Genomic DNA, 112,929 nt, shown 5'->3' on the forward strand with positions numbered 1-112,929 from the left:
TGGCGTCCCCTAGGGGACTCGAACCCCTGTTACCGCCGTGAAAGGGCGGTGTCCTAGGCCACTAGACGAAGGGGACAAAACCTTCTGTACATCTGATCAGAGCTGAGACCTGATCAATTCAAGGACGGTGTGGCCGGAACCTTGAACCTGTAAATTGGTGGAGCTAAACGGGATCGAACCGTTGACCTCTTGCATGCCATGCAAGCGCTCTCCCAGCTGAGCTATAGCCCCTCATCGGTGAGGACGGGGCGAATCTTAATGGCGGTTTGGAAACGTGTCAAATTTATTTTCAACAATTTCCAAAATTTTTTGCCGGGATAACAATCACTTACCGACGAAACCCCGGAAAACCGGGGTTTCGTGCCCTAAGCGGCCTAGTTAGGCGATAGCGCCCAGCAGCTTTTCCCATTCCTTGTTTTCTTTCTTCGACACACCACCAAGCAAATCAAGGGCTTGGCGCAGACGGAAACGGGTCAGGTCCGGGCCGAGAATTTCCATCGCATCGAGCACCGACACCGAACTGGCCTGCCCGGTGATGGCGGCAAACATCAGCGGCATGGCATCGCGCAGTTTCAGCTCAAGGGATTCCACCACCGCCTGGATGGTCGCGGTGATCGCATCCTTCTCCCACTGACGCAGGCTTTCAAGCTTCCACAGGATCAACTGCATCAGCTGGCGAACCTGGTCACCGGAAAGCTTCTTCGACTCGAACAGCTTGGGATCGGGATTCACGCCACCAGCAAAGAAGAAACTGGCCAAGGGTGCGACCTGGCTGAACGTCTCTACCCTGCCCTGCACCAACGGCGCAATTTTCATCATGTACTCGGGGTTCAATGCCCACTGCTGCACACGGGAGGCAAACTCCTCCACGGGCAAGTCACGCAGCCACTGACCATTGAGCCACGACAGCTTCTCGATATCGAAGATCGGCCCACCGAGGGAGACGCGGGACAGGTCGAAGTTGTCGACCATTTCCTGCAACGAGAATTTCTCGCGCTCGTCCGGCATAGACCAGCCCATGCGACCCAGGTAGTTGAGCATCGCCTCAGGCATAAAGCCCATGCGCTCGTAGAACGTCACCGACGTCGGGTTCTTACGCTTGGACAGCTTGCTCTTGTCCGGGTTACGCAACAGCGGCATGTAGCACAGCTGCGGTTGCTCCCAGCCGAAGTATTCGTACAGCAGGATCAGTTTCGGTGCCGATGGCAGCCACTCTTCGCCGCGCAGCACATGGGTGATGCCCATCAGATGGTCATCGACCACGTTGGCCAGGAAGTACGTCGGCAAGCCGTCGGTCTTCATCAGCACCTGCATGTCCATGCGATCCCACGGGATCTCGACGTCACCGCGCAGCATGTCCGGCACCACGCAAACGCCTTCGCTTGGCACTTTCATACGAATGACGTGAGGCTCACCGGCGGCCAGGCGCGCAGCCACTTCTTCCTTGGACAACAGCAACGCACGGCCATCGTAGCGCGGGGTCTCGCCACGGGCCTGTTGCTCGGCGCGCATCTGGTCCAGCTCCTCAGCCGTGCAGAAGCACGGGAAGGCATGGCCCATATCGACCAGTTGCTGGGTGTACTGCTTGTAGATGTCGCTGCGCTCGCTCTGGCGATACGGGCCATGCGGGCCGCCGACGTCCGGACCTTCAGCCCAGGTAATGCCCAACCAGCGCAAGGCATCGAAAATCTGCTGTTCCGACTCACGGGTGGAGCGCAGTTGGTCGGTATCTTCGATCCGCAGGATGAATTCACCACCATGCTGCTTGGCAAAGCAGTAGTTGAACAGGGCGATGTAAGCAGTACCGACGTGGGGATCCCCAGTAGGCGATGGCGCAATGCGCGTGCGGACGGTGGTCATGGCAGGTCTCGAATGGGCGATAAAACTGAAAATTGAAACAAGGGGCGAATGGTAACAGCCTGGGGGATATCTGGAAAACCGAGGCGCGGCCATCGCAGGCAAGCCAGCTCCCACATTGACCGTGTTCACAGATCAATGTGGGAGCCGGGCTTGCACGCGATGGGGCCAGCCCAATCAACGCAAATCAAACAGCCAGCAGGCGCTCGCGCAACTTGCCAATCTCATCACGCGTCTGCGCCGCCGCTTCAAACTCCAGATCCCGCGCCAACTGGTACATCTTCTCTTCCAGCTGTCGAATCCGCTTGGTGATCTCACTCGGTGAGCGCAGTTCGTTCTCGTACTTGGCGCTCTCCTCGGCGGCCTTGGCCATGCCCTTGCGCTTCTTGCTGCGCGAGCCCGGCACGGTGGCGCCTTCCATGATGTCGGCAACGTCCTTGAACACACCTTTGGGGGTAATGCCGTGTTCCAGGTTGAACGCGATCTGCTTGTCGCGACGACGCTGGGTCTCGCCGATCGCCCGCTCCATGGAACCGGTAATGCGGTCCGCATACAGGATCGCGCGTCCATTGAGGTTACGCGCCGCTCGGCCGATGGTCTGGATCAGCGAGCGTTCGGAGCGCAGGAAGCCCTCCTTGTCCGCATCCAGGATCGCCACCAGCGACACTTCCGGCATGTCCAGGCCTTCACGCAGCAGGTTGATCCCCACCAGCACATCGAAGGTGCCCAGGCGCAGGTCGCGGATGATTTCCACGCGTTCCACGGTGTCGATGTCCGAGTGCAGGTAACGCACGCGCACGCCGTGGTCGGCCAGGTAATCAGTCAAGTCTTCGGACATGCGCTTGGTCAGGGTGGTGACCAGCACCCGCTCTTCCAGGGCCACACGCTTGTTGATCTCCGAGAGCAAGTCGTCGACCTGGGTCAGCGCCGGGCGAATTTCGATTTCCGGGTCCACCAGGCCAGTGGGTCGTACCAGTTGTTCGATGACGCGGCCCGCGTGCTCGGCTTCATAATTGCCGGGCGTGGCAGATACGAAGATGGTCTGCGGGCTGATGGCTTCCCACTCGTCAAAGCGCATTGGCCGGTTGTCCAGCGCCGACGGCAGGCGGAAGCCGTACTCCACCAGGGTTTCCTTACGTGAGCGGTCGCCCTTATACATGGCCCCCACCTGCGGCACGCTGACGTGGGATTCGTCGATCACCAGCAAGGCGTCCGGTGGCAGGTAGTCATAGAGGGTCGGTGGCGGCGCCCCGGAGTCACGGCCCGACAGGTAGCGCGAGTAGTTTTCGATGCCGTTGCAGTAGCCCAGTTCCAGGATCATCTCCAGGTCGAAGCGAGTGCGCTGCTCCAGGCGCTGGGCTTCCACAAGTTTATTGTTGGAGCGCAAGTATTCCAGGCGCTCGGCCAGCTCGACCTTGATGCCCTCGATGGCGCTCATCAGGGTTTCGCGTGGGGTCACGTAGTGGCTTTTCGGGTAGAAGGTAAAGCGCGGCAGCTTGCGGATCACCTCGCCGGTCAACGGGTCGAAGGCCGACAGGCTTTCGACCTCATCATCGAACAGCTCGATGCGGATCGCTTCCAGGTCGGATTCGGCCGGGTAGATGTCGATCACATCGCCGCGCACCCGGAAGGTGGCGCGGGCAAAATCCATGTCGTTACGGGTGTACTGCAGGCTCGCCAGGCGGCGCAACAGTTCGCGCTGGTCGAGTTTGTCGCCGCGATCGACGTGCAGCACCATCTTCAAATAGGTTTCCGGGCTACCCAGACCATAGATGCACGACACCGTGGTGACGATGATCGCGTCCTTGCGCTCCAGCAACGCCTTGGTCGCCGACAGGCGCATCTGCTCGATGTGGTCGTTGATCGACGCATCCTTCTCGATAAAGGTATCGGATGACGGCACATAGGCTTCGGGCTGGTAGTAGTCGTAGTAGGAAACGAAGTACTCCACCGCGTTGTTGGGGAAGAACGCCTTGAACTCACCGTAGAGCTGCGCCGCCAGGGTCTTGTTCGGCGCCAGCACCAGGGTCGGGCGATTGGTCTGGGCGATCACGTTGGCGATGCTGAAGGTCTTGCCGGAACCGGTCACCCCAAGCAGCGTCTGGTGCGCCAGGCCGGCCTCGATGCCTTCGACCATCTGACGAATGGCTTCCGGTTGATCGCCGGCGGGTTCAAAACGGGTTACGAGCTGGAAATCCGACATAACGTACCTCGTGAAGTCACCCCAGACTCGACACCGCCAGGGACGAAATAGCTCAGCAACCCGCGAATAGTCATCGCAGGTTGCAGGAAAAAACCATGATAGCTGTAGAAGTGGTGTCGAATGTGACGGGTTTCAAGGCCGTCTTCCTACACGACCTTTATCGTCAATGTTGCAATAAGACTAACGGTCAGCAAATAAACCGAAAAACTTGGCCGAAAAGCCGTTTCCGTTGTCGCTCTCAGCCGTGATGGCCTCTATACTAGCTCCCCGTTTGTGCACCGCTCTAGTGCATTCGGCTGGAGCGCGACACGTCCCTCCTCCCCCCCATAGAGCTGCCGCAAAAATGAGCCTGTTCTCCGCTGTCGAAATGGCACCACGCGATCCAATCCTGGGCCTCAACGAAGCATTCAACGCCGACACACGAACCACCAAGGTGAACCTTGGCGTGGGCGTTTACTGCAACGAGGAGGGGAAGATTCCACTCTTGCGTGCCGTTGCCGAAGCGGAAGCCATTCGTGTGGCGCAACATGCCGCCCGAGGCTACTTGCCAATCGACGGCATCGTGGCGTACGACCAGGCCGTGCAAAAGCTGCTGTTTGGCGCTGAGTCGCCACTGTTGAGCGCAGGCCGTGTGATTACCGCCCAGGCCGTGGGCGGCACTGGCGCGCTGAAAATCGGCGCCGACTTCCTCAAGCAACTGCTGCCCAACGCCGTCGTCGCCATCAGCGACCCAAGCTGGGAAAACCACCAGGCGCTGTTTGAAAAAGCCGGTTTCCCGGTGCAGACCTACCGCTACTACGACGCCGCCACCCACGACGTGAACCGTGCCGGCCTGCTCGAAGACCTCAACGCCCTGCCGCCACAGTCCATCGTGGTGCTGCACGCTTGCTGCCATAACCCGACCGGCGTCGACCTCAGCCCGGCCGACTGGCAAAACGTGCTGGACGTGGTCAAGGCCAAGAACCTGGTGCCGTTCCTCGACATGGCCTACCAGGGCTTCGGCGATGGCATCCACGAAGACGCCGCCGCGGTGCGCCTGTTCGCTGAGTCGGGCCTGACCTTCTTTGTATCCAGCTCGTTCTCCAAGTCGTTCTCGCTGTATGGCGAACGCGTAGGCGCGCTGTCGATCGTCAGCGAGTCCAAGGAAGAAAGCGCGCGCATCCTGTCTCAGGTCAAGCGTGTGATCCGCACCAACTACTCCAACCCGCCGACCCACGGCGCAGCCATCGTCGCCGCCGTACTCAACAACCCGGAACTGCGCGCCCAGTGGGAAGCCGAACTGGCCGAGATGCGCCTGCGCATCCGTGGCATGCGCGAGCAGATGGTGGCCGAACTGGCCAAGGCTGCTCCAGGCCATGACTTCAGCTTCGTCGGCCGCCAGCGTGGGATGTTCTCCTACTCCGGCCTGACCGTTGAGCAAGTCACCCGCCTGCGCACCGAATTCGGCATCTATGCGCTGGATACCGGTCGCATCTGCGTGGCGGCGCTGAACCAGTCGAACATTGGTGCAGTGACCAAGGCGATTGTCCAAGTGCTGTAAGCGGACACACGTTATACGAAGGGGGAAGCCAATGGCTTCCCCCTTTTTATTGGCGAACACACTAGACTGAACACCGACTGGCCCCTTGCTGTGAGAGCTTTATGAGAAACGACGACCTGGATCTGCGCGCCGACCGCGACGAACTGCACGACTACGCCCCACGCGCACCGCAAGCCAAGCGGCAGAAGAGCTTGGTGCTGCAGGTAGCGCTGGGAGTATTCCTCGGTGGGTTGGCGTTATGGCTGGTACAACTGGGCGCGACGGCAATCATGGCCAAACTGGCCATGGGCACCCTGCAATTTGGTGGCTGATGTAAGACACCTGTGGGAGCTGGCTTGCCTGCGATAGCGGTGTGTCAGTCAATGAATCTTTAACTGAACCGCCGCTATCGCAGGCAAGCCAGCTCCCACATTTGATCTAGGGTGCTGGCAGAGTGCGTTCTTGCAGCAGTTTTACGAAACTGTTCAAACTCTGCGACACCGTGCCCCGCCGCCAGATCAGCCAGGTATTCAAGATACGGAACGTGTCGGGCAGCGGCCACACACTCACCGCCGCACACCCCGGCATACTCTCCAGCATACTGCGCGGCATCAGCGCCAGCCCGGCCCCGGCGCTGACACAGGCCAACATGCCGTGGTACGACTCGATCTCGAAGATCCTGCCCGGCACCGCGCCATCCTGTGAGAACCAGTGTTCGAAGTGATGCCGGTAAGAGCAGTTGGAGCGAAACGTATAGATGTTCTCGCCATTCACATCCTGGCCGCGGGTGATCGGCGCGTGATGCAGTGGCGCAATCACCACCATCTCTTCCTCGAACACCGCCACACCCTCTAGCGTGGAATGCAGCACCGGCCCATCGACAAAGGCCGCCGTCAGCCGGCCCGACAGCACACCTTCGATCATGGTGCCCGAGGGACCCGTGCTCAGGTCTAGCTCGACCTTGGTGTATTGCTGGTTATACGCCGCCAGTAACGCAGGTATACGGACGGCCGCCGTGCTCTCCAGCGAGCCCAGGGCAAAGGCGCCTTGGGGCTCCTCCCCCGCCACCGTCGCACGGGCTTCTTGCACAAGGTCGAGAATGCGCCGCGTATAGCCAAGGAAATTCCACCCGGCCGGCGACAGGCGCAGGCGGCTTTTCTCGCGGATAAACAACTCCACGCCCAGGTCCTGCTCCAGTTGTTTGATGCGCGTGGTGAGGTTCGATGGCACGCGATGAATCAACTGCGCGGCGGCGCTGATGCTGCCTTGCTCGGCAACGGCCTTGAAGATTTCCAGCTGCACCAGATCCAAATCATTCTCCAATCATGTACATGATCGTTCCCACGCTCTGCGTGGGAACGCTGCCTCGGACGCTCCGCGTCCGATCGTTGGCGCATAGGTCTTTGACGCGGAGCGTCATGGGATGCATTCCCACGCAGAGCGTGGGGACGATATAACATTCTCGAATTGAGAACATATTACTTATTATTATTCAGTTTCCAGAAAACATACAGCCCCGTACGCTGGTCCCATTCCACTCATTCAGCCGGACGGTGCCATGAACAATGTTATCTCCCACCAGACCCACGCCCTGTCGATCAACCCCGCCAACGGCGAAACAGTCGGCAGCTACCTCTATGAAAGCGCGGAACAGCTGAACGCCGCCCTCGCCCGCTCGACCGATGCCTTCCGCACCTGGCGCCGCACGCCTGTGAGCCAGCGCGCCGAATACCTGCTGGCCCTGGCTGCCGCCCTGCGTGAGCAAGCTGAAGACATGGCGCAAATGATCACCCTGGAAATGGGCAAACCCATCGCCCAGGCCCGTGCCGAAATCGAAAAGTGCGCCCAACTGAGCGAATGGTACGCCGCCCACGGCCCGGCCATGCTCGCCCCGGAGCCCACCCTGGTGGACAACGGCAGCGCCCGGATCGAATACCGCCCACTGGGGCCGATCCTCGCGGTAATGCCGTGGAACTTCCCGGTATGGCAAGTACTGCGCGGCGCGGTGCCGACCCTGCTTGCCGGCAACACCTACGTGCTCAAACATGCGCCCAACGTAATGGGCAGCGCCTACCTGATCCAGCAAGCGTTGCGCAAAGCCGGTTTTGCCGAAGGCGTGTTCGAAGTCATCAACGTAACCCAGGACGGCGTGTCCACCGCTATCGCCGACCCACGCATCGCCGCCGTGACGCTCACCGGCAGCGTGCGCGCCGGCATCGCCATCGGCTCACAGGCCGGGGCCGCATTGAAGAAATGCGTACTGGAACTGGGCGGCTCCGACCCCTTTATCGTACTCAACGACGCCGACCTCGACGCTGCCGTACAAGCCGCGGTCATCGGCCGCTTCCAGAACAGCGGCCAAGTCTGCGCCGCCGCCAAGCGCTTGATCATCGAAGCGGGCGTGGTTGAAGCCTTCACCGCCAAGTTCCTTGAAGCCAGCCGCGCCCTGGTGATGGGCGAGCCCACCTCCGACACCACCTATATCGGCCCCATGGCGCGCTTTGATCTGCGTGACGAACTGCACGGCCAGGTCCAGGCGACCCTGGAAGAAGGCGCCACGCTGCTGCTGGGCGGCCATAAAGTCACGGGCGCGGGCAATTACTATGAACCGACCATCCTGGCCGACGTCACCGACCACATGACGTCGTTCAAACAGGAACTGTTTGGCCCCGTGGCCTCGATCATCACTGCCCGCGACGCCGAGCACGCCGTGGCGCTGGCCAATGACAGCGAGTTTGGCCTGACCGCGAGCATCTTCACGGCCGATTCCGCAAAGGCGCGGGCGATTGCCGATCAGTTGGAAACCGGCGGGGTCTTTGTCAACGCGTTCAGCGTGTCAGACCCGCGGGTGGCATTTGGCGGCGTGAAGAAAAGCGGGTTCGGCCGCGAGCTGTCGCACTTCGGCGTACGCGAGTTCTGCAATGCGCAGACGGTATGGCTGGATCGTAAGTAGCCTGCCAGCATTGGCGCTTCAACAATTAATATGCCGTCGCACGCACTGCACCAAACCGTCCAGTGCCGGGGGATTCACCGGCGCGAGTACACAGACTGTGTGCTCGCGCTCGCCCTCCGCTACTGTCAGGGTGTAATGCACTCGGCCTGGGTTGCCAGGCTCGGGATCGGTGCTTTGCGGCAACTGGAAAAAATCGCACGCTTCAATCAGTTGCCGCAACTCCTGCTGGTCGGGCTCGGGCAACGCGTCCAACTCTACCGTGCGCGGCTTGGCCAACCCCGGAAAAAACGCCGGTCCGCCGCTTTCCTTGATTGAAATTCGCATGGCTGTTCCTCGCCGCGCAGGCGGCTTCGTCAAACGTTTATACCTACCGCTTTCCAGCCTTCCTTGACTGCCTTGTGCTCAGCTTTGTTCACACCATAAAGCTGGCCGGCAATGTCGTGGGTGATGCGCGCAAAACGCAAAAACCCGGAATTGGGTCGCAGCCGCGAATCGCGCAGTGCGTCATACCAGATACGCCCGGCACGCTCCCAGGCGAACCCGCCAATCCGGGTGGCCACCTGATAGAACGCGTGGTTGGGAATGCCGGAATTGATATGCACCCCGCCATTGTCCTCGTAAGTTTGCACAAAATCATCCATGTGCCCAGGCTGTGGGTCTTTGCCCAGCAGCTTGTCATCAAACGCAGTGCCTGGCGCCTTCATCGAGCGCAGCGCCGTGCCCTTGATCTTTTTGGTAAACAGCCCCTTGCCGATCAACCAGTCGGCGTCCTCGGCCGTTTGCTTCAGCGCGTACTGCTTGATCAACGAGCCAAACACATCCGACAACGACTCGTTCAGCGCACCGGACTGGTTGAAGTACATCAGCTTGGCCTCATCCTCGGTCACGCCATGGGCCAACTCATGGCCAATAACGTCGAGTGCCACGGTGAAGCGGTTGAACAACTGCTGGTCACCATCGCCGAACACCATCTGGGTCGAATTCCAGAAGGCATTGTTGTAGTCCTGGCCGAAGTGCACCGTGGCGTCCAGCGCCATGCCCGCATCGTCGATGGAGTTGCGGTCGAAGACCTGGTCGAAAAAATCGAAGGTTGCGCCCAGGCCGTCATAGGCTTCGTCCACCGCGGCATCGCCACTGGCGGGCTGCCCTTCGCCGCGAATCAGCTTGCCGGGCAGGCTGTCGGTGTTTTCGGCACTGTAGATCGAGCGTTGCTTCTCGGCGCCCACGGCCAGTGCCATGCGGGCCGGGCCCTTGGCGGGTACCGCGACCATGCGCAACGAGCGAAACGTGCTGTCCTTGGCACGCGTGCGTAGTGCAACTTCCCGTTGGGCTTTGTCACCGTGGCGGGCGATCTGGTCGAACATGTACGGCGGGATCAGGCAAAAAATCGGGTTGCGCGGTTGGCGAACACACATGAGCTGGCTCCTTTTTGGCGTGTGATGAACGTCCGGGTAACGGTTTTCAGGATAGTCCTGAGTTCGCCACCTGGGCCAAATTGTCATGGTTTTGTGTTTCAGTGGTGTTTATCCCAGGCCCATAAGGAACATGCCCATGCCCGCCCGCGCAGCCAACATCGACCTTTCCCACCGCCCAAGGCTTGCCGACCTGCGCCCATTGGTCGCGGCCAGCCCCACCCTGCTGGAAGCCAGAGCCGCGACGCCGCGCGTCACCGCGGCCAAGGACCTCAAAAACCGCGCGGGCTATGCCGACGACTTCCTCAGCGACTTCGTGGTGCCATGGCCCACGGTTGACCAGCCACTGGCGGGCGATGTGCAACCCCAGCGCCTGGACTACACGCACTTCTCCATCACAATGTCGCGCGCTCGACGACTGGCGCTGTACGTGGGGGTGAATATCGATGGCGCCAAGCATGTGGACATCACGCGCAGCAACGACACCTGGGCCTACGATGGTCGCCTGCCCCTGGATGCGCAGGTAGGTGAAGACCTTTATGCCGGCAATGGCCTGGACCGCGGCCACCTGGTGCGGCGCCAGGACCCCAACTGGGGCGACGAGGCCAACACCGCCAACTTCGACACCTTTCACTTCACCAATTGCTCACCCCAAATGAGCGGCTTCAACCAGAAGACCTGGCTGGAGCTCGAAGACTACATCCTCGACAACACCCAGCGCTGGAAAGCCCGGGCCACGGTGTTTACCGGGCCAGTGTTCGCCGATGACGACCGACTGTACCGTGGCGTGAAAATCCCCAAGGCGTTCTGGAAAGTAGTGGCCTACCTCAGCGACGATGGCAAGCCTTCCGCCAGCGCCTACATGATTGACCAGAGCCGCGAACTGGGCCAACTCGACCTGGTATTCGGCCCGCTTCGAACCTACCAGCGCAGTGTGATTGCGATCGAACAACTGACCGGCATCCGCTTCGCCAACCTGGCCGACTACGACGGCTTCAGCAACGAAGAGCGCGCCACAGGCACCCGGATCGAAGCGTTGATCCGCGGCCCCCAGGATATTCGGCTCTGACGCTTCTTTTGTAGGAGCGAGCTTGCTCGCGAAGAACAGGAAAGCGCCGCGGGGCATCAGGTGCCCAGCGTTATCGTTGACGACCTTCGCGAGCAAGCTCGCTCCTACAGGGGGTGATCGCTTACCATACCGCCGCCGGTTCCCGTATGGGACTAACAGGGAATTCGAAACGCCGCACGCGACGTGAACCGAAACTGCCCCCGCAACTGTAGATGCCGAGCCTGCCCTTGAATGCCACTGGACCACGTCCGGGAAGGCGGGGCATGGCGACGACGCATCAGTCAGGAGACCTGCCGGCCCAGCTAACTCACTAACCGGCGGGGTGTCCGGGAAGGACATCCTGGCCCTGCGCATCAGCAGCCTCCATGGGCGTATTTCCGAGCCGTACCTCCCCTGCTGCACCTACGGTTCACAAGGAGATCGCCTCATGCTGCCACGCGTTACCGCCCTGATCGCAGGCTTGGGTATGTGTGCCCTGGCGCAAGCCGCGCCCACTCAGTACCCGCTGACCCTGCAAAACTGCGGCAGCACCCTGACCTTCCAGCACGCCCCCGCCCGCAGCGTCACCATCGGCCAGGCCGCCACCGAGATGCTGTATGCCCTGGGCGTGGGCGACAAGGTGGTCGGCACTTCGCTGTGGTTCAATAACGTGGCGGCGCAGTACAAGGCCCAGGACGATCACATCGAGCGCCTGGCCAACAACGAGCCCAGCTTCGAAGCCGTACTCGCCAAGCGCCCGCAACTGGTGGCCGCCGAGCTGGAATGGGTGGTGGGCCCCCAAGGCGTGGTCGGTACCCGTGAACAGTTTCATGAACTGAAGATCCCCACCTACCTGTTGCCGTCCGATTGCGAAGGCAAGGACAACCTGGTCGGCGCCGACGGCACGCGATTAGAGCCCTTTCGCATCGAGACGATCTACCAGAGCCTCCAGCAACTGGCGCAGATTTTCGACGTGCAGGATCGCGGCCAACAACTGACCGACGAACTCAAGGCGCGCCTGGCCAAATCCGTCGCCACGGCCCAGGGCAAGGGCTTGCAGCAAGCCAGCGCACTGGTGTGGTTCTCCAGCGCCGAAATGGCCAGCGACCCTTACGTAGCCGGCCACAAAGGCGTGCCGCAATTCATGCTGCAAACCCTTGGCCTGCGTAACGTGGTGCAGTCCGATGAAGAATGGCCTGCCGTCGGCTGGGAAACCATCGCCAAGGCCAACCCCACCTTCCTGGTGATCGCACGCATGGATCGCCGTCGCTACCCGGCCGACGACCATGAAAAGAAACTCGCCTTCCTGCGCAGCGACCCCGTGACCCGCAACATGGACGCGGTGAAGAACAACCGCATCATCATCCTCGACGCTCTGGCCTTGCAGGCGAGCCTGCGCACCTTCGAAGGCCTTGAACAACTGGCGGCCGCCATTGACGGCTACCACCTGGGCCAATGATGCGCACCCTACTCGCCCTGGCGTTGCTGCTGCTCGCCCTGCTCGCTGGCGTCGCCATCGGTGAAACCGCCATAGAACCGCAGGTGGTGCTGCAGGTGCTCGCCAATAAACTCTGGGGCGCCAGCTATGCACTGGACCCCATCGACGAAGGCGTGGTGTGGAACTACCGCCTCACCCGTGCATTGGTGGCCGCAGCTTGCGGCGCAGGGTTGGCAACGTGCGGGGTGATCCTGCAATCGCTGCTGCGTAACCCGCTGGCCGACCCGTACCTGCTGGGCATCAGCGCCGGCGCTTCAACCGGCGCGGTGCTCGTGGCCTTGATCGGCGTGGGCGGTGGCCTGGTGTCGTTGTCGGCGGGCGCGTTTGTGGGGGCGATGGCGGCCTTTGCGCTGGTGACTCTACTCGCACGAGCCAGCGGATCGTCCAGCGGCACCGGGCAGATTATCCTCGCGGGCATCGCCGGTTCACAGTTGTTCAATGCCCTGACCGCGTTCCTGATCACCAAGTCGGCCAGCTCCGAACAAGCCCGCGGCATTATGTTCTGGCTGCTGGGCAACCTCAGCGGCGTGCGCTGGCCGTCGGTGTGGTTGGCGGTGCCGGTGGCGGTCGTGGGGCTCGCCGTGTGCCTGTGGCACCGGCGTGCACTGGATGCGTTCACCTTCGGCAGCGACTCGGCAGCCTCCCTCGGCATCCCGGTGCGCCGCGTGCAATTTGTGCTGGTGGCCTGCGCCGCGCTGGTGACGGCGGTGATGGTATCCATCGTCGGCTCCATCGGGTTTGTCGGCTTGGTGATTCCCCATGCGGTGCGCCTGTTGCTTGGCACCGGGCATTCGCGTTTGCTGCCGGCCAGTGCCTTGGGTGGCGCGCTGTTTTTGATCGCTGCGGACGTGCTGTCGCGCACCTTGATCAAGGGCCAGGTGATTCCGGTGGGTGTGGTCACCGCATTGGTGGGCGCGCCGGTGTTTGCGCTGATCCTGATCGGCCGGAGGAATGCCCGATGAGCGTACTCAGTTGCCGCGGCCTGGGCTTCAAAGTGCGTGACGCGCAGTTGCTGCGTGACATTGACCTCGACGTGCAGTTGGGTGAAACCCTCGGTATCGTCGGGCCCAATGGTTCAGGCAAATCCACCCTGCTCAAATTGCTGGCCGGCTTGCGTGTGCCGGCCAGCGGCGAAGTTCGCCTGGGTGGCAAGCGGCTCGGTGAGTTGTCGCGCCGCACCATCGCGCAGCAATTGGCGGTCGTGGAGCAACAGGCCGACACCGACGACGCGATCCGCGTGTTCGACGCCGTGGCCCTGGGCCGCACGCCTTGGCTGTCGGCGTTGAGCCCGTGGTCACGCGAGGACGACGCCATCGTGCACCAGGCCCTACATGACGTAGACGCCACCCACCTGAGCCAACGCGCCTGGCGCAGCCTCTCGGGTGGCGAACGCCAGCGCGTGCACATCGCTCGCGCCCTGGCGCAACGCCCGCAGATTTTATTGCTGGATGAGCCGACCAATCACCTGGATATCCAGCATCAACTGGCGATCCTCAAAGGCGTGCAAGGCTTGCCCGTGACCACCTTGATTGCGCTGCATGATCTGAACCAGGCGTTGACCTGTGATCGCCTGGCCGTGCTGGATCGCGGGCAACTGGTGGCGCTGGGCGCGCCGCTGGAGGTGCTGACGCCACAGCGCTTGCAGGAGACATTCGGGGTGCAGGGGCATTACCTGACGGACCCGTTCGACGGCGCGCAAATCCTGCGCCTGCGCTCCAACTGAATCCGTAGGTTGGGGCATCTTGCTCTGGTGACGGTCTGACTGCCAACTGTGGTCCAAATGTGGGAGGGGCTTGCCCCCGATGAGCATAGGTATCTACACAACTTCGGTACGACGCTAAACCTGTGGCGAGGGAGCTTGCTCCCGCGAAGGCCTGGCAGCCGACGCTGATCTAACTGACGCACCGCGATCCAACTGTGGGAGCTGGCTTGCCTGCGAAGACGGCTTGACAGTCAACACAGTTGGACCGTGTACATATCCATTCCTGCGGTAACGGCCACTTAGGGTGCCGCCCTGACGGCGGCTCACTTTGCAAAAGCGGCAAAGTAAGCAAAACGCTCTTGCCCCACCACTCGGCACCTCGCCCAGGCTCGGTGTGCCCGTAATCCGTCAGTGATTTGGGGGGGGGCGCCGCCATCGGGGGCAAGCCCCCTCCCACATTGGTTCTACAGAGGCAGGTGCATGTGGGTGGTTTGCCATATCGGGTCGGCCTCGACATCCACCACCTCGAACCCCTGCCGCTGCCAGAATTCAATCGCACCGGGCAGAAACGGATGGGTGTGCAGGTACATCACCTCTACGCCATCGGCCCGCGCCAGCGCTTGCAGCGAGCGGTATAACCGGCCCGCCAGGCCCGAGCGTCGCGCTGCCGGGAGCACATACAGGCGCACCACTTCCACCGTCTTGCGCCCCTGAAAGTTCAACTGCGGGAAGCGGCCGTCGTAGGGCCGATAAGCCACCGAGGCAACGATCCGGCCTTCGGCACGGGCAATCAAAAATCGCCCGCCGCCCTCAAGGTAGATGGCTTCAAACTGCGCCAGATCGTGGGGAACACCGGTGGCACTGAGCGTGGGAAACAGTTCCTCACGCGCCTGCAAAGCGAAGCTCAGCACCTGGGGAATGTCAGCGGCCTGCACCGCCTCGATACTAACGCTCATCGCCAAGGATACGGGCCGTTATCCATTGGCGAGCGTAAGCCAACACGCGATCGGCCATCGCCACCGGAAAGTGAATAAACCCGTGGGCCGCTTCCGGCAACAGATGGGCCTCAACCTTCGCCCATCGCTCGGCAATCAGCAGGGTGTCATCCTTGAGCGGGTCCAGTTCGCCCACGAACATCAACGCTGGCGGCAGCCCTTCAAAGTCCCCATACAAGGGCGACAACGGTGGCTGTCGACGCGTCTCGTCGCTGATCCCCGGCGTCAGCAGGCGCAGCGCCTGAACCATGCCCGGCCCGTCCAGCAACAAGGTGTCCGGCCCGGCCGTGCGCACACTGGGGGTGCCGGTCAAATCGTAGACGCCGTAATACAACACCGCGCCGCTTACCCGCTGGAGCAACTCGGGCCATTGCTTGAGCGCCAACAAAGTGGCCGCCGCCAGGTGCCCGCCGGCCGACTCACCGACAAAAAACACCGGCAGGCCGGCAAACTCCGGGCAGTCCGCCAAAAGCCAGCGCGCAGCCGTCAGGCAATCATCCAGCAGCCCTTCGATCGGCGTATCCACCGCCAGCCGATAATCCACCGACACCACCGCCACATCGCACGCGTTGACCATGCCAAGGTTAAGGTCGTCATCCATTTGCGCATTACCGATCACCCAGCCACCGCCGTGGATATCCAGCACCACGCCTCTTGGCGGGCCAGCGGGCCGCAGGATGCGCAAGGGGATCGCCCCGAGCATTTTGCGTTCCGCCAGCGGCGCCTTCTTGAAGGTCTGGCTGGCACGCAGCAGCGCCTGGATCAGACGCGGCATCACGCGGTTGCGGACCTTGAAGCGCGGCATCCACGCCAGTTTGCGATTGAAGCGGCGCATCTGGGCCAGTTCGGGCTCGCTGGCGGGCCAATGCTGGTAGGCCATCAGCGATTATTACGCAGGATCGAGAAGTTCAACGCCGCGGCCACGCACAGCCATGCCAGATACGGGAACAGGATCAGGCCGGTGATCAAATCCAGACGCACGGCCAGCACCACCATCGCTGCCACGGTGAGCCACAAGAGCACGATAATTACCATCCCGGCGAACAAGCGATGGGCACCAAAGAACACCGGCGTCCACAGGGTATTCAACGCAATCTGCGCTGCCCACAGGGCCAACACCATTTCGCTGCCGGGGATCAGGGTCAAGCGGTAACCGGCCCAGGCCAACAGCAGGTAGATGATCGTCCATGCCACCGGGAACAGCCAATTAGGCGGGGTGAAGCTGGGCTTGACCAGGGATTCGTACCAGGCGCCGGGTTTGAAGATCACGCCAGTGCTGGCGGCGGCGGCGCAGGCGAGCAGGAAGATGAAAAAGGTCATGGTCGGTCCTTGAGGTTCAGTGGATGGAAAACAGTACACTGCTTTTAAGTGACTCGAACAACCGCGGATAAATTCAATGGGGGCGGCAAAATACCCGCGCTTCTACGCGTCATGAAAATTGGTTATGGTCGGCAACATCCAGCACCGTTGCCCGAGACATCCCCTTGCCCCAGCTTGCCGATCACCGCAGCCGCCCCTGGTCAGTGTTCCTGATCTTCCTGCGCCTGGGCCTTACCTCCTTCGGCGGGCCGATTGCACACCTGGGTTATTTTCGCCAAGAGTTCGTCACCCGCCGCCGCTGGCTCAGCGAGCGTAGCTATGTCGAACTGGTCGCGCTGTGCCAATTCCTGCCCGGCCCGGCCAGCAGCCAGGTCGGTATCGCGTTGGGCCTGTCCCGCGCAGGTTACCGGGGCGCGGCGGCAGCCTGGGCCGGGTTCACCTTGCCGTCGGCCATCGCCCTGCTCCTGTTCGCCCTGGGGATGGCCCACTACGGCAGCACCCTGCCCCCTGGCGCGCTGCACGGCCTCAAGGTGGTCGCCGTAGCCGTGGTGGCCCAAGCCGTGTGGGGCATGGCGCGCAACCTGTGCCGAGGCGTGTTACGGGTGGCGTTGATGTTGACCGCTGCGTGCGTGGTGCTATTGGAGCCCTCCGCCTGGGCTCAGGTCGGGGTCATGGTGGTCGCAGGCGCAGCCGGCCTGTTGCTGCTCAAGCCCGAGAGCAGTGCCGAGCCCGACGCCCTGCCCATCGCCATCACCCGTCGCGCCGGAGCCCTGTGGTTGATGCTGTTTTTGTTGTTGCTGGTGGGTTTGCCAATCCTCGCCACATGGGCACTCAACCCCACGCTGGCGCTGGTGGACGCCTTCTACCGCACCGGTGCCCTGGTATTTGGCGGCGGCCACGTGGTGCTGCCGTTGCTGCAAGCCGAAGTGGTGCCCAGCCAATGGGTAAGCAATGACGTCTTCCTCGCCGGTTACGGCGCCACCCAGGCCGTGCCCGGCCCGCTGTTCACCTTCGCCGCCTTCCTCGGCGCCTCCATGACCCACGCCCCGAGCGGTTGGCTTGGCGGAGTGATCGCGCTGCTGGCGATCTTCGCCCCGTCGTTCCTGCTGATCTTCGGCGCCTTGCCCTTCTGGGCCAACCTGCGCAGAAGCCCGCGCACCCAGGCCGCGCTCGTCGGGGTGAACGCGGCGGTGGTTGGCCTGTTGTTGGCGGCGCTGTACCAGCCGGTGTGGACCAGCGCGATTTTCAACGGCTACGACCTCGCCCTGGCGTTGCTGGCACTGGTCGCGTTGATGGTGTGGAAACTGCCGCCATGGCTGGTAGTGATAAGTTGCGGCCTACTCGGCACGTTACTGTAGGAGCGAGCTTGCTCGCGAAAAACTCACGGGCGCCGCGTTTAATCTGAAGGCACGCGTTATCGTTAACGATTTTCGCGAGCAAGCTCGCTCCTACAGCATTGGGGCTCAGCCTGGCTCGACAATCTTGAGCCATGACCAACGCGCCTGATAACTCCGGGCCTTGTGCAAAAACAGCTCGGGCTCCGCGTGCAGCGGATTGATGCGCAGCACGCCCTGCTCCACATCCTCCAAACCATAAGGCGCATACACCTCACCGGAAGCGATATCCAGCGCAATGCACGTGCCCGCCACCAGGTAACGGTCAACCCCCTGCCGAGCCGAATGCAACTGCGGGTAAGGCCGGCCAAACCGCTGACCATACCAAAGGTGCACCCGCGCCTGATTCCTGACCTCCACATTCACCCCCAGGTCTTGGAACAGCCCCTGCGCCGCACGAATTACCGCGTCTTCCGCCTCGTAGGACAGGTCCTCGTCAAAGTAAAAAACGTCGTAATCCTTCACGCCCTGAGCCGCCGGCAGATTCGCCTGATGGTTCCACACCGCCTGGAACAAACAGCCCGCCGTGAGCATGCACTGCTGCACACCCAGATCCGGCAGGCGCGCGGTGAGTTGCGCATTGATAGGGTTGGCCATGGCCAATTCGAGCAGGGTGTCGACCGTCAATGTCATGTTCAGTCCTCCATAATCTCGCGCAACAATACCACCCCAACATGTCACTTCCGTAGGCGCGGGCTTTAACACCGAAACGAATCAGGAGTTTGACGAAATCACCTCGCGCCCTGCGTAAAACTCAGCGCGAAGCCGAACAAATGAAACCAACATGAAGAATGCCCCCGTCTGCTTGTAAAGCAACTTTACGCAGCACTACTCTTACACGCCTTACCTCAGCTGCCCCCACTGAAATTGATCAGGACACCGGCTAAATGGAGTTCGCCCCTTGCACGCTCCCAAAGGTGCGTATCGCGATACCTGCAACGCCTTCTCGCGCCAAAAGTATGAAGGCCGAGAGCGCTGCATAAATGTGTCTAACTTTAACGCCGAGCATCTAAACCCACACCGTTGATGACACCGGCGTAGTGCCGTCATCGTTTTCGGCGCAGATAGAGCGTAAAGGTCAATTCAAGGAGAATGACAGTGAAGTGGATGGATGATGTGCTGGACACGATCGACAATGCCCGAACCGAAGCTGAATTGTTGGCTCGGATCGTCAGCACGGCAAAACACCTGGGGTTCGACTATTGCGCCTATGGAATCCGAATCCCTATCCCCGTCACCCGCCCTAAGATCGTGATGAGCAATAATTTTTTGCCTTCATGGCGACAACGCTACGCCCACTGCAAATACATCGCCGTGGACCCGACGGTACAGCACTGCACAAAATCGACGATACCGATTGTCTGGGACGAGCAAATGACCCGGCAAAACCCGCAGATGTGGGAAGAAGCCCGTGGCGCCGGGCTGGCCCATGGTTGGGCGCAATCCTGCCTGGACGGCCGCGGCAGCGGCGGCATGCTGACACTGGCGCGCTCCAATGACCCTATTACGGCCCAAGAGCTTGCCGCCAATCAAAAATACATGCGGTTTTTGGTGCATGTCGCTCATCAGGGGTTTTTGCGCGTGCTGACGCCGCACTGGCAGTTACCGCAGGAAAAAACCCTGTCGCAGCGTGAATGTGAAGTGCTCAAGTGGGCAGCCGACGGCAAGACCGCCCACGAGATCGGTTTGATCCTGTCGCTATCGCGGGAAACCATCAAATTTCACCTGCGCAATGCAGGCTCGAAACTGGGCGTGCATAACTGCACCGCTACCGTCGTGCGCGCCACTTCACTGGGCTTGCTTGTCTGACACATACCTGATTGGCGCACCCCTGATGCGTTAATGCCGCTCAGTGTGAACAACAACAATAATACGCGCACCCTCACGACACACCTGCCCAAAAGAGCAGTACCTAAGTGCTCGATTATTCTGCCGAATGGCCCCTCGATTTTTTGCCGAGGGTTCCTCATGTATATAACCACGGGTACGCGCCTGACATTACCGACCGAACTGTGGCAGGCCCTGTTGCTGTATCGCTATCGCGTATTTGTCGAAAAACTTGGGTGGCATCTGGACTGCGCGGTCGATGAGGAACTGGACCAATTTGACCGCGACGACACGGTATACGTGATCGCCCGTCAAGGCCCGCACATCGTCGGTGTGGCGCGGCTGCTGCCCACGCACAAGCCCTATCTGCTCAAGGAAGTGTTCCCCCAGGTGCTGGGTGGCCAGGCACTCCCTCATTCTGCGCACATCTGGGAAATCTCCCGGTTTGCCGCCGTCGACCTGCAACAACAGACCTTCACGGGCCACTCCCTGTCATCGCCCAACGCCGTGGCGCTGCTGCATGAGGTGCTCAAGGTCGCCGCTTGCCACAAGGTTCGCCAATTGATCACGGTATCGCCGCCGGGAATTACCCGCTTGTTGCGCAACGCGGGTTTCGACGCTCATTGCGAGGGCAAGCTCACCGTGATCGACGGGCACAAGATCATGGCCAACTGGATCAGTGTGCCGCCCTGCCTGGCTGATCGAGAAGTGGCCTGAAGCAGCGCAAATGGCCTGCCGCTGCGGGCAAGTCGGCCGAGCCGACTCCCCAAAAGGTTAGGTTACAACCTCAGGCGCCTGCTCTTAAATAACGCTGCATCGGCATTCCAACCGACTATAAATGGGACACACGATCTACATGAAAAAAGTCATTGTCATTTCTGGCCATCCTGATCTTTCGGTTTCCCGCGTCAATACCGCGATCATGGGCAAGATCAGCCAGCGTGGCGTCAAGGTCCATAGTCTGGCCAGCGCGGTGACGCCCACCGGGTTCGATATGGGTGCAGAGCAGGCATTGCTCAATGCCCATGACCGCATCGTGTTGCTGTTTCCGTTGTACTGGTATTCCTGCCCGGCAATCATGAAACAGTGGATCGATGAAGTCTTCACCCCCGGCTATGCCTACGCACGCGGCGGCGACAAGCTCAAAGACAAGGAATTCATGATCATCACCACGGTGGGTGCGCCCTCCACCGGCTACCGCGCTGGCGGGTTCAACCGTTACACCCTGGATGAATTGCTCAGGCCTTTGCAGCAGACGGTGGCGTACGTCAAAGGCATCTACCTGCCTGTAGTCGGGATTTACGAATCGGTGTTCATCGATGACGAATCAATCGACGTCACTGCTCGGAATGTCGCCGCACAAGTGATTGAGGACCAGGCCAGCGCCGACCAACTCTACGAGAACATGCTGTTGCAGGCCGAGCAGGCACAAATCGCGCTGCTGCAATAAGGTGCCCTCACGCATGAAGACATCAAATAACCAGATCCCACCGTGCGCCAGCCTGGTGGCCGCGCGCAACGAGCTGGGTTTTCTGCACTCTGCCAGCGCACTCATCGACACCCAAGCCACGCCACTGGAACTGTACTGCCAGATGACCGCCGCGACGCCCGCCTGGCTCAAAGGCGCGTTCAGGTTGCGCGACAGCATCTCACAGCACTTTCACGTCGAGCGGATCGGCGGGTTCTCGGGTGTCACACCCCAGTGCGCCCCGGTGGTCGGCGAAAAGCTCGACTTCTTCACCATCGAAGCCATCAGCGCACAGAAGCTGGTACTGACCTCACGCGATACCCACCTGGCGGTCATGGTCTCGATCGATACCACACTCACGCAACCGCGTTGCCTGCATATCACCACCTCCGTCAAGACCTTCAACACGTTCGGCCGCCTGTACATGCTGCCGGTGGCGCCGGTACATGGGCTCATCATCAAGCGTTTGCTGTCCCGTCTCCCCCTACATTCCCCAACTCGCTCACTTGGAGATCGCAACTCATGAACAGCGCAGACTCAATTGACCCTCATCTGTTGCACAAAGACACACCCAGGGATGTATTGATCGGTCGACCCAGGCTGATTCTGCCCAGCTTTCTCAGTGCTTCGATCGGTGCCGACATACTGGCTGGCAACCCCCAGGATCAGGAGCTGTTCAAACAGCTGTACCGTGCCCAAGACGGCCGGTATGTGCTGCGCCATCTGCCCCTGACCCTCAGTGCGGAACAGGCCGGCACTCTCTCCACCTTCGAGATCCGCCTGGCTGACTTCTATACCGAGCGCGACGACCACTTCATCCTCACGGCTGAATTCATCCCCCACCAGGCCCAACGCTACCTGGCCCAGCATTTTCAAGGCGGTGATGCCCACATACCGCCCGACCAGGTAATGCGCATGATCGAATGCCTTGAGGCGCTCGCGCAGTGGGACAAGGCCAGGCAGGGCTCTTACTTGTTGATCAACGACACCAAGAATTACTACTTCTACAACAAGCAGCACGAACATGTGCCGGGCCTGATGTTGATCGAAGTGGCCAGGCAAGCCATGTACCACTACGTCTACAACTACTTGGGCCATCAGCGCGGTGCGGTTTCCATTTCCATCGAAGACTTGCGCATTTCCTTCAACGCCTACACCGAATCGGCTTACGAGGTCGAAGTCGTGGTGCAACAGACCCACGGCCTGAAGCGATCGCAACCCAAGTCCATCGACAAGTGCGCAAACTTCTATCAGAACGGCCGGCTGGTATCGCGTCTCTGGCTGCAAGGCGCAGTGATCAAGTTACCGCTGTTCAAACGCATGCGTTCGTTGAACTACCCTCAGGATCACTGGTTCACCCCTTCCGATCGCTTGCCCAAGAACATCCTCGTGCATCACGCCGACAGTGCGCTGCAAGCCAGGCTGAGCCTGCTCTCGGTACTGGGCGTGCTGGTGACTCACCAGGCCGAAGGCATCAATTGGAGCACGGTCACGACCGTATCGCTGTATATCGAAGGGGGTGGCTTCCTTAGCCTGCCCGTTGCTTCGACTTGCTCCACCGGCGAACCCGACCAGCGCGTGCTGGTGTTCGACAAGCTATCCAAGAGCCAGGCCAGCGAACTGCGTGAAACGATCAAGTGCCACTGCTTCTTTGCCGGGCAGATGCAATGGAACGCAGGCTCTTCACCTGACCCTCTGGCCCCCGAGCAAATCGTGGCATGAGGATCCTGCGCCCATGAGCTATGAGTTATCACAACGCCCACTGATGATCGGTCAGGGCGTTTCGCTGAAAAACCGCGTGTACTTCGCGCCGATGGGCATCGACCTGGCTACCTCGGACGGTTCGCTGTCCGAGGAAATGCTCAGTTTCTATCAACATGTGATCGACGGTGGCTGCGCCATGGTGGTGCTGGGCAACTCCTCCATAGCACCCTCCACGCGTCTGCATGCGCGAGGCCTGTGCCTGCATAGCAATGCCAACGTGGAAAAGCTCGCGCCGCTGGTGGAGTACGGTCGCCAGCGGGACTGTCCAGTGGTGGTGCAACTTCAGCATTACGGCGCCCAAGGTGGCACACAGATCAGCGGCCAACCGCTGCTTTGCCCGAGCCGCAGTGCGTTATCCGGCAGCCGCGGCGCCGAGGCATTGGAGATGAGTGTCGAGGACATCGACGCCGTTTGCGATCAGTTTGCTCAAGCGGCTCTGCGAGCCAGACAGGCCGGCGCCAGGATGGTCCAGCTTCAGGCCTCCAATGGCTACCTGCTGAGCAGTTTTCTATCGCCCTGGACCAACCATCGCAATGACGCTTACGGCGGCAGCCCGCTCAAGCGAGCGCGGTTTCTGTTGGAAGTCATCGACCGCATTCACAGGGTTACCGCAGGAGAGCTGGAGGTTTCCGTGCGCCTGGGCATTGATGATTGCGTAGGCGCCGACGGGCAGCAACCGGAACTGCTCCAGGATGTGGTGGCTGCCCTGGAAAACGCCGGGACCTCGGCAATCATGTGCTCGATCACCATCAAGGAAACCTTCCGCTACATGCTGTCTGCCCATCCGAGCATTCAGCAACAGTTCGTCGAAGGGGTACGCCTGATCAAGTCATTCACCTCGCTGCCGGTCGGCTATGCCGGTTTCATTGGCTCCCTGCAGGAAGCAGAAAATCAACTGCGGCTGGGTCACTGTGACCTGATCGGTATGAGCCGAGCCCTTTTTGCCGATAACGACCTGATCAACAAATCGCTCGCCGGCCATGAAGACAAGGTTCAGCAATGCCGGTTTGACGGTAACTGCTTTCGGGACAAGAGCAACCCGCAACTCGACCGGGTGTATTGCTGCGTGAATGAGCACTACAAGCGTCCCGCTCACATCCACTACGGGAATCAATAACATGGAATTTCAAGACAAGAACATCGTCATTACCGGCGGTGCCAGCGGCATCGGCCTGGCGGTGGCAAAACAACTGGCCAAAGCGGGCGCACGCCTGTTCCTGATGAGCAGAAACCAGCAAAAGGCCGACGCCGCGCTAGAGATACTGGGGGCTTCGGCGCAGTTCATCTTTTGCGATGTGGCGTCGCACACCTCGGTAGCCGAGGCATTCGCGACGGTGGCTGGCGAGGTGGATCAGTTGCACTTTGCAATCAACAACGCAGGCATTACCGCCCCCTACGCGCCGATCGCGACCAGCGCACCGCAGGATTGGGACAGGGTCATCCACACCAACCTGAACGGCCCCTTTTACTGCCTGCAAAAAGAACTGGAACTGATCAGCCGGTACCCCGATGGAGCGATCGTCAATGTGTCTTCGTGCGCGGGCGTCATGCCTATGGCCAATCAGGCCGCCTACGTCGCCAGCAAGACCGCGCTCAATGCCTTGACGCAGGTCGCGGCCATGGAGAATGCCTGCGACAGCGAATCCGGTTTTGCCGTACGCGTCAACGCCGTAGCGCCCGGGCCGACACTGGGCGGTATGAACTCTGCGGAACGGCTGGCGGCCCATCCGGAAAACACCCAGCGCAAGCGTGACGTGACCGCCATGAAACGCTTTGCCCATCCAGAGGAAATCGCCGACGCGATCGTGTTTTTGTTGAGCCGCAGATCCAGCTACATCACCGGCTCGGTGCTCAGTGCCGATGGCGGCTATCACATCGGCAAATTCTAGGGGCAATCATGGCTAGCATATTGATCACCGGTGTGAGCACCGGTATCGGCAACGCTCTGGCACGTTACCACTTGGCCAGGGGCGACGAGGTGCTCGCGGTATCACGCAATCCTGCGGCCAACATTCCGTCACAGGAGCGCTTTCACTTCCTCAGGTGCGACTTGACCGATATCGACCGCGCCCCGGCAATCTTGCAGGCGTTGCTGTCGCGCTCCTCCGCCCCGGTAGACACCGTCTACCTGAATGCGGGTCGGTTCGGCAGCCCTCCACAACTGGCCACGCAAACCTCGATGCAGGAGTTCAACAGCGTCCTGGCACTTAACCTGGGCGCGGTAAAAATGGTCCTGGATATCCTGTTGAGTACGACGCAGCCTCCCAGCACCGTGGTGTTTTCATCATCGATTTCGGCCGTGCGCCAACGTGCCGGAATGCTCTCATATTCGGTTTCCAAGGCGGCGTTGAACGCTCTGGCAAAGATCTATCATCTGGAAAACCCACACACATTCTTTGCCGTGCTGGGGCTCTGCAACGTCCAGACGACGGTGGCGAAGACCATCATGGCGGCGGATGAACGCTTCAGTGATCTTGTCGCACTCCGCCAACGGGCGGCAGTGCCCGGCTACATCGTCGACGCAGAATCCCGCGCTGCGCATATCGCTCAGGTCTTGGCCGAGCGCCATCATCTTGGACTGAAATCGGGTGAGTTCCAGGAAATCCGCGACTTGTTGAACCAGCCACTCCAGGAGGAGACCCGCAATGACCCAATCCACCCATGAAAAAATCGTACGTGTCGGCGCTGCATACGACATTCTCGCGATGGCTCCCTTCGCCTTGCCGATCGTGTCCGTCTGGGCCTATGCACTGATCCAATGGGTTGATTTGCAACTGGGCTTCGACAGCCACTTCTCGGCGCTCGACCCCACCGCCATGTTCCTGCTCAACATCGGCGCCTGGGCATACCTTGTGTGGGGCGTTGTACGTTGGCGAGCCCCTACACGCGAACATGCCAGTCTCAGCGCCCTGCTACGCGTGATCGTAGTGGTAGTGCAGGTAGTGGCCGTCAGCAGTGGCGCTTCACCTTTCCTGCTGGTGCTGGGTGCCGTTCAATTGTTGCTGGCGGTGCTGGAGTTTTCGCATAGGTTATTCGAGCGCAGCGGTGCCCCATCCAGCCGAGAAGAGGCACGCGCTTACTGATGCCGCCGGGGGCCAACCTGGTGCTTGATGGAGGCCCCGCCCCCTTCTCCTCGACATCGCCCCGGACCATCACCCACTGAGCGTTCCTGCTTACCCCTAGCTTTAGTCGGATATTTCTGGAGGTTCAAGCGCGACGGCTAACAACCCCACAATGCCGCTGTATTGTGGGGTTGTTAGCCGTCGGCAAGTTGGCTTTGGATGATGTTGGACGCGTGGTTACCGTGCGGTTGCCGGCAGCTCCTGGCACCACTTGATAGAACGCAGCGCTTCCTCGGCAGGCACAAGCGCGTAGCGCGAGTAAAACATTGTTCCACTGAAACGACGGCCGTCGACTTCGCCCAAGGTCTGCCCATCCTTGTAGTCAGAGGTGCTGAGTTGATCGGCGATGTAATACACCTTGCCATTCTCAACGGTGATATCGAAACGCTGGTTAACCATACCGCTGATGATCGGTGGCGAGGTGGAGGCAACGCTGTGCTTGCCGGCGGGAATGCCGGCCTTGAAAAAACTACCGGAAGGCAAGCTGCCGATAGTGCGGCCATCGACCTGAATAGTCGGGGCGACCCCGCCACCGATGCTCGCCGCCGTGCGATAAAAGTAAACCGTCGCCTCATCCGCACGAGGTTCAGCCGGTGACGTGAAGAACGGTTGGCCTTTGAGGTCCGGACCGCTGATGCAACCGGTCAGTGAGACCAGGCCTGCGAACAGGCTGGCCCAGAGTAGCGTAGAGCGCTTCATGCATGAATTCCTTGAACGTGGATCAATGGGCGTTGGGGTCGATGACTGTCACCGGTACCGGCTTCAAATCGTGCACAGCCCTTTACCGAAGTCAGTGGCATCAGAACTTGGCCAAGGCGCAAAACCGCTCTTCGGCGTCAGATTCACAATGTTCCGGTCCTTGAGCATCGGGTACTTGCGCTTGAGCGCCTGCACCGTGTCATCGGCATTGTTCACGTTGGACAGGCAAAAGCGCAGGGCATCGACGCGCAGATCGCCGATATAGAGGGTTTCCCCGGCCTTCACCGAGAAAACCGCAGGCACCGGGCGCGGCATCGACTTACCCGCGTAATACACGTAATGCCACTGCGTGTACTCATACTCACCCGGCGGCACTTCATACATGAAGTAATGGCCCAGCACAGAGGGGGATGGCTGATCATCTTCATTGCCCAGCGTTGTCAGCCGTAATGCGGTGCCGGGGGCTCCCTGTTGCTTGATCTCAACCACCAGCCCATGGGGCTGCATCATCGGAAAGCTCTCACCAACCGAACCCACGATGATCGCCTTACTCGGGTCCGGTGCGTGCTTGCCGTCGTAGCGTGACGTCGCGCACCCGGATAGAAGCGTCGCGCAAAGTGCGACTGCGGCCCAGACGAGATGTTTACTGCTGACTTTCCCTAGCATTGGTTTTTTTTCCGATCAGTAATCTTGCAGTTCGTAGAACCCAGCGAGCGAACCAAACGTTCGCACATCTGGTGCTTCGTTGCTGGCTCGTCGGCCTCTATTGTCCAGCTACCCGCACCTTGATAACAACCCACTCCTGTAGGAGCGAGCTTGCTCGCGAAAAACCCAAACGATCACGCAGCGCCTGAAGGCAAAATCCGATTCCCCTGCCGCGCCTTGCGCCATCGTGCCAGCTTGTGCGCTGGGGTGGCCGCCCCTAAGGTGGCTCGGGCGCTGAATTGTTCAGTGATCGGGTTTAGTAGCCTGAGGGTTTGTCCACACCATGTGCACAAGCGTCATCGACCAGCAGCTATCGGTCGACTGACTGGAGTGGGACGGTTACGCTGAAGTTGCTTTCAGTCTCTATTCAGTTAGTTACGGTAGGCAGCAAACGATACAGAGCGCTTTACACAGTCTCGACCAGCACAAGACGCTTATTAGCACTCAAGGCAAAATATCGATTTGTGTCATTTCAAGGAAGGCAAGAGTGTCCATCATTAAAATGAAATCACGGGCCGATTGTCGGCTCATCTCCATGCTGCTGTTATTGGCAGGTTCAGTGCCCCTCTCTGGTTGCCATCGGTTGACACCCGACCAGCGAGTGGATGCCTGGGTTGATAGCGGTGGTAAGTCCGCTCCAACTTATCTCACCTCAGAAGAAATCAAGCGCATAGAAGAGAGGCGTTATGGCAGGGTTTTAGGCACTACCTTGGCTCAAAATGTGTTCTGGGCGAATGGCGAGGGACTGCGAGGCAGCGTGAAGCTACGTATGAAGCTTGATCGACAGGGCGACGTATTGCGCTGCGAGGCGCAGCCAATGGACGCTGGAAGTCCACCAGGCTTTACGAATCTCGTCACGGATGTGTGCTGGAGCAGTATCTGGGAGAGCGTTCCGGAAGGTCTTCAGGATCCAGTTGATGGCACCTTTGAGGTCACCGTGCCTTTGATAGCTTCTGGTAATACCTCACCCATTTCTGATTACGAACGCAGACACCAGAGGGCTGCTGTTGAAAGCCGTTTTTTCTGGGACAACGTGGTGGCCAAGCAATCAATAAATGCGTTCGGCCAAGCACGCTTCGAATTCACTGCCAACGCAAAGGGCCAAGTCGCACGTTGCGATGTCACGTTGAAAAAAAACTATCTGCGCCCTGAACATTTCCACCCGGATCCGGCGTTACAAAAGGCACTTGCAACTCAATGCTTGCAACTCGATCTGCAACAAATGTCAGGGTTTCGTGTAAAGGAAGATGGAGTAGCCCACCGCGTCGTTTTTGTGGAGTACTTGCCTTGGAAAAAACAGGTGGGGAGATATTCAGAGTAAGGCCCGCACTTTATGCGCGATCCTGCTTATCCATACCTTTAGTCGGATATTTCTGGAGGTTCAAGCGCAACGGCTAGCCTTCAGCCTAGCGTAAGGGATAACGCTGAACTATCGGTCCATGAAGGGCCAGTACGCCTCGTCGTCCCGACGCTTTATCTGCTGAGGAGACGATAATGAAAATAACCTTGAAACGGTTGGCGTGCCTGGGTGCGAGCTTCACCAGCGTGCTCGCCATGGCCGATGCGGCCAGCCCGCCGCCGCTGTCACCTGCGATTCCCTTCGACGTCACCGCCAATGCCCCCTTCACCCTGGACAACCTGCAACACGATTTCGACGTGCTGTCGTGGCAGACCTTCGTCGCGCTGAACTGGCCCGCCAACGCCGACGGCAGCGCCAATACCTCGGCGCAGATCGGTGCGCCGGGGCAGACGGTGTGGGAGTCGTGGAAGGAGAGCTACGAGATTTTCCTGCCCCAAGGCCAGAAGCCTGTCGCCTGGAACCAGAAGGCGCCGCTACCCCCGGCCTGCCAAGGCAAGGGTGACCTGCCCGTGCTGCAGCAGATGGGCAAGGTCGCCGGTGTGCTCGACGAGACCATCCAGCCGTTCAAGACCGGCCCACTGGTGGACCAGAACGGCACTTACACGCGCAACGCGATCATGGTCAACCAGCCGATGTTCGACAACATCGTCAACAATGGTCTGTACAGCAAGGAAGGCCAACAGGCTTTCTTCACCAAGGCCGACAACCGCATCGCCTTCTCCTGCGGCGTGAAGGAGGACAAGCAGGTCGGCGCGATCATGGTCAAATCGGCCTGGAAGGTGCTCGGCGGCAACGACAACCCACAGGAATTCCATGCCATCAATGCCCTGGTCTATACCCCCGGCAACGCCGACACGAACAAGGGCGCGGTGATCCCCGAATCGTGCAACGTGCAGAAGGTCGGGCTGGTCGGCCTGCACATCGTGCACAAGACCAAAGATGCGCCGCAGTGGGTGTGGTCAAGCTTCGAGCACGTGCGCAACGTACCGGAAAAGACCACCCCCATGAACGAGCGCAAGGGCCCCTACCTCTTCTACAACGCCCAGGCCAGCAACCTCCCGGTGAACGAGCCGCCCGCGCAGCCGTGGGACCCGTCGAAGAAAGCCACACCCTCGCAGATCGTACGGGAAATTCCGCTCACCGCCGCAACCCACCAGCTCAACGCGCAATGGCAAGGCGCGCTCAAGGGTACGGTGTGGGCCAACTACCAACTGATCAGCACCCAATGGCCAACCGCCCCCGCCGATGACTGCCAGGTGCCGTCGCCAACCAACCCGCTGGGCACGCCTGCGCCGAACTTCCTGGCCAACGCCACGCTGGAAACCTACAACCAGGGCACTACGCCGCAGGCTTCATCCAGTTGCATGGAATGCCACAACAACGCGACCACCCGGGTGACCCAGTCACCGCGCACCAGCTTCGCCGATTTCACCTTTCTGCTTGAACGTGCCCAATCCACCGGTGCCAAGGAGTGATGCCATGAGCGACCCGAACCTGCAAGACTTCATCGACCTGTCTGCCGAGCTCACTGGTCTGTCAGCCAAGCTGCTGGCGCCTGCCGTCGACCCGATCAACCTGCCTCCGGTGTTCTTCGACACCGCCCAGCAAGGCATGGGCACCGAAGCGTTCAGCAAACTGCTGAACCTGTACGTTTCTATCAAAGGCCAACCCCATGAGCAGATCGCCAGCGCCATACTCGGCAGTTCGGACCCGCAGATCGCCAAAGGCGCCCGCTCGATCATGAAGCTGTGGCTGCTTGGCAGCTGGTACCAGCCTTATGACCAGGGCACCGCCAAAGAGCATGACATCCGCGTAGTCTCCGACCAGGCTTACAAGGAAAGCTGGGCGTGGAAAATCGCCCAATCCCACCCCATGGGCTACAGCGAGTACCACTTCGGCTACTGGGCCGAGCAGCCACCGACCCTCAAGCAATTCACCGGTGTCGACGCCAAGGAAGGGCAGCAGCCATGAGCACTCTAAACACCCAGAACATCGAAACCGCCGACGTGATCGTCGTGGGCGCCGGCATGGCCGGCAGCGTCATGGCCTACCAGCTGGGCCTGGCCGGCTTGAAAGTGCTGGTGCTTGAGTCGGGCCCGGCGATACCGCCTAACCGCAGCGAGTACCTGGAGCGTTTCTACACCGCCGTGCTCAAGGCGCCCGAGTCGCCCTACCCACCGGAGCAGACCGAGCAGACCCCGGCCAAACAGTTCGCCCCGCGAGCGACTATCCAGGACTTGATCACCGCCGGCAGCGACGACAAGGACAAGGTGCAGAAGAGCTACCTGGTACAGAACGGGCCGCAACTGTTCGCCAGCACCTACGAGCGGGTGGGCGGCGGTACCATGTGGCACTGGATGGGCACGGCTCTGCGCCTGTTACCCAACGACTTTCGTATGCAGAGCAAGTACAAGGTCGGGGTCGACTGGCCGATCAGCTACGACGACCTGCAGACCGCCTACTGCCGCGCCGAGGAAGAGATGTGCGTGTCCGCCGATGTGGCGTCGCAGAGCTACCTGGGCGTGACCTTCCCCCAAGGCTACCAATACAGCATGCACGGCATTCCTCCATCGTTGGTCGACCAGGGCGTGGGCAAGGCCATCAATGGCACGCAGTACCAGGGCTTCATCCTCAACGTGCGGCAAACGCCAGCCGGGCGTAACTCGCAGAACGACAACGGCCGCCGGGTATGCGCCGGCAACACCAGTTGCACGCCGATCTGCCCGATCCAGGCCAAATACGACGCCACCGTGACCATGGCCAAGGCGCTGGATACCGGCAACGTGCGTATTCTTTACCAATGTGTGGCGAGCAAGGTGCAGGTCGATGCCAATGGGGTCACGAGTATCGATTTCATCCAGTACCAGAACAACGGCACGCAACAGAACGGCACGGCCCAGGGCAAGCGCTACGTGATCGCCGCCCACGCGATCGAAACGCCCAAGCTGCTGCTCAACTCCATCAGCCCGCACAGCCCAAAAGGGGTCGCCAACAGCAGTGGCCAGGTCGGCAAGTCGTTGGCCGACCACCCGGTGTACCTGGCGTGGGGACTGATGCCCGAAGGTAAGCCGTTGTTCCCGTTCCGTGGGCCATTGTCCACCTCGGGGATCGAAGACATGCGCGATGGCCCGTTCCGCAGCGAGCGTGCCGCCTGGCGTATCGAGATCGGCAACGAGGGCTGGAATTGGTCGGCGAATGATCCGTACACCACGGTCTGCGATTTTATCGACGGCGACAACAATGGCGGCACCAACAATGGCGGCGCCGACCACAAGAGCGAGGCATTGTCCGGCGTGGCGCTGGTGCAGAAGCTCAACAGCGTGCTGACCCGCCAGTTCCGCCTGGCCTTCTTGATTGAGCAAGTGGAGAAAGACCCCGAGCATGCGCTGTGCCGGGTGGAGAGTAGCAAGCATTTCACCGACGGCTTGGGCCTGCCTCGGCCAGAGATCGCCTACGAACTGTCCGACTACACCAAGGAGGGCTTCAAGCAGGCGCGCCTGGCCGCCACGCATATCATCACCAAACTGATGGGCGCCACCGAGCTGACCGACCTGAAGCCTGAGCTCAAGCCCGGCTCGCAAACGGTGTTCGAACACGGCGGTCAGAACTACGCGTTCTACGGCGCTGGCCACCTGATGGGCACCTACCGCATGGGCTCGGACCGCAGATATTCAGTGGTGGACAAGGACCAGCGCAGCTGGGACCACCCCAACCTGTTCCTGGTCGGCGACGGCGTGTTCCCCTCCACCGGCACCGCCAACCCGACCTTGACCATCACCGCGCTGACCTTCCAGGCCGCCGACGTGGTCGCCAGCGATCTGCTCAAGCGTACCGTGCAGGTGCAGGCCAGAGACCCCTGGCAGGGCACCGGCGTGCAGATCAACGGACAGAGCTGGCAACTGGCGGTGTGCACCGGTGGGCAGTGGACGGCCAACCCGGGCACCGGCATGGTCGGCGCGGCAGGCCACCCAGGCCTGACCGCCAAGCCCGGCTATACCCTGCCCGGCCAACCGGAAGGCGCGTTGATCGGGCGTATCGGCACCAGCGGCGCGCCGTTCCTGGTCGGCAACCAGGCGCAATTGCCGCGTGGCCAACAGGGGGAGTTGCAATTGTGCATCAATGACGACCTGGGCGGGCGTTACGGGGCTGGCCTGAGCGATAACCAAGGCAGTCTGTCAGTGGAGGTACGTTTCGGGTCGGTGTAGGCGTTGTCATAGCAACCCCACAGTGCTGCGGCGATGTTGCAGTGTTGTGGGGTTGCTCTCTCAATCCCGTCACTTACAAGCTATCGACCACGCCTAACGCCGTGAGCCATTGCCATTGCAGCCAATGCCTCAGAAACCGCCAAGCCGCATGATATGAGTCGCCTGAGCCTCATCTGTCCGCTTGAAGCCACAGCGCTCGTAAAAGGCGCTTCCTTCAACCGTATCCGTGAAAAGACGCACGACCTGAAACCTGAGAGCGGCGCGTTCAACAAGCGCCTTTACCAGCGCCTGTCCGACGTGTTGCCCCCTTGCCGAAGCTGCGACGTACACCCGTCGCAGTCTGGCCACATTATTTTCAGCATAGGGATCAACTGAAAGACCGCCGATGCCTATCAGTTGCTGATTCAAATAGGCCGCCATCAGACACTCGCCGGGTGCATCAAAGCGGTTTGCCCCGGAGTGCCATTCGTTAATCAGACGCGTGAGAAACCTGAAACCCTCGCCAATCGCTTCCTTTTCCAGCGCCAGTATCTGGCGCGGAAGGTGGGTGATCCGTTGAACCTCATATCGTTCATCCATCCCTGCCTCCAATATGAAACTCGTTCAATGCTAACAATTTCGTTTGAGGTGACGAACACGCCTGTAGGAGCGAGCTTGCTCGCGAAAACCCCAAACGATAACGCAGCGCCTGAAGGCAAAATCCGATTCCCCTGCTGCACCTTGCTCCATTGCCTACGCCTGCGTCAGAATCCGCCGGCTTGTGCGCTGAGGTGGCCGTCTCTAAGGTGGCTCGGTCGCTGAATTGTTCAGTGATTCGGGTTTAGTAGCCTGAATTTGGGTATCTATAAGTGCATGAGCGTCACCAATCAGACAGTGCGTCTGTGCTCGATGGTGGCTGTGCGTAGGGCGTCTTCGGGCGCGCCGGCTTTAGATATCCACCGGTCTACTAACCTGCGTACAGCTGCCACCCACTGTTTAGTAGCGGAAAGGTGGTGGCATCACTCAGGATGTCTACTCATGTCAAAAGCAGATTCAACAACGCTCTTCACCGTCGCCCCCAACGCCAGCAACGAAACCCTCATCACCAACAGCTACGAAACCTTCACCAGCGTCAGCACCCTGCTGCTCGATCTGTCCGAAGACCTCAACGGCAAACACCGCGACATCGCCCTGGCCATCCACCAACTGAGCGAACTGGGCGTACTCCTCACCGCCAGACTCCTGGACCGCGAAGCGCCCTGCCCAGGCTGATGATCAGCTCTTCAACTCATTAGCCCGATGACTCGTCGCGTCGTTGTAAGTCACATACAACGACTCGGCAATTTGGCGCTTGATGGCATTGGGGGATTCAGCCTCGGCACAAAGCCATCTGCGATGACGAGAGCGACGACTGCTTTCGGCCCAGAGTATGTAAATACTTAGCAGGAACGTGCGGCACTGAGGTAAAGCTAGTCTTTAGATCTCAAACCGAAGGGATGCCCTCGAATGACGGGATCTTCTAGAACCAGTGTTCGTGCATTTTCGAAAGAAATGCAGGGGTAATCGGCAGACTGGATGCTGAACCGATGACCGAGTCGATCCCGCACTTCGGACACAGAGCGGTGCTATCTAGATCAACCCACTCAGTGATTTCTGAGGGCGAAAACACACTTAAACAGTAAAAACAGCCACAGTGATCGCTTGCTTGAATTTGAGTACGGTGATTTGTAGAAAATAGGTGCGCTGAAATCACATCCATGGGCAGGTCCTTAAGCTTCAAATTTACTAGCATTACTTTCTTGCATCAGAGTACATCAAGAGTCTTCCAACGTTGCTACGGTTGCCCAAAGTGATAACGCAGGATTGCCTATGAAACGTATCATCCAAGGTGACTATCGCGGACAAAGCACCCTTTTCGCGTAAATAAATCTGTCCCCTTTTCGCAAAGCCTTCTGCGATGACGAGAGCGGCGACTGCTTACGGCCATGAGCGGACGTCCAGATTAGGGGAAAATAATTCTGTCCCCGCTTGCTACCGTTTGCTACTGCCGTGGGCATCGGCTATGCAGGCGTGCCGAGTAAGGTCAGAGCGAAGCCCACTTGCATATCCGCTTATCACAAGCGAGGATCCACGTAGGCACATCGCCATCAACGGAGCATCACCTATGCCTCTTCAGACACGGAACGTTTTCATTGATACAGAGTTCTTCGTAAAAGCAGGACTAGAGTCCCTCCAAACAACTTCATATATTAGTAGCCTATTTGATTCGAGGGGCAAGTAGTGGCAACATCAAACCTGGAAAGACTTGAGAAGATTCTTGAGGGTTTAGGGCCTGGGATGGAGTCTATTCCTATATCGGTGAGGGAGTTGATAAGCTGGTTTGGAGCAGAGCGAAGAGGCTATATGGTGGCCTATAAAATCCGTAAAGTTCTGGATGCGTTAGGGGTAATCACTAAACCGGACTTCGATAGCGTTCCCTTGGACTCAAAAGTGACACTCTATGCACCACTCCAAGAAGAAATCCAGACGCCGATAACTGATCAGAGCAATAATACAGCAGCAAACATCGAAAGCTCCCCAGTAGAACAAACTGAGGACACGACTCCTCCTCAAAATGAGTTTATATCTGGGGCTGTTTCTGAACCTGCTTTTCGAGTAAGCCGGCTTGAAGCCGCAGATGTAAAGCTTATCACGGTCAAACCCGATAGCAGTCTTATCGAGGCTATCACGCTGATGTTAAGACATGACTTCTCTCAGTTGCCTGTGATGACAAACGAACGAGATGTGAAAGGTGTTATCAGCTGGGAAAGTATCGCACCAAGGCTTGCATTGACAAATACCGAGTCTGATAGTGTACGAGACTTTATGAAACCTCATAGAGAAATAAATTCTACCGATTCGATTTTTGCGGCTTTACCTAGGATAGTTGAATACTCATACGTTCTTGTGCGCTCAACCGATCAGCGTATTAGTGGAATCATTACTACTACTGACCTTAGCATCCAATTCAAACAGCTATCTGAACCATTCCTTCTGCTCGCGGAAATTGAGAATCACATCAGAACATTGATAGATGGAAAATTTACAAAGGAGGAGCTATCCAAATTAGTCAACCCCTCTGATAGCGAACGCACAATAGAATCAGTTGCAGATCTTACTTTTGGTGAGTACATCAGGCTCTTTGAAGATCCGGCTTTATGGTTAAAAACAAAACTGCAGGTTGATAGAAAAACGTTTATCAAAGAGCTCGACAAAGTTCGTATCATTCGTAATGACGTAATGCACTTCGATCCTGATGGCATCTCAGAGGAAGATCACGAGCTACTGCATCATTTCGTGCGCTTTATTCATACCATACAAAGTTTGTCGAACAGTAGTTAAAAAACACGACGTACGAACCATGTTGACTTCGTTCCTGATGGCAGGGTGCCCTTACCTAGAATTGGCGCTTGGGCCATAGCTAACCAATAATTCTGGCTCATCCTGCTCCTAGCTCAAGGAAAATATATGGGTAAATATCATATAGTTAAATCAAGCAACGGTAACTATTATTATGTTTTACGAGCGCCCAATGCCGAAACAATTTTAGTAAGCGAACAGTTTGAAAGCCACAGCGCGGTTGAGGCTGCCATTCAACAGGCCATGGCCAGCGCCAACAATCCTGAGAGATTTAGAAAAATTGAATCGCGCGATGGAAAATTGTACTTCCAATTGATCGGCGATAATGGCGGCTTGCTAGGGTCAAGCGCGTTATATTCAAGCATGAAATCTTTAGAGCGTGGAATCGCGGCAGCTATAAAGTACGGAGCAACTGACGCAACGATACATGATGCACTAGCAAGCTCTAAAATCGCACAAAAAATTGGTAGCGTAAGAACCTATATAACCTCTATTGAGTTGTTGCCTCAAGAAGCTGAGGCAGTAATTTTTTACAGAGGGCATGGGGACGTTGCCTACAAGCTTGTGCCAAGTCTTTACAGGAACCCAGGATGGATAAGAAATGAGCATATAATATTTCAAGAGTTGGTTCTGCGCTGCTCAAATGATTTCAAGTTGTCCGGACCTACCTTTAATGCCCTAGTAAAAATGCAACATTATGCGCTGCCAACCAGACTCTTGGATATTACCACAAATCCATTGATCGCCTTATACTTCGCATGTGCTGGCGGAGGCTCAGCTGATGCCGAAGTTATCGTTTTTAAAATTCCAAAAAATGAAATCAGATACTATGATAGTGATCGAGTTAGCTTGATTTCCAACATTGGCCGCCTTCCTGAGCACACCCGCTTCCCTAAAGATCTGGATATTGAGCATTTTAACCAAAATGAAGACGTAGTTAAGCTTGTCAGGGAGACGCAAAGAGAGAAGCCATACTTTGAAGCAAGAGTTAACCCAGTCGATATCTCATCAGTGGTTTGCGTTAAGCCAGTACTGGATAATCCACGAATCATAAAGCAGGATGGCGCCTTTCTACTTTTCGGAGTCGATGGAGGAAAAGGAAAGCCTGCTTCCGTCCCTGAAAGATACTTATTGACAAGCGACGAATTCAAAATAATTGTTCGGGGTGGTGACAAAATTAAAATACTGGAACAACTAGAGTCACTGGGAATAACTAGATCCACTATATATCCTGAGATTGAACATGTCGCGGGATTCCTAAGGGATAGGTACGGGGACAAATAAAACGTAACGATTTTCTAGCCCCTAGAGTGCGACTGACTGCTTCTGGCCGATTTCTGCCGTTCGTGAAGGACAGCAATCGGCCAACCTGATACCCAGAGTTAAACCATCGGTATCCGGTACACAACCGAATCATATTTCTCCGCCATCCGCCTCTCGATTACCACTCCCCCCAAAGCTTCGGCAATACGTCGACTCGCACGATTCCGCGTCGCAACAGGATAGATGAAGTACTTTGCCGCCACCCGCTTGCTAGCCCACTGAACAACCGCCCGCACCGCTTCACCACCCAACCCCAACCCATGTTTATCTTCACGGATCCAGATACCCAACTCCGGTGTTTCACTGCCGGTATGGTGCAGCCCGACCAAGCCGGTAAAACGAGCACCTACCCGCTCCCTGACCGTAAACACGATATCGCTGCCATCCGCTATCGCAGGCAGCCACTGCCCCCAGACTTGCGCGTACTCTTCCAGCGAGCCAGGCGGTTCCCAGGACATGTAGCGAGTCAGAGACGGTGAGATACAAGAGAAAGACTCAACAGCGTCCTGCTCGCAGAAGGGCTCGATGCAAAGGCGTTGCGAGAGAATGCGGATCGCGTGGGTGTCCACTGGCATTGCAATTTCCTTCCTGAGGTTCGTTACTCCATGTATGCCGTGAACATACCATGCGGGTCGCTTCATCAGTATCAGGCTCTCTATACTGAGCCCCCAGGATGGTAGCTAGAGCACCCAATATGCCCGTCGCACCCAATCAAAATTCCCCCATCACTTTGGCCCCAGTTCAACAAAGCGACTTGGATAATCTTGTAGCCATTCGAATCGAGGCCATGGGCGAAAGTCTGGAGCGTGTTGGGCGATTTGACCCAGTGCGTGTGCGGGAGCGGTTTGTTGGCGGCTTTGAAGCTCGCAACACACGCTACATCGAGGCAGCTGGAGAGAGGGTGGGTTTCGTAGTGGTGAAACATCACCCCAATGAACTCTTGCTCGACCACTTGTATGTAAGGCCGGGCGCGCAAGGTTCAGGGGTAGGGTCTACTGTTCTCTCTCAGATTTTCAAAGAGGCGGATGCGGCTGCGCTTCCCATTAAAGTGGGGGCTCTCAAAGAAAGCGCTTCGAATCGCTTTTATACCCGCCATGGCTTCCAGTTCATCGAAAGCAGTGAATTCGACAATTATTATGTTCGTCAGCCTATTCCGACGATTGGCGCTCATTCCGGAACCATGGGCTGAGGTGCACTAGCCCTTCAGTTCACCAGCTCGATTGCTCGCCGCGTCGTCATACGCCACATACAGCGACTCTGCAATTTGGCTTTTGATCGCCTTGGTGGCCTCCAGCCCCAGCACAAAACCCTCGGCTTTACCGCCAGCACGGTTGAGTTCTTCATGGGTGGAGGCGCCAGTAATAGCGTCAAGCAGCTTGGCGGCGTGGGGGCCGACGCCTTTGGGGAGGGAGATCTGGTCGATGGACATTATCGCTACCTTGAAAAATTGAGTTCGGGAGCGAGTGGAACCACTGCCGGGGCTGGCATGGTAGACCTGTTTGCCATGAAAGGGGTCGCTTTACGCGCAGCGGCGCTATTCTTTGCGGCTACGCAGTCAGATGGGGCCATTGGTAAATCTGGAGGGGCTTATGGAGTATTGCGTTGAGGGCTACTGCCTTCGGCCATTGTGGGCCGACGATTTCGAGAGGGTCAGCCGTTACGAACGCGTCAACCGCAGGCATCTGCAACCCTGGGAGCCGCTCAGGGACGAGGAATATTTCACCACGGGCAACGCAAAGGCCAGGGTCGAGCAGCAGGTGAACAATATGCACGCTGGCAACGCTCTGTGTTTCCTCTTGCTTGAACCCGAGAGCGCAGAGGTCCTAGCGCGGTGTAACTACACGAACATTGTGAGGGGCGTTTTTCAGGCCTGTCATCTCGGCTTCTCGTTGGCGGAATCTGCCCAGGGTCGCGGCCTGATGAAAAAAACACTTCAGGTCACTAACCGTCATTGCTTTGAGCAGTTGGGTCTTCATCGGATCATGGCCAATCATTTGCCTCGCAATGTGCGAAGTGAACGCCTTCTGGAGTCGCTGGGGTTTGAGAAGGAAGGACATGCGCGAGCCTATCTGAAAATCGCTGGCATCTGGGAGGACCATACGTTGAGATCGTTGATCAACCCTGAACAATAAGCGCGCCCCCTGCCACTGAGGCGACGCACGCATGCGCGAGCTGACTGCCGCCGACCGGTCCTCGACGACAGCCGCAGGTTGCGCCGATCAAGCCTGGGTGCTGAATCCCTGGGCGGCACGCCGCTCCAACATCGCCCGCTCAGTCTCTTGCGTCGCGCGCTCGCCGTTGGAAGACAATTGGTTTATGAAAAACTGGTTCCTGCCCGCTTTAATATCCGACGGGTCATGCGTTCTGAACAAGGGCGCCAGATCAATAGTGCTGGCGAAGTTTTCATTGGTCAGGCTGTAGTAGCCCAGGGTGCTTCCAGACCAGGGTGAACCTGCGTCTACCATGTCGATGGCGGCGTTGCGGTAGGCCACGGCTGTGGCTTTCAGCTCAACGGATTGATTGAGCAGAACCGTCAGCCTCTCGGTCGCCTCACGGCTGAGCTGGCCAGCCGTATCGAGCACTTTCAGCCGGCCGTCAGCCTCAACGGTAAAACCGTACCCGGTGCTGGCCAGGTCGGGCGCAGTGGCTGCCAGGTTCGCTTCGAATGTCTGGAAGGAAGCTTTCAGCGCACTTTGCGCGCCATTGAACAGGTCGACGAAGCGAGGAAAGTGCGGCGATTCGGAGCGACCGACCCAGGTATCAACGGCCTCCGGGGCTTGTGCCGTGGTTGTCGCCGCTTCACTGGGATGGTAAATGGCCGCGGGGCCGGCGCTTGCCAGGGCTTGCTTGGCGGGGTCCGTCGACGCCTGGGGTACGAGCTTCTGCTCAGAAGGCGTGAGGTTGAGATTGGCCGGTGGCATATAGGCAGGGCTAACGGAAAGTGCCATTTAATCGGTCCTTGATTAGCGGGTTCATACGGGTTATCGACCATAAACGCGTCAGCTTTAGACCGTCACGGGAGCAAGCTCCCTCGCCACAGCTTTTGATCGTTCCACGCCCTGCGCAAGAACGAACACGCGCCCGAAGCATTCCTGATGCTCGAAGGCTCGCCACGGGGCATTTTGAATACCGGGCATGAAGGTGGGGAGCGTACGGCTGAAAATGCTCGGTGGATTTGAACAGGCTACGCCCATGCCGTTGGGCATCCCGATCACACCCTGAGGGATGCATGTTTTCTTGATGTTTCGACAAGACCGCTGCCTGTGTCTCCTTGTATATGATCTGGCCACCGCCAGATTCATTCTGGCCGCTTATCATCTGTCGCCTCAATGCCCTTGAAAAAGAACGCAAGGCGACTCGCCAGAAGGATACGACAATGACGACTTGCGCTCTCCCTGCTGGGTCACATGAACACTACGACTCGGTAAGCCGAGCAGTGCATTGGCTGATGTTCCTGTTGTTTGCGTGGATCTATTGCTCAGCCATAACCCATTACCTGGCATCAGACTCAACGCTGGATAAATGGCTGTGGCCCTTTCACAAACCCGTAGGGTTGTTATTACTGGTGTTGCTGATCCTACGTGCCAGCTGGAGTCTGCTGAACCAACACCGGCGCCCACTCAGCATCAGCCGTTTCGCCGCCGCCGGGCACGGCATGCTGTATGCACTGATGTTCCTGGTCCCGCTGATCGGGATGATCCGCCAGTACGGCTCCGGCCGGGCTTTTTCTGCGTTTGGCGTGCCGGTCATGGAGGGGTTCGAAGGGGAAAAAATCCAGTGGATGGTTGATCTGGGCAGCAACTTTCATAGCTTGCTGGGTTGGACAATGCTGGTGCTTATCCTCGGGCATGTCGGGGCGGTGGTCATGCACTATAGGCAGGGCGATAAGCAGGTGCTGCGGCGTATGACAAGAGGGGTGCGCCAGCACTGAAGTGACGCGGCCCACAGGTAGGGCAGCGCTGGCAGGATTGCTCCCACACCACCGGCTTGATTACCCGCCCATGCTGGCGCGCCGTGACCAGGCCGATGGTCGATGGTCGATGACACTTCGCTGCAATGACCAAACCACTTGCATTGCGGTACCCTTCTCCACCGCGTTGGCGATGGAACACAAACGGGGATACCCGGATATCGTTGCCGAGGACATGAGTGGCACGCTTGCGCCCCGCGCTTCAATAACGCCCGCTCTGATCAGCCTATCGCCTGATGCCCCAACCCACTCCCAGGATTCACGGATTTCCTTTATGCCGCCTGCCTCACGCGACCACGCCCGTATCGAACGCCGCCTCATCGCGGCCCTGACCGACGCCTGCGAGATCGCAAAGACCGAAATGCCAGGCTTTGAATGGTTGACCCACACCGTCGACTACCACGCGTTTCCCCACAGCCTGCGGGTGATCTGGGTGTTCGACAGCGTTGCGAGCAAGGCTCGCGCCCTTGCGACCGGCGCGGACGCCCGCATGCGCGAGCTCACTACCGCCGCGCTGGATGACGCTGACGTGCACGTCCCGAACATCGCCCGCTGCGTCAATTTCGACTCCGAAGAGGAATGTCACCTTCGGCATGGCGGCGATTGGCGTCGGCGGCTGGCTACTCTCCGGGCGATCTGAATCGCGCCACGGGTTGTCGAGCAAGGGGAAACATCGCTACCCCACCTTGCACGTCAACCAAGCCCCCCAGAAAAGGCTGCTGAAGAAACGCGTCGCGTCGCCGAAGCCAGCGTCATGCAACAGCTTCTGAACCGCGGCCTCGGAATGGGGCGGGTCAGCGCCTTGAAGGATTTTGCCGAGCTTGGCCTTCACTTCGTCCGAGGTAGCGCCATGCTGACGCCAGCGTTGGCCCCATGCCGCCAGCAGCAACGGCTGGCTGGCATACGCGTAATGATTGCCCGCGACGATCAGCGGTGCCCCCGGTTTCAGGTGCGCCCGAATCGACCGCAGCATCCGGTCCTTGGCGTCATCCCCCTCCAGATGGTGAAGCACACCGATCAAGGTGGCGGCGTCGTATGACGCGTCTGCTGCCAGGTCTTCAAGCGTCCCGAGATGCAGGGTGGTTCTGTCAAGCAGGTAGTTGGCTTCCAACTGCTGCCTTGCCGCGTCCAGCATCGGCTGCGAGGGATCAACCGCCATGAAGCGCCAGCCCGGTTCAAGGTTGGCCATGGCGATGATCTCCTGCGCCGTACCGCCGGCGCCGACCACCAGTATCTTGGCCGAAGGGGCATCGCCAAGGCTCGCCGCGAGCATGCAGGCTGCCAGATCCTGGCACGCGTCATAGCCCGCCAACGCGATACGGCTTTGTCGGGCGTACTCGTTGGCTCTTGAGGTATCGAATTTTTCAGCAGGGTTGGATGAGGATGAGTTCAAGGCGGTTCTCCGTGGCCTTGACGCAAATTACGTTAACCGTCGCAGTAAGAAAAATGCATTAATTTTATGCGCTGCATTCCCGTGGGGAATGCGGGGGCGTAGGAGTGGAGGGGTTGCAGGATCGTACAAGCCTATGACCTGTCGGCCCGGATAATCTGGCCTTCTCACCGACAGGAAGGCTCAGCATGACTCACCTACAGCAACCCGCCCAACCGATAAACCTCGCGCAAAAAGCCTCGCTCATCGACCAACAATGGAGCCCAAGAGTGGTCGCCGAAATGAACGACTACCAGTTCAAGGTGGTGCGTATCGAGGGTGAATTCATTTGGCATTCGCACCCCGAAACCGATGAAGCGTTCCTGGTGCTTGAAGGCACGCTGCGTATCGACCTGCCGGATGGCCCGGTGTATGTGAAGCCGGGTGAGTTGTATGTGGTGCCGCGTGGCATTGAGCACAGGACGGCGGCCGAGGGAGAGGCCAAGCTGATGATGATTGAGCCACGGGGCATTTTGAATACTGGGCATGAAGGCGGTGAGCGCACCGCGTTGAATGACCAGTGGATTTGAGCGCTGAGGCTTATTGCCCTCTGTAGGAGCGAGCTTGCTCGCGAAAAACGCCAACGATAACGCGTGCTTCCTGAATGAGCGCGGCGCCTGTGAATTTTTCGCGAGCGAGCCCGCTCCTACTGGCATTCGGGCAAGCCCAAGCCCTATCGCCTTTGAATCTGCACCGTAGCAAACGTCGGCTCGTCGCGCGCCTGCTCCAGTGTATTCCTGGGCTGTTGCGGGGCCCGGGATTGCCCCTCTGGCCGTAACGCAGGCGGCGGATGCAGGCGCATGTCCGAGCGCTCATCGCTGGGCGCAACGCCGAAGAAATCCCGGTAGCACTTGGAAAAATGCGGCGTGGACACAAAGCCGCAAATCACCGCCAGCTCGACAATCGAAATGGGCGTCTGCATCAGCAACTGGCGCGCACGGGTCAGGCGCAGCTTGAGGTAATAGCGCGATGGCGTGCAGTACAGGTGCTTCTGGAACATGCGCTCCAACTGGCGTCGGGACACGTGCACGTAGGCGGCCAGTTCGTCGAGGTCGATGGGTTCTTCCAGGTTGGATTCCATCAGGGCGACCACTTCTTGCAGCTTGGGCTGTTGCGTGCCGAGCAGGTGTTTGAGCGGCACGCGTTGGTGGTCGCGCTCGTTGCGAATGCGCTCGTACACGAACATCTGGGAAATCGCCGCCGACAGCGTGTGCCCGTGATCGCGGCCGATCAGGTGCAGCATCATGTCCAGCGGCGCAGTGCCGCCAGAGCTGGTAAAGCGGTTGCCATCGAGCGTGAATACGCTGGAGCTGACTTTGACGCGGGTAAACGCCTCCTGCATCGACGCCATCAGCTCCCAATGCACGCTGCACTGGAAGCCATCGAGCAACCCCGCCTGGGCCAGTGCCCAACTGCCGGTGCACACCGCGCCGAGACGTTTACAGTACAGGCGCGCCTGGCTGCGCAACCAGGCGATGAGCGCAGGGCTGATAGCCTGTTGAATGCCCACGCCGCCGCACACGATCACCGCATCGAAGCCGCGCTGGTCCTGCGCGCACGCGTCCGGGGTCACCGACACCCCATCGCTGGCCCACACCGGCTGGCCGTCCAGGCTCAGGGTTTGCCAACGGTAGAGTTCTTCGCCCGCCAATTGGTTGGCCATGCGCAGCGGCTCGACCGCACACGACAGCGATATCAGCGTGAATTGGTCCAGCAGCAAAAAGCCGATGGTCTGGCAAACAGGTGCCTCGGTTTCCATCACCGCTACCCCACGGGCGTGATCAGGACTGTTCCAGTGCCACCGGCTTGGGTGCCCGGTTGTGCTGGCGCGACGTGACCAGGCCGATAAAGGAAATCACCAACGCCAGGCCAATGGTCGAGGACACTTCGGTGCGGTGTTCCGGCGTCACCATCATCACCCCCAGGGCCAGGCAGATGAACACGATCACCAGGTAAGTCAGCCAGGGAAACAGCCACATGCGAAAGGTCAGTTCGACGTTCTGCCGAAGCAGCAAGCGACGCATACGCAGTTGCGAGATAGCGATGACCAGGTACACCAACAACGCGATGGCGCCGGAGCTGGCGAGCAGGAACTGGAACAGACCGGCCGGCATGAAGTAGCTCAGCAACGTAATGCCCGCACCGATGATGGTGCTGGCGATCACCGCCGCCCTGGGCACGCCCGCCTTCGAGGTGATTTTAAGCGCCGGCGGCGCATCGCCGCGTTTGCCCAGGGAAAACAGCATGCGCGAAGAAATGTAGATCGAGGAGTTCATGCAACTGGCTACCGCGATCAACACCACCACATCGACCATGAATTTGGCGTTGGGGATGTTCATAATTTCCAGTGCGCGCTGATAGGAACCCACGGAGGCCAACAGCGGGTCGTTCCAGGGCACCACGGAAATCACGACGGAGATCGACAACAGGTAGAACACGCCAATGCGCCAGATCACCGAACGGGTGGCCTTGGCGATGTTCTGCGCCGGGTTGCTCGATTCTGCTGCAGCGATGGTCACCGCTTCGGTGCCGATGAAACTGAACATGATGGTAATGAACGCGCCCACCACCGCCGACAGGCCGTTGGGAGCAAACCCGCCGTGTTCCTCCATCAAGCGGCTCAAGCCGCTGGCTTCGCGATCCGGGATCCAGCCCATGAGGACGCTGAAGCCCAGGCCGATAAAGCCGACGATGGCAATCACCTTGGCCATGGCGAACCAGAATTCGAATTCGCCGTATTTGGCCACGCTGAACAGATTGGTGATTACCAGCAAAACGATTGAGATCAACGCAAACAGCCACGCATCGACCTGAGGGAACCACTGATTGAGCACATGCCCGGCGGCCAACGCTTCGATGGGAATGACCAGCACCCAGAACCACCAATACAACCAGCCGATGGTGAACCCCGCCCAAGGGCCGATGGCCTGGTCGGCGTAGGTGGAAAACGAGCCGGTGTCCGGGCGCGCCACCGCCATTTCCCCCAGCATGCGCATGACCAGCACCACCAGAAGGCCGGAAAACAAATAAGCCAGTAAAACCGCCGGCCCCGCTGCGGCGATGGCATGTCCGGAGCCGACAAACAACCCCGCGCCGATGATGCCAGCGATGGACAACATGGTCACATGGCGCGGCTTGAAGCCCTGCGCCAGCTGACCGTTGGAATCGTTGCAGTTGAGGCTAGTCATTGTTTTTGTTGTTCTCGGGCGGCCAATGACCTTCACCTTAAGTGCCCGAGGCCAGGCACAAGTAGCCTGGTTACGCCACCATCGTGCCTGATATCGACATGGGGAATAGTGGCACCGTGAGGCAACGCGCGGCGTGCTCTACTCTTGCGCGCTGCGTATCAACGACCCGAACAGCTCGCCACGCGGCATCTTGCTCAGCTCGATATCGGCATTTTCAAACCATTCCCGCCCAGCTTCCGGATGCGGCCCGCTCAGCACCACCACGCCACGTTCGTAGGTGTAGCGCGCCGCCGCCACGTCGCCATTGTGGTAGGTCGCGATGACCTTGTAAGGCGCCGCGGCGCTGGCTTTGGGGAAGTAAGGGCCATCCTGATAGAACACAGAGTCGGGCTGCCCGTCCCACGTCACCCGCACGGCGGCGTCTTCAATGCCGGACACTTCAAAACCGGGGCGGCCCGCTTCGGTGTCGAGGGCCTGGGGGATCAGGCCGAGGTTGTTGTCGTCGGCCAGGTAGGCGCCCATGCACAGGCCCAGGTAGCGGCCGCCTTTGGCGACGTAATCGCGGATGGCTTCGGCACGCTCATCGCCCAGGCTGTCGAGGGCGGCCGGGATGTCCTGGCCACCGCCGGGTTGCACGTAGAGATCGTAGCGCGCCAGGGTTTGCGGGGTGATGTCGATGGGTTCGTCGGCACCGACGAAGTCGATCTGGTAATTGGGGTCCAGGCGCTGCAGGGCGGTTTTCACGTTTTCCGAGCAATCAGGGCAACCTGCCGGGCCACGGTAGATGGCGACATGGGTGATGGGGCCTGCGCCGTGTACGGGTAAAGGATGCAGCGTAGCAACGGCGAGAAACGTGGCAGCGACGGCAGGCAGTTTCATGGGCTCGGCTCAACGGTCAGTTGAATGGGTTTGATCCAGACGTGGCAGCGCCAAGCCTATAACGGTGAGCCTTTTGAATTCGTGAAGAGTTGTAAATCCAGGTCGGCCATTTATCCACTTCCCAGCATCTGCCACAACGACGCGCCCACGCCAGTAATGCTCTCACCGGCGATCAGCCCCGCCGCTGCCGTGATCGCAAAGCGCTGCGTCACACTTGGCCAGCGACAGCTCACGGCCCAGGTCATGATCGCGCCAAGGGCCATCATCAGCGACACCGACGCAGGCAAGACAAACGCCAGTCCCAAGGCTGCCGCACTGGGCAGATAGCGGGCGCGATGGGTGGGTAATGTACTGTCGAGTATGCCCAGCAGTACGCCGCACAGGCTTGCAACAGCAATGGCCCAGCGGATACTGGGTGACAGCGAATCCAGCCCGTGGGTCAGGGTTTGGGCCACGGCTTTCCAGGTGGCGACGGCCGGGGCTGGCCATTGTTCGGTGAGCAGCATGGTTTGCGGGTCGGGGATCAACGCCAGGTACGCGAATACGCCGACGACGCTGCCGACAAAAATCCCGAGAATTTGGGCGATAACCTGTTTGTGCGGCGTCGCGCCAATCGCCTTGCCCACCTTGAAGTCATTCATCAGGTCCGTGCACTGCCCCGCCGCCCCCCCAGCGGTGTTGGCGCTCATCAGGTTGATCGGCATCTGGCCCGGCGCAACGATGCCAAAACTCAGCTGGGACAGTTGTCCGATGGCGCCAATCGGCGGAATACCGGTTGCCCCCACCACCCGCGCCGCCACGGCGGCCAGGCAGATCGCCAGGGGAATGGTCAGCAGCGCCATCCCAAGGTTGATACCGAACAACAGCGCTTGCAGGCTCACCACCAACGCAATCGCCAAGGCAAACCCCACGGCAGGCCCAGGCTTGGGAACCGCCCAGGGCGTGCCGCCAGCCGCTCGGGTTAAGCGATGCAACGCCCACAGGCGAATCGCCAGGGACGCCAGGGTGGAACACACCATCAGGCTCACGCCGGGCCACAGCAGCCACTCCACCAGCGCGGCAAATTGCGGGCCGCTGCTGTCAGCGGGCAAGCTCACCAAGCCATCGGCCAACAGCCACGGCCCCAGCCCGCCCCATGCCAGCAAGGCGCCGAGCAACAGGGTCAGGCCTACGCGAATGCCGATGATGCCGCCGAACCCCAGCAACAGCAGAGAGGGGTCGGCGGTGAAGGTCAGGCGCTCCAACTGGGCGTTCGGTGACCAGCGCGGGAAGGCCCACATAAAGGTATCCACCCACTTGACCAACCCGGACAATAACGCTGCGCCGAGCAGCACTTTCAAGCGCGTGGCGGCTTCGCTGCCATGGTTGTAGATGTGCAGCAGGGTTTCCAGGGTGGCCATGCCTTCGGGAAACTTCAGCGCCTTGTCATTGAGCAATGAAGGCCGCAGGTACCACGCGATCCAGATCCCCAGGAAGCTCACCGAAAACACCCACGCGATCATCGGCAGCGCTGCCAGTTGGTTGCCGGTGAGCAAGGTATACGCCGGGATGGGCGCGACCAGCCCGCCGGAAATGATCGACGCCGCGGCAGAGGCCACGGTCTGGTTGATATTGCTCTCGTGCAGGGTCCACGGCAGGTGTTCAGCGGAACGCTGGGCCAGGCCTTGCCAGAGGCCATAACCGATCAGCAAGGCGATGATCGACATGTTGAACGACCAGCCGATCTTCAAGCCTGCGTACACGTTGGAAGGGGTGAGCAGGATACCCAGCACGATCCCGGTGATGACTGCCCGCAGGCTCAGTTCGCGCTCTACGGGCGCGATTGACGAGGTGGAGTGCATGCAGATTCCTTTCGAGAAAAGCCAGTGCCACCTTTTAAGTGAGCGCTGGGAGACTCGAAGGTTCACCTGCCGAAGCGGGTTCTGTAGGAGCGAGCTTGCTCGCGAAAAACCCAAAGGCGCCGCGTTCATCCAGGAAACACGCGTTATCGTTTACGTTTTTCGCGAGCAAGCTCGCTCCTACAGGAGGCGGTGTCGGTGGGCCCGCTATTTGGCGAACGCGTATTCCCCGCCCCGCTCCACCGCCTTGCGGTAAGCCGGGCGCGCCTGGAGCTTTTGCAGCCACGCCGCGAGGTTCGGGTAGGCCTGCAATTTGCCCTGGGCCTGGGCGACTTCGCCGATAAAGCTCATCTGGATATCCGCGCCGCTGAGTGCGTCGCCCACCAGGTACGGCGTGTGGCCCAGCACGTCATTCAGGTAGCCCAGGTAGTTGGCCAGCTCCGATTCAATCCGAGGATGCAGCGGTGCACCTGCGTCACCCAGGCGTCCGACGTAGAGGTTGAGCATCAGCGGCAGCATGGCCGAGCCTTCAGCAAAATGCAGCCATTGCACATAGCTGTCGTAGGCATCGGTGGCCGGGTCGGGTTGCAGTTGGCCGTTACCGTGGCGGCGGATGAGGTAGTCGATGATCGCGGCGGACTCGATCAGCACACGCGAGCCGTCTTCGATCACCGGGGATTTGCCCAGGGGGTGAATGGCCTTGAGTTCAGGCGGCGCCAGGTTGGTCTTGGCGTCGCGCTGGTAGCATTTGATGTCGTAGGGCAGGCCCAATTCTTCAAGCGCCCACAGGATACGTTGTGAGCGGGAATTGTTGAGGTGGTGAACAGTGATCATCGAGGCAACACCTTGGGGGATTTAGGAGAAGACTACAGCGTAGCGGTGAAGTGCCGCGAATGTCGCCAGGCAGCACCGGCCTGCACGATCGAATGTGGGAGATGTCCAGCTTTAGCGAGGCTTCGAAGGCTGCGGCATTCACGACATGGATGTTGCCTGATACACCGCTCGAAGCCTCGCTAAGGCTCCTCATCTCCCACACTGGACCGGTGGCGGTCAGGTAAGCAATTGAACGATCCACTTCACCTGCTGCACGATCTCCTGCACTTTCTGCTCGGGCACCGCCTGCCGCGCCTGTTCGAGGCTGGCCAATGTCTTGCGCTTCTGGCGCAACATCCGTTGCCATTTCGCCACAAACGCCGGGCTGCGGGCCTGCATTTGCAGCGGGCCGAAGTACAGTTGCTCGGCGGTATAGGTGACCGCCTCGGCGCGTTCGGCAACGATGATTTCGTAGTAGAAGCGGTTTTCCAGCAGCAGCTCCTCGTGCAGGATCCGGTAGCCGTTGTCCATCAACCATAGGCGCAGGGGCTGCTCGCCGCCGTTGGGTTGCAGGATCAGGCGTTCCCGGCCATTGAGGTGCGCGTTGCCGCTTTCGAGAATGTCGCGGATCGTCTCGCCGCCCATGCCGCACAGGCTGATGGCGGTAATGTCATCGCCGGCTTGGATCGCCGCCAAACCATCGGCCAGGCGCACGGTGATGTGCTGCCTCAGGCCGTTGTCGGCCACGGTACGGTTGGCCGCCTGAAACGGTGTCGCGGCCACTTCCCCCGCCACGGCCCCCGCAATAGCGCCGCGGTGTATCAGGGCCACCGGCAGGTAGGCGTGGTCGGAGCCGATATCGGCCAGGCGGGCACCCGTCGGTATGTGCGCGGCAACGCGCTCCAGGCGCTGGGACAAGGTGTGTTCGTTCAACGGTGATTCCTTAAGAGTGCCCGGAAAATCGATCCCGGCTGTTGGTCAAGTGCAGCACCATGGCCGCCCGTGCGGCGTCCGGGTCCTGGCGCTTGATAGCGTTGTAGATGGCCTCGTGTTCCAGGTTCGCCAACTGCCCCAGTTGGGCAAAGTCTGCGCCGCCGCGCTCGACGGCATTCACCTGGGTGCGCGGAATCATCGCCGTGCCCAGGTGCTGCATGATGTCGGTGAAAAACGTATTGCCGGTGGCTTCGGCGATCAGTTGGTGAAAGCGCTTGTCCTCCTCCACACAGCTGTCGTTGTTGGCCAGGGAGGCTTGGTAGTCGTCCAGTGCCTGGCGCATGTGGGCCAGTTGTGCCTCGCTCCTGCGCAGCGCGGCCAACGCCACCGCTTGCACTTCCAGACCCAGGCGCAATTCGAGCATGTTGCGCACGCTGGCGACCGTGTCCACATGCAAGCGCAGGCCCGGCTGCGTGTGCTGCTCCAGCACAAAGGTGCCGATGCCGTGACGCGTCTCCACCAGCCCCGACGCCTGCAGCTTGGACAAGGCCTCACGCACCACGGTACGGCTCACCCCATGCTCAAGCACGATGGTGGATTCGGACGGCAGTTTTTCACCCGGCTTGAGTTGCCCCAACTGGATGCGCTGGGTCAGTGCCTGGACCACACCTTGGGCCAGGTTGGCGGAACGTTTGCGCACAGGCGGTGTGCTTTTAATCGGCATCGAGACGGGTCCACGGGGTTGGGCTGGGGTGAGCTTATCACCCTGAACGCACGGGGCGACGGGTGGCGGCGAAAAACACCCAGCTTGTATGACAACACACTCATCCCACATCACCAGACTCTGTCTTCGCTTTGAGAGAAGCGCACACCCCGAGCCGTCACTAGCGGGGTAAAACCCAATAAAATCTGGCAAATAACCAAAATAGCCAATCTCAATACCGGCTTATAAGAACAAAAACAGCCCTGACAGGATTGCGGCCTTTAAAAAACAACTTGTATGATGTCTGTCAACAAAACACCAAACCCGCATAAAAATAATCAGGGGGAGTTTTCATTCGTGAAGCATTCAAGCCCAGCATCTGCCGTACCCGAAAGTGATTCAGCGCTCGCCCGCGCCGTGAGCAAAGTGAAGCGGCATGTGCTCCCACTGTTCGTGGTCATGTTCATCCTCAACTACATCGACCGGGTCAATATCGGCTTCGTGCGCACGCACATGGAGCATGACCTGGGGATCGGTGCAGCGGCCTACGGCTTCGGCGCCGGGCTGTTCTTCATTGGCTATGCGCTGTTCGAAGTGCCGTCCAACATGCTGCTGCAAAAAGTCGGCGCGCGTATCTGGCTGACCCGCATCATGTTCACCTGGGGCATCGTCGCCACGCTGATGGCGTTTATCCAGAACGAAACCCACTTCTACATCCTGCGTTTCCTGCTGGGTGTGGCAGAAGCGGGATTCTTCCCCGGCGTGATCTATTACTTCACCCGCTGGTTGCCTGGCGTGGAGCGTGGCAAGGCCATCGCGATCTTCCTCAGTGGCTCGGCGGTGGCGTCGTTGATCTCCGGGCCGTTGTCGGGTGCGTTGTTGCAGATCGAAGGTTTTGGTTTGCATGGCTGGCAATGGATGTTCGGCATCGAGGGCCTGGCCTCGGTGGCGCTGGGCTTCTTCGTGTGGTTCTGGCTGGACTCCAAACCCCATGACGCCAAGTGGCTGAGCCGCGAAGAGCAGGATGCGCTGGTGGGCGCCATCGATCAGGAACAGCGTGATCGCGAAGCCCTGACCACGGTGAAACCCACCCTCGGCAAGCTACTCAAAGACCGCCAGATCCTGCTGTTCTGCGCTCTGTACTTCTGCATTCAACTGACGATCTACGCCGCCACCTTCTGGCTGCCGAGCATCATCAAGAAGATGGGTGACCTGAGCGACGTGCAGGTCGGTTTCTTCAACTCGATCCCCTGGCTGATCTCGATCATTGCCATGTACGCCTTTGCGTCGCTGTCGGGCAAGTTCAAGTTCCAGCAGGCCTGGGTCGCGGCGGCCCTGCTGATCGCGGCGGCCGGCATGTTCATGTCCACCACCGGCGGGCCGATCTTCGCTTTCGTGGCGATCTGTTTTGCGGCCATCGGGTTCAAGTCTGCGTCGTCGCTGTTCTGGCCGATCCCCCAGGGCTACCTGGATGTGCGCATCGCCGCCGCGGTGATCGCGCTGATCAACTCCATTGGCAACCTGGGCGGTTTTGTGGCGCCGACTACCTTCGGCTTTCTCGAACAAACCACCGGCTCGATCCAGGGCGGGCTGTATGGCCTGGCCTGTACCTCGGTGCTCGCGGCCATCCTGGTGTTCTTTGCCAAGACCTCACCCTCTGCCGTACCGGCCGTGCCCAGCGGCGCCGCCATCAGCAAACCTCTTTGAACTCAGCCAGGAACGCGCCATGAATACCCCTGTCGTTACTCATTTCCAAGTCATCCCCGTCGCCGGCCACGACAGCATGTTGCTGAACCTCAGCGGCGCCCACGGCCCCTACTTCACGCGCAATATCGTGATCCTCAAGGACAGCAGTGGCAACACTGGCGTGGGCGAAGTGCCCGGCGGCGAGCGCATTCGCCAAACCCTGGAGGATGCCCGCAGCCTGGTGATCGGCCAGCCGATCGGCCAGTACCAGCGCGTCCTCAACCAGATGCGCAGCACCTTTGCGTCCCGAGACAGCGCGGGCCGCGGCCTGCAAACCTTCGACCTGCGCATCACCATCCACGCCGTCACCGCCATGGAGGCCGCACTGCTCGACCTGCTGGGCCAGTTCCTCGAAGTGCCGGTGGCCGCCTTGCTAGGCGAAGGCCAGCAACGCGACGCAGTGAAGATGCTCGGCTACCTGTTCTATGTGGGGGATCGCAACGCCACCGACCTGGCCTACCGCAACGAGGCCGATGCCGACGATGAGTGGTTCCGCCTGCGTCATGAAACAGCCCTGACCGCCGACGCGGTAGTGCGCCTGGCCGAAGCGGCCAAGGCCAAATATGGTTTCAACGATTTCAAGCTCAAGGGTGGCGTATTGAGCGGCGACGCGGAAATCGAAGCCGTCACCGCGCTGGCCGAGCGTTTTCCCGATGCGCGTATCACCCTTGACCCCAACGGCGCATGGTCGTTGAAAGAAGCCATCCGCCTGTGCCGCGACCAGCATCATGTGCTGGCCTACGCCGAAGACCCGTGCGGCGCAGAAAACGGCTACTCGGGCCGCGAAGTCATGGCCGAATTCCGCCGCGCCACGGGCCTGAAAACCGCCACCAACATGATCGCCACGGACTGGCGTGAAATGGGCCACGCCATCCAGCTGAAATCAGTGGACATCCCCCTCGCCGACCCGCACTTCTGGACTATGCAGGGCTCGGTGCGCGTCGCGCAGATGTGCAACGAGTGGGGCCTGACCTGGGGCTCGCACTCCAATAACCACTTCGATATTTCCCTGGCGATGTTTACCCAGGTGGCGGCGGCCGCCCCCGGCGAGATCACCGCCATCGATACCCACTGGATCTGGCAGGACGGCCAGCGCCTGACGCGGGAGCCGTTGAAGATTGAAGGGGGCTATGTGAAGGTGCCGGCCAAGCCTGGCCTGGGTGTGGATATTGATATGGACGCCGTAGCCCAGGCCCATGAGCTGTACAAAGGCATGGGCCTTGGAGCCCGGGATGACAGTGTGGCGATGCAGTTTCTGATCCCGGGTTGGGGCTTTGATAACAAGCGGCCTTGTTTGGTGCGGTAACTCGGTTTGAGGAACGCTCAGCGCAATGTGAGCGTGACGCAAAAAATCCGATGCCCAAACAGGCATCGGATTTTAGTCAGATCAGAAGCTTAGCGGTTTGACCTCTGGCACGTCTGCCAGAGGCCCCTTTTGCGCTACTGCCGATTGGCGATCTCCAGATCCGCCTCTTCCTGCTCCAGGCCAGAGAGATCAGTGCCATTGATCATCGGCCCATAACGGCGGCTGAACTCCCAGTTGTAGGGCACATGGTCTTTGTTGATCCCGTTGTCCCAATTCACCGACCAGGTCATCAGGCCCTTGATCGACAATCCTTTGTCGTGCAAACGCTTGAATGTATTGGTCACGGCTGTTGGGTTGATCACATAACCGGTGGCAGCCGCATCGACGTTGGCGGGCAGGCCAATGACGAACTTGTCTGCCGGGATTTTGGTAAACCCGCGCGTTCCGCTCACCAGACTTTCGGTCAGGTAAAACAGAAAGTCCTCTTTCATTGCGTCGTTGTTCTGGGCAATCCAGGCGCCATTGCCATTGTTGACCTCCTGCACCCAGATGCCGTCGCCCCCCTGGTTGTAATACTGCGGGGCGATGAAGTCGTAATAGCCTTCCAGCGCCTGGATGTAACCGACGTATTTGCCGGCGGTGGTGAGGTACGGAAACTCCGGTGCCATGCTGATGATGAAGTGTTTGCCTTGACCTGCGTAGTGGTCCTTGACCAGTTTCAAGGCGGCGGGCAGGACAGTCTTGTTGTCGGCGAAATCAATCGCGCTCTGTTCAAGATCGATATCCAGGCCATCAAAGCCATAGGTTTCCACCAGGCGGATAATTTCGCTGGCCAGTGGCTGTTCGTTGCCTTTATGCAGTTCGATGTGTGCATCGGCGCCGCCAAGGGAAATCAGCACCGCCCTGCCCTGGCTGTTCAGCACGCCCACCTGGCGACGAAACTCGGCATCGGACAGGTTGTACGGTTTGAAGGTTGGGATACCGTTGCCCTTCATGAAGGCCACGGCCACCACGTTGTAATCCTTTGGCACATCCACCAGGCTCATATTGGCGAACTGGCCACGCTGGTAGCCATCGCTCGGGCCGGCAGGCCAGTTGTGCCAGAAGCCCATGAGGATCTTTTTGCCGGCAATGCTCGGCATCAGCGAAGCGGCATCGTTGAGCGGCGATTGCAGTGAGGTAAAGTCAATCTTTGACATGTTCTAATCCTTCAGAACGTGTGGGTTTAACGGTGCGGGCTTATTTGAAGTCCACATCGAAGGCTTGATAGAAGGCGTTGCCGGTGTTGGCGACGATCCACATCAACACAATCACATGCTGGCCCTTCTTGTTGGCCGGCAGTTTCACTTCATGATTGACCTTGGCCTTCAGTTCGCCTGCATGGCTGTAGTACGGCACCTGGGTATAGAAGTCTTCAGCGAACGGCTGGGTTTCCAGTTGCGCGCGGGTGATGCGCTGTTTCGGATCCCAGCCATCCTTGGTGATCAGCCAGCGATAGCCACGGGTGGTGTGCGGCGCGGTGTATGCCCAGGTGACCTTGAAGGTCTGACCCGGCTCGACATTGAGCAACGGCCAGGTGAAGGCGCGGCCAAGTTTCTTGGCCATTTCCTCGTCGGTGAAGTTGATGCAGTCACGGGCATCGGTCTTGCCACCGCTGAGGATGACGCCGTCGGCGGGTGGAGTGACGCTGTCACTGTCGGTTTGATAAGGCGCCGGAAACGGACCGGCCGTCAGTGCCGGGAAGTTCTTGCCGCCTTCCATTTCGTTGACCTGCCAGGTTTCCAGCAGGCCAAGATCCACGGCAACTGCGCCACGGCTGGAAGGGGATGTGACACGACCATGGCGAAGAGGTGTCTGGGTTTGTGGTTTGTTCATTTTGTGACTCCATTCACTTGATTAAGAACTCTCCTTTCTTGAAGGAGAGGACCTCAACCTAACGGAGTTGCTTTTTTTTGCCACAGGCCCATTTTTCACTCATTTTCGTTTCGTGAGTGCGCCGCCCCCAAAACACTGGATATACAACCAGTAAAATGGAAAATCACCTACGCTATCAGAGGTCGATTTCCTACAAAACCAGGCGCACATCAATACAGCTTCTCTGTAAATCGCTTGATCCCGTTCGTAAGGGATGGGCCTCTGTGGACAAAAGGGACGTAGCTATTTTCAATCAAATAAACCGTCCTCTGTTTGGTCCATCAGGTTTTGCCGATGACAGCCGTTTTTTAGTGGTGGTCGCGGTAATCGGTCGCACCGTCAGTTCCACCCCCAATGCCAGCATCAGCTTCTGGACCGTCTCATAACGCGTCTTTGAGCCGCCTTTCAGGGTTTTATACAGGCTCTCCCGATTCACCCCCGCGGCTTCGGCAACCTTGTTGACACCCAGGGCCTTGGCAACCTCGGCCAGCGCCTTCATAAGGACTTGCGGGTCATGGCACGCCATGCTTTGCGCAAGATAAGCACTGATGGTTTGCGGGCTATCAAGGAAGCGCGAAGCCTCATAGGCACTGGTGCCGGATGTATCCAGCTCGAGGATCGGCATGTCCTCTGGTTTGGTCGACTTACTCATGTCATTGACCTCTCAGGGCATCGAGAATCTCTTTTGCCCGCTTGATTCCTCGGGCGTCCTGCTGATCGTATTGGTCACAGATTCAAATGTAGCCTACTGGCTACTCCCTGTAGATCCCAGTGAATTTTTAATGTCGGTGTGCACCGCCAGAAAAAATCCTAGTCCCGCCGCTGCGCAGGCAGCTGAGCAATACTATTAGCGCTTGTGTCCTCAAGACCGAAACGTTGCGTCGCGACTTAGGCATCCTCTCTGTAGGAGCGAGCTTGCTCGCGAAGAACGTAAAGATAATGTGTTCATCCAGAATGAACACGGCGCCTATGGTTTTTCGCGAGCAAGCTCGCTCCTACAGGGAGGGAGTGAGTGGGCCGGCGTTGATGTGGACCCGTCCTACAGCAAGCTGCACCGCCTTGCTCCGTTGCCTACAGTTGCGTCAGAATCCGCCGGCTTGTGCGCTTGGATGGGCGTCTCTAAGGTGGCCCGGTCGCTGACAATTCAGTGATCGGGTTTAGTAGCCCGAGGGTCAATTACACTTAGTGCATGAGCTTCATCTATCAGACGTTCCTGTCTGTGCCTGATGGTGGCTGTGCGTAGGGCGCCTTCGGGCGCGCCGGCTTTGTGTAATTCCCCGGTCTACTAACCTGCGTACAGCTGCCACCCTTTCGTTTAGTAGCGAAACGGTATCGGCCCCACTCAGGAATTACGCATATGCATAAAGTCACGCCTAACCCTCCAAACGATCCAAACCTCAAGCTTGATCACGCATTCCTTAACACCCCCGCCGAACCACCTCCCTCACCGCTGTTCAGCGTTGCCGACGATGCCAGCAGCGAAATGCTCATCGCCAACAGCTACGAAACCTTTTCCTCGGTCACCGCATTGCTGCTTGATCTGTCGGATGAACTGACGGGTAAACAGCGTGATGTCGCGTTGGCGATTCATCAGTTGAGTGAATTGGGTGTTTTGTTGGTGGACAAATTGATGGCGAGGGAAAGTGCTTCAACGGTTAGCTAGCCTTGCAGCCATCAGTCGTCATGATCGACTTCGCGACGACTTGACAGCGCCTTGCGCCGGTCAGGCCCTCGGAGCCTGGCGGGCGCTCTTTCTCTTGGAAGACGCTGGAGCCGCCCCATCCTCGCGCAGACGATCAATCAGCATCTGCGCATTCTCGGCACATGCCATGCCCTCGGGCCTACCTTCGATGCCCTTGATGACGTTCAACAACTGAGCCTTGTTGTGAGCCAGCCGTTGTTGCAGGACCTCGATTTCCTCGACCTTGTGCTTGAGCCCGATGAGCAGCTCGTCATGCTGCCAACCACCGGCACTTCTGGGCATTAACTGCCGGATTTCCTCCAGAGAAAAACCTGCCGCCTGGGCACCCTTGATGATCTCCAACACCGCCTCGGTGCCGGGAGCATAGTCCCGATAGCCGTTGGATTTACGCGCAACCGATTGGATCAGGCCGCTCGCCTCGTAAAAGCGGATGCGTGAGGCCGCCAACCCGCTGATTTTTGCCAGTTCGCCTATTCTCATGTCCCATCCATAAAAACCATTGACCTTGAAGTTGACTTTAAACCTAAAGTCATTGGGCGGCCAAGGCGCCCGTTACCCTCTACCTGAACGGTCCGTTTCAGTTCATGCTGCGCCCTTCATTTCAAGGACGAAAAACGCATGAAAGCCCCCCTCGCCGCTCTGCTGCTGATGTGCCTGAGCGCTCCCGTATTCGCCGGCGACAACCCCGTCGGCTTCCAAACCACCACCTTGCCGGACACCCACAACAACCGCCCGCTGGAAATGGCCGTGTGGTACCCCGCCACTACCACCGCGCAACCCAAACTGATCGCCGACAACCGGGTGTTCATTGGTGTGCTTGCGGTACCTGATGCCGCTCCGACGCCCGGCAAACATCCGGTGGTAGTGCTCTCCCACGGTTACGGAGGCAATTGGGGCAAGCAGGCGTGGCTGGCCAGTGCGCTGGCCCGGCAGGGGTATATCGTGGCGGCGGTGAACCACCCGGGTACTACCAGCCAGGATCGCAGCGCCGAGGCCGCTGCTCAGTTGTGGCAACGGCCCAGGGATTTAAGCCGGGCCATCGATGCGCTGTTGGCCCAGCCCGAGCCATTCGGTGCGGTGGATAGCGGGCGGATCGCGGTGATAGGCCATTCCCTGGGGGGCTGGACGGTCATGGAGAGCGCGGGGGCGCGTTTTGACCCGGCGTTGTTTGCCCGGGACTGCGACGCCCATCCGACGTTGGTGGCGTGCAAGGCCTACCGTGAGATGAACCCTGAAGGTACGCCGAGCGGGAAGGCTCAAGTGGCCGCGGACTTGCGTGACAAGCGCGTGACCGCTGTAGTGTTTCTGGACCTGGGCCTGTCGCGCGGCTTTACCAATGCGAGCCTGGCGGCATTGCCGGTGCCGGCTCTGGTGATCGCCGCCGGTGTGCCGTCAGCGGATTTGCCGGCGCAGATGGAATCCGCCGACATGGCCAAGCGGCTGCCAAAAACGTCGACACAGTACGTGGAGATCCAGGACGCCAACCACTTCAGTTTTATGTCCCAGTGCAAACCGGGGGCGGCAGCGGTGCTTGACGCTGATGTGCCCGGCGACAGCATCATTTGCCAGGACGGCGAAGGCGCGCGGCCACGGCCCGTGATCCAGCAGCAGATAACCACGCTGATCACCCAGTTCCTGGCGCGCTGAGCCCGTGGCGAGGGAGCTTGCTCCCGCTGGAGTGCGCAGCGCTCCCAGCTTTTTTGGGGCCGCTACGCAGCCCAGCGGGAGCAAGCTCCCTCGCCACAGTTACCGGCTCTGCCTTAACTGACTGGTATTAACCCAGCGCCCGGTCACATTTGTTGAAACTGGTATCATCCGCGCCTTTCCCCTTCAGGCAACGAAACATGAACCGCCAGAAAAAACTTCAGCAGCTCTTCAAAGCCAAAGCGAAAAAGGCCAGCGCCAAGCTGGCGCCTAAAAGCAAAGACAAATACATCAGCAAGGCGGACCGCTTGAAGCTGGCGACCGAAGCCGCCCAAGAGTCGGTCACGGCTGTCGAGACGCCTGCTGAGTAAGACGCATGGCTGAAGGGGTGGCCGCTTCATACTTGCCCCAGATACGCCGCAGATGCCGCGCAGAACCAAAGCCTGCGCGCTCGGCGATGGCTTCAATGCCCAGGGCAGATTCGGCCAGCAGTTCACGGGCTACGGCCAGGCGCAGGCGGTGCAGATAGTCCAGCGGGCTGGTGCCGACATGCTCCTGGAACAGGCGCGCCAGGTGGCGACTGCTGGTGCAGGCCAGGCTTGCCATGCGGGTGACCGTCCAGGTTTCACAGGGCGCGGCGGCGATGGCGTCTTGCACACGATGCACCGCCGGGTGCAGGTGATTGCGCCCGGTTATCCAGGGCGACAACTGCGGGTCGCTGCCGCTGCGGCGCAGGTACACCACCATGTCTCGCGCCACCGCGCACGCCAGCCGTGGCCCGGCCAGTTCGGCAACCAGGTGCAACATCAGGTCGATACCCGCTGTGACACCGGCGCTGCAACTGACCGCGCCATCGGTGACGTACAGGCGGTTTTCCAGAACCCGGGCCTTGGGGGCGAGGGCCTGCAGGGTGGCGCACAGCGAATGGTGCGTGGTGCATTGGCGCCCATCGAGCAGCCCGGCCCTGGCGGCACTCAGCGCGCCGGCGCACACGCACACCAGGCGTTCGGCCGAGGGCGCGAACACGTTTTGCAACCACAGGGTGAGCTGCTGGCTGGCCGACTCGAAAGCCTTTTGGTGAGCCTTTGATACGTTCATCGTGGAGCCCACCAGCACCACCAGCGTGCCGGGCGCCAGAGTCTGCGGCAGGGGCGCCAGCCCGGTCAGTGGCAAGCCGATGGAGCTGTGCAGCGACTCCACCGGGCTGACGTACTGCATGTCGAAATCCACCGCCGCCGGGTCCTCGGCTTGCGCGGCCAGGCGCAACACTTCAGCAGGCCCCGCCAGGTCGAGCATCAGCACATTGGGCAACAGCACGAACAGCACCGGCACGCTCACAGGTTCATCCTTCCAAGGCCTGTTCGACCGTGACGATGCGCGCAAAACGCTCTTCCAGAACCAGCTCCGTGCGTTCGCGGATTTGCGCAGAGGTGTACTCCCGGCCGCTACGCAGGTGGGTCATGGGGAACGTCAATGTCGCTTCACTGACAAAGTCCACCTTGAAGCCGCTGTCCGCAGCCTGCCGCGTGGTGGTTTCGCAGCATTGCTCGGTGCGGATGCCGCTGATGATCAGCGTGGTGACGCCCATTTCCACCAACCGAGCGGCCAGTGGCGTACCGGCCAAAGCACTGTGGTAGCGCTTATGGATCACCAGTTGCGGATTGATCGACAGCTCGCTCAATGCCCTGACGTTGCCCGATTGCATGGAGAAATGCCCTTGGTCTTCAACATGGAAAACTTGTACCACCGGGATGCCGCGCTGAACACAACCATCGATGAGGGCCTGCTGTTTTTCCAGGTAGTCGGGCAGGTCATTTTCGGACCAGTAGGTTGAATGGCGGAAGGAATGTTGCGCGTCGATCACGATCAGGGCTTTATGGGTCATGGACAGTCCTTGTGGCTTGCATCAGTGGGTAAACGATGCACGCCATGGTAAGGACCACCCACAGTGCGCGACAGACGCAAGGCAGACTACTTCAGGACGGATTCGGACATGTCACCGGGCACGCCATGGCACAACGGCTGCCGGGTTCGAAGCCATGGGCGTACTCATCCGCCAGGATCGTTTCCAGACGCGAATCAACGTGAGGCGCAAAGCCCAGGCGCCGGTAGAACGGAGCATTCCAGGGTACATGCTTGAAAGTGGTCAGCGTCACCGCACGCAGGTGTTGGGCGCGGGCATGCTCTATCGCCGTTTCCACCAATCTGCGCCCCCAGCCCTGGCCTTGCAGCGGCTGGGCAACCGACACTTCATGGATATGCAGGGCGTCGCCAAAGCGTTCTGCGCTGAGGAAGCCTTGAGGGTGATCGTGGTCATCAACCACCACCCAACAGGTCGATAGCGCGATCCATTGCCGATGGCGTTCGATGCTGATCGACGCCGCATCCGCCAGCCAAGCCAGCCCTTCGATTGCGCGAAATGCCTGGGCTGCGCACTGCTCGATGGCGGGCAACAAACCGGCATCTTGCGCGCGCGCCAGGCGAATGTGGGTGGACTGCTCAGCAGCCACTCAATGCCACCTGGGGCCGTTCGCCCGCAAAGAAGAAGGGCCGCAAACGTACGCCCACGCCGTTGCCGATAAAGGCCGCCACCAGCCACACCCAGCCATGCAGGCTGCCCGAGGCGATGCCACTGAAGTACGCGCCGATGTTGCAGCCATAGGCTAGGCGCGAACCGTAGCCAAGCATCAGGCCGCCGATCACAGCCGCGATCAACGAGCGCGCTGGAATATTCAGGCTGGGCGCGAAACGCCCGGCCAGGCCTGCGGCCAACAACGCCCCGAGAACAATGCCGATGTCCATAACGCTGGTGATGTCTTCCCACACCGGTGCAGCCAGGGCCTTGGCATTGCCCGGCATCTGCCAGAATGCCCAACTGGCGACGTCCACGCCCAGCCCGCTCGCCACCTTGGCGCCCCACAGCGCGAACGCCGAGGTGATGCCCCACGGCCGTCCGGCCAGGGCGAGGGTGGCGTAGTTGAGCAGCGCCAGGCCAATCGCGCCCCACACCAGCGGCCAGGGTCCGCGCAGGAAGCGGCGTAGCCCTTGGTGCTCGCTTTGCACGCCTTGTTCAAGCTGGCCGTGACGGCGCTTTTCCAGGCGCACTGTCACCACTGCAATCAGCGCGAACACCGCCAGGCTCAAGACCAGCGCCGGCAGCACACCGAAACTTTTGACAATGGAAACCGCCGGGAACGATGGCAGTGCAAACCACCAGTCGACATGGTGGGTGGCGATCAACGAGCCGCAGATAAAGAACAGCAGCGTCACCAACATCCGGGCATTACCGCCGCCCACGGTGAACAAAGTACCCGACGCACAACCACCACCCAGCTGCATGCCGATCCCGAAGATAAACGCCCCGAACACCACCGACACACCGGCCGGCGCCACCAGTCCCACGACCGGCTGACCGAACAAAGTGCCCGCGCCCAACGCCGGGAAAAACAACAGCACCGCCACCGCCAGCATCACCATTTGCGCACGCAAGCCGGCGCCGCGCCGATCATTGATAAACACGCGCCAGGCCGAGGTAAAACCGAAGGCTGCGTGATACAGCGTCAGGCCCAGCGCGGCGCCGACCACCAGCAGCAACACCTGGCGTGCGCCGACCATGTTTTGCAGGAACAGCGCGCCCGCCACCAGGATGATAAAGGCAATCAGTGGCGCGACGGGCTTGCGCACGGGCGTCAGGGAAAGAGACGTGCTCATGGGGTTCTCGATTGGTTGGAAGGAGGCAAGTATAGCCCTAGACGGAATTTGATCAGATGGCGGCATTGCCGAAAGGCTCATCGCCTGAAGCACCGCTATCGCAGCCTCGCTGAAGCTCGACAGCTCCCACAGGGGATGGAGGACTGACTAACCCAGGCTGATCGACTTCCACGCTGCTTCAGCCAGCAGTTCGCGGTATTCAAATGGACTCTTTTTGACCTTCGCCGACAACCACGCACGCGAGTAACTTTCCGCCGCGCCAATGATCAGCGAAGGGATCAGCTCGGCAGGCAAGTGACTGAAATGCTCCTTGCGCCCTTCCCCGCTCATCCATTCCTTCAACTGCTGGTTGCGCTGTTTGTTGCGTGCAAGCAGCTCGTCCTTGAACGGCCCGCTGGAGACGGCAAAGCGGCTTTGGAACACGAACCGCGCCCAGTCCGGCTGTGCGGTCACCCATTCAACGTAGCTGTACACCAGCCCGACGACGCCTGCGTGGGCGGTGTCCGCTGCTTGCAGATAATGGTCACGCAGGCTGGCCTGGTCCTCCAGCGCCGCAAAGAACAGCGCAGCGACCAGCCCTTCTTTATTGCCGAAGTGGTGATAGATAGCGCCCACGCTGGTGTCGCAGCGCGCGCGAATGGTTTCGATAGAGGTCGCCTCGATGCCCACCTCGTTAAAACACGCCAGTGCTTCGCGCAGGATGATGCGCTTGAGGTCGCTGCGCCTGCCGGGGAAGGTGCGCTCGATGAGATCGATGGAGTGCATGGGAGAACGCCAAATCAAAACAGTTTATAGGCTGAACGACCGGCAGAGAAAGCTCCGGTTGACAGCCGTGAAACCAAAAGAATATTGTTCCGTTACAGAATATTATTCTGTAACTGACCCTTGAGGATATTCCGATGAGCCAAGCCCTGAGCATGTTCAATAGCGTAGGCCCCGCCGCATTCAGCAACCTGGCGTGCCAAATGGCGCCCTACTTCAGCACCATCACTCCCGAGATCGCGGAGCTCAAACCCAACCATGCGGTGGTCACCGTGCCGTTTCGCAAGGAAATCACCAACCACCTGGCCTCGGTGCATGCCATCGCACTGTGCAACGCCGCCGAATTGGCCGGCGGCATGATGACCGACGCGTCGATCCCCGCAGGCGCACGCTGGATTCCCAAAGGCATGACTGTGGAATATCTGGCCAAGGCGAAAACCGATATCCGCGCTGTTGCCGATGGCAGCGCTATCGATTGGCAAACCGCCGGAGACAAGATCGTGCCGGTGGAGATCTTCGATGCGGGTGGCGTCAAGGTCTTCACCGCCCACATCACCATGAATGTGAAGCTCGCTTAGACACAATCGTTCAACAGACTACAGGTGCGCCGTCTGCCGGCGGCGTGTCCCGTACATTCGTAAAATCAAGAATGACCGTAAACCGTTGCTGCTCGCGGATCACCTCAATCTGCCAGCCCAGCTTTGCGCACAACTGCCGCATCAACTGCAACCCAAGCCCATATCCAAAATCATCGGACTCCTGCCGCGGCTTGACCTCACTGATGTAATTGGCAATCACCAGCCGGGGGTATTTGAAACTGATATCCACCGTGCCCTCTTCCGCGTATTGCAGCGCATTGCGCAGGAAGTTGCCGATCACGATACGGCACGCCGTAGGGGGCAGTCGGCAGGGTTCGTTGTGGATGTCGATGCTTAGCTCAATATCCCGGTGACCGATCAGGTAGCGGTGCCTTTCAATCAGTTCGCCAACTACCTCGCTCAGATTAACGTCTTCCTCGGGCAACGACTCTGGACGTTCGCGGCTCATCCACAGCAATGTCTCGGCGATCAGTTGCATATTGAGCACCGAGCGTTCTACGCGCTGCAACGAGGGTGGAAGCACACCACCCGATTGCAGGGCCAACAATTCGACATTGGCCTTGAGCACTGCCAGCGGCGTGCGCAGTTCATGGCTGGTGTAGCGCAACAAGCGGCCTTCACGCTGGCTGGCGGCCTGCACTTGCACAACACTTTTGGCCAGGGCATCGGCCAGCATATTGAACTCCTTGAAGTTGAAACCCGGCCGCTCGCTGGCCAGGGCGTCAGGATTGTTCAGGGTGCTGGACCATTGAATCAGGCGTCCCAGCGGACGCACCAACCACCATACCAACAGCGCGATGATAATCAGCGCCGGCACGAATACGGCCAGGCTGATGAGCTGGACGCTTTCCAGTACCTGGTCAAAGTAGGCGTCGGACAATGGCGTCTCCACCTCTCCCCCTACTTCCTTATCGTGGTCGATGTCATACATGTACAGGGTTTTGCCGTCGCCCAAAGGTTGTTCAAGAACTATATGGAACGGCGCGTCGTCGTCATCGGAGTAGAGATCGCCGAAGATATTCACCGCGCCGAAAGACAGGTTGGGCGGTGCATCCAGCAACTCGCGCACGTCCTGCGGCAACGCCTCCTTGCCGATGACGCTGGTATAGAAGTAATTGTGCGGCGTCGGCGTGGTCGGGTCTTGTTTGTAGTGCCGGACAAAATACTGGGCCTCCTCCTCCATCATCGCGCTGGCGGTATAGAACAGTCCGCGCACGGTGAATTCAGGCAGCAGCTTGCTGTAGATCACCAGCACCACGGCAATCAGTAACAGGAAGCTGCCACTGATCACCCACTTCAAGCTCAGGCCATTACGCATGGGGTTTTACCTGAATGCCGACACCCGCCAGAGTATGGATCAATGGCCGGCCAAACGGTTTGTCTACCGCCTTGCGCAGCCGATGCATATGCACTTTGAGGGTATTGCTGTCGGGCGGCTCATCGCCCCAGATTTTGCTTTCCAGTCGCTCCCGGGGAACAGGCTCGGGACTGGCGCGCATCAAGTGCTCCAGCAAGGCCCAACAGATGGGTGACAGGTGCAGCTCCTGCCCTGCCCGGCTGACTTTGCGGGTGGTCAGTTCCATGACCAGGTCGTCCACTTGCAGGCGGCTGGTCTGGCCGCTGCGCCGCAGGCTCAAGGCGCGAATCCGCGCCACCAGTTCGGCGAGTTCGAACGGCTTGACCAGATAGTCGTCGGCGCCCGCGGCAAAACTGGCGAGCTTGTCCGGCAACGCATCCAACGAGGTCAGCATCAGAATGGGGGTCTGGATACCTTGCTGGCGTAACCCTGCGCACACCTGCTGGCCGTCCAGTCGCGGCAGCATGATGTCCAGCACAATGACGTCGTAATGTTGGTTGAGCGCCAGGTTGAGCCCGGCCTGGCCATTGCTGGCGTGATCGCAGACGATGCCGCTGATCTCCAGGTACTCGATGACGGTGGTGGCCAGGTCCAGGTTGTCCTCGACCAGCAGCAGATGAATATGCACGGAAAAAAACCCTCGGGCAGGCAGTGCGCAGCGGTGTGAAGGATAGCGGAAGTCGCGCTGTATCCCCCGATGTTTACCTGGCGTTAACCTGGTGCTGCTTAGGCTAAGGCTCTTCTTATCCAGAGCTCGTCACCGTCATGAACCTGTATTCGATGATCAAAGGGGTGCTGTTAGCCGTGATTTTCCTCGCGCTGATGGTGGGCATCCTTCCACAGCAAACTCAGTTGGTACGCATGGGAGGCAGTGGCTGGTTTCTGATTGGCCAGAATGTTGAGCAGACAGGGTCGTGTCATGTCGCCCGTGCGTCGTGATGAGCTGGGCGCCAACTATGCCGGCCAGTTGGTCGCCTGCGTGGTGCTGGTTATTGGTGTGGCGGTTTCGATGGGTGTCTATATCGCGCGCTTGAATGCGCACCTCGATGAGCAACGCAACCTGACCTCGGTGTATCTGCCCGACTGCCCTGACGGCCGTGGTGGTTTTATGGTCTATCCCGATGACAGGCGCAGTGGTGACGAGTGCTACACCGCGCAGGAAGATGAGTCGATCGATGTCGATGAGCTAAAGCGGCTATCAGCCTGGAACCGTGCGCAACGGTTCGACTACCTCCTGCCTGCAGTTCAATCACCGCGCACGTTTTAGATGCACGGCCTTTATGCTTACCCAGTGCAGGCGCTGGGCCGCTCTAAAGCCGCTGCGCTGGAGGCAGACTTGCTGCGCAACGGCGAGCTGCGCAGCGCACCAGAACACCCTCTCAACGTTTCACGCCTGAATATACCGCCGCGTTGATCACTGTCATTGTCAGTTGAAACACATACTGCCAATACTCCACCACACCACCCATCACCCCCGCTGGCGAGTACACTCGACGGCAATGCCCACCAGGACAACCCTGCTGGGCAGGTTGCTGCTGATTATCATGGAAACTTGAGAAGGACACTCAAATGGTACGTGCCGTTACTATCCTCACCGAGAATTTTTCTGACTGGGAGCCCGCGCTGATCAATTCCACGGGCCGTGCCTACTATGGCTTCGAGACTTGTTTTGCCGCTCCCGGTGGCAAGCAAGTGACATCATCCGGTGGCATGACCATCATTCCCGACCTGGCCATCGAGGCCATTCGGCTGGACGATGTCGACTTGCTGATTGTGCCGGGAGGCCCGATCTGGAGAACAGACAACGCCCCCGCCATCGAGGCGCTGGTCCGTGAGGCTCACGCCAGGAACATCGTCGTGGCGGGAATCTGTGACGGTACCCGCGTACTGGCCAAGGCTGGAGTGCTGGATCACTTGCAGCACACCTCCAACTCCGCTGACAACCTCAAGCAGGTGCATTATCGCGGAGCAGATTATTACCAAGACGTACCGTACGCCGTTGCCGACCAAGGTGTGGTCACGGCTCCTGGCAGCGCGCCGGTCAGTTTCATGGCCCAAATTCTCGACACCTTGGGTTTGAAAGACAAGAAGCTGGATGCCTACCTGGCCATGCATGCGGCTGAACATATTCACGGCTGAACCCCTTCCCTCTATCTCTCCCCCTCACCTCGGCGCTGCGGCCTGTTACCGGGCCGTAGCGCGCTTCACCGTTGAACCGCTCCTCCAATACCCAAAGCGGCAGAACCGATGCTGAACCTGATTGAGTGGTGGATATGTCTGAACATGCCGCCTGACGAGGTCAACAAAATCGCCCGGTTCCGCGAACTCAATGATGCTCAAAAAGCGCTGATGCTTTCAGCTCGTAAGAAGTCAGGGAAATTCACGGAGGGGTCCTGGGACTCTCAACAGCAACTGAATGCTGATAGCCGCCTCCTCACCGATGACGCGTATCGACATCGACCTCAACCGACATGCCCGGGCGCAGCGAAGACTCGAAAGGCTGGTCCGGATCAACAGATATGCGCACCCCGATACGCTGCGGTACCTTGACGAAATTGCCCGTTGCATTGTCCGGCTTGAGCACCGCGAATTCCGAGCCCGTCGCTGGTGAGAGCCGCTCGACATGCCCCGTTAGCGTCGCCCCTCCTAACGCATCAATCCTGAGCGTCGCGATCTGGCCGGGCGCAATAGCCTTAGTCTGCGCCTCCTTGTAGTTCGCGACTATCCAGTGATCAGCGGGCACTACCGACATCAATTGTGTGCCGTGGGTCACGAATTGGCCCAACCGCACGCCCACTTCTCCGAGCACGCCATCCTCCGGCGCCTGGATGACCGTGTGATTAAGATCAATCTGAGCCGCACGCAGTTTTGCCTGTGCCACCCGCACCTGGGCTTCCAGACCTTCACGGCCGACATCCACGGTACGCAACTCCTCCCGAGCAATCGACTCTTGCGCACCCGCCTGCTGTACCTCGGCCTGGGCTTGACTGAAATCGGCTCGTGCCTGGTCGCGCTCGCGCGTAGAAATGGCGCCATCGATGACCAACGCGTTTGCGCGCTGCATGTCAGCGCGGGCACGCAATAAGCGCGCCTGCGCACCGGCCATAGCTGCAACATGACTCTCGATGCCCGCCATGCGAGCAGCGTGCGCCTGCTGGTTGTTGGAGAGGTCGGCATTGGCGACGCCAAGATTGGCCGTCGCCTCATCTACCTGCGCCTGATAGACCTCATCGTCAATACGCACAAGGACCTCGCCTCGCTTGACCTGCGCGAAATCTTGCCCGGCCACCTGGACGATATAGCCGCTGACCTGAGGGGCAATCACCGTGGTTCTCCCCCTCACATAGGCGTTATCTGTCTGTTGCAGACCTGCGTCAAAAGGCGGCAACTTCCAGATGTACAGGACGATCGTAATAACGCCAATCGCAGCCAGCACCATGATGATGCCTTGCAAACGGCCCCGGGGCGGGGGCGACCAATGAGAAGCAGTGTGTTCAACATCCGATGGAACAGTCATGGAATCAGTCATTTACGTTCTCAGGCTCGCGACGGATGCGCGAGAGGAAAAAAGCCGACATCTGCAGATAAAACACATACATCGCGGTGCCAAAAGCCAGCGCTGACACGATGCGAAAGACGTCATTGAATGCCAGTACGCTAGCCTGTTGCTGCAACGCTTGTCCTAGCAGCTTGCTGCTCTGTTTCTGGCGCTGTTCCGGGTCGGCTATATGACTCGAAAGCAACGCCTCGCCAATGCCGAGGCGCGCTACGACAAGGGGATTGGTGATCGGCGCACTGTCCGCCAGGCTAGCGATATGGGACTGGGTTCTGATGAACTCGTAGCTGCCCATTACAGCCGACCCTGCCAGGCTGCCGATACTCTGGCTCGCCCCGTACAGGACCACGAGCGTGATCATGTACTGAGGTCCCTTCGCGAACAGTTTGAGAAAGCCAAAGATCAAGGCAGGCCCGATGAACAGCGTCGCACCGAACCCAATCAAACACTGGCTCAGGTACAGTTGCGGCGCACGCGTGAGGCTGGTGGATTGCGAGTCCAGATACGCTCCCGTTGCGATAAACAACGCCGCGACCATGACCTGCCAGGGGATACGTTTGGGCGACAACGTCAGGCAAGCGACGACGATCCCCATCAGCATCGACACCAGTACGCACGCAAACAGGACACGCAACTGATCGTTATTGAGCCCGCCCATTGATAGCAAACCTACCGAGCCGAAAGTCTGCTCGGCCAGCGATAGCCGAACCAGCAGCGCAATCGCAACAAAACGCATCAAGTCGAAACTGCCCAGCCATTCCAATTGCAACAGCGGCTGAAGCCGACGTCGTTCAATGAACACCACCGTCACCAGCAACGAGATAGCCGCCACCAGCATCCAGCCGAGAAAGGGCGCGTCGGTCCACCAATAGCTCCGGCCGAGGCCAAGCACACCGGCAAACAGCAGGAAGGATGAAACCAGCAATACAATCACGACTGCGTCCGAGGCAGAAAACACGCTGGCCCTATCACTGCGTGGCAAAGGCACCGCCAACGTCACACCCAACACCGCCATACCAATGCCCAGATTCAACAAGTGCAGCCCCAACCAATGTTCCGAGGCGAGAAACTCCACGGGAATCATGCGCGCCACCGGCGATCCTATCTGGGTAAGCCCTACGCTGATAATCAGGGCCATCGGCTGGGCCGATGGGGCTAGGGCCTGCATCAGATAATAGGTACTCAAGGCGATCAACGTCGCGCACATCAAGCCGTTGATCGCCGTGGCAATGACCGCAGTTGTCAAAGTGGGCCACAGTAACTGCAGCACACAGGCAGCGATGTAGGTACCGACAATGCTTGCCGTGACCAAAGGGATTCCGAGCTGCATCCGGGCCTTGACCAAGGTCAGGTTGGCGCTGGCATTGATCGCCAAAAAAACTGCCACCAACCATGAGACCTGAGCCGTGTACTCGCCAATAGAGCCAGAGATTACGCCTAGATTGCTCGCCACCAGGCCGTTGCACAGCGTCGTGCAGGTCCCGAGGAATAAGCCTACGACAAAATATATGCCACGCCTGGCCGGCGACAGCCTGGGCTTATAAGGACTGCCCGCCATCGCCGGTTTCTCGTCAGCTTTGAACACGTATTCAGCGCTGGCCATGTACAGGTAACGCCTTCTTTTGCTGTCGCTGCAGACGCTTCACGGTTGGGATGTCGGAAGGCTGAAGGCCATTACATAGTCACCGGTGTCGGGAGAATGCGCTGCCCCGCCTACGGAAATGACAACGTACTGTTTGCCCGTCGTCGGCGAGACGTAGGAGATCGGCGTGGCGCTGGCGCCGACCGGTAATTCATGTTCCCAGACGAGTTTGCCACTTTGCCCGTCGTATGCCCGGATGTAGTAGTCCTGATAACCGGCAAAGAATACGAGGCCGCCTGCCGTGGTCATCGTTCCTGCATAAGTTGGCATGCCCATGGGCATGGGCAGGTGTGATGCGATACCCAGTGGCCCCAATTGCTCTGTGGTGCCAGCCGGCACTTGCCAGGCCACCTTGTGCGTATTCAGATCGACCGCCGTGACGGTCCCATAGGGTGGCTGGTTGCACGGAACCCCTAGGGATGACATCCAGATATAAATGGCTTGACCGTAAGGTGTTTTCAACTGCGGTGACGGCCCATGTCCGCTCACCTCGATCTGGTGGGTTTTTGTCCAAGTATTGAATTCATCACGAGGCATCAGCCAAAAGATGTTCGGCACCCGGATATCGTTCATATAAGCCAGATGATTAACGGGGTCGTAGGAGACGCTACCCCAGTTGAATCCTCCGATATTGCCGGGCTGATCCAGCGCCTTGGTCAGACCGATCGGCGTGAAGTCGCCCTCGTAGCGCAGTTGCTTGAACATGATGCGGCACATGAGTTGGTCGAACATGGTTGCCCCCCACATCTTCTTCTCGGTGAGGTGTTCGGCACCGATAGTCGGCATCCCTACCGAATAAGGCTGTGTAGGCGAAAGCTTTTCTTCAGGTACCGCACCGGCCGTAGGCACGGGCTTTTCGACGACGTCCGCAATCGGCTCCCCGGTGGCGCGATTTAACAGGAAAAGCTGGCCACGCTTGGTGGTTTGCAATACCCCGGGGATGGTTCCGCCTTGGCCGTCAGGCAAATCGACCAGCGCGGGTTGAGAAGGCAAGTCGTAGTCCCAGATGTCGTGATGGACGGTCTGGAATTTCCATTTCGGGCGGCCCGTCATGATATCGAGGGCGACAAGGGAAGAGTTGTATTCATCCGAGTGCGGTGGTCGCTCCATGCCGAAAAAGTCCGGCGTGGCATTTCCCAGCGGCGCATAGATAAGACCCAACTGGTCGTCATAGGCAGCGGCGGTCCACATGTTGGGCGTGCCGGGCGTGTAGGTCTGCCCCGCCGGTGGCAAACCGGTTATGTCCGGGTTGCCCAGGTCCCACGCCCATGCCAGTGCGCCGGTGCGGACATCAAAGGCGCGGATCACACCTGACGGCTCACCGCGGCTGTAGTTATCAACTACCCAGCCACTGATAATAATGTAGTCGCGCGCCACCAGCGGCGCGGAGGTCTGAAAGTAGAACCCAGGCTTAACGTCGCCCATGCCCTGCTTCAGGTCGACGACGCCGTCGCTGCCAAAACCTGGGCACTGCTTGCCGGTCTTGGCATCTAGTTCGATCAGACGCGCATCGATGGTGGAATTGACGATTCGTTCCGCACAGACGCCATCAGCCGGCGCCTCCTTGAGCTTGTAGTAACCCAGGCCGCGGCAACGGTTCCAGATAGGAGATGCACTATGGGTATCGAATTTCCAACGTTCTACCCCCGTATCTGCATCGATGGCAGCAATGCGATCATCGGGTGTGCAAGTGAACAACGTATCTTCAATTTGCAATGGGGTGTTCGAATCCACGGCGCCCTTGTCCAACTGGATCTTCGCGCCGGTACGATAGGTCCAGGCCACTTTCAGGTCCTGAACGTTGTCACGGTTGATCTGCGTAAAGGGCGCGTAGCGCGTACCCGCAGTGGTTCGGCCATATGCGGACCAATTTGAAGGCGTGGTGTTTGTGGCTGCGGCAGTAAAAGGTGTGCCCGAGACAGGCGAGACGACACCATGTGGAGTAAAGGCAAACCCAAAGAACACAGCCGTCCCTAATAGCGCTAGTACACCCAGGCCGCGTATCCGACGCCGGGAGTCCGCAGGCGACCAAGTGGATAACAGGAGCAAGCCGATGCTCGCCAACGCTGCCGGTACGAGCAGGCGTGGAAACAGCGCCCAATAGAACGTGCCTGACTCCCAGAGCGCCCATGGAACACTCAGCACGGCAACCGCTACCAGCAGCCATACTCCACAAACTTGCCTACGCCAAAGCATGACGCCAGCGCTCAGATAGGCCCATCCGGCCAGCACGTAATAAAACGATCCGCCAAGGGTTAAGAGGTAAGCTCCACCTAACAATAGCCCCAGCCCCATCAAGGCAACTAGGCTGGCAAAAATACGATTTATCGAGGTCACAGTTGAACTCCTATACGCTAAATGGCTCTCAGACTTGGTGATGATAGTGTTAGTCTATTAATTTTAGCCATGCCATATGGAGCAACTATACATTGCATAAAAGCAACGCCATGTGGAGCGAATACCACACCTTCCTCGTTGCCGCGCAAACATTGAACTTCAGCCGTGCGGCTGAACGGCTTGGGCAGAACACTTCAAGCATCAGTCGCGCCGTGACCCGGCTGGAGGAGCATCTGGGTCTGCGCTTGTTCAATCGGATGCCCTCTATGCGATTGACGGACCCGGGCGAGCGGCTCTATAGCGAAATCGCGCCCTTGTTCGAAGGCCTTCAGGAGGTTGAAAGCGCGATCAAGTCGGATGATGGAAAAATTAGAGGACGTATCCGGGTCGTCGGATCGCCCGAGGTTGTGCACTGGTTTATCAACCCGGCTATCGCTCGAATGCTGGAAGAACAGCACGAAATTCATTTTGAAGTGGAGGCCAGCACACGCGTGCCAAACCCCATTGAAGAGCCAGTGGATGTCTACTTCAGTCATCGCCGCGCCGAAGTGATTAACAAGTCGCTGGTTGCTCGGCCAATCTGTTCAATGCCACAAGGGTTATTCGCTTCTCCCCTGTTACTGGCCGGCAGGAAACCTCCCCGTGTACCGGACGATCTCCTGCAATGGCCCTGCCTTGGGCGTCAGGGAGAACCCGAGTGGGAGCTCATCGACCCCCAAGGACATAAACACCTGATGCCGGTGCAAGCCATCCTGCTTGCCACACCGAACGATGCGCGCATGGATCTTACTCTGCGCGGACTTGGCATCGCGCAGTTCAATTTGCCCAGCGCCAATGAGGCCGTAGAGAGCGGAAAACTGGTACGTGTTTTACCTGGCTATACCCTCCAGAACATGTCGCTGTATGCTTTTCTACTGTCACGACGCTTGATTCCGCAGGCGGTGCAGATCTTTCTGCGCTATACCACGGAAGAGGCAAAAAAATACTTCCCCGATTGACCCCTGACTTGATATCGGTTCGTTAGGGCAGATGACGTACGACCTTAATAATCTTATAGCCTCCTATTCGTTGCATAACCGAGTAAAAACACTATGGGCAATTACTTTCATCATGTTCTTATTGGACTATTGGCCCTGCTTCCTATGGCCAATCCTCTAACTAGCATCTCCCTTTTACTAGGCCTTGGAGGAAAGCTGCCTACAGTAGAGCGTAACCGGCAAATCCTGAAGGCAAGCTTATATGTAGCTCTGATTATGTTTGTCAGCTTCTACGGAGGCAGCCTGGTAATGCAGGTATTCGGAATATCTGTCCCCGGCTTGAGAATAGCCGGAGGCCTGATCGTTACCTACATCGGTTTCGCCATGCTTTTTCCAGCAACGACACCTGACGAAACAGAGGTTCAGAAAGATTTCCTTTCAGAGAAAGAGAAATCAACCCCACATTTCCGCGATCTGTCATTTGTACCTTTAGCTCTTCCTGGTGCAGCAGGCCCCGGCACGATAGCGTTGCTTATCAGCTCCGCCTCTACCCTGCAGTCGACCTACCAGACCCTGCCACTCGTCATTCACCTTGCAGCCGCAACCGTATTCATCATTACTGCGCTTATTTTCTGGATAGCTTTACGATGTTCAGGGCGAATCATGAAAGTGCTTGGTGAGTCAGGAATCGATGCAATTTCCCGCGTCGTTGGTTTTCTACTGGTTTGTATGGGCGTTCAGTTCGTTATCAATGGTGGTTTTGAGTTAGCGTCTACACCTATGCACTGAATCATAGCTTTTTATAATAGTGATTATTAAAGGCCGTTGATACTTCCGCGGCCACATTCGCTAGCACCAGGTGAATGGGTGTTCCTACGCCTATGGAGAGCTGACGCCTTGCCGCCCTCAGGAAGCTAGGAGGCCAGACTTGGACAAAATCAACATTGGCCAGTTACGACTAGCCCCACTACAAAACAATGGTTAGTGCGCTGTGAACCAGTTGGGGTGTAGCACCGGAAAATGTTCCTTCAGCCAATCCACAAATGCCTCGACCTGAGGCGCAAGATGCGTTCTGCTTGGATAAAGCACGGAAACCAGGCGAGGCTTTGGACGAAATGCCTTGAGCACTTCGATCAGTTCTCCGCTTGCGAGGAATGTCTCAACGGCAATTCCAGGCGCTTGAACAATGCCGAAGCCTGCAACACCGCATTGAACGTAGGCATTCGACTCATTCACGGTGATTCCACGCCGAGGCGTATGTGGACGATCTTCGCCGTCTACCGAGAAGTGCCAAGGCAGCGGTCTGTTATTTTGACCGGAAAGGAAGCTGACACATTGGTGGTCTACTAGATCTTGTAGGGTTATGGGTGCACCGCAGGCTTGGAGATAACCTGCAGACGCACAGGTCACCATGGTGGCGGTGCCAATTTCTCTAGCCACCATGCTTGAATCCGGAAGTTCACCCATTCGCAATACACAGTCGATGCCCTCGGCTACGAGATCTACCGTACGGTCGGTCACGCCTAGCACAAGCTCGATTTCGGGAAATGCCTCGGTAAACCTCCTAAGGCTTTCCATGAAGCTGCGCTGGGAAAATGCAGTAGGGATGTCAATTCGAAGCCGCCCTCGCAACGTCGATCCACTACGGTCGAACATGGAAGTGGTTTCTGCGATGGTTGCCAAAATCTCTTTGACGCGTTCGTAGAACCGCTCTCCCTCAGCAGTCAGTTTTACTTTACGCGTAGTGCGCTGGAACAGACGGACACCCAGCGAGGCTTCCAGATCCTGAATGGTGCGTGTGACGTGCGGTCGCCCGGCCTGCATTGCCTCAGCGACTTTGGTGAAGCTCCCCAACTCCGCTAGCTTGGCGAATACTTGCATCGACTGTAGAAGCTCCATAAGTCTCTTCTCGGGAAGCGAGTTAACTGGATGATTGTTGCTTATCAGGATAACAATCCTGTTGCTTTCTGCACATTTATCCAGGGCCGCGAAACCTTAACAATGTCCTCAGCGTAAAGGAGGAGCTTTGCTCCCCTGCACATTCAAAATTGTTGGAGACAGAAAATGAAAGCGTGGCTTCTAAAAGATTTCGGCTTGGATAATCTCGTGCAGGGCGAAACGGAAACCCCCGTGCCCCGAGCGGGTGAGCTGCTGGTTAAAGTAGGCGCCGTATCACTCAATTTCCGGGACAAGGCCATCGTTGACGGCATCTATGAACCTCACATGGTGCCCAAGCCGCTGATCCCCGTCAGCGATGCGGCGGGGACTGTCGTGGCAGTAGGTGAAGGTGTCAGCCGCTTTGCTATCGGAGATCGGGTCAACTCACACCTCTACTCCCGTTGGTTGGACGGCATGCCTGGGCCAGATGAACCCAACTACTGCTTCGGCTCGCCATTGCCTGGTGGTCTGGCGCAATACATGATCATCCATGAAGACAGCGCAGTACGTGCCCCCGACAATATGTCTGATGAGGAAGCAGCGACCCTTCCAATTGCTGCTCTGACGGCGTGGTATGCGCTCGTCGACTATGGCCAGATAGAGGCCGGCCAAACCGTTTTGGTTCAGGGCTCTGGAGGTGTTTCTGTTTTTGCAGCACAAATTGCTACCGCTTTGGGAGCCAAGGTTATCGTCACCTCCAGCCGTGATGACAATCTGGAAGCTGTAAAAAAACTGGGCGCGGTTGCGGGTGTGAATTATCGCACCACCCCTGAGTGGGCAGAGGAAGTTCTGAAGCTCACTGACGGCAAGGGAGTGGATCTGCTGCTGGATGTGGCGGGCGGGGACGGCATCAACCAATCGATTGCTGCGACAAAGGCAGGTGGACGTATTGCACAGATCGGCTTTCTGACAGGCCAGACCTCCGCCTTGAACCTGATGCCTATGATTTTCCGGCAAACAACGATTCGCGGCATAGCCGTTGCTCCACGCTCGTCATTTGACCGAATGAACGAATTCTTGAACGAGCACAAGATTCGCCCGGTAATCGACCACGTGTATCCATTCGATCAAGCACGCGAAGCGTACGAACATCTGGCCAGAGGCGCCTTTGGTAAGGTAGTAATCAAAATCGCGTAGGACCAAGCCGCTTCAATCTCACTCGCCCGCTGCAACGGCAGGCGCGTGAGCACGGCCTTCAAATAAGCATACGGATCATGCCCATTGATGGCGTCATAGGAAGCGCGCTAAGCGTCTGGATTGCTGGGTCAAATCCCAAGCAAAAAAAAGCCTGCATCTCTGCAGGCTTTTCTCTATCTGGCTCCACGACCTGGACTCGAACCAGGGACCCAATGATTAACAGTCATTTGCTCTACCAACTGAGCTATCGCGGAATACGCCGTATGTTACTGATTAAAAAGAAGAAGTCAAGCACCCTCAGAAATTTTCCGCAAATCGCCCCCCTGTTCGTTTGAATACGACGGTTCCCTGGCCAGTTCCAACCAGGCCCGCGCTGCCGGTGGCAAGTGGGCGCTGGCGCGCCAGGCCAGGGCGATGTGCCAATCGGTATGAGGCTCGTCCAGGGGGATCAAGGCGATGCCGGGGTGTTGGTGTTTGTGCGCCAGCATCCGGGGCAGGAAGGCGACGCCCAGCCCGGCGGTGACCAGGTCGACGATAAAGTCTATTTGCCCACTGCGAGCGGTGACTTTGGGTGTCACGCCTTTGCGTTCGCAGGCGCTGAGGATCTTGGCGTTGAGAGCAAAGCCGGCCTCGAACAGGATGAAGGGTGAGTCGGCCAGGTCGGTGAAGTCGATGCGCTCGCGCTGGGCCAGTGGGTGACCTATGGGCAATACGGCGATCAATGGCTCGTTGCGCACCGGTTGGTAGTCAAAACCTTCATCAACCGGCAGCAGCAAGGCGGCGAGGTCCACCTCCCCTGCTTCCAGGCATTCGCGCAGCCTTTTACTGCCGTACTCCGTCAGTTCGATGTCGATGCCCGGGTAACGGCTGCGGTAAGTGGCGAACATCGCCGCAAACAAGACTCCGCACCCTACCGGCGGCAGGCCGATGCGCAGCACGCCGCGCTGGAGGCCGCGCAGGTCGTTGATTTCAGCCATCAGGTCGGTGCGTTCGGCGAGCATTACCAAGGCGCGGCGGTAGGCAATTTCGCCGGCGGCGGTGAGTTCGTTCTTGTGGCCAAGGCGATTGAGCAGCGGCATGCCTAATTCGTCCTCAAGGGTCTTGACCGCTTTGCTGACGGTGGACTGGGTCAGGGCAACCACTTCGGCCGCCTGGGAGAACCCACCCTGGCGCACCACTTCGACAAACGCACGCAATGTTCGTAGGTTCATCAGTATTCCTATAACGACTGGATGGCAGTGATAAAAGTTGTTTTCATCATGGCATAACTTTGCTTAGGGTGTAGCACTTTGCCCTGTGGAGACACCGTCGATGATCATCTCGTCCGCTTCCGACTACCGCGCTGCGGCCAAGCGCAAGTTGCCGCGCTTTCTGTTCGATTACATCGACGGCGGCGCCTACGCCGAGCACACGCTGCGCGCCAACAGTTCGGACCTGGCCGAGATCAGCCTGCGCCAACGCATCCTGCGCAATGTCGACGACCTGAGTCTTGCCACCCAGCTGTTCGGCACCGAACTGGCGATGCCGGTGATCCTCAGCCCGGTCGGGCTGACCGGCATGTATGCGCGACGCGGTGAAGTGCAAGCAGCCAAGGCGGCGGCCAACAAAAACATCCCTTTTTGCCTATCGACAGTGTCGGTGTGTTCGATTGAGGAAGTGGCCTCGCAAAGCCCGCAGTCGATCTGGTTCCAACTGTATGTGCTCAAGGATCGCGGCTTCATGCGCAACGCTCTGGAGCGGGCGCAGGCAGCTGGCGTGACCACCCTGGTGTTCACGGTGGATATGCCCACACCCGGCGCACGCTACCGCGATGCGCACTCGGGCATGTCTGGCCCCTACGCAGCGCAGCGACGCATGTTGCAGGCGGTGACCAAGCCGCAGTGGGCCTTCGATGTGGGCTTGATGGGCCGCCCTCACGACCTGGGCAATATTTCCAAATATCTGGGCAAACCCACCCACCTGGAGGACTACATTGGTTGGCTGGCCAACAACTTCGACCCATCCATCAGTTGGAAAGACCTGGAGTGGATCCGCGAGTTCTGGAAAGGCCCGATGATCATCAAGGGCATCCTCGACCCTCAGGATGCCAAGGACGCGGTGAGTTTCGGGGCCGACGGCATCGTGGTCTCCAACCATGGCGGCCGCCAGCTCGACGGGGTGCTGTCCACGGCCAAGGCGTTGCCGCCAATTGCCGAAGCGGTGGGCGATGACTTGACCGTGCTGGTGGACTCCGGCATTCGCTCCGGGCTCGACGTGGTGCGCATGCTCGCCCTGGGCGCCAAGGCGTGCCTGCTGGGGCGCGCCACCGCCTACGCGCTGGCCGCCGAGGGCCAGCATGGGGTAGAGAATCTGCTGGACATCTTCGCCAAGGAAATGCGCGTGGCCATGACCCTGACCGGGGTCACCTCCATCGCGCAGATCGACCGTACCACCTTGGTCTAGTAGTGATGAGGGATGGTGTACGTTGTGTGCGGATAACCGAAGCGTTGTTTATTTGCGACAAATAACTCGCCCCACCGAAACAGTAAGGTTAACCGGGCCGGCAGTAACGCCGGCCCAAATCAGCCAAATAACTGGCGCCATGCTTTAACAGACTTTTCTTACTTAAAAATTAGTTAATTGATTTATAAGGATTTTTACCAACCAAATACACTTGGCATGAATCTCGCTCTAGTACTGTTCAAGCAGGTTCGGCGATGACAAGACGTGCGGCAGTGCCCCGGGGTTATAACCCAATGAAAAGCGGTTTAAACTGTTTCCAATGTTTTACGGAACTGAAGGATCAGTAAGACGCTTGGCACTCGCCACCCTCATCCCGCCTGTAAGACAGCCCAGTGCTTAGAGGCCACGCGCTTATGAAAACCCCTACCCAGACCAACGCAATTGACTTTGACAGTGCCAAATTGCAACGCCTGGGATTTGGCCAGCCATCCTTGCGCCCACGCCGCCCCGCCACCCTCGCTGAACTTCGCCAGCAACTTAACCAGCAGTTGCAGACCAGCCTGGAGCCGGAGCGCATCCTGGGCCTGTTCTTTCGTGAGGTTCAGCGCCTGGTGCCGCTGGACGCGTTGCAATACCGTCACGCCGCCAGCGACCTGCGCCTGGAGTTTGGCCACCGGGGTCATCACTCCGTCAGCTACACCCTGAGCCATGAAGGCGAACACCTGGGGGAGCTGGTCTTTCGTCGCAACCAGCGGTTGCTTGAAGAAGAACTGAGCCAGCTCGAACTCCTGCTGGTGACCTTGCTTTATCCGATGCGCAACGCCCTGCTCTACCGCGCCGCCACCCGCAGCGCCCTGCGTGACCCGTTGACCGAAACCGGCAACCGTGTGGCCATGGACCAGACGCTGCAGCGAGAAATCGACATGGCACGCCGGCATTTGCACCCGCTGTCGTTGTTGATGCTGGACATCGACCACTTCAAAAAAATCAACGACACCCATGGGCATGCTGCGGGCGACAGCGTGCTGCGCGCCGTAGCCGGGGCGATCAAACGCCAGCTGCGCAACGTGGACATGGTGTTTCGGTTTGGCGGGGAGGAGTTTTTGATCCTGCTGTCCAACACCGGTCGCGATGCCGCGAGGATGGTGGGAGAGCGCCTGCGCCAGGCGGCACAAGCGCAGGACTACTGGGTGGAGGGCACGCGAATAGAACTGACCGTGAGCCTCGGCTGTTCTACGCTGCTGGCGGCCGAGTCGGCTGAAAGCCTGCTACGCCGTGCCGACAATGCGTTGTATGTAGCCAAACGCGAAGGTCGCAACCGCTTGGCGATGGCGGGATAAGGCCAGTTGTGGCGAGGGAGCTTGCTCCCGCTGGGGCGCGAAGCGGCACCGTTCTTTATTTAAAAAGAATGGGCCTGCTACGCAGTCCAACGGGAGCAAGCTCCCTCGCCACAAGTACCACCCGAACCGCTACATCACGCCTCGCTGGCGATGCGCACAGGGCGCTCGCGAACGGCTGGCGCCTTGTCTTTTTCCGCATTCTCTAGACGCATGCAGCTTTCCAGGAACAAGTGCATGTAGTCGTAGCTCTTGCACACCGCCTGGCGCAACTCTTCCTGCAGGGCCTTGCTCGGGTTGGTCCCGGCCAGTGTGCAGATGATTTCCAGGGCTTCCCAAGGGTGGGCGTCGTCGTATTGGGCGTGCATCTTCAGCCACTTCATCGCCCGCTTGCGATCTTCCTCAGGGAAGGCGGCAGCATACACACCGGTAGAGCAGACCACGGCGGACCACTCCCCCGTCGCCCCCTCGATCGCGTAGTTGGTGGCGGCAATCGCGACGATCAACGCATCCGCCGAGCTGGTGTGCCAGCACCAATGGCTCAGGGCGTGCAACTCGGGCGGCACCTCCTGCGCTTGGAGTTCTTCAAGGCTGACGCCGTGAGCCCGCGCCCAATTGACCCAATAGTCGGCATGGTTGAGCTCCACGCGGATATTGCGCATGAGCCAACGGCGCGCCATATCCTCCCCAGGATGACGGGCAAACTTGGTCTTGGTCAGGTTCTGCGCCATGTACAAGGCAAACTGTTCCACCACCGGCCAACCACCAATCAGGTAGTGGCGCATGGTCTTGGCGCTGAGAGCGTTGTCGCGCATGCGCTGGTACAGTTCGTGCTCGACAACCCGACGCTTGCTCTCGCTACAGTCCTGGATCAGTTGCTGCGCCCAGGCGGGGTAACTCGAGGCCTCCATAAGCGGGCCGGTTCTGTTGAATGTGTCGATCACTGTGGGGCTCCTTTTCAAGTGTGATTGTACAGACCAGCAAATGTTTCAGCGGAAAGTGCCGGGCGCCTTGAATAACAGAGGCTGCGGCCGCTCAGGTCGGCACTGCAGGCTATCAAAGGTAAACAATTGCGGGCGTTCAATCAGGTAGCCCTGAGCGTAATCCACACCTATCTCAAGTAAAGCCTGTTCGATCTGGGGTGTTTCAACAAACTCGGCAATCGTGCGCTTACCCATGACGTGGCCGATGTGGTTGATCACCTCGACCATGGCGCGGTTAATCGGGTCGTCCAGCATATCCTTTACGAAACTTCCATCGATCTTCAGGAAGTCTACAGGTAAATGTTTCAAATATGCGAATGAGGACATTCCGGCGCAAAAGTCATCCAGGGAAAAATGGCACCCTAACGCTTTGAGTTCATTAATAAATCGAATCGCACTGCCCAAATTGGCTATAGCGCTCGTTTCAGTTATTTCAAAACAAATCATTTCCGGTGGAATGCTGTAACTATCGAATTTCTGACGTAAAAAACCCAAAAAGTCATCATCGCCAATGGTGATGCCTGACAGATTAATCGCACACATGGCCATGGGTCGGCCCGGACGCTCATGCATGCAGCGGGCGATAATCTTGAATACGTTTTCCACTACCCAACGGTCCAGGGACGTCATCAAACCGTAACGCTCGGCCGCCGGAATAAAACTGTTGGGTAAAATGATCCGCCCCGCTTCGTCATGCAGGCGCAGGAGAATTTCGATGTGCCCATTGCCAGCGTCGGTAGGGCCCAACGGCGCGATCTCCTGGGCGTAGAGGCAAAAGCGATCTTCCTCAAGGGCGATATGCAGCCGCTGTACCCAGGCCATCTCGCCAAACCGCAGAGATAATTCCGAGTCGTCGACGTGGTAGACCTGCACCCGGTTGCGCCCCTTTTCCTTGGCCATGTAGCACGCCATGTCGGCGGCGCGCAGGGAGGTTTCCAGGGTGGTCGGGGTTTGCGAGATATGCACCAGGCCGATGCTGACAGTGGTCATGAAGGGCCGCCCCTTCCACACGAAGTGCAAGCTCTGCACGGTATGGCGCAGGCTCTCGGCGATTTTTTCCGCCACCGGCGCCGGGCAGTTTTCCAGCAGGATGCCAAACTCGTCGCCGCCCAACCGAGCCAGGGTATCGCCTTCGCGCAAGTCTGATTGCAACAGCGCGCAGATGTGACGCAACAATTCATCGCCTGCCGCGTGGCCACAGGTGTCATTGACCAGCTTGAACTGGTCGAGGTCGAGGAACATCAAGGCATGTCGCCCACTTTGCTGGCGCGCGACCTGTTGCAGCACCTGTTCAAGGCGGAACTCGAACTCGCGACGGTTGGCCAGGCCGGTCAAGGCGTCATGGGTGGCCTGCCAGGAAAGATTGGCGATGTACTGGCGTTCCTGGGTCATGTCGTGCAGCACCAGGACCGCACCGCTGATCTTGCCGGCGCTGCGGATCGGCGCGCCCACCAGGGTGACCGAGACCGTGCTGCCGTCCAGGCGCTGGATCAGCTTGGAATGCTCGCTGCCGCCGCTGAACTGGCCCTTGACGATGTGCTCAATCAGGGTGAATCCGTCGGGCTCGGCGTTTTCATTCAAAAGCTTGAACAACGCCGCCAGCGGCAGGCCCTGGGCCTGCTCCGAGCGCCAGTGGGTCAAGGCTTCAGCGGCAGGGTTCATATAGGCAATGGCCCCGTCGACATCGGTGGTAATCACCCCGTCGCCAATCGACTCCAACGTGATCTGCGCCCGCTCCTTCTCCGCTTGCAGCGCATCGGCAAAGGCATGACGCTGGGCCAGCAGCTTGTGGGTGCGCAGCAGCGCCAACACGATCAGGCCCAAGGCAGTCGCCAGGTTGGTGATCAACAACAGGCGCAGGATCATCCGCGAACCTTCGCCCAGGGCATCGCTGAAGGCCTTGGCGGCGGGCGTCACCCCTTCATTGATGGCCGTGATGCGCGCCTTCCAACTATGGACATCGTCACTACTGACGTAGCCGGAGGTGATGGCGCCGTGCATCTCCTGGGCCAGCTCATCCAACTGCAGCAGATAGCCGTCGCCCACCGTCCACAGCTCAATGGCTTTTTCCAGGTAGCTGAAATGGCGGAAGTTGAGGTACAGCCAGATCAGGCTGGAAACGTCGTCCGGATGGTTGCCGCCCTTGAGAATACCCAGGCGAGCGGCCTCCATGTCTGGATTGGGACGGTCCAGGGCAATGCGCAATTCATGCCCACCCTGGGGCACGGCAATGGCCTGCTGGTATTTGAGGTAGGTGGCGTCGTTGCGGTTATCGGCGTAGAGGGTCAGGTAGTAGATGGCATCCTTCTGGCCCTTGGACCACAGGCTTTCACCCGCCACATAGCCCCGCACTGCCGAAAGCACGTAGAGACTGACGCAGCCTAACAATGCCTGGAACAACACGACGGCGATGAAGGGCCAGACAATACCCAACAGGCGTGGCGTTCCGAGAGTCCGCTTTTGCTTCATGAAGTCCCTTACACATGCACAGCTTAATACGCACGCGAAAATCCGCTCCCGATAGCACAGCCTAAGCTAAATCAACGTACTTGTTGCAAGTGTCCGTACAGTTTGGCGTACAACCCACCATCGGCAATCAACTGCTGATGGTCGCCATCCTCGGCAATGTGCCCGCCATCGAACACCAGCACTCGGTCAGCCTGCTTCACCGCAGACAGCCGGTGGGCGATGATCAGTGTAGTACGCCCGCTGAGAAACCGCGCCAGTGCCTGGTGCAGGTTGTACTCGGTCGCCGCATCCAATGCAGACGTGGCCTCGTCCAGAATCACCACTTTAGGCTCGGCGAGCACCATGCGGGCAATCGCCAGGCGTTGCCGCTGGCCACCGGAAAAGCGCACGCCCGAACGCCCGACCACGCTGTCCAGGCCCAAGGGCAATGCCTTGACAGTAGCATCCAGTTGGGCGATTTCCAGCGCCTGCCAGCAGGCTTGATCGGTGCGGGTGCGGCCCATGGTCAGGTTGGCGCGCACGGTATCGTTGAACAGCGCAGGGTGTTGCAGCACCACCGCGACGTTCTCGCGGATGGTCTCCAGGCCAATCTCCTGCTGGGTGGCAGTGCCAAAGCGAATGCTGCCGGCCTGCGGCGTGTAGAGCCCCAGCAACAGTTGCACCAGGGTGCTTTTACCGCCGCCACTGGCGCCGACAATTGCCACCTTTTCACCCGGTGCGATGGCCAGGTTCAACTGGTTGAGTACCAGCTCTTCGCCGTAGCCGAAGTCGAGGCCACGCACTTCGATGCCGACCGTCTCGCGCCCGCTGAACGGGTCTGCGCCGCCTGGGTATTGCGGCTCATCGGCACGCGCCAGCAGCTCGTTGATGCGCGACAGCGCGCCGCCCGCCGCGTAATAGGCGTATTGCAGGTTCAGCAGTTGTTCCACCGGGCCAATCATGAACCACAGGTAACTGAACACTGCGAGCATCTGGCCGATGGACAGGTCGGAAAACAGCACGGTGAGCATGGCCGCGGCGCGGAAGATGTCGATACCAAACTGGAACAGCAAGCCACTGGCGCGGCTCGACGCGTCGGTTTTCCATTGGGAATGAATGGCGTAGTCACGCACTTCCTGGGCACGCTGGCCCAGCCGCCCGAGGAAAAAGCCCTGGCGGTTGCCGGCACGTACTTCCTGGATGGCATCGAGGGTTTCGGTCAGCGCCTGGGTAAAGCGTGAAGTACTGTCGTTTTCCAACTTCTTGAGGTGCTTGACGCGCTTGCCCAATTGCACCGTGGCGTAGATCACCAACGGGTTGAACAACAGGATCAACAACGCCAGCTGCCAATGCATCCACACCAGGATCGCCGAGGTGCCGACCAGGGTCAGCATCGCCACCAGGAAGCGGCTGAGGGTTTCGCCGACGAATTTGTCCAGGGTGTCCAGGTCGGTCACCAAGTGGGTGGTGACCGTACCGCTGCCCAGGCTTTCGTACTCACCCAGGGAGATACGCTTGAGACGCTCAATCAGACGCACGCGGATGCGGTACACGATGTCCTTGGCCAAGCGCGCAAACAGCCGCGCCTGCACCACGTTGAACACCAGCGCGCCGCAGCGCAGGGCCAGAGTGACCAAGAGCATAAGGCCGATATAGCCTGCGGCTTTTTGCCAACCCAGGGGCAGCGCGTGGTTCATCACCTTGAGGGCGGCATCGCCATGGCCCAGTAGCACTTCGTCCACCAGCAACGGCAACAACAGCGGGATAGGCACGCTGCACAGGGTGGCGAGCACGGCGACACCGTTGGCGACCCACAGGGATTTTTTGTGACGCAGGGCCAGGCGGCGAATTTCTGCCCAGGTCAGGCGGTCGGTGCGTGGAGGCTGTTCATACACAGGCAGCTCGCTCCAGCCATCGACCCAGTAACGGCGACAGCTCGGACAGCGGCTGGTAACCATTGGTCAGCAAGGCCAACTGGCCGTTGCGCTCGGCCAGCAGGGTCGGGAACCCGGCAATGCCCAGGTCCTGCACCCAAGTGAAATCGGCCGCCGTGGCCGCGTGCTGATCGGCACGGTCGAACTCGCCGGCAAACTCGATACGTGGAATACCGGCCTGTTCGGCCAGCTCCACCAGCACAGGGGCGAGCGTCACGTCCCGGCCTTCGACATAGAACGCACGCTGGATCAGCCCCAGCAGCTTCCAGGCGCAATCCGGCGCCAGGCTGCGTGCGGTGACGATAGCGCGGCATGCCGGCTCCGTGTCGTAGACAAACCCGTCGGGCAATGCGCCTTCTCGCTTGAACGGCTGGCCGGTGGCGTCGGTGACGGCCTGCCAGTGTTCAAGGATGTAGCGCCGGGTAGTCGGCTCCAGCGCCGCGCCGCTGCCGGTGCGCAAGCCGCCCACCACCAGGTGCACGTCCACGCCGGCCGCCTGGGCCTGCTCCACCAGCGCTTGTGCCACCGGGGCAAAGCCCCAGCACCAGGAACACATCGGGTCCATTACATAGAGCAGGCGCGCAGACATGGCTCAGGCCTCGGAAGGGGTTTGCTTGTAGTTGTAACCAATCGGGTGCGGCATGTTGCGGGCCTTGGCCAGTTCGATCTGCTTCTGGCGGTCGATCGCACTGCGACGGGTCTTCTCCGGCAGCTTATCCCAGCAATGGGGGCAACTGATGCCCGCCACGTAATGCTCGGAGGCGCGGTCTTCTACGCTCACGGGTGTGCGGCAGGCATGACATTGATCGTAGTCGCCTTCGCTCAAGTCGTGGCGCACGGTCACGCGATTGTCGAACACAAAGCAGTCGCCCTGCCATTTGGTTTCTTCCTGGGGCACCTCTTCGAGGTACTTCAGGATACCGCCCTTGAGGTGGTAGACCTCATCGAAGCCTTCGCTGAGCATGTAGCTCGACGCCTTCTCACAGCGAATGCCGCCAGTGCAGAACATGGCGACCTTCTTGTGCTTGGCCGGGTCGAAGTTGGCTTTGATGTAGTCGGGAAATTCGCGAAAACTGGTGGTTTTCGGGTCGATTGCGCCTTCAAAGGTGCCGATGGACACTTCGTAGTCGTTACGGGTGTCGATCAACAACACTTCCGGGTCGCTGATCAGCGCGTTCCAATCCTGCGGGTCGACGTAGGTACCCACCTTTTTGTTCGGGTCCACGCCTTCGACACCCAGGGTCACGATCTCTTTCTTGAGTTTGACCTTGGTGCGGTAGAACGGCTGGTCGTCGCAGTAAGACTCTTTGTGGTCGATGTCGACCATGCGTGGGTCTTTCTTGAGCCAGGCCATCAGGCCATCAATGCCTTCGCGGCTGCCGGAAACGGTGCCGTTGATGCCTTCTTCGGCGATCAGCAAGGTGCCTTTGATGCCGTTATCGACCATCGCCTGCAACAGGGGCTCGCGCAGGGCGACGTAATCTTCGAGGGTGACGAACTTGTACAGTGCCGCCACGACAATCGGTTGAGTCATGGGTGTTCTCTCCAGGTGGCTACCCTCGTAAGGGGTGAACCGGATGCAAAAAAAACGCGCCGGCTAAGCGGCGCGTTGCGGATTCTATCAGGGTTACCCCGTCAATGTCCGCCGGCGCACGTCGGCGAGGCCGGGGCTGCGCCGATTGTCGCCCACTCGTCAGGCGTATAGGTATGCAGCGCCAGCGCATGGAACTCGCTCATCAGATCACCCAGGGTGGCGTAGACCTTCTGATGGCGCTTGACGCGGTTGAGCCCCTCGAATTGCTGGCTGACCAGCACGGCCTTGAAGTGGGTCTGCAACCCACGGCTGTGCATGTGGCTTTCATCCAGCACGCTCAAATGTTCCGGGGCCAGGGCGGCAAGGGCCGTTTCGATACGCTGTTGCATGGTCATTCCTGCTTACTTCTTCTTGGCCGGTGCGGCGGCTTTTGGCGCCAGCTCGTTGGTCATGTCTTCCAACAGCTTGTTCACCACCGGTACGGCGCTTTCCAGCTTGGCCTGGGTCATCTGGGCCGATTGCTGGGTCAGCTGCGGCATTTTTTCCAGGACTTTCTTGCCAAGTGGCGACTGGTAGAACGCTACCAGGTCCTTGAGCTCGGATTCGCTGAAGTTGGTGGTGTAGAGCTTGACCATGTCGGGCTTGAGCTTCGGCCAGCCGATGGCCTGGTCCAGAGCGGCGTTGGCCTTGGCCTGGTAGCTGTCCAGTACGGACTGCTTGGCGGCAGGCGCCTTGGTCTGTTCGAAACGCTGGGCGAACATTTGCTGCACTTGCATGTACACCGGGGTCCCCAGCTTGTCAGCATGGGCCAGGGTAAGGAAGGCTTCGGCACTGGCGTTGTGGCTGGCGGTATCGGCAAGAACCTGGCCGCTGGCGCAAACCAGAGCAACCGCGGTACAGATGGCACGAAGACGAGTCATCGAGTTTCCTTTTCTAGCAGGCGAGGTAAGACCCCAAGGGCGACCATTCTGCGCCTAAAAAACCTCGCGGCTCAACCCCACTCCTTGGCAAGCCCCGGTTTCACGGGGCGCGATGGCACAAATGCGCTTTTAGGGAACCCACGCTGGCCGCCAGGGCCTAAACTGACCAATCACGACTGCATAAGGAGGGTGACCGATGAGCCGTATCGAAACCGACAGCCTGGGGGAAGTACAGGTCCCTGATGACGCCTATTGGGGCGCGCAAACCCAACGTTCGCTGGTCAATTTCGCGATTGGCGAGCAGCGCATGCCGCTGGCGGTATTGCATGCCCTGGCCCTGATCAAGAAGGCTGCGGCGCGGGTCAACGACCGCAACGGCGACCTGCCTGCCGATATTGCCCGCCTGATCGAGCAGGCTGCCGACGAAGTCCTGGACGGCCAGCATGACGACCAGTTCCCGCTGGTGGTCTGGCAGACCGGCAGTGGCACCCAGAGCAACATGAACGCCAACGAAGTGATCGCTGGCCGCGCCAACGAACTGGCCGGCAACAACCGCGGCGGCAAAAGCCCGGTGCACCCCAACGATCACGTCAACCGTTCCCAGAGTTCCAACGACTGCTTCCCTACCGCCATGAGCATTGCTGCGGTGCAAGCGGTGAACAAGCAACTGTTGCCGGCAATCGCCACCTTGTCCGGTGGACTGGCAGAATTGGCCGCGCGGCATATGAAGCTGGTCAAGACCGGCCGTACCCACATGATGGATGCCACGCCGATCACCTTCGGCCAGGAACTTTCGGCGTTTATCGCCCAGCTCGATTACGCCGAGCGTGCGATCCGCAGCGCCCTGCCCGCGGTGTGCGAGCTGGCCCAGGGCGGCACCGCCGTCGGCACCGGCCTCAATGCCCCCCATGGCTTTGGCGAGGCGATTGCTTCCGAGCTGGCCGCGTTGTCGGGTTTACCTTTTGTGACCGCGCCGAACAAATTCGCCGCCCTCTCCGGCCATGAGCCGCTGGTGACCCTGCACGGCGCGCTGAAAACCCTGGCCGTGGCGCTGATGAAAATCGCCAACGACCTGCGCCTGCTGGGTTCGGGCCCTCGCGCCGGGCTGGCCGAAGTCAAGTTGCCGGCCAACGAACCGGGCAGTTCGATCATGCCCGGCAAGGTCAATCCGACCCAGTGCGAAGCGCTGTCGATGCTGGCCTGCCAGGTACTGGGCAACGACGTGACCATCGGCATGGCCGCCAGCCAAGGGCACTTGCAGTTGAACGTGTACAAACCGGTGATCATCCACAACCTGCTGGAGTCGATTCGCCTGCTGGCCGATGGCTGCAACAACTTTCAGGAGCATTGCATTGCCGGTCTTGAACCCGACGCCGAGCAAATGGCCCAGCACCTGGAACGCGGGCTGATGCTGGTCACCGCCCTCAACCCGCATATCGGCTACGACAAGTCAGCCGAAATCGCCAAGAAGGCTTACGCCGAAGGGCTGACACTGCGTGAGGCTGCACTTGAGCTGGGCTACCTCACCGATGCCGAGTTTGACCAATGGGTGCGCCCGGAAAACATGCTCGGCGCTTAAACCGACATCCGCAGCCGCCGGGCCCTGAGCCCGGCGAGCAGCGAAGGCGCCAGCGCCACCATCGCCGAGCCAGTCACCACCACCAAAGCCCCCACATACCCCAAGGCATTGATCTCTTCGGCTTGCACATAGTCCGGCCACAGCCACGCCGCTACCGCCACGGCTACGAAGGTCACCAGGGGCGTCAACGCCAGGGTTGCACTGACCCGCGAAGCTTCCCAATGCGCCAGGGCTTCGGCAAATGCGCCGTAGGCCACCAGCGTATTCATGCAGCACGCCAGCAGCAGCCAGCCTTGCAGCGGGCTCAACTGCAACGCCTCCAGCGGATGTGCCCAAGGGGTGAGCAACAGCGCGCACGACAGATAGATCACCATCATCACCTGCAGCGAATTCCACACCGTCAGCAACTGCTTCTGACCCAGTGCATAGAACACCCAGATGGTGGTGGCGAGCAGGATCGTCAGCACACCGGCGGTGTAGGTGCCCATGGACGTCAGCAATTCCACCAGACGTTGATTGAAGAACAAGCCAAAGCCTGCGATCAGCACCATCAGCCCCACCCCCTGCCCCAGGCTGAAGCGCTCCTTGAACACAAACACACTGGCTACCATCAGAAAGATCGGGCCCATCTGCACCACCAACTGCGCCGTGCCCGGGCTGAGCATTTTCAGCCCAACCAGGTACAACACGTAGTTGCCCACCAGGCCACACACCGCCATGCCCACCAGCCACCCACCCTTGGGGCCAAGCACTTTGCGGCTGGGCAGGCGTTTGGTGGCGGCCAGGTAAACGAACAGGCACGTGCCCGCTACCATGAGGCGAAACCAAGTCACAGTGATCGGATCCATCACCTGCAACACTTGCTTGAGCTTGATCGGAAGAATGCCCCACAGAAACGCGGTCAGCAGGGTCAGGAAAAAACCGTAGACCCAGCGGCCGGAAGAGATGTGCATGAGTGCCCCAGATGCCAGAGGAAGTGGAGCAGGCATTCTAGGGGCAAGTCACTGAGTTCGGATACGTCACAGTCTTGAATGGGGGAGCTGGCTTGCAAGCAATGGCCATAGGCATCTATATAAATTTCATAGGTTGTTGCAGCCAACGGTAACCACGATGCGAAGCGAGCCGCTCTTGATCTGGGTCTTGATCTGCTTTTGATTTTGATCTTAAGCGCCCCGTTAAACCACGCTGGCCGAACGCAGGTTTGAATTCGTGGGTAACCCGGCAGGACGCCGGGTTAGCCGCCCCGCGCCATGGATGGCGCGTGGCGGCGGCCCACGGATTCAAGCCTGCGTTCGGGCACACCGAGCCTAGGCGAGGTGCCGAGTGGTGGGGCAAGAGCCCTTTGGTTACTTTGGGGCTTTTCCAAAGTGACCCGCCGTCAGGCGGAACCCTAGGTGGCCGTTACCGCAGAAATGGATATGTACTCGCTATTACAGTGTCGCCTGCCAGGCCGCCTTCGCGAGCAGGCCCGCTACCACAGTTGGGTTGTGGGGTGTCAGGGAGAGAAGTATCGGCTAGTAGGCCGTCATCGCAGGCAAGCCAGCTCCCACATTAGCCCTCCCACACTGGCGCTGTTCCAACCGCAATCAGCGTACGGCTTCGAAGAGTCCGGTGGCGCCCATCCCACCCCCCACGCACATGGTGACAATCCCGTAACGCAGGTTGCGCCGTTGCAGCTCGCGCACCAGGTGCCCCACCTGCCGCGAGCCGGTCATGCCGAACGGGTGGCCGATGGAAATCGAGCCGCCGTTGACATTGTATTTGGCATTATCGATCTCCAGGCGATTGCGTGCGTAAAGGCACTGGGAAGCAAAGGCCTCATTGAGTTCCCACACGTCGATGTCCGCCACCTGCAAACCCTTGGCCTTGAGCAACTTGGGCACCGAGAACACCGGGCCAATGCCCATTTCATCCGGCTCGCAACCGGCCACGGTAAAGCCACGGAAGAACGCCTTGGGCTTGAGCCCCAGTGCCAAGGCTTTTTCCAGGCTCATCACCAGGGTCATCGACGCACCGTCGGAGAGCTGCGAGGAGTTACCTGCCGTTACCGAGCCATCCTCGGCAAATACCGGCTTCAGGCCGCTGAGGCTGGCCAGGGTGGTGTCCGGGCGGTTGCAGTCGTCACGGTCTACCACGCCATCCAGGATCTGCACCGCGCCAGTGTTCTTGTCCTCGACCTTGTACTTGACCGCCATCGGCACGATTTCATCGTTGAACAAGCCATCAGCCTGGGCCTGGGCGGTGCGCTGCTGGCTTTGCAGCGCGTAAAGATCCTGGTCTTCGCGGCTGACGTGATAGCGGCGCGCAACGATTTCGGCGGTCTGGCCCATGGGGAAGTAAATGCCCGGCACCTATTCCTTAAGCAGCGGGTTGATCAGGTTATCGGTGTTGACGCTCTTCATGGTCAGGCTGATGGACTCCACGCCACCGGCAACAATGATGTCGCTGCAGCCCGAAGCGATCTGGTTGGCGGCAATGGCAATCGCCTGCAAGCCCGACGAACAGAAACGGTTGAGGGTCATGCCCGCCGTACCGGTGCCCAGTTGCGAGAGCACCGCCACGTTACGCCCGATGTTATAGCCCTGGGCGCCTTCGTTGGAGCCGGCACCGACGATGCAGTCTTCTACCGTCGCAGGGTCGATACCGTTGCGGGCCAGCAGCGCATTGACACAATGGGCCGCCATGTCATCGGGGCGGGTCTGGTTGAACTTGCCGCGAAAGGATTTGGCCAGGCCGGTTCGCACGCTGTCGACGATCACTACTTCACGCATGGGCTACCTCGATCTTGTGGTTGTTGATCGAGGATAGATCCAGGCCTGGCCGACCGCGATGATCATTCACTGCGTGGATGCAAAAGCATGGGCTATTTCTTTTTCTTCTTGTCGTGCTTATCGCTTTTATCAAACGCCTCTTCCAGCGCACGGTTGATGGTGCGCAGCACCTTGACCCGCGCCCAGCGCTTGTCATTGGCTTCTACCAGGGTCCAAGGCGCCACCTCGGTGCTGGTGCGGTCAACCATATCGCCCACCGCCGCGCGGTAGTCGTCCCACTTGTCGCGATTGCGCCAGTCGTCTTCAGTAATCTTGAAGCGCTTGAAGGGGATTTCTTCACGGGCCTGGAAGCGTTCCAGCTGCGTCTCCTTGTCGATGGCCAGCCAGAACTTGACCACGATCACCCCCGCATCGCGCAGTTGCTCTTCGAAGTCATTGATCTCGCCATAGGCGCGCATCCAGTCCGCTGGGGTACAGAAGCCTTCGATGCGCTCCACCAGCACGCGACCGTACCAGGAGCGGTCAAACACGGTGAACATGCCGCGCGCCGGGATCTTCTGCCAGAACCGCCATAGATAAGGCTGGGCCCGTTCGTCTTCGCTGGGCGCGGCAATCGGCACGATGTGGTACTGGCGTGGGTCCAGTGCTGCCGCCACACGGCGGATCGCCCCGCCCTTGCCTGCCGCGTCGTTGCCCTCGAATACACTCACCAACGCGTGCTTGCGCATACGTTTGTCGCGCATCAGCCCAGAGAAGCGCGCCTGCTCGGTAATCAGTTGTTCTTCGTAATCATCCTTGTCCAGGCGCAGGGTCATGTCGAGGCTGTCGAGCAGGCTCTTTTGGTCCACCGAGGCAAGCAACGGCGCCGGGTTCATGCCGCTGGCCTTGACCTTGGCCTGCTTCAGGGCACTTTGCAGCCCATCCAGCAGGATCTTGCCCACGGTCAGCCCACGGTAATGGGGGTCGACGCCTTCGATCACATGCCACGGCGCGTAATCGCGGCTGGTGCGGCGCAGCACACGCTCACCGAAATGCACAAACTTGTCGTAGGTCTTGGACTGCTGCCAGTCCAATGGGCTGATGCGCCAGCTGTGCAGCGGGTCGTCGGCCAGGGCCTTGAGGCGCGCCTTCATCTGTTTTTTGGACAGGTGGAACCAGAACTTGAAGATCAGCGCACCTTCATCGCAGAGCATCTTTTCCAGACGTTCGGCGCCGGCGATGGCCTGGTCCAGGCGCGCATCCTTGATCTGCCCATGCACGCGGCCTTGCAGCATCTGGCTGTACCAGTTGCCGAAGAAAATGCCCATGCGGCCCTTGGCCGGCAGTTGCCGCCAGTAGCGCCAGGCCGGTGGACGCGCCAGTTCTTCGTCGGTCTGCTGGTCGAAGGTGCGCACTTCGATCAGGCGCGGGTCCATCCATTCATTGAGCAGCTTGACGGTTTCACCCTTGCCCGCCCCCTCGATGCCGTTGATGAGGATGATCACCGGGAAGCGTTTCTGCTGTTGCAGCTCGTACTGAACTTCCAGCAAGGCTTCACGCAAGGCCGGCACTTCGGCGTCGTAGGTGTCTTTGTCGATGGCGTGACCGATTTCGGCGGATTCGAACATGGGCAGCTCCGTTTCAAGATGGCTCAAGACTAGCGGATTGGGCCCCGACACGCGCAAGGAAATACAACCCAGCCTTGCCATGGATCAATTCAACGCCGGTTGATCGGCTAGAATGGCCGCCTTGCCTTTGCCCGCTTTCATTTTATGAGCCGCCATGAACCCCATCACCCACGCCCAGCTCGACTGGGATGACCAAGGCCGCCCGCATTCGCGGGTATTCGACGACGTGTATTTCTCCGACCAGTCGGGCCTGGAAGAAACCCGCTACGTGTTCCTGGAGCAGAACCGCTTGCAGGAACGCTTCGCCGCCTTGCCCGCAGGTGGGCGCCTGGTGATCGGTGAAACTGGCTTCGGCACCGGCTTGAACTTCCTCTGTGCCTGGCAGTTGTTCGAACAGCACGCAGTCGCCGGTGCGCGGCTGCACTTCGTCAGCGTGGAAAAGTACCCCCTCAGCCATGCCGACCTGCAACGCGCCCTCGCCCTCTGGCCCGAACTGCAACCCTTGGCCGAGCAACTGCTGGCGCAATACATTGCCATCCACCAGGGTTTCCAACGCCTGGTACTGGACAACGGCCGCGTGACCCTGACCCTGTTGATCGGCGATGCGCTGGAACAATTGCCGCAACTGGACGCCCAGGTCGATGCATGGTTTCTCGACGGGTTCGCCCCGGCGAAAAACCCCGACATGTGGACCGCCGAGCTGTTCGCCCAACTGGCGCGCCTGGCGGCACCGGGCTCGACCATCAGCACCTTCACCAGCACCGGCTGGGTAAGGCGGTTGATCAATGCCGCCGGGTTCAAGATGAAACGCACGCCAGGCATTGGCCATAAGTGGGAGATCCTGCGTGGGGAGTTTGTCGGTTGGCCCGCCGACTTACCCGCGCCCGCCCCACGTAAACCCTGGTTCGCCCGGCCACCCGCCATCGAGGGAGAACGCCATGCCCTGGTCATCGGCGGTGGCCTGGCCGGGTGCGCGACCGCCGCCAGCCTGGCCGCCAGGGGTTGGCGTGTCAGCCTTCTGGAGCGCCACGCCGGCTTGGCACAGGAAGCGTCGGGCAACCCACAGGGTGTGTTGTACCTCAAGCTTTCGGCCCATGGCACGGCCTTGTCCCAGCTGATAGTCAGCGGTTTTGGCCACACCCGACGCCTGCTGGAACATTTGCACCGAGGTGTCGATTGGGATGGTTGTGGCGTGTTGCAACTGGCGTTTGACGCCAAAGAGATCCAGCGTCAGGCTCAATTGGCCAACGCCTTTGCTCCGGACCTGCTGCATCTGCTGGACCGCGAGCAGGCGCAGCAAAAGGCGGGAATCGAACTGGCCCACGGCGGGTTGTTTTTTCCACAGGGCGGTTGGGTGCATCCGCCCGCGCTGTGCCAGTGGCAGGCCAAACATCCACTGATTGAAGTGCTCACCCACCACGAGGCACTGGAACTGCACCGGCTCGACGACCAATGGCAAGCCCGCGCCGGTGACCGCGTGCTGGCCAGCGCCGGTGTCGTGGTGCTCGCCGGGGCTGCGGAGATCAAGCGTTTCCCCTTCAGTGCAGACATACCGCTCAAGCGCATCCGTGGGCAGATCACTCGGCTGGCGCAAACCTGCGCGAGTAAAGCGCTGGCCACGGTGGTCTGTGCCGAAGGCTACGTCGCGCCGGCCCGGCTTGGCGAACACACCCTGGGTGCCAGTTTCGACTTCAACAATCAAGACCTCACGCCCACGCCCGCCGAACACCATGGCAACCTGCAGATGCTGCGCGAGATTTCTAACGACCTGCTGCAACGCCTGGGTGCTGATCGCTTGACACCCGAACAGCTGGAGGGCCGTGCCGCGTTTCGTTGTACCAGCCCTGACTACCTGCCCATCGTTGGGCCACTGGCTGACCATGCGGCGTTTGAGCAGGCTTATGCGGTACTGGGCAAAGACGCCCGGCAAGTGCCGCAAACGCCATGCCCGTGGCTGCCGGGGCTGTTTCTCAACAGCGGCCATGGCTCGCGTGGCCTGATCACTGCGCCGTTGTGCGGCGAACTGCTGGCTGCATGGCTGAGTGATGAGCCCCTGCCAGTGCCAACCAGCGTAGCCGAGGCTTGCCACCCCAATCGATTTGCCCTGCGCGCGTTGGTGCGAGGCCAGGGCGCTGCACAAAAAAAGCCGGATTAAAGGCAAGGCGGCTATCTGCCTTATAACTTATCGGTCTAAAACTCCACGCATAGCACTGGGTCAGTTTCTGGGTACGCGCCCTTTTGGGCGTATTGAGTATTGACCCCTCCCCAACGGAAAAACCGGTAAGGAATTTATGTGTGGACTAGCTGGCGAGTTACGCTTTGATCATCAACCTGCCGACCTGGCAGCCGTAGAACGCATCACGCACCACCTCGCCCCCCGAGGCCCCGACGCCTGGGGCTTTCATGCCCAAGGGCCGATTGCCCTGGGCCACCGCCGCCTGAAGATCATGGACCTGTCGGACGGCTCTGCCCAACCGATGGTCGACGCCCATCTGGGGCTGTCCCTGGCGTTCAATGGCGCTATCTATAATTTCCCGGAGCTGCGCCAAGAGCTGGAAGCCCTGGGTTACGCTTTCTATTCCGGTGGCGACACCGAAGTGCTGCTCAAGGGCTACCACGCCTGGGGCGAAGCGCTGCTACCCAAGCTCAACGGCATGTTCGCTTTCGCCATCTGGGAGCGTGATGCCCAGCGTCTGTTCATCGCTCGTGACCGTCTCGGTGTGAAGCCCTTGTACCTGTCGCGCACCGGCCAGCGCCTGCGTTTCGCCTCGGCGTTGCCAGCGTTGCTCAAGGGTGGGGATATCAACCCGATCCTCGATCCGGTCGCCCTCAACCACTACCTGAATTTCCACGCCGTGGTCCCCGCGCCGCGCACGCTGTTGGCCGGCATCGAAAAGCTGCCGCCCGCCAGTTGGATGCGCATCGACGCCAGCGGCAAGACTGAACAGAAAACCTGGTGGACCCTGCCCTACGGCCCCCATGAGGACGAAAAACACCTGACCCTGGAAGACTGGACCGACCGCGTGCTCGATAGCACCCGCGAAGCCGTGGCCATCCGCCAACGTGCGGCGGTGGATGTGGGTGTGCTGCTGTCAGGCGGCGTCGATTCGAGCATGCTCGTCGGCCTGCTGCGTGAAGTGGGCGTGGAGGATTTGTCGACCTTCTCCATCGGCTTTGAAGACGCCGGCGGCGAACGTGGCGATGAGTTCCAGTACTCAGACCTGATCGCCAAACACTACGGCACCCATCACCACCAACTGCGCATCGCCGAAAGCGAGATCATCGAGCAACTGCCGGCCGCCTTCCGCGCCATGAGCGAGCCGATGGTCAGCCATGACTGCATCGCCTTCTACCTGCTGTCGCGGGAAGTGGCCAAGCATTGCAAAGTGGTGCAGAGCGGCCAGGGCGCCGATGAACTGTTCGCCGGTTACCACTGGTACCCGCAAGTGGACGGTGCCAGCGACCCGTACGCGGCCTACCGCGAGGCGTTTTTCGACCGCAGCTACGACGACTACGCGGCGACCGTCGCGCCCCAATGGCTGACCGCCAACGACGCTGCTGGCGATTTCGTGCGCGAGCACTTTGCAATGCCGGGCGCCGACGCAGCGGTGGACAAGGCCCTGCGCCTGGACAGCACGGTGATGCTGGTGGACGACCCGGTCAAACGCGTCGACAACATGACCATGGCCTGGGGCCTGGAAGCGCGCACACCGTTCCTCGACTACCGCCTGGTAGAACTGTCGGCCCGTGTGCCGGCCCAGTTCAAGCTGCCCGACGGCGGCAAACAGGTGCTCAAGGAAGCGGCGCGTCGGGTGATCCCCAGCGAAGTCATCGACCGCAAGAAAGGCTACTTCCCGGTGCCCGGCCTCAAGCACCTGCAGGGCGATACCTTGAATTGGGTGCGCGAGTTGCTGCTGGACCCGAGCCAGGACCGCGGGCTGTTCAACCCGGCCATGCTCGACCGCTTGCTCACCGACCCGCAAGGCCAATTGACCCCGCTGCGCGGCTCCAAGCTGTGGCAGCTGGCGGCGCTGAACCTGTGGCTGAGCGAACAAGGAATCTGATCCATGAAACCGAATGCCGCGGCTTACAGCCAACGCTTACTCAAGGGCCAGGCGCCGACCTACGAGCGCCTGCAAGCGCGCCTGGCCGAAGATGGCAGCGCACTGGCCGCCGACCCGATTGCCGTGCATTGCGGCTGGGGCCGGTTGTTGATTGGCCACACCTTTCCCGACCCGGCAAGCCTGGCCCAGGAACTGCTCAACGAGCAGCCCGGCGAGCGTGATATCGCGCTGTACGTGGCCGCGCCTCAGCAAATCCTGGGCATTGACCCGCAGCAACTGTTCCTCGACCCGTCCGACACCCTGCGCCTGTGGTTCACCGACTACCGCCCGGCCACCCGTGTATTTCGCGGCTTTCGTATTCGCCGGGTGCAGAGCGAGGCCGACTGGCAAGCGGTCAACCACCTGTACCAGGGCCGCGGGATGCTGCCTGTCGACCCGGAACGCCTCACCCCACGTCATCAAGGCGGCCCGGTGTACTGGCTGGCCGAAGACGAAGACAGCGGCGCGGTGATTGGCAGCGTGATGGGCCTCAATCATCACAAGGCCTTCCACGACCCGGAGAACGGATGCAGCCTCTGGTGTCTGGCCGTCGACCCTCAATGCACCCGCCCTGGCGTCGGTGAAGTGTTGGTGCGCCACTTGGTGGAGCACTTCATGAGCCGAGGCTTGAGCTACCTGGACTTGTCGGTGCTGCACGATAACCGCCAGGCCAAGAGCCTTTACGCCAAGCTGGGCTTTCGGGCGTTGACCACCTTTGCAATCAAGCGCAAGAACGGCATCAATCAACCGCTGTTTCTGGGCCCGGGGCCGCAGGCGGAGTTCAACCCTTACGCGCGCATCATTGTCGAAGAAGCCCACCGACGCGGTATTGATGTGCACGTGGACGACGCCGATGCGGGTTTGTTCACCCTTAGCCACGGCGGGCGTCGCGTGCGTTGCCGTGAGTCCCTGAGCGACCTGACCAGCGCCATCAGCATGACCCTGTGCCAGGACAAGAGCCTCACCCACAAGGTGCTCAAGGCGGCGGGCCTGCAGGTGCCGGTGCAACAGTTGGCGGGCAGCGCCGACGACAACCTGGAGTTTCTCGACGAACACCAGCGCATCGTGGTCAAGCCGCTGGATGGCGAGCAAGGCCATGGCGTCGCAGTGGATCTGCGCAGCATCGAAGACGTGCAGCAGGCGATCGAAGCGGCGCGCCAGTTCGACAGCCGCGTGTTGCTGGAAAGCTTCCACGAAGGCCTGGACCTGCGGATTCTGGTGATCGGTTTTGAAGTGGTCGCGGCTGCGATTCGTCGCCCTGCCGAAGTGATCGGCGACGGCCAACATTCAATTCGCGCGTTGATCCAGGCGCAAAGCCGTCGTCGCCAGGCGGCCACCGATGGCGAGAGCAAAATCCCGCTGGATGCAGAAACCGAGCGCACCCTCAAAGCCGCAGGTTACGACTACAACAGCATCCTGCCCCGTGGCGTGCAACTGGCCGTGCGACGCACCGCCAACCTGCACACCGGGGGTTGCCTGGAAGATGTCACGGCGATCCTGCACCCCACGCTGGTGGACGCGGCCGTGCGTGCGGCCCGTGCCCTGGATATCCCTATGGTCGGCCTGGACCTGATGGTACCTGCGGCCGACCAGCCAGAGTATGTGTTTATCGAAGCCAACGAACGGGCCGGCCTGGCCAACCATGAACCGCAACCCACGGCTGAGAAGTTTGTGGATTTGTTGTTTCCACACAGTCAGCCAGCTACCTGACTACCGATCGTTCCCACGCTCCGCGTGGGAATGCAGCCTGTGACGCTCTGCGTCACCATAGCGGACGCAAAGCGTCCCTGAGGCGTTCCCACGCAGAGCGTGGGAACGATCGCCCTCAACTCATCAGGAGTTTCCATGACCCGAACCATTCCCGAACCCGATCTCGCGTACCTGCAAAAAGTGCTGCTGGAAATGCTTGCCATTCCCAGCCCCACCGGTTTTACCGACACCATCGTGCGTTACGTCGCCGAACGCCTGGAAGAGCTCGGCATTCCGTTTGAAATGACCCGGCGCGGCACCATTCGCGCCACCCTCAAGGGCCAGAAAAACAGCCCTGACCGCGCCGTCTCCGCCCACCTGGACACCATCGGCGCCGCCGTGCGTGCGATCAAGGACAACGGGCGCCTGACCCTGGCGCCGGTGGGCTGCTGGTCGAGCCGCTTTGCCGAAGGTAGCCGGGTCAGCCTGTTCACCGACAACGGCGTGATTCGCGGCAGCGTATTACCGCTGATGGCCTCCGGGCACGCATTCAACACCGCCGTGGATGAAATGCCGGTGAGCTGGGACCATGTCGAGCTGCGCCTGGACGCCTACTGCGCCACGCGTGCCGACTGCGACTCCCTGGGCATCAGTGTGGGTGACTACGTGGCGTTCGACCCACTGCCCGAGTTCACCGAGAGCGGGCATATCAGCGCTCGCCACCTGGACGACAAGGCCGGCGTCGCCGCCCTGCTCGCCGCGCTCAAGGCCATCGTCGACAGTGGCGAACCCTTGCTGATCGACTGCCACCCGCTGTTCACCATTACCGAGGAAACCGGCAGTGGCGCAGCGGCCGCCCTGCCCTGGGATGTGAGTGAGTTTGTCGGCATCGATATCGCCCCGGTCGCCCCCGGCCAGCATTCCAGCGAACATGCGGTGAGCGTGGCCATGCAGGACTCCGGCGGGCCCTATGACTATCACCTGTCCCGCCACTTGCTGCGCCTGGCGTCGGACAACGAGCTGCCGGTACGCCGCGATCTGTTCCGCTATTACTTCAGCGATGCGCACTCGGCGGTCACCGCCGGCCATGACATTCGCACTGCATTACTGGCCTTCGGTTGTGACGCCACCCATGGTTACGAGCGTACCCATATCGACAGCCTCGCCGCCCTGAGCCGCTTATTGGGCGCCTATATCCTCAGCCCGCCGGTATTTGCCAGCGATGCGCAACCGGCCCAGGGCTCACTGGATCGGTTCAGTCATCAGATCGAGCATGAAACGCAAATGGAGAGCGACACCCGCGTGCCGTCGGTGGACAGCCTGGTCGGCCAGAAGTCCTGACGCGGGGTGAGTGAATACTGGCAACAAAAGTCCCGGCACAGTAGCATCGCCGGGACCTGACACCTGAGGCTTGTATGCTGATTCCCTACGATGCACTTGAAGTCGACACCCTGACCCGCCTCATCGAAGACTTCGTCACCCGCGACGGCACCGACAATGGCGACGACACGCCCCTGGAAACCCGCGTGCTGCGCGTGCGCCAGGCGCTGACCAAAGGCCAGGCGCTGATCGTCTTCGACCCCGAGAGCGAGCAATGCCAGTTGATGCTCAAGCACGATGTGCCCAAGCATCTGTTCGACTGAAAAGCTGCGCCTAAGGGTTGGGCACCGGCACGGGATGAGTAGCCTGGCCCTCGCCTTTGAGAATCTTGCGGTACACCTCGGAGCGGTACACGTTGACGCCCATCGGCGCCTCGATGCCAAACTTCACATGAGTACCGTTCACGTCAAGGATATGCACGGTGATGTCATCGCCAATGGCGATGGCTTCGCCTATGGCACGGCTTAAGACCAGCATGGCGGTAGTCCTTTTCCAGTAACAGGACCTCGACCATGCCCCCTTCGCGCTGGACCGACAATGGCTTGCGGGCAAATCAGGCATCTCCTACACAGGTAGGTAACTTGCCCGACAGACCCCAGCCAAATCAGGCCTTAACAGCCTGCGCCTTGGCGCGCATCTTGTCGGCCATCAGGGTCATTTCGTCATACAGCAACTGCGGATTTTTCTGTTTCAACGCCCAAGCCATGCGGCCTTGCTCGTGGGGCAGGATCATGAATTCACCTTCGGCCACACGCTGGTAAATGTAGTCGGCAATATCCGCCGCCGAGATGGGCGAACTCTCAAGCAACTTGCCCACTTGAGCCTTCATGGCTGGGGTTGGCCCACGGAACGAGTCGAGCAGGTTGGTCTGGAAAAACGACGGGCACACCACATGCACGCCCACTTCCTGTTGCTTGAGCTCCACCAACAGGCTCTCGGACAACGCCACCACGCCCGCCTTGGCCACGTTGTAGTTGCTCATGGCCGGGCCTTGCATCAGCGCTGCCATTGACGCGATGTTGATGATCCGCCCCTTGCTCTTTTCCAACAGCGGCAGGAACGCCTTGCAGCCTTTGACGACGCCCATCAGGTTGATTGCGATCTGCCAGTCCCAATCCTCCAGGGACAGTTCAGCGAAGAACCCGCCCGAGGCCACGCCGGCGTTGTTGACGATCACATCGATGCCCCCGAGCTTCACCTCACAGGCCTGGGCAAAGGCCGTGAGCTGGCTGTAGTCACGCACGTCGCAGCGCTGGGTAAAGCCATCCCCCCCGGCTTCGCGAACCTGCTTGAGGGTTTCCTGCAAACCGGGCTCGCTGACATCAGACAACGCCAACTGCCAGCCTTCACGGGCCCAGCGCAGAGCGATTTCGCGACCCAGGCCAGACCCGGCGCCAGTGATCATCATGCGGTTTTGCATAGGAAGTAGCCTTGTGGTTCACGAAAGAAGTGACCGGCAGTGTAGCGAAGGTCTTTGCTCTACCCACGCACCATCAGGGTGATGAATGCCCCGGGCAAACCGTGGGCTCGGTCGCAAGCGTGCCATAGACTAAGTTCAATTTTTTTCAACTGATTAGTTCAAGTTGCGCACGCGTTAAAAGAAATAAGCGACCCATCAAAATGTTTTATAAAAACAATGAATTTTTTACGAAGTGGCAGAGTCGGAATGAGTAAGGCGTCCCACTGTACATGGACGAACCAACGGTTAAACAGCCGGTTTTTGCAAAGAACCTATAAGGAATAAAACCATGAGCCTCATTCTGATTATTATCCTGATCCTGCTGCTGGTCGGTGGTCTGCCGGTGTTCCCGCACTCGCGTAACTGGGGTTATGGACCGTCGGGTATCCTGGGTGTGGTACTGGTTGTTCTGCTGGTGCTGTTGTTGCTCGGCAAGATATAAACACCGCGCTACGCTTTTTATCGGAGCGAGCAAGCGCTCCTACAATTGAGAAGCAAAAAAAGAGGCCTTCTAGAAGGCCTCTTTTTTATTGTCGGTCAGTTAGTCCGGTTTGCCATCTACCACACCTGCGGTGTTATCCAGCAGGCTCTTGGTCGCGGTCTGCAGGAACGACTCGAGCTTCTGCTTGAGCACAGCTTCGTCCGGCGACTCCGGAATCACCTTGCCAGTCGGCTCGGCGCCCAGTGTGTATTCCCACAACTTGGGTGGCATTTCCTTGGGCAATACCAGTACGCGGTCGCCGGTGAGCAAGGCCACGGTCTGGTCGCTGCCCGATGGCTTGATCACGCCGAAACCCTTGTCACCTTCGGGCAGGTTCAGCAGGTCGCGGCCCCAGCACTGGTGCAAGGTATCGCCGCCCAGGCGGCCCATGATGGTCGGCACGATGTCGATCTGGGTGCCCACAGTGTGGTCACGCTCACCGAACTTCTCGCGCATGCCCGGTGCAATCATCAGCATCGGCACGTTGAAGCGACCCAGGTCCATCTCGGTGATCTGCTGCTCATTGCCAAAGCCGTGGTCACCGACGATCACAAACAGGGTTTCCTTGAAGTACGGCTCTTTGCGGGCCTTTTCAAAGAACTGGCCCAAGGCCCAGTCGGAGTAACGCATGGCCGTCAAATGCTCGTTGAGGCTGCCACGGTCTGTGACCTTCTCAACCGGCAATGGGGTCGGCAATGCGTACGGCGTGTGGTTGGACAGGGTTTGCAGCAGTGCGTAGAACGGCTTGCCGCCTTCGCGCGCCTTCAGTTCTTCCAGGCCACGGTTGAACATGTCCTGGTCGGACACGCCCCATGTAGGGTCGGAGAACACCGGGTCGACGAAGTCATTGCGGCCGATGAAGTTGGTCATGCCCTGGTTGCTGAAGAAGCCCGACTGGTTGTCCCAGGCGAAATCGCCGTTGTAGACATACACATCGTCGAAATCACGCGCACTGAGCAACTGCGGCAGGCCCGACAGCTTGTGGCTGCCTTCCGGAGTCTGCATCAGGTATTCGAAACCCGGCAGGTTCGGGAAGCAGGCCATGGTGGCGAACATACCCTGGTGGGTGTGGGTGCCGTTGGAGAAGAAGCGGTCGAACAGCAAGCCCTCGTGGGTCAACTTGTCGAAGTACGGGGTGATATTGCCCGGACGTCCCAATGCGCCCACCGAATGACCAGCGAAGCTTTCCATCAGGATCACCACGACGTTCTTGATCGGCAGGGTTTTCTCGGCCGGTGGCGTGAAGTCACGGCGCACGGCAGCGGTGTCGGTGTCTACCAGCTTCTCTTGCGGCAGCACCAGCATGTCACGCACGGTCTGGGTGGCCAGCGGTTGTTCCAGGGTCGCCTTCCAGATGTTGGCGCGGTCTTCACCAAAGCGCGCCTTGGCCGCCGCGATCAGCGACAAGGTGCCATTGAGGCCCAACTGGTTGGCGAAGTTCGAATCGGTGGTGTAGACGTCACCCCAACGCAGCGGTGGCCCCTGGCGCAGGGTGCCACGGATGGCGACCACGGCGACCAGCAGGCAAACCATGAACACTGCGATGCGGCTGTACCATGGCGCCACCTGGCGCGTGCTGATAGTGCCGCCGCTGAACGGGCCCCGTGGGCGCGTTGCGCGGTCAGCGCCCTTGAAGGCCATGCTCAGGATCAGCGTGCCCACGGCCCAGGCCAGCAGGTAACGCACCACCGGGAAACCGTACCAGAGCATGCTCATCACGGTTTTCGGGTCTTCCTTCACATACTGGAAGACCAGGCCGTTGAGGCGCTGGTGGAATTCGCGGTAGAAGTCCATCTCCATCAAGCCCAGGAACAAGGCGATGCTGGACGCGACGGTCAGCCACAAACGGAAGAACCCGCGCGCCGCCATGGCCCGCACGCTGAACAGCGCCAACAGCAGCGGAATCAGCAGGTACATCACCAGGCGAATGTCCAGGCGCAGGCCGTTGGCGAACGCTTCAAGGAACGTCGAGGCCGGCGTATCGAGGATCATCTCGCGGTTGTAGACCAGCAACGCCAGGCGCAGCAGGGAAAACATCACCATCATGACCAATGCGCAGAGCAGCGTGTACGCCAGATGGGATTTGACGGTCGGTTGCAGCAGGCGATTTGAAGCTCGCTGCTGATTCAGGGCGTCCGGGTTTGCCATGTCGTTTTAGGACCCATTGGAAGTTTAAGTTGCGAAATAATGCAGTGGCGTCCGTCCCTCGCCCAGGCTGGCTGGGGTAGGCGGTTAACGCGGTGGCACAAATGGTGCCCGATCGAGGCCGGCAAGGCTATTAATTACTGAACGTAAGGCACGGCCCTGCCTTTAAGGGCACTGGAGATAGAGCCCTGGCAGCCGGATAAAGCCGGCGAATTGTCTTGGATGGGATGTGAAAATTTCGTGCGGCGAATACTTTCGACACACAAATTTAATTAACGCCGTAAACCCCACTGTGGGAGCTGGCTTGCCTGCGATAGCGGTGTGTCAACCAATACAATGCAAGCTGACCCACCGCTATCGCAGGCAAGCCAGCTCCCACATTGACTGTGCCCGCTCCAAATCGAGTGGGTCGTCAGATCCGCACGTTACCGCGCGGCCCGGCGATAGCCCAGATGATCAGGCCCAGCACTGGCAACAGCAGGATCAACAGGATCCACAGCACTTTGGCGCCGGTGCTGGCGCCGCTTTTGAACACGTTGATGATCGCCCAGATATCCAGCGCGAGGATGATCAGGCCAATCAGACTATTAAACGTGGAACCCATGGTGTCGCTCCTAAGTGAGGGCATGCACTTGTAGGATAGTCAGCCTTGGCGCGGGTTCCGTTTTATTTCAGACGTGTACGGCAATCTTCAAGGCTTCCAATGATGGTTCGGCCTTGATGCCGACTTCGGCACACAGTTCCAGTACCCGCGCCAGGTCGTTGCCGAACACCAGCACCGCCTGGATCTCGTCGTCCAGCAACTGGCTGAAGTTCATCAGCACATAACCGCCGTCTTCCGGGCTCAGGGCGCTCATCTGGATCTGGATGCGGTTGAGCGCGGTCAGGTCTTCGGTCTTGGCCAATTGCTTGGGCTTGAGGTTGAACGCCACGCCCGGACCGAACGACGCGACGATCTGGGCAAACAGGTCGCCATAGGTATCGGCCTGGAACAACACCGTGTCTGGCAGGCTACCGACCACCACCCACTCTCCCAGCGGAATCGGGAAACTGTCGTCGTAGTTGATATCCGGATTGGCCGCCAGGAACGCCGCCGGGTCCGCGTAGGCCTGGGCCGCTTCGTCGGCAATACGCGCTACTTCATCGTCCCCCATGACGCCGGCGCTGATTTTGCTGATGAGTTCGACGAGGGCGGTTTTCATGGGGCGGTCCTGTAACGGGCAAGTTTTGAAGGGCGCGTAGCCTACACCAGTTTCTGCAACTGCGCCGCCGTATCCACCGCGCCCATGGTCTGCGCCGCGGCCAGTGCCGTCGCGCCTTGTGCATCGGTGGCCTTGGGGTTTGCGCCTTTACCAAGCAGGTAATCAACCATGTCAACGCGGTTGAACATCGCCGCCATCATCAAGGCCGTACGCCCGTCCGAGGAGGCCGCGTCAATCGGCGTGCCGCCCTCGATCAACGCCTGGACCACCGGCAGGTTGCCTTTGAACGCCGCGCCGGCAATCGGCAACTGGTTCTTGTCGTTGGCGATCAGGGGGTCGGCCTTGAACTCCAGCAGCACTTTGACCGCCTCGGCATGGCCGTGGTACGCCGCGAGCATCAACAAGGTGTCGCCATTGTGATTACGAAAGTTGGCCGGCAGGCCTTTCGCCAACAGTGCGGCAAGCATCGCGGCGTCGCCGCGCCGGGCGACGTCGAAGACTTGCTCGGCAAACTCGGCGGCTTCGTCTTCGGTCATTTGTTTAGGCTGATCTGACATGGGGGCTCCTTGCTGAGGCGACTGACATAACTGTTTAAGGCGCCCAGTGTCGCGATGGAGTTCCCCGGTGTCATGGCTTTTTTGTCAAAAGCCGCCATAGCCAGAATCAATAACGGAATTGGCCGCCCTGGATCTGCGCCAGCAATTGCCCGGTCACCGGCACATAGCTGTCCGAACCCGGCAACCAGGCGTAGACCGGGTCATTGCCAGCCTTGTCCGGGTCGAACCCTTGCTCCTTGAGCTTCACTTTCTGGTACTTGAACGTGCCGGTGGTTTCCATCTTCACCTTGATCCGCAAAAACAACGGCACCGCATAAGGGGGCAACTGGCCGTGGGCGAATTGCAGCAGTTCGCGCATGTCCAGGCTGGCCAGGGATTCGCTGGGGGTGATGGCGACCATGCCGGCGCGGCCGTTGGTGTTGTCGATCTGGACGCCATAGGCCACCACTTCAGCGATCTGCGGGTGTTTCAGCAGGACGTTTTCCACCTCGGTGGTCGAGACGTTTTCGCCCTTCCAGCGATAGGTATCCCCCAGGCGATCGACAAATTGCGCATGCCCGAAACCGATGCTGCGCACCAGGTCGCCGGTGTTGAAATAGCGGTCGCCTTTTTCGAATACGTCGGTCAGTACCACCTTGCGGTTCTTTTCCGGGTCGGTGTAACCGTCGAAGGGCGACTTATCATCAATGCGCGCCAATAACAGGCCCTGCCCGCCGGTGGGCACCTTGACCATGAACCCGTTGCTGCCGCGCAGCGGTTCACCAGTGTCATGGGCGTAGTCCACCAGCGCCCAATGCTGCAGGCAAAAGCCGATGGTGTTGTCAAAGTTCAGCACGTTGGTAAAGCCGATATTGCCGTCGCTGGCGGCATACAGTTCGCAGATATGCTCCACACCATAGCGCTGCTTGAACTGCGCCCACACACCGGGGCGCAGGCCGTTGCCGACCATCTTGGTCACCTGGTTATCACGGTCCTGCGCACTCGCGGGCTGGTCGAGCAGATAGCGGCACAGCTCACCGACATAGCCCAGGGTGGTCGCCTTGAACTTGCGTGCATCGTCCCAGAACTGGCTGGCGCTGAATTTGCGCCGAATGGCAAAGCCGGACGCACCGATAATCGCCGCCCCCCAGCACACGCACAGGCCGGTGGCGTGGTACAGCGGCAAGGTGCAATAGAGGACGTCCTGTGGCCCCATGTCCAGGGCGATACTGCCGAAGCTCACGGCGGTTTTGGTCCAGCGCCCGTGCTTCATGATGCCGGCCTTGGGCAAGCCGGTGGTGCCGGAGGTGTAGATATAGAAGCAGGGATCGTGGAAGAACACCTGCGCGGAACTCGCCGGGTTGTCCACCGGGCTTTCGGCACTGGCGGCCATCAGGTCGATGTAGCCGTCGGGCACCCTACTGCCCGGCTGATCGGCCACGAACCAAGTGCGCTCGGCCGGGATCTGGACTTGATCGCGCACTGCTGCGTAAGGGCTCAGCAATTCGGCACCGACCACAATGGCAACCGGCTTGACCAGGGTCAGGCTGTGTACCAGCGCCCCTTGAGTTTGCGCCGTGTTGAGCATGGCGCAGATGCCGCCCAGCTTGGCCACGGCCAGCACGTTGAGCAGCAACTCGGGGCGATTCTCGATAAACAGCGCTACCACATCGCCCTTGCGGATGCCCTGGGCCTGCAAGTGATGGGCAATGCGATTGGCGCACTGATTGGCGTCGCGGTAGCTGATCACACTGTCCCCATACAGCAGGGCAGCACCGTCAGGGTTACGCAAGGTGGCTTGTTCGAAATGCCAGCCCAGGCCGCAGGGTTGGTTGGGGTCGGTGACGTTGGCCGCACGCATACCGCGCACCACCCGTGGGAGCGCCCGAACAATGGCAGGCACCTTACGCAGCATCATGCGCCAGGTGATCATGTCGACTTGCTGATGAGTCATGGAGGGACGTCCCTTTTCTTATTCTTGGTCTGGTCCAGGTACATCGACTGGTGTAGCGGAAAATACGTCAGCGGTTCTTTGGCTGTACACGCGGGATTTGAAAAGTTTTGTATCTCGTGGCGGCCGGCCGATGCTTATCTCCCTGACACCCCACCCTCAAAATGTAGGAGCTGGCTTGTCGGGTCGGCGCATCGCTGCGATGACGACCTCCTAGCCGACCGGGATTTTTCCGAGCAAAAGACGGTCAGTATCATTACAGCCCTCCCCCTTCCTGCCGGAAAAATCACCGGGCAGATAGCGCAAAATGCAGGATGCACGATGGCCCTTCATGCAAATTGCACGAAAACGAAAATCCTATAAATTTATAACTTACTGATTTATAACGATTTTTTAGAATAACCAATACTGGCACAATCACTGCACCTATCACTCCATGCTTGCCAACTTGAGCCAATGGAGCTGATAGACATGAGCCTGATCCAAGATAAATTCGCTTCAGTATTCTCCAACTACGACGTCACCACCCAGCCACGTCCGGACGGCGGTATCCTGTTGACCCTGCGCAACAGCGAAGGTAAGCAGGTCAAGCGCTCGATCTCTTATCAGCAGCTGCACACTGCCGACCAACTGACTTGGGTGATTAGCGCTATTCGCCGTGACTTGGCCGAACAAGCCAGCGAACTGCCGCAGATTTCGATGTTGCAAAGCCAGAACCGCTTTGCGCTGCCGACCTATCACTCGGCCTAATCTACACCTCTGAAAAAGGGCCGCGACGCTACTCAGCGTCGCGGCCCTTTTTCATGCCATTAACATAAGCCCTGCCGAACCGCCTCATTCTTTGCCTGCACACGGTTGGTGACATCCAACTTGCCGTAGATGTTGCGCAGATGAAATTTCACCGTGGCTTCAGAGGTGGCGCGAATCTGGCTGATTTCCCAGACAGTCTTGCCCTCGGAGGCCCATCGCAGAATTTCCAGCTCCGTGGGAGTCAGGGGCTTGCCGGACAAGCTCCGGCGTTTTCTGATAGCCGTGGGCACAATAACCGACGGGCGATACGTCTCCTCGGGGCCACTCATTGTTCTCTCCTTATGTCTGCTGATGCGCTGCCATCTTTCGGATTCCTCCTATTGACAGATGGCATAAACATTTACGCTGAACAGAGAGTTACATAACGAGTGGAATCAAAGCGCACGGCAGAGAACAAACAGCTCTACCCTACAAATAATTAAGTTTCTTCCCACAGCAACTTCCAACTTGCCAGGGTTGAACATTCAGTTATCTACGCTTAGTCATCCAGTCCTGGAAAGCGGGTGGCAATCGCATCACCGGTCAAAGAGGGCGCAACGCCTTGGGCCGTGTTGAACAAACGCAGTGTCACACAGTGCGGGTTTTCGCCGATGTCGAACCAGTGCGGTACACCGGCCGGGATGATCAGCAGGTCATTCTTCTCACAGCGCAAGCTGTACACATAGTCGCCTATGTGCAGCGTAAAAAGCCCCTGGCCTGCGATGAAGAAACGCACTTCATCTTCACTGTAGGTACGTTCATCCAGGAACTGTGCGCGTAACTCGTCTTTCTGTGGATGGTCGTGGGTCACGCTGACCACTTCAACAGCGGCGTAGCCCAGAGCATCGATCTGCGCCTGGTACGCGGCGATCATCTGCGCCGCACTGGCGCCCTTCTCGATTGGGCTGGGCTGCCAGCGCTCGAACCGCACACCGTGCTCGGCCAGGGTCGACTGGATGTCGTCGGCATGGGTCAACACTTTGTTCGGGGTGTCCGGGGTGGCGATGGAGTAGACGGCTACATAGCTCATTGCACGGTTCCTTGGTTCGGCTCTTGCAATCGAAGGCCAATGATAATGGCGGCGGCCAGGGCCGCGAGGCTGGCGATACTGAACGTGAAGGTGGGCCCCAGCAGATTCCAGCTGTAACCGGAATACAGGGCGCCGAGCGCGCCGCCGGTGCCGGCCAGCGCGGCATAAAGGGCCTGGCCCTGGCCTTGCTGGCGGTCACCGAAGCTGCGTTGCACAAAGGCAATTGCCGCCGCGTGGAAGCTGCCGAACGTGGCGGCGTGCATCAACTGCGCCACCAGCAGCAGCCAGAAAACCTCGGCAAATGAACCCAGCAGCCACCAGCGCAGCGCGGCCAGCAGGAAACTGGCGAGCAGCACCCGGCGCACCGAAAAGCGCGCAAGAATACGGCTCATGGCCAGGAACATCAGCACTTCCGCCACCACCCCCAGCGCCCACAGCAGGCCGATTACGCCACGGCTGTAGCCCAAATGCTCCAGGTGCAGGGTGAGGAAGGTGTAATACGGGCCATGGCTCATTTGCATCAGCGCCACGCAGGCATAAAACGCCAGCACGCCGGGGCTGCGCAATTGCTTGAGAAAGCCATCGCCGGCCAGGCGGTTGCCGTGGCTGGCCGGCTGCGCGTTCGGTACCCAAAGGCTGGCGCCGATGATGCCGGCCATGATCACCACGACCGCCACCGGGTAGATATCCAGACTCAGCCAATCGAACAGGCGCCCCATGATCACCACGGTGAGGATGAAACCAATGGAGCCCCACAGACGGATCTGGCTGTAGCG

Annotated in this window: 108 protein-coding genes, 3 tRNA genes, 3 pseudogenes and 1 riboswitch (1 of these 115 only partly in view); of the genes and pseudogenes, 51 read left to right on the forward strand and 63 right to left on the reverse strand. The window is 59.5% G+C overall.

Features of this window, described 5'->3' with window-relative positions:
* The 4 genes from AC07S6_RS00005 to uvrB form a co-directional block, all read right to left on the reverse strand.
* Positions 1-76 (reverse strand) — tRNA-Glu (locus tag AC07S6_RS00005).
* Positions 77-155: 79 nt separating this feature from the next.
* Positions 156-231 (reverse strand) — tRNA-Ala (locus AC07S6_RS00010).
* Positions 232-378: 147 nt separating this feature from the next.
* Complete coding sequence (gene gltX, locus AC07S6_RS00015; protein WP_019820852.1) at positions 379-1,860, reverse strand: glutamate--tRNA ligase; 1,482 nt, start codon at positions 1,858-1,860, stop codon at positions 379-381.
* 184 nt (positions 1,861-2,044) lie between these two features.
* Positions 2,045-4,060, reverse strand: a complete 2,016-nt coding sequence (uvrB, locus tag AC07S6_RS00020) for an excinuclease ABC subunit UvrB (RefSeq protein WP_057977608.1) — start codon at positions 4,058-4,060, stop codon at positions 2,045-2,047.
* Positions 4,061-4,403: 343 nt separating this feature from the next.
* Here uvrB and AC07S6_RS00025 point away from each other — a divergent pair, with 343 nt between their 5' ends.
* Both AC07S6_RS00025 and AC07S6_RS00030 read left to right on the forward strand, forming a co-directional pair.
* Positions 4,404-5,600: an amino acid aminotransferase gene (locus AC07S6_RS00025; RefSeq protein WP_034116881.1), complete on the forward strand. Its 1,197-nt coding sequence runs from the start codon at positions 4,404-4,406 to the stop codon at positions 5,598-5,600.
* A gap of 101 nt (positions 5,601-5,701) precedes the next feature.
* Positions 5,702-5,911 carry a hypothetical protein gene (locus tag AC07S6_RS00030; RefSeq protein ID WP_005789784.1) on the forward strand — a complete coding sequence of 70 codons (210 nt, stop codon included), beginning with the start codon at positions 5,702-5,704 and terminating at the stop codon, positions 5,909-5,911.
* Positions 5,912-6,017: 106 nt separating this feature from the next.
* Here the strand turns inward: AC07S6_RS00030 and ptrR are convergent, their stop codons facing one another.
* On the reverse strand, positions 6,018-6,890 hold the full coding sequence (ptrR, locus tag AC07S6_RS00035) for a putrescine utilization regulator PtrR (RefSeq protein ID WP_495111445.1): 873 nt from the start codon (positions 6,888-6,890) through the stop codon (positions 6,018-6,020).
* Between the two features lie 247 nt (positions 6,891-7,137).
* Between ptrR and AC07S6_RS00040 the strand changes: the two genes are divergently transcribed.
* On the forward strand, positions 7,138-8,532 hold the full coding sequence (locus AC07S6_RS00040) for an aldehyde dehydrogenase family protein (protein WP_495111446.1): 1,395 nt from the start codon (positions 7,138-7,140) through the stop codon (positions 8,530-8,532).
* Between the two features lie 18 nt (positions 8,533-8,550).
* Here AC07S6_RS00040 and AC07S6_RS00045 read toward each other — a convergent pair whose 3' ends face one another.
* A complete protein-coding gene (locus AC07S6_RS00045; RefSeq protein WP_034126226.1) occupies positions 8,551-8,856 on the reverse strand; it encodes a protealysin inhibitor emfourin in 306 nt (101 codons plus the stop codon).
* Between the two features lie 29 nt (positions 8,857-8,885).
* Positions 8,886-9,947, reverse strand: a complete 1,062-nt coding sequence (locus AC07S6_RS00050; protein WP_495111447.1) for a M4 family metallopeptidase — start codon at positions 9,945-9,947, stop codon at positions 8,886-8,888.
* Between the two features lie 136 nt (positions 9,948-10,083).
* On the opposite strand from AC07S6_RS00050, the gene AC07S6_RS00055 reads away from it, so the two are divergent.
* From AC07S6_RS00055 to AC07S6_RS00070, 4 genes are all read left to right on the forward strand, one after another.
* Positions 10,084-11,013, forward strand: a complete 930-nt coding sequence (locus AC07S6_RS00055) for a DNA/RNA non-specific endonuclease (protein WP_060764157.1) — start codon at positions 10,084-10,086, stop codon at positions 11,011-11,013.
* A gap of 119 nt (positions 11,014-11,132) precedes the next feature.
* Positions 11,133-11,325, forward strand: a riboswitch (cobalamin riboswitch).
* 115 nt (positions 11,326-11,440) lie between these two features.
* Complete coding sequence (locus AC07S6_RS00060) at positions 11,441-12,451, forward strand: ABC transporter substrate-binding protein (protein WP_034126223.1); 1,011 nt, start codon at positions 11,441-11,443, stop codon at positions 12,449-12,451.
* The gene (locus AC07S6_RS00065; RefSeq protein ID WP_034126222.1) at positions 12,448-13,452 is read left to right on the forward strand and encodes a FecCD family ABC transporter permease; all 1,005 of its coding nucleotides are present in this window, start codon (positions 12,448-12,450) and stop codon (positions 13,450-13,452) included. Before AC07S6_RS00060 ends, AC07S6_RS00065 begins: the two co-directional genes overlap by 4 nt.
* Positions 13,449-14,213: an ABC transporter ATP-binding protein gene (locus AC07S6_RS00070; RefSeq protein WP_054898581.1), complete on the forward strand. Its 765-nt coding sequence runs from the start codon at positions 13,449-13,451 to the stop codon at positions 14,211-14,213. Before AC07S6_RS00065 ends, AC07S6_RS00070 begins: the two co-directional genes overlap by 4 nt.
* Positions 14,214-14,656: 443 nt before the next feature.
* Here the strand turns inward: AC07S6_RS00070 and AC07S6_RS00075 are convergent, their stop codons facing one another.
* The 3 genes from AC07S6_RS00075 to tspO are packed head-to-tail and all read right to left on the reverse strand — an operon-like array spanning position 14,657 to position 16,507.
* On the reverse strand, positions 14,657-15,148 hold the full coding sequence (locus AC07S6_RS00075; protein WP_495111448.1) for a GNAT family N-acetyltransferase: 492 nt from the start codon (positions 15,146-15,148) through the stop codon (positions 14,657-14,659).
* Positions 15,138-16,067, reverse strand: a complete 930-nt coding sequence (locus AC07S6_RS00080) for an alpha/beta hydrolase (RefSeq protein WP_495111449.1) — start codon at positions 16,065-16,067, stop codon at positions 15,138-15,140. Before AC07S6_RS00080 ends, AC07S6_RS00075 begins: the two co-directional genes overlap by 11 nt.
* Positions 16,067-16,507, reverse strand: a complete 441-nt coding sequence (tspO, locus tag AC07S6_RS00085) for a tryptophan-rich sensory protein TspO (protein ID WP_003192600.1) — start codon at positions 16,505-16,507, stop codon at positions 16,067-16,069. Before tspO ends, AC07S6_RS00080 begins: the two co-directional genes overlap by 1 nt.
* Positions 16,508-16,671: 164 nt before the next feature.
* Here tspO and chrA point away from each other — a divergent pair, with 164 nt between their 5' ends.
* Positions 16,672-17,865 carry a chromate efflux transporter gene (gene chrA, locus AC07S6_RS00090; RefSeq protein ID WP_495111450.1) on the forward strand — a complete coding sequence of 398 codons (1,194 nt, stop codon included), beginning with the start codon at positions 16,672-16,674 and terminating at the stop codon, positions 17,863-17,865.
* Between the two features lie 105 nt (positions 17,866-17,970).
* Here chrA and AC07S6_RS00095 read toward each other — a convergent pair whose 3' ends face one another.
* Entirely contained in the window at positions 17,971-18,534 is a 564-nt protein-coding gene (locus AC07S6_RS00095) for a nucleotidyltransferase family protein (protein ID WP_495111451.1), read from the reverse strand.
* A 459-nt stretch (positions 18,535-18,993) separates the two neighbouring features.
* On the opposite strand from AC07S6_RS00095, the gene AC07S6_RS00100 reads away from it, so the two are divergent.
* The 9 genes from AC07S6_RS00100 (at position 18,994) to AC07S6_RS00140 (ending at position 26,043) form a co-directional block, all read left to right on the forward strand.
* Positions 18,994-19,710, forward strand: coding sequence for a helix-turn-helix transcriptional regulator (locus tag AC07S6_RS00100; RefSeq protein ID WP_054898586.1), 717 nt, complete (start codon positions 18,994-18,996; stop codon positions 19,708-19,710).
* Positions 19,711-19,869: 159 nt separating this feature from the next.
* A complete protein-coding gene (locus tag AC07S6_RS00105) occupies positions 19,870-20,445 on the forward strand; it encodes an acyl-homoserine-lactone synthase (RefSeq protein WP_490614045.1) in 576 nt (191 codons plus the stop codon).
* A gap of 139 nt (positions 20,446-20,584) precedes the next feature.
* The gene (locus tag AC07S6_RS00110) at positions 20,585-21,178 is read left to right on the forward strand and encodes an NAD(P)H-dependent oxidoreductase (protein ID WP_052199940.1); all 594 of its coding nucleotides are present in this window, start codon (positions 20,585-20,587) and stop codon (positions 21,176-21,178) included.
* Positions 21,179-21,191: 13 nt separating this feature from the next.
* Positions 21,192-21,722 (forward strand): DUF2867 domain-containing protein, encoded by a 531-nt coding sequence (locus tag AC07S6_RS00115; RefSeq protein ID WP_096143277.1) that lies wholly within the window; start codon positions 21,192-21,194, stop codon positions 21,720-21,722.
* Positions 21,719-22,918, forward strand: a complete 1,200-nt coding sequence (locus tag AC07S6_RS00120; protein WP_495111452.1) for an AfsA-related hotdog domain-containing protein — start codon at positions 21,719-21,721, stop codon at positions 22,916-22,918. The genes AC07S6_RS00115 and AC07S6_RS00120 overlap by 4 nt, the downstream gene beginning before the upstream one ends.
* Positions 22,919-22,931: 13 nt before the next feature.
* Entirely contained in the window at positions 22,932-24,077 is a 1,146-nt protein-coding gene (locus AC07S6_RS00125) for an oxidoreductase (RefSeq protein ID WP_495111453.1), read from the forward strand.
* 1 nt (position 24,078) lies between these two features.
* A complete protein-coding gene (locus AC07S6_RS00130) occupies positions 24,079-24,849 on the forward strand; it encodes an SDR family NAD(P)-dependent oxidoreductase (protein WP_054921636.1) in 771 nt (256 codons plus the stop codon).
* 8 nt (positions 24,850-24,857) lie between these two features.
* Positions 24,858-25,625 (forward strand): SDR family NAD(P)-dependent oxidoreductase, encoded by a 768-nt coding sequence (locus tag AC07S6_RS00135; protein WP_495111454.1) that lies wholly within the window; start codon positions 24,858-24,860, stop codon positions 25,623-25,625.
* On the forward strand, positions 25,606-26,043 hold the full coding sequence (locus tag AC07S6_RS00140) for a hypothetical protein (protein WP_495111455.1): 438 nt from the start codon (positions 25,606-25,608) through the stop codon (positions 26,041-26,043). The genes AC07S6_RS00135 and AC07S6_RS00140 overlap by 20 nt, the downstream gene beginning before the upstream one ends.
* A gap of 216 nt (positions 26,044-26,259) precedes the next feature.
* On the opposite strand, the gene AC07S6_RS00145 is transcribed toward AC07S6_RS00140, so the two are convergent.
* Together AC07S6_RS00145 and AC07S6_RS00150 are read right to left on the reverse strand one after the other, a co-directional pair.
* Positions 26,260-26,781: a DUF2846 domain-containing protein gene (locus tag AC07S6_RS00145; RefSeq protein WP_014719182.1), complete on the reverse strand. Its 522-nt coding sequence runs from the start codon at positions 26,779-26,781 to the stop codon at positions 26,260-26,262.
* 63 nt (positions 26,782-26,844) lie between these two features.
* The gene (locus AC07S6_RS00150) at positions 26,845-27,447 is read right to left on the reverse strand and encodes a hypothetical protein (protein WP_495111456.1); all 603 of its coding nucleotides are present in this window, start codon (positions 27,445-27,447) and stop codon (positions 26,845-26,847) included.
* Positions 27,448-27,973: 526 nt separating this feature from the next.
* On the opposite strand from AC07S6_RS00150, the gene AC07S6_RS00155 reads away from it, so the two are divergent.
* From AC07S6_RS00155 to AC07S6_RS00170, 4 genes are all read left to right on the forward strand, one after another.
* The gene (locus tag AC07S6_RS00155; protein WP_495111457.1) at positions 27,974-28,807 is read left to right on the forward strand and encodes a hypothetical protein; all 834 of its coding nucleotides are present in this window, start codon (positions 27,974-27,976) and stop codon (positions 28,805-28,807) included.
* A 173-nt stretch (positions 28,808-28,980) separates the two neighbouring features.
* Positions 28,981-30,321 carry a cytochrome C gene (locus tag AC07S6_RS00160; RefSeq protein WP_495111458.1) on the forward strand — a complete coding sequence of 447 codons (1,341 nt, stop codon included), beginning with the start codon at positions 28,981-28,983 and terminating at the stop codon, positions 30,319-30,321.
* Between the two features lie 4 nt (positions 30,322-30,325).
* Entirely contained in the window at positions 30,326-30,817 is a 492-nt protein-coding gene (locus tag AC07S6_RS00165) for a sorbitol dehydrogenase (RefSeq protein ID WP_072447930.1), read from the forward strand.
* Positions 30,814-33,051: a GMC oxidoreductase gene (locus AC07S6_RS00170; RefSeq protein ID WP_495111459.1), complete on the forward strand. Its 2,238-nt coding sequence runs from the start codon at positions 30,814-30,816 to the stop codon at positions 33,049-33,051. The genes AC07S6_RS00165 and AC07S6_RS00170 overlap by 4 nt, the downstream gene beginning before the upstream one ends.
* A 129-nt stretch (positions 33,052-33,180) precedes the next feature.
* On the opposite strand, the gene AC07S6_RS00175 is transcribed toward AC07S6_RS00170, so the two are convergent.
* Complete coding sequence (locus tag AC07S6_RS00175; RefSeq protein ID WP_495111460.1) at positions 33,181-33,630, reverse strand: GNAT family N-acetyltransferase; 450 nt, start codon at positions 33,628-33,630, stop codon at positions 33,181-33,183.
* Between the two features lie 438 nt (positions 33,631-34,068).
* On the opposite strand from AC07S6_RS00175, the gene AC07S6_RS00180 reads away from it, so the two are divergent.
* The 3 genes from AC07S6_RS00180 to AC07S6_RS00190 all read left to right on the forward strand — a co-directional run bounded on the left by AC07S6_RS00180 (position 34,069) and on the right by AC07S6_RS00190 (position 37,713).
* A complete protein-coding gene (locus tag AC07S6_RS00180) occupies positions 34,069-34,302 on the forward strand; it encodes a DUF6124 family protein (protein WP_495111461.1) in 234 nt (77 codons plus the stop codon).
* A gap of 1,008 nt (positions 34,303-35,310) precedes the next feature.
* Positions 35,311-36,411, forward strand: a complete 1,101-nt coding sequence (locus AC07S6_RS00185; protein ID WP_495111462.1) for a CBS domain-containing anti-phage protein — start codon at positions 35,311-35,313, stop codon at positions 36,409-36,411.
* 126 nt (positions 36,412-36,537) lie between these two features.
* The gene (locus tag AC07S6_RS00190) at positions 36,538-37,713 is read left to right on the forward strand and encodes a DUF1508 domain-containing protein (protein ID WP_236265305.1); all 1,176 of its coding nucleotides are present in this window, start codon (positions 36,538-36,540) and stop codon (positions 37,711-37,713) included.
* 98 nt (positions 37,714-37,811) lie between these two features.
* Here the strand turns inward: AC07S6_RS00190 and AC07S6_RS00195 are convergent, their stop codons facing one another.
* Positions 37,812-38,327 (reverse strand): GNAT family N-acetyltransferase, encoded by a 516-nt coding sequence (locus AC07S6_RS00195; RefSeq protein ID WP_495111463.1) that lies wholly within the window; start codon positions 38,325-38,327, stop codon positions 37,812-37,814.
* A gap of 119 nt (positions 38,328-38,446) precedes the next feature.
* On the opposite strand from AC07S6_RS00195, the gene AC07S6_RS00200 reads away from it, so the two are divergent.
* Complete coding sequence (locus AC07S6_RS00200) at positions 38,447-38,941, forward strand: GNAT family N-acetyltransferase (protein WP_495111464.1); 495 nt, start codon at positions 38,447-38,449, stop codon at positions 38,939-38,941.
* Positions 38,942-38,947: 6 nt separating this feature from the next.
* Here the strand turns inward: AC07S6_RS00200 and AC07S6_RS00205 are convergent, their stop codons facing one another.
* Positions 38,948-39,181, reverse strand: a complete 234-nt coding sequence (locus AC07S6_RS00205) for a hypothetical protein (protein ID WP_003192651.1) — start codon at positions 39,179-39,181, stop codon at positions 38,948-38,950.
* A 160-nt stretch (positions 39,182-39,341) separates the two neighbouring features.
* Between AC07S6_RS00205 and AC07S6_RS00210 the strand changes: the two genes are divergently transcribed.
* Complete coding sequence (locus tag AC07S6_RS00210; protein ID WP_495111465.1) at positions 39,342-39,884, forward strand: GNAT family N-acetyltransferase; 543 nt, start codon at positions 39,342-39,344, stop codon at positions 39,882-39,884.
* An 87-nt stretch (positions 39,885-39,971) separates the two neighbouring features.
* Here AC07S6_RS00210 and AC07S6_RS00215 read toward each other — a convergent pair whose 3' ends face one another.
* Positions 39,972-40,700, reverse strand: coding sequence for a hypothetical protein (locus tag AC07S6_RS00215; protein WP_495111466.1), 729 nt, complete (start codon positions 40,698-40,700; stop codon positions 39,972-39,974).
* 329 nt (positions 40,701-41,029) lie between these two features.
* On the opposite strand from AC07S6_RS00215, the gene AC07S6_RS00220 reads away from it, so the two are divergent.
* Complete coding sequence (locus AC07S6_RS00220; protein ID WP_495111594.1) at positions 41,030-41,683, forward strand: cytochrome b; 654 nt, start codon at positions 41,030-41,032, stop codon at positions 41,681-41,683.
* Positions 41,684-41,996: 313 nt separating this feature from the next.
* Positions 41,997-42,362, forward strand: coding sequence for a hypothetical protein (locus AC07S6_RS00225; RefSeq protein ID WP_495111595.1), 366 nt, complete (start codon positions 41,997-41,999; stop codon positions 42,360-42,362).
* A gap of 36 nt (positions 42,363-42,398) precedes the next feature.
* Here AC07S6_RS00225 and AC07S6_RS00230 read toward each other — a convergent pair whose 3' ends face one another.
* Complete coding sequence (locus AC07S6_RS00230; protein ID WP_495111467.1) at positions 42,399-43,115, reverse strand: class I SAM-dependent methyltransferase; 717 nt, start codon at positions 43,113-43,115, stop codon at positions 42,399-42,401.
* Positions 43,116-43,300: 185 nt separating this feature from the next.
* On the opposite strand from AC07S6_RS00230, the gene AC07S6_RS00235 reads away from it, so the two are divergent.
* Positions 43,301-43,681, forward strand: a complete 381-nt coding sequence (locus AC07S6_RS00235) for a cupin domain-containing protein (RefSeq protein WP_495111468.1) — start codon at positions 43,301-43,303, stop codon at positions 43,679-43,681.
* Between the two features lie 143 nt (positions 43,682-43,824).
* Here AC07S6_RS00235 and gbdR read toward each other — a convergent pair whose 3' ends face one another.
* The 7 genes from gbdR to AC07S6_RS00270 all read right to left on the reverse strand — a co-directional run bounded on the left by gbdR (position 43,825) and on the right by AC07S6_RS00270 (position 51,526).
* Positions 43,825-44,910: a choline metabolism transcriptional regulator GbdR gene (gene gbdR / locus AC07S6_RS00240; protein ID WP_054896289.1), complete on the reverse strand. Its 1,086-nt coding sequence runs from the start codon at positions 44,908-44,910 to the stop codon at positions 43,825-43,827.
* Positions 44,911-44,932: 22 nt separating this feature from the next.
* The gene (locus AC07S6_RS00245) at positions 44,933-46,339 is read right to left on the reverse strand and encodes an amino acid permease (RefSeq protein ID WP_495111469.1); all 1,407 of its coding nucleotides are present in this window, start codon (positions 46,337-46,339) and stop codon (positions 44,933-44,935) included.
* Positions 46,340-46,477: 138 nt separating this feature from the next.
* Positions 46,478-47,218: a BPL-N domain-containing protein gene (locus AC07S6_RS00250; RefSeq protein WP_495111470.1), complete on the reverse strand. Its 741-nt coding sequence runs from the start codon at positions 47,216-47,218 to the stop codon at positions 46,478-46,480.
* A 110-nt stretch (positions 47,219-47,328) separates the two neighbouring features.
* Positions 47,329-49,059, reverse strand: a complete 1,731-nt coding sequence (locus AC07S6_RS00255) for an OPT family oligopeptide transporter (RefSeq protein WP_495111471.1) — start codon at positions 49,057-49,059, stop codon at positions 47,329-47,331.
* A 204-nt stretch (positions 49,060-49,263) separates the two neighbouring features.
* Positions 49,264-49,890, reverse strand: a complete 627-nt coding sequence (locus AC07S6_RS00260) for a glutathione S-transferase family protein (protein WP_060767265.1) — start codon at positions 49,888-49,890, stop codon at positions 49,264-49,266.
* Positions 49,891-50,106: 216 nt separating this feature from the next.
* On the reverse strand, positions 50,107-50,802 hold the full coding sequence (locus AC07S6_RS00265) for a tRNA (adenine(22)-N(1))-methyltransferase (RefSeq protein WP_495111472.1): 696 nt from the start codon (positions 50,800-50,802) through the stop codon (positions 50,107-50,109).
* Between the two features lie 10 nt (positions 50,803-50,812).
* The gene (locus AC07S6_RS00270; RefSeq protein WP_495111473.1) at positions 50,813-51,526 is read right to left on the reverse strand and encodes a FadR/GntR family transcriptional regulator; all 714 of its coding nucleotides are present in this window, start codon (positions 51,524-51,526) and stop codon (positions 50,813-50,815) included.
* 336 nt (positions 51,527-51,862) lie between these two features.
* Here AC07S6_RS00270 and AC07S6_RS00275 point away from each other — a divergent pair, with 336 nt between their 5' ends.
* Together AC07S6_RS00275 and gudD are read left to right on the forward strand one after the other, a co-directional pair.
* Positions 51,863-53,212 (forward strand): MFS transporter, encoded by a 1,350-nt coding sequence (locus AC07S6_RS00275; protein ID WP_495111474.1) that lies wholly within the window; start codon positions 51,863-51,865, stop codon positions 53,210-53,212.
* A 19-nt stretch (positions 53,213-53,231) separates the two neighbouring features.
* On the forward strand, positions 53,232-54,557 hold the full coding sequence (gudD, locus tag AC07S6_RS00280; protein WP_495111475.1) for a glucarate dehydratase: 1,326 nt from the start codon (positions 53,232-53,234) through the stop codon (positions 54,555-54,557).
* 161 nt (positions 54,558-54,718) lie between these two features.
* Here gudD and AC07S6_RS00285 read toward each other — a convergent pair.
* The 3 genes and pseudogenes from AC07S6_RS00285 to AC07S6_RS00295 all read right to left on the reverse strand — a co-directional run.
* Positions 54,719-55,756: pseudogene (locus tag AC07S6_RS00285) on the reverse strand (chitinase); the annotation flags it as partial.
* Between the two features lie 40 nt (positions 55,757-55,796).
* Positions 55,797-56,432 carry a lytic polysaccharide monooxygenase auxiliary activity family 9 protein gene (locus tag AC07S6_RS00290; protein WP_495111476.1) on the reverse strand — a complete coding sequence of 212 codons (636 nt, stop codon included), beginning with the start codon at positions 56,430-56,432 and terminating at the stop codon, positions 55,797-55,799.
* Between the two features lie 292 nt (positions 56,433-56,724).
* Positions 56,725-57,096, reverse strand: coding sequence for an addiction module antidote protein (locus AC07S6_RS00295; protein ID WP_495111596.1), 372 nt, complete (start codon positions 57,094-57,096; stop codon positions 56,725-56,727).
* Positions 57,097-57,828: 732 nt separating this feature from the next.
* On the opposite strand from AC07S6_RS00295, the gene AC07S6_RS00300 reads away from it, so the two are divergent.
* Complete coding sequence (locus tag AC07S6_RS00300; protein WP_495111477.1) at positions 57,829-58,134, forward strand: DUF6124 family protein; 306 nt, start codon at positions 57,829-57,831, stop codon at positions 58,132-58,134.
* 60 nt (positions 58,135-58,194) lie between these two features.
* Here AC07S6_RS00300 and AC07S6_RS00305 read toward each other — a convergent pair whose 3' ends face one another.
* The gene (locus tag AC07S6_RS00305) at positions 58,195-58,653 is read right to left on the reverse strand and encodes a MerR family transcriptional regulator (protein ID WP_236280748.1); all 459 of its coding nucleotides are present in this window, start codon (positions 58,651-58,653) and stop codon (positions 58,195-58,197) included.
* Between the two features lie 138 nt (positions 58,654-58,791).
* Between AC07S6_RS00305 and AC07S6_RS00310 the strand changes: the two genes are divergently transcribed.
* Together AC07S6_RS00310 and AC07S6_RS00315 are read left to right on the forward strand one after the other, a co-directional pair.
* Positions 58,792-59,820 (forward strand): alpha/beta hydrolase family protein, encoded by a 1,029-nt coding sequence (locus tag AC07S6_RS00310; protein WP_495111478.1) that lies wholly within the window; start codon positions 58,792-58,794, stop codon positions 59,818-59,820.
* 197 nt (positions 59,821-60,017) lie between these two features.
* A complete protein-coding gene (locus AC07S6_RS00315) occupies positions 60,018-60,188 on the forward strand; it encodes a DUF2986 domain-containing protein (RefSeq protein WP_495111479.1) in 171 nt (56 codons plus the stop codon).
* Here the strand turns inward: AC07S6_RS00315 and AC07S6_RS00320 are convergent.
* The 5 genes from AC07S6_RS00320 to AC07S6_RS00340 all read right to left on the reverse strand — a co-directional run bounded on the left by AC07S6_RS00320 (position 60,160) and on the right by AC07S6_RS00340 (position 64,293).
* Positions 60,160-61,155: a GlxA family transcriptional regulator gene (locus tag AC07S6_RS00320; RefSeq protein WP_495111480.1), complete on the reverse strand. Its 996-nt coding sequence runs from the start codon at positions 61,153-61,155 to the stop codon at positions 60,160-60,162. The genes AC07S6_RS00315 and AC07S6_RS00320 overlap by 29 nt on opposite strands.
* Positions 61,156-61,159: 4 nt before the next feature.
* Complete coding sequence (locus tag AC07S6_RS00325; RefSeq protein ID WP_495111481.1) at positions 61,160-61,702, reverse strand: cysteine hydrolase family protein; 543 nt, start codon at positions 61,700-61,702, stop codon at positions 61,160-61,162.
* 91 nt (positions 61,703-61,793) lie between these two features.
* A complete protein-coding gene (locus AC07S6_RS00330; RefSeq protein ID WP_495111482.1) occupies positions 61,794-62,327 on the reverse strand; it encodes a GNAT family N-acetyltransferase in 534 nt (177 codons plus the stop codon).
* Positions 62,317-63,528 carry a YeeE/YedE family protein gene (locus AC07S6_RS00335; RefSeq protein ID WP_057977048.1) on the reverse strand — a complete coding sequence of 404 codons (1,212 nt, stop codon included), beginning with the start codon at positions 63,526-63,528 and terminating at the stop codon, positions 62,317-62,319. The genes AC07S6_RS00330 and AC07S6_RS00335 overlap by 11 nt, the downstream gene beginning before the upstream one ends.
* A 147-nt stretch (positions 63,529-63,675) precedes the next feature.
* Positions 63,676-64,293, reverse strand: coding sequence for a TetR/AcrR family transcriptional regulator (locus AC07S6_RS00340; RefSeq protein WP_054921569.1), 618 nt, complete (start codon positions 64,291-64,293; stop codon positions 63,676-63,678).
* A gap of 134 nt (positions 64,294-64,427) precedes the next feature.
* Between AC07S6_RS00340 and AC07S6_RS00345 the strand changes: the two genes are divergently transcribed.
* Complete coding sequence (locus AC07S6_RS00345) at positions 64,428-64,868, forward strand: hotdog fold domain-containing protein (protein ID WP_003192702.1); 441 nt, start codon at positions 64,428-64,430, stop codon at positions 64,866-64,868.
* Between the two features lie 10 nt (positions 64,869-64,878).
* Here AC07S6_RS00345 and AC07S6_RS00350 read toward each other — a convergent pair whose 3' ends face one another.
* Positions 64,879-66,207 carry a sensor histidine kinase gene (locus tag AC07S6_RS00350; RefSeq protein WP_495111483.1) on the reverse strand — a complete coding sequence of 443 codons (1,329 nt, stop codon included), beginning with the start codon at positions 66,205-66,207 and terminating at the stop codon, positions 64,879-64,881.
* Entirely contained in the window at positions 66,200-66,874 is a 675-nt protein-coding gene (locus AC07S6_RS00355; protein ID WP_320747147.1) for a response regulator transcription factor, read from the reverse strand. The genes AC07S6_RS00350 and AC07S6_RS00355 overlap by 8 nt, the downstream gene beginning before the upstream one ends.
* Positions 66,875-67,011: 137 nt before the next feature.
* Between AC07S6_RS00355 and AC07S6_RS00360 the strand changes: the two genes are divergently transcribed.
* The 3 genes from AC07S6_RS00360 (at position 67,012) to AC07S6_RS00370 (ending at position 68,385) form a co-directional block, all read left to right on the forward strand.
* On the forward strand, positions 67,012-67,185 hold the full coding sequence (locus AC07S6_RS00360; protein WP_014719228.1) for a hypothetical protein: 174 nt from the start codon (positions 67,012-67,014) through the stop codon (positions 67,183-67,185).
* Complete coding sequence (locus tag AC07S6_RS00365; RefSeq protein WP_495111484.1) at positions 67,166-67,513, forward strand: hypothetical protein; 348 nt, start codon at positions 67,166-67,168, stop codon at positions 67,511-67,513. The genes AC07S6_RS00360 and AC07S6_RS00365 overlap by 20 nt, the downstream gene beginning before the upstream one ends.
* Positions 67,514-67,815: 302 nt before the next feature.
* The gene (locus tag AC07S6_RS00370) at positions 67,816-68,385 is read left to right on the forward strand and encodes a type 1 glutamine amidotransferase family protein (protein WP_034126170.1); all 570 of its coding nucleotides are present in this window, start codon (positions 67,816-67,818) and stop codon (positions 68,383-68,385) included.
* A gap of 295 nt (positions 68,386-68,680) precedes the next feature.
* On the opposite strand, the gene AC07S6_RS00375 is transcribed toward AC07S6_RS00370, so the two are convergent.
* Genes AC07S6_RS00375 through AC07S6_RS00385 form a run of 3 tightly spaced genes read right to left on the reverse strand, consistent with a single transcriptional unit; the run spans position 68,681 to position 73,781 of the window.
* Positions 68,681-69,775, reverse strand: a complete 1,095-nt coding sequence (locus AC07S6_RS00375) for an HlyD family secretion protein (protein ID WP_495111485.1) — start codon at positions 69,773-69,775, stop codon at positions 68,681-68,683.
* Positions 69,768-71,405: an MFS transporter gene (locus tag AC07S6_RS00380; RefSeq protein WP_495111486.1), complete on the reverse strand. Its 1,638-nt coding sequence runs from the start codon at positions 71,403-71,405 to the stop codon at positions 69,768-69,770. Before AC07S6_RS00380 ends, AC07S6_RS00375 begins: the two co-directional genes overlap by 8 nt.
* A 39-nt stretch (positions 71,406-71,444) precedes the next feature.
* On the reverse strand, positions 71,445-73,781 hold the full coding sequence (locus AC07S6_RS00385; protein WP_495111487.1) for a membrane-bound PQQ-dependent dehydrogenase, glucose/quinate/shikimate family: 2,337 nt from the start codon (positions 73,779-73,781) through the stop codon (positions 71,445-71,447).
* Between the two features lie 92 nt (positions 73,782-73,873).
* Here AC07S6_RS00385 and AC07S6_RS00390 point away from each other — a divergent pair, with 92 nt between their 5' ends.
* Positions 73,874-74,779 carry a LysR family transcriptional regulator gene (locus AC07S6_RS00390; protein ID WP_069868682.1) on the forward strand — a complete coding sequence of 302 codons (906 nt, stop codon included), beginning with the start codon at positions 73,874-73,876 and terminating at the stop codon, positions 74,777-74,779.
* 93 nt (positions 74,780-74,872) lie between these two features.
* Entirely contained in the window at positions 74,873-75,547 is a 675-nt protein-coding gene (locus AC07S6_RS00395; RefSeq protein ID WP_014719246.1) for a MarC family NAAT transporter, read from the forward strand.
* 192 nt (positions 75,548-75,739) lie between these two features.
* Here AC07S6_RS00395 and AC07S6_RS00400 read toward each other — a convergent pair whose 3' ends face one another.
* A complete protein-coding gene (locus AC07S6_RS00400) occupies positions 75,740-76,639 on the reverse strand; it encodes a LysR family transcriptional regulator (RefSeq protein WP_495111488.1) in 900 nt (299 codons plus the stop codon).
* A 183-nt stretch (positions 76,640-76,822) separates the two neighbouring features.
* On the opposite strand from AC07S6_RS00400, the gene AC07S6_RS00405 reads away from it, so the two are divergent.
* Positions 76,823-77,833, forward strand: coding sequence for a zinc-dependent alcohol dehydrogenase family protein (locus tag AC07S6_RS00405; RefSeq protein WP_014719248.1), 1,011 nt, complete (start codon positions 76,823-76,825; stop codon positions 77,831-77,833).
* Here AC07S6_RS00405 and AC07S6_RS00410 read toward each other — a convergent pair.
* The 3 genes and pseudogenes from AC07S6_RS00410 to AC07S6_RS00420 all read right to left on the reverse strand — a co-directional run.
* Positions 77,764-77,922 (reverse strand): annotated as a pseudogene (locus AC07S6_RS00410) (transposase domain-containing protein); the annotation flags it as partial. The gene AC07S6_RS00405 and the pseudogene AC07S6_RS00410 overlap by 70 nt on opposite strands.
* 89 nt (positions 77,923-78,011) lie before the next feature.
* Positions 78,012-78,087, reverse strand: a tRNA-Asn gene (locus AC07S6_RS00415).
* Positions 78,088-78,120: 33 nt separating this feature from the next.
* Positions 78,121-79,044 carry a LysR family transcriptional regulator gene (locus AC07S6_RS00420; protein WP_495111489.1) on the reverse strand — a complete coding sequence of 308 codons (924 nt, stop codon included), beginning with the start codon at positions 79,042-79,044 and terminating at the stop codon, positions 78,121-78,123.
* A gap of 100 nt (positions 79,045-79,144) precedes the next feature.
* Between AC07S6_RS00420 and lldD the strand changes: the two genes are divergently transcribed.
* Entirely contained in the window at positions 79,145-80,275 is a 1,131-nt protein-coding gene (lldD, locus tag AC07S6_RS00425) for an FMN-dependent L-lactate dehydrogenase LldD (RefSeq protein ID WP_137270654.1), read from the forward strand.
* Positions 80,276-80,688: 413 nt separating this feature from the next.
* Complete coding sequence (locus AC07S6_RS00430) at positions 80,689-81,615, forward strand: GGDEF domain-containing protein (RefSeq protein WP_014719251.1); 927 nt, start codon at positions 80,689-80,691, stop codon at positions 81,613-81,615.
* Between the two features lie 134 nt (positions 81,616-81,749).
* On the opposite strand, the gene AC07S6_RS00435 is transcribed toward AC07S6_RS00430, so the two are convergent.
* The 7 genes from AC07S6_RS00435 to AC07S6_RS00465 all read right to left on the reverse strand — a co-directional run bounded on the left by AC07S6_RS00435 (position 81,750) and on the right by AC07S6_RS00465 (position 89,431).
* Entirely contained in the window at positions 81,750-82,523 is a 774-nt protein-coding gene (locus AC07S6_RS00435) for an iron-containing redox enzyme family protein (RefSeq protein WP_153474739.1), read from the reverse strand.
* A 78-nt stretch (positions 82,524-82,601) separates the two neighbouring features.
* The gene (locus tag AC07S6_RS00440) at positions 82,602-85,064 is read right to left on the reverse strand and encodes an EAL domain-containing protein (protein ID WP_034126162.1); all 2,463 of its coding nucleotides are present in this window, start codon (positions 85,062-85,064) and stop codon (positions 82,602-82,604) included.
* Positions 85,065-85,135: 71 nt separating this feature from the next.
* Positions 85,136-86,938, reverse strand: coding sequence for an ABC transporter ATP-binding protein (locus tag AC07S6_RS00445; protein ID WP_019817586.1), 1,803 nt, complete (start codon positions 86,936-86,938; stop codon positions 85,136-85,138).
* Positions 86,931-87,566 (reverse strand): DsbA family protein, encoded by a 636-nt coding sequence (locus AC07S6_RS00450; protein WP_032896046.1) that lies wholly within the window; start codon positions 87,564-87,566, stop codon positions 86,931-86,933. Before AC07S6_RS00450 ends, AC07S6_RS00445 begins: the two co-directional genes overlap by 8 nt.
* 3 nt (positions 87,567-87,569) lie before the next feature.
* Positions 87,570-88,511 carry an oxygen-dependent tRNA uridine(34) hydroxylase TrhO gene (gene trhO / locus AC07S6_RS00455; RefSeq protein ID WP_014719256.1) on the reverse strand — a complete coding sequence of 314 codons (942 nt, stop codon included), beginning with the start codon at positions 88,509-88,511 and terminating at the stop codon, positions 87,570-87,572.
* 101 nt (positions 88,512-88,612) lie between these two features.
* The gene (locus AC07S6_RS00460; RefSeq protein ID WP_197880979.1) at positions 88,613-88,906 is read right to left on the reverse strand and encodes a BolA family protein; all 294 of its coding nucleotides are present in this window, start codon (positions 88,904-88,906) and stop codon (positions 88,613-88,615) included.
* Positions 88,907-88,912: 6 nt separating this feature from the next.
* A complete protein-coding gene (locus AC07S6_RS00465; protein ID WP_014719258.1) occupies positions 88,913-89,431 on the reverse strand; it encodes a DUF2059 domain-containing protein in 519 nt (172 codons plus the stop codon).
* A gap of 196 nt (positions 89,432-89,627) precedes the next feature.
* Between AC07S6_RS00465 and AC07S6_RS00470 the strand changes: the two genes are divergently transcribed.
* A complete protein-coding gene (locus tag AC07S6_RS00470) occupies positions 89,628-91,010 on the forward strand; it encodes a class II fumarate hydratase (protein WP_014719259.1) in 1,383 nt (460 codons plus the stop codon).
* On the opposite strand, the gene AC07S6_RS00475 is transcribed toward AC07S6_RS00470, so the two are convergent.
* The 3 genes and pseudogenes from AC07S6_RS00475 to pap form a co-directional block, all read right to left on the reverse strand.
* Entirely contained in the window at positions 91,007-91,963 is a 957-nt protein-coding gene (locus AC07S6_RS00475) for a DMT family transporter (RefSeq protein ID WP_072433741.1), read from the reverse strand. The genes AC07S6_RS00470 and AC07S6_RS00475 overlap by 4 nt on opposite strands.
* A gap of 633 nt (positions 91,964-92,596) precedes the next feature.
* Positions 92,597-93,781, reverse strand: a pseudogene (locus AC07S6_RS00480) (thiolase family protein).
* A 92-nt stretch (positions 93,782-93,873) separates the two neighbouring features.
* Entirely contained in the window at positions 93,874-95,388 is a 1,515-nt protein-coding gene (gene pap, locus AC07S6_RS00485) for a polyphosphate:AMP phosphotransferase (protein WP_014719262.1), read from the reverse strand.
* A gap of 154 nt (positions 95,389-95,542) precedes the next feature.
* Here pap and mnmC point away from each other — a divergent pair, with 154 nt between their 5' ends.
* From mnmC to AC07S6_RS00510, 5 genes are all read left to right on the forward strand, one after another.
* On the forward strand, positions 95,543-97,543 hold the full coding sequence (mnmC, locus tag AC07S6_RS00490) for a bifunctional tRNA (5-methylaminomethyl-2-thiouridine)(34)-methyltransferase MnmC2/FAD-dependent 5-carboxymethylaminomethyl-2-thiouridine(34) oxidoreductase MnmC1 (RefSeq protein ID WP_495111490.1): 2,001 nt from the start codon (positions 95,543-95,545) through the stop codon (positions 97,541-97,543).
* Positions 97,544-97,679: 136 nt separating this feature from the next.
* Positions 97,680-99,452 (forward strand): N-acetylglutaminylglutamine amidotransferase, encoded by a 1,773-nt coding sequence (locus AC07S6_RS00495; RefSeq protein WP_014719264.1) that lies wholly within the window; start codon positions 97,680-97,682, stop codon positions 99,450-99,452.
* A gap of 3 nt (positions 99,453-99,455) precedes the next feature.
* The gene (gene ngg / locus AC07S6_RS00500; RefSeq protein WP_032903734.1) at positions 99,456-101,201 is read left to right on the forward strand and encodes an N-acetylglutaminylglutamine synthetase; all 1,746 of its coding nucleotides are present in this window, start codon (positions 99,456-99,458) and stop codon (positions 101,199-101,201) included.
* A gap of 135 nt (positions 101,202-101,336) precedes the next feature.
* Complete coding sequence (locus AC07S6_RS00505; RefSeq protein ID WP_137270657.1) at positions 101,337-102,521, forward strand: osmoprotectant NAGGN system M42 family peptidase; 1,185 nt, start codon at positions 101,337-101,339, stop codon at positions 102,519-102,521.
* Between the two features lie 74 nt (positions 102,522-102,595).
* Entirely contained in the window at positions 102,596-102,823 is a 228-nt protein-coding gene (locus AC07S6_RS00510) for a YheU family protein (protein WP_003192759.1), read from the forward strand.
* 10 nt (positions 102,824-102,833) lie between these two features.
* Here the strand turns inward: AC07S6_RS00510 and csrA are convergent, their stop codons facing one another.
* Both csrA and AC07S6_RS00520 read right to left on the reverse strand, forming a co-directional pair.
* A complete protein-coding gene (gene csrA, locus AC07S6_RS00515; protein WP_072433735.1) occupies positions 102,834-103,037 on the reverse strand; it encodes a carbon storage regulator CsrA in 204 nt (67 codons plus the stop codon).
* Between the two features lie 127 nt (positions 103,038-103,164).
* Positions 103,165-103,980, reverse strand: coding sequence for an SDR family oxidoreductase (locus tag AC07S6_RS00520; RefSeq protein ID WP_014719268.1), 816 nt, complete (start codon positions 103,978-103,980; stop codon positions 103,165-103,167).
* A 328-nt stretch (positions 103,981-104,308) separates the two neighbouring features.
* On the opposite strand from AC07S6_RS00520, the gene AC07S6_RS00525 reads away from it, so the two are divergent.
* Complete coding sequence (locus tag AC07S6_RS00525; RefSeq protein ID WP_003192767.1) at positions 104,309-104,461, forward strand: DUF3309 family protein; 153 nt, start codon at positions 104,309-104,311, stop codon at positions 104,459-104,461.
* A 99-nt stretch (positions 104,462-104,560) separates the two neighbouring features.
* On the opposite strand, the gene AC07S6_RS00530 is transcribed toward AC07S6_RS00525, so the two are convergent.
* From AC07S6_RS00530 to AC07S6_RS00550, 5 genes are all read right to left on the reverse strand, one after another.
* On the reverse strand, positions 104,561-106,648 hold the full coding sequence (locus AC07S6_RS00530; protein ID WP_034126149.1) for an LTA synthase family protein: 2,088 nt from the start codon (positions 106,646-106,648) through the stop codon (positions 104,561-104,563).
* 409 nt (positions 106,649-107,057) lie between these two features.
* Entirely contained in the window at positions 107,058-107,249 is a 192-nt protein-coding gene (locus AC07S6_RS00535) for a PLDc N-terminal domain-containing protein (RefSeq protein WP_003192770.1), read from the reverse strand.
* Between the two features lie 67 nt (positions 107,250-107,316).
* Positions 107,317-107,847: a hypothetical protein gene (locus AC07S6_RS00540; RefSeq protein ID WP_014719270.1), complete on the reverse strand. Its 531-nt coding sequence runs from the start codon at positions 107,845-107,847 to the stop codon at positions 107,317-107,319.
* Between the two features lie 41 nt (positions 107,848-107,888).
* Entirely contained in the window at positions 107,889-108,404 is a 516-nt protein-coding gene (locus AC07S6_RS00545) for an ankyrin repeat domain-containing protein (protein ID WP_014719271.1), read from the reverse strand.
* 106 nt (positions 108,405-108,510) lie between these two features.
* Complete coding sequence (locus tag AC07S6_RS00550) at positions 108,511-110,337, reverse strand: long-chain-acyl-CoA synthetase (RefSeq protein WP_020302245.1); 1,827 nt, start codon at positions 110,335-110,337, stop codon at positions 108,511-108,513.
* A 468-nt stretch (positions 110,338-110,805) separates the two neighbouring features.
* Between AC07S6_RS00550 and AC07S6_RS00555 the strand changes: the two genes are divergently transcribed.
* Entirely contained in the window at positions 110,806-111,084 is a 279-nt protein-coding gene (locus tag AC07S6_RS00555) for a DUF3509 domain-containing protein (RefSeq protein WP_003172952.1), read from the forward strand.
* 59 nt (positions 111,085-111,143) lie between these two features.
* On the opposite strand, the gene AC07S6_RS00560 is transcribed toward AC07S6_RS00555, so the two are convergent.
* The 3 genes from AC07S6_RS00560 to AC07S6_RS00570 form a co-directional block, all read right to left on the reverse strand.
* The gene (locus tag AC07S6_RS00560) at positions 111,144-111,413 is read right to left on the reverse strand and encodes a response regulator transcription factor (protein WP_014719273.1); all 270 of its coding nucleotides are present in this window, start codon (positions 111,411-111,413) and stop codon (positions 111,144-111,146) included.
* Between the two features lie 209 nt (positions 111,414-111,622).
* Positions 111,623-112,153 carry a 1,2-dihydroxy-3-keto-5-methylthiopentene dioxygenase gene (locus tag AC07S6_RS00565; RefSeq protein ID WP_186527480.1) on the reverse strand — a complete coding sequence of 177 codons (531 nt, stop codon included), beginning with the start codon at positions 112,151-112,153 and terminating at the stop codon, positions 111,623-111,625.
* Positions 112,150-112,929, reverse strand: partial view of an MFS transporter gene (locus AC07S6_RS00570; protein WP_495111491.1) — the 3' portion only. The gene runs 384 nt beyond the window's last position; the window shows 780 of its 1,164 coding nt (coding positions 385-1,164); its start codon lies beyond the right edge, outside the window — the gene reads right to left on this strand; the stop codon is at positions 112,150-112,152. The genes AC07S6_RS00565 and AC07S6_RS00570 overlap by 4 nt, the downstream gene beginning before the upstream one ends.

The sequence above is a fragment of the Pseudomonas sp. GW821-FHT07B01 genome (assembly GCF_059419065.1).

Bases quoted from the DNA above. Each gene is read 5' to 3' on its own strand.
- gltX (WP_019820852.1), bottom strand. From the start codon at position 1,860: ATGACCACCGTCCGCACGCGCATTGCGCCATCGCCTACTGGGGATCCC.
- uvrB (WP_057977608.1), bottom strand. From the start codon at position 4,060: ATGTCGGATTTCCAGCTCGTAACCCGTTTTGAACCCGCCGGCGATCAA.
- AC07S6_RS00025 (WP_034116881.1), top strand. From the start codon at position 4,404: ATGAGCCTGTTCTCCGCTGTCGAAATGGCACCACGCGATCCAATCCTG.
- AC07S6_RS00030 (WP_005789784.1), top strand. From the start codon at position 5,702: ATGAGAAACGACGACCTGGATCTGCGCGCCGACCGCGACGAACTGCAC.
- AC07S6_RS00040 (WP_495111446.1), top strand. From the start codon at position 7,138: ATGAACAATGTTATCTCCCACCAGACCCACGCCCTGTCGATCAACCCC.
- AC07S6_RS00045 (WP_034126226.1), bottom strand. From the start codon at position 8,856: ATGCGAATTTCAATCAAGGAAAGCGGCGGACCGGCGTTTTTTCCGGGG.
- AC07S6_RS00050 (WP_495111447.1), bottom strand. From the start codon at position 9,947: ATGTGTGTTCGCCAACCGCGCAACCCGATTTTTTGCCTGATCCCGCCG.
- AC07S6_RS00055 (WP_060764157.1), top strand. From the start codon at position 10,084: ATGCCCGCCCGCGCAGCCAACATCGACCTTTCCCACCGCCCAAGGCTT.
- AC07S6_RS00060 (WP_034126223.1), top strand. From the start codon at position 11,441: ATGCTGCCACGCGTTACCGCCCTGATCGCAGGCTTGGGTATGTGTGCC.
- AC07S6_RS00065 (WP_034126222.1), top strand. From the start codon at position 12,448: ATGATGCGCACCCTACTCGCCCTGGCGTTGCTGCTGCTCGCCCTGCTC.
- AC07S6_RS00070 (WP_054898581.1), top strand. From the start codon at position 13,449: ATGAGCGTACTCAGTTGCCGCGGCCTGGGCTTCAAAGTGCGTGACGCG.
- AC07S6_RS00075 (WP_495111448.1), bottom strand. From the start codon at position 15,148: ATGAGCGTTAGTATCGAGGCGGTGCAGGCCGCTGACATTCCCCAGGTG.
- AC07S6_RS00080 (WP_495111449.1), bottom strand. From the start codon at position 16,067: ATGGCCTACCAGCATTGGCCCGCCAGCGAGCCCGAACTGGCCCAGATG.
- tspO (WP_003192600.1), bottom strand. From the start codon at position 16,507: ATGACCTTTTTCATCTTCCTGCTCGCCTGCGCCGCCGCCGCCAGCACT.
- AC07S6_RS00095 (WP_495111451.1), bottom strand. From the start codon at position 18,534: ATGACATTGACGGTCGACACCCTGCTCGAATTGGCCATGGCCAACCCT.
- AC07S6_RS00100 (WP_054898586.1), top strand. From the start codon at position 18,994: ATGACAGTGAAGTGGATGGATGATGTGCTGGACACGATCGACAATGCC.
- AC07S6_RS00105 (WP_490614045.1), top strand. From the start codon at position 19,870: ATGTATATAACCACGGGTACGCGCCTGACATTACCGACCGAACTGTGG.
- AC07S6_RS00110 (WP_052199940.1), top strand. From the start codon at position 20,585: ATGAAAAAAGTCATTGTCATTTCTGGCCATCCTGATCTTTCGGTTTCC.
- AC07S6_RS00115 (WP_096143277.1), top strand. From the start codon at position 21,192: ATGAAGACATCAAATAACCAGATCCCACCGTGCGCCAGCCTGGTGGCC.
- AC07S6_RS00120 (WP_495111452.1), top strand. From the start codon at position 21,719: ATGAACAGCGCAGACTCAATTGACCCTCATCTGTTGCACAAAGACACA.
- AC07S6_RS00125 (WP_495111453.1), top strand. From the start codon at position 22,932: ATGAGCTATGAGTTATCACAACGCCCACTGATGATCGGTCAGGGCGTT.
- AC07S6_RS00130 (WP_054921636.1), top strand. From the start codon at position 24,079: ATGGAATTTCAAGACAAGAACATCGTCATTACCGGCGGTGCCAGCGGC.
- AC07S6_RS00135 (WP_495111454.1), top strand. From the start codon at position 24,858: ATGGCTAGCATATTGATCACCGGTGTGAGCACCGGTATCGGCAACGCT.
- AC07S6_RS00140 (WP_495111455.1), top strand. From the start codon at position 25,606: ATGACCCAATCCACCCATGAAAAAATCGTACGTGTCGGCGCTGCATAC.
- AC07S6_RS00145 (WP_014719182.1), bottom strand. From the start codon at position 26,781: ATGAAGCGCTCTACGCTACTCTGGGCCAGCCTGTTCGCAGGCCTGGTC.
- AC07S6_RS00150 (WP_495111456.1), bottom strand. From the start codon at position 27,447: ATGCTAGGGAAAGTCAGCAGTAAACATCTCGTCTGGGCCGCAGTCGCA.
- AC07S6_RS00160 (WP_495111458.1), top strand. From the start codon at position 28,981: ATGAAAATAACCTTGAAACGGTTGGCGTGCCTGGGTGCGAGCTTCACC.
- AC07S6_RS00165 (WP_072447930.1), top strand. From the start codon at position 30,326: ATGAGCGACCCGAACCTGCAAGACTTCATCGACCTGTCTGCCGAGCTC.
- AC07S6_RS00170 (WP_495111459.1), top strand. From the start codon at position 30,814: ATGAGCACTCTAAACACCCAGAACATCGAAACCGCCGACGTGATCGTC.
- AC07S6_RS00175 (WP_495111460.1), bottom strand. From the start codon at position 33,630: ATGGATGAACGATATGAGGTTCAACGGATCACCCACCTTCCGCGCCAG.
- AC07S6_RS00180 (WP_495111461.1), top strand. From the start codon at position 34,069: ATGTCAAAAGCAGATTCAACAACGCTCTTCACCGTCGCCCCCAACGCC.
- AC07S6_RS00190 (WP_236265305.1), top strand. From the start codon at position 36,538: ATGGGTAAATATCATATAGTTAAATCAAGCAACGGTAACTATTATTAT.
- AC07S6_RS00195 (WP_495111463.1), bottom strand. From the start codon at position 38,327: ATGCCAGTGGACACCCACGCGATCCGCATTCTCTCGCAACGCCTTTGC.
- AC07S6_RS00200 (WP_495111464.1), top strand. From the start codon at position 38,447: ATGCCCGTCGCACCCAATCAAAATTCCCCCATCACTTTGGCCCCAGTT.
- AC07S6_RS00205 (WP_003192651.1), bottom strand. From the start codon at position 39,181: ATGTCCATCGACCAGATCTCCCTCCCCAAAGGCGTCGGCCCCCACGCC.
- AC07S6_RS00210 (WP_495111465.1), top strand. From the start codon at position 39,342: ATGGAGTATTGCGTTGAGGGCTACTGCCTTCGGCCATTGTGGGCCGAC.
- AC07S6_RS00215 (WP_495111466.1), bottom strand. From the start codon at position 40,700: ATGGCACTTTCCGTTAGCCCTGCCTATATGCCACCGGCCAATCTCAAC.
- AC07S6_RS00220 (WP_495111594.1), top strand. From the start codon at position 41,030: ATGATCTGGCCACCGCCAGATTCATTCTGGCCGCTTATCATCTGTCGC.
- AC07S6_RS00225 (WP_495111595.1), top strand. From the start codon at position 41,997: ATGCCGCCTGCCTCACGCGACCACGCCCGTATCGAACGCCGCCTCATC.
- AC07S6_RS00235 (WP_495111468.1), top strand. From the start codon at position 43,301: ATGACTCACCTACAGCAACCCGCCCAACCGATAAACCTCGCGCAAAAA.
- gbdR (WP_054896289.1), bottom strand. From the start codon at position 44,910: ATGGAAACCGAGGCACCTGTTTGCCAGACCATCGGCTTTTTGCTGCTG.
- AC07S6_RS00245 (WP_495111469.1), bottom strand. From the start codon at position 46,339: ATGACTAGCCTCAACTGCAACGATTCCAACGGTCAGCTGGCGCAGGGC.
- AC07S6_RS00250 (WP_495111470.1), bottom strand. From the start codon at position 47,218: ATGAAACTGCCTGCCGTCGCTGCCACGTTTCTCGCCGTTGCTACGCTG.
- AC07S6_RS00255 (WP_495111471.1), bottom strand. From the start codon at position 49,059: ATGCACTCCACCTCGTCAATCGCGCCCGTAGAGCGCGAACTGAGCCTG.
- AC07S6_RS00260 (WP_060767265.1), bottom strand. From the start codon at position 49,890: ATGATCACTGTTCACCACCTCAACAATTCCCGCTCACAACGTATCCTG.
- AC07S6_RS00270 (WP_495111473.1), bottom strand. From the start codon at position 51,526: ATGCCGATTAAAAGCACACCGCCTGTGCGCAAACGTTCCGCCAACCTG.
- gudD (WP_495111475.1), top strand. From the start codon at position 53,232: ATGAATACCCCTGTCGTTACTCATTTCCAAGTCATCCCCGTCGCCGGC.
- AC07S6_RS00290 (WP_495111476.1), bottom strand. From the start codon at position 56,432: ATGAACAAACCACAAACCCAGACACCTCTTCGCCATGGTCGTGTCACA.
- AC07S6_RS00295 (WP_495111596.1), bottom strand. From the start codon at position 57,096: ATGCCGATCCTCGAGCTGGATACATCCGGCACCAGTGCCTATGAGGCT.
- AC07S6_RS00300 (WP_495111477.1), top strand. From the start codon at position 57,829: ATGCATAAAGTCACGCCTAACCCTCCAAACGATCCAAACCTCAAGCTT.
- AC07S6_RS00305 (WP_236280748.1), bottom strand. From the start codon at position 58,653: ATGAGAATAGGCGAACTGGCAAAAATCAGCGGGTTGGCGGCCTCACGC.
- AC07S6_RS00310 (WP_495111478.1), top strand. From the start codon at position 58,792: ATGAAAGCCCCCCTCGCCGCTCTGCTGCTGATGTGCCTGAGCGCTCCC.
- AC07S6_RS00315 (WP_495111479.1), top strand. From the start codon at position 60,018: ATGAACCGCCAGAAAAAACTTCAGCAGCTCTTCAAAGCCAAAGCGAAA.
- AC07S6_RS00325 (WP_495111481.1), bottom strand. From the start codon at position 61,702: ATGACCCATAAAGCCCTGATCGTGATCGACGCGCAACATTCCTTCCGC.
- AC07S6_RS00335 (WP_057977048.1), bottom strand. From the start codon at position 63,528: ATGAGCACGTCTCTTTCCCTGACGCCCGTGCGCAAGCCCGTCGCGCCA.
- AC07S6_RS00340 (WP_054921569.1), bottom strand. From the start codon at position 64,293: ATGCACTCCATCGATCTCATCGAGCGCACCTTCCCCGGCAGGCGCAGC.
- AC07S6_RS00345 (WP_003192702.1), top strand. From the start codon at position 64,428: ATGAGCCAAGCCCTGAGCATGTTCAATAGCGTAGGCCCCGCCGCATTC.
- AC07S6_RS00350 (WP_495111483.1), bottom strand. From the start codon at position 66,207: ATGCGTAATGGCCTGAGCTTGAAGTGGGTGATCAGTGGCAGCTTCCTG.
- AC07S6_RS00360 (WP_014719228.1), top strand. From the start codon at position 67,012: ATGAACCTGTATTCGATGATCAAAGGGGTGCTGTTAGCCGTGATTTTC.
- AC07S6_RS00365 (WP_495111484.1), top strand. From the start codon at position 67,166: ATGTCGCCCGTGCGTCGTGATGAGCTGGGCGCCAACTATGCCGGCCAG.
- AC07S6_RS00370 (WP_034126170.1), top strand. From the start codon at position 67,816: ATGGTACGTGCCGTTACTATCCTCACCGAGAATTTTTCTGACTGGGAG.
- AC07S6_RS00375 (WP_495111485.1), bottom strand. From the start codon at position 69,775: ATGACTGATTCCATGACTGTTCCATCGGATGTTGAACACACTGCTTCT.
- AC07S6_RS00380 (WP_495111486.1), bottom strand. From the start codon at position 71,405: ATGGCCAGCGCTGAATACGTGTTCAAAGCTGACGAGAAACCGGCGATG.
- AC07S6_RS00395 (WP_014719246.1), top strand. From the start codon at position 74,873: ATGGGCAATTACTTTCATCATGTTCTTATTGGACTATTGGCCCTGCTT.
- AC07S6_RS00400 (WP_495111488.1), bottom strand. From the start codon at position 76,639: ATGCAAGTATTCGCCAAGCTAGCGGAGTTGGGGAGCTTCACCAAAGTC.
- AC07S6_RS00405 (WP_014719248.1), top strand. From the start codon at position 76,823: ATGAAAGCGTGGCTTCTAAAAGATTTCGGCTTGGATAATCTCGTGCAG.
- AC07S6_RS00420 (WP_495111489.1), bottom strand. From the start codon at position 79,044: ATGAACCTACGAACATTGCGTGCGTTTGTCGAAGTGGTGCGCCAGGGT.
- lldD (WP_137270654.1), top strand. From the start codon at position 79,145: ATGATCATCTCGTCCGCTTCCGACTACCGCGCTGCGGCCAAGCGCAAG.
- AC07S6_RS00430 (WP_014719251.1), top strand. From the start codon at position 80,689: ATGAAAACCCCTACCCAGACCAACGCAATTGACTTTGACAGTGCCAAA.
- AC07S6_RS00435 (WP_153474739.1), bottom strand. From the start codon at position 82,523: ATGGAGGCCTCGAGTTACCCCGCCTGGGCGCAGCAACTGATCCAGGAC.
- AC07S6_RS00440 (WP_034126162.1), bottom strand. From the start codon at position 85,064: ATGAAGCAAAAGCGGACTCTCGGAACGCCACGCCTGTTGGGTATTGTC.
- AC07S6_RS00450 (WP_032896046.1), bottom strand. From the start codon at position 87,566: ATGTCTGCGCGCCTGCTCTATGTAATGGACCCGATGTGTTCCTGGTGC.
- trhO (WP_014719256.1), bottom strand. From the start codon at position 88,511: ATGACTCAACCGATTGTCGTGGCGGCACTGTACAAGTTCGTCACCCTC.
- AC07S6_RS00460 (WP_197880979.1), bottom strand. From the start codon at position 88,906: ATGACCATGCAACAGCGTATCGAAACGGCCCTTGCCGCCCTGGCCCCG.
- AC07S6_RS00465 (WP_014719258.1), bottom strand. From the start codon at position 89,431: ATGACTCGTCTTCGTGCCATCTGTACCGCGGTTGCTCTGGTTTGCGCC.
- AC07S6_RS00470 (WP_014719259.1), top strand. From the start codon at position 89,628: ATGAGCCGTATCGAAACCGACAGCCTGGGGGAAGTACAGGTCCCTGAT.
- AC07S6_RS00475 (WP_072433741.1), bottom strand. From the start codon at position 91,963: ATGCACATCTCTTCCGGCCGCTGGGTCTACGGTTTTTTCCTGACCCTG.
- pap (WP_014719262.1), bottom strand. From the start codon at position 95,388: ATGTTCGAATCCGCCGAAATCGGTCACGCCATCGACAAAGACACCTAC.
- mnmC (WP_495111490.1), top strand. From the start codon at position 95,543: ATGAACCCCATCACCCACGCCCAGCTCGACTGGGATGACCAAGGCCGC.
- AC07S6_RS00495 (WP_014719264.1), top strand. From the start codon at position 97,680: ATGTGTGGACTAGCTGGCGAGTTACGCTTTGATCATCAACCTGCCGAC.
- ngg (WP_032903734.1), top strand. From the start codon at position 99,456: ATGAAACCGAATGCCGCGGCTTACAGCCAACGCTTACTCAAGGGCCAG.
- AC07S6_RS00505 (WP_137270657.1), top strand. From the start codon at position 101,337: ATGACCCGAACCATTCCCGAACCCGATCTCGCGTACCTGCAAAAAGTG.
- AC07S6_RS00510 (WP_003192759.1), top strand. From the start codon at position 102,596: ATGCTGATTCCCTACGATGCACTTGAAGTCGACACCCTGACCCGCCTC.
- csrA (WP_072433735.1), bottom strand. From the start codon at position 103,037: ATGCTGGTCTTAAGCCGTGCCATAGGCGAAGCCATCGCCATTGGCGAT.
- AC07S6_RS00520 (WP_014719268.1), bottom strand. From the start codon at position 103,980: ATGCAAAACCGCATGATGATCACTGGCGCCGGGTCTGGCCTGGGTCGC.
- AC07S6_RS00525 (WP_003192767.1), top strand. From the start codon at position 104,309: ATGAGCCTCATTCTGATTATTATCCTGATCCTGCTGCTGGTCGGTGGT.
- AC07S6_RS00530 (WP_034126149.1), bottom strand. From the start codon at position 106,648: ATGGCAAACCCGGACGCCCTGAATCAGCAGCGAGCTTCAAATCGCCTG.
- AC07S6_RS00535 (WP_003192770.1), bottom strand. From the start codon at position 107,249: ATGGGTTCCACGTTTAATAGTCTGATTGGCCTGATCATCCTCGCGCTG.
- AC07S6_RS00540 (WP_014719270.1), bottom strand. From the start codon at position 107,847: ATGAAAACCGCCCTCGTCGAACTCATCAGCAAAATCAGCGCCGGCGTC.
- AC07S6_RS00545 (WP_014719271.1), bottom strand. From the start codon at position 108,404: ATGTCAGATCAGCCTAAACAAATGACCGAAGACGAAGCCGCCGAGTTT.
- AC07S6_RS00550 (WP_020302245.1), bottom strand. From the start codon at position 110,337: ATGACTCATCAGCAAGTCGACATGATCACCTGGCGCATGATGCTGCGT.
- AC07S6_RS00555 (WP_003172952.1), top strand. From the start codon at position 110,806: ATGAGCCTGATCCAAGATAAATTCGCTTCAGTATTCTCCAACTACGAC.
- AC07S6_RS00560 (WP_014719273.1), bottom strand. From the start codon at position 111,413: ATGAGTGGCCCCGAGGAGACGTATCGCCCGTCGGTTATTGTGCCCACG.
- AC07S6_RS00565 (WP_186527480.1), bottom strand. From the start codon at position 112,153: ATGAGCTATGTAGCCGTCTACTCCATCGCCACCCCGGACACCCCGAAC.